Source organism: Lactococcus lactis, from assembly GCF_029023865.1.
GTDB lineage: Bacteria > Bacillota > Bacilli > Lactobacillales > Streptococcaceae > Lactococcus > Lactococcus lactis.
In genome coordinates this window covers 57,672-173,014 of sequence record NZ_CP118969.1, presented here as the reverse complement: position 1 = coordinate 173,014, position 115,343 = coordinate 57,672, and the positions used below count along the sequence as shown (strand labels likewise).

119 protein-coding genes, 3 tRNA genes, 2 pseudogenes and 1 other annotated feature (2 of these 125 cut by a window edge) are annotated in these 115,343 nt (G+C 35.1%); of the genes and pseudogenes, 47 read left to right on the top strand and 77 right to left on the bottom strand.

Going from position 1 to position 115,343, the window contains the following annotated elements; all coding sequences use genetic code 11:
* The 6 genes from PYW37_RS00965 to PYW37_RS00940 form a co-directional block, all read right to left on the bottom strand.
* A protein-coding gene (locus PYW37_RS00965) for a PTS sugar transporter subunit IIC (RefSeq protein ID WP_012897016.1) crosses the window boundary here: on the bottom strand, positions 1-747 show its 5' portion. It extends 738 nt beyond the left edge of the window; the window shows 747 of its 1,485 coding nt (coding positions 1-747); the start codon lies at positions 745-747; its stop codon lies off the left edge, out of view.
* 97 nt (positions 748-844) lie between these two features.
* Complete coding sequence (locus PYW37_RS00960; RefSeq protein WP_023190067.1) at positions 845-1,939, bottom strand: DUF871 domain-containing protein; 1,095 nt, start codon at positions 1,937-1,939, stop codon at positions 845-847.
* Positions 1,940-2,271: 332 nt separating this feature from the next.
* Positions 2,272-3,324, bottom strand: coding sequence for a GNAT family N-acetyltransferase (locus PYW37_RS00955; protein WP_044009732.1), 1,053 nt, complete (start codon positions 3,322-3,324; stop codon positions 2,272-2,274).
* Between the two features lie 390 nt (positions 3,325-3,714).
* A complete protein-coding gene (locus PYW37_RS00950; RefSeq protein WP_012897013.1) occupies positions 3,715-4,146 on the bottom strand; it encodes a DUF3284 domain-containing protein in 432 nt (143 codons plus the stop codon).
* Between the two features lie 99 nt (positions 4,147-4,245).
* On the bottom strand, positions 4,246-4,938 hold the full coding sequence (locus PYW37_RS00945; RefSeq protein ID WP_003129738.1) for a rhomboid family protein: 693 nt from the start codon (positions 4,936-4,938) through the stop codon (positions 4,246-4,248).
* A complete protein-coding gene (locus PYW37_RS00940; RefSeq protein ID WP_010905169.1) occupies positions 4,928-5,461 on the bottom strand; it encodes a 5-formyltetrahydrofolate cyclo-ligase in 534 nt (177 codons plus the stop codon). The genes PYW37_RS00945 and PYW37_RS00940 overlap by 11 nt, the downstream gene beginning before the upstream one ends.
* Before the next feature lie 117 nt (positions 5,462-5,578).
* Here PYW37_RS00940 and PYW37_RS00935 point away from each other — a divergent pair, with 117 nt between their 5' ends.
* Positions 5,579-5,776, top strand: coding sequence for a cold-shock protein (locus PYW37_RS00935; protein WP_003129735.1), 198 nt, complete (start codon positions 5,579-5,581; stop codon positions 5,774-5,776).
* 181 nt (positions 5,777-5,957) lie between these two features.
* Positions 5,958-7,298 (top strand): MATE family efflux transporter, encoded by a 1,341-nt coding sequence (locus PYW37_RS00930; protein ID WP_021721771.1) that lies wholly within the window; start codon positions 5,958-5,960, stop codon positions 7,296-7,298.
* A gap of 81 nt (positions 7,299-7,379) precedes the next feature.
* On the opposite strand, the gene PYW37_RS00925 is transcribed toward PYW37_RS00930, so the two are convergent.
* From PYW37_RS00925 to PYW37_RS00880, 10 genes are all read right to left on the bottom strand, one after another.
* Positions 7,380-8,879, bottom strand: coding sequence for an amidase family protein (locus PYW37_RS00925; RefSeq protein WP_025016604.1), 1,500 nt, complete (start codon positions 8,877-8,879; stop codon positions 7,380-7,382).
* Between the two features lie 220 nt (positions 8,880-9,099).
* Complete coding sequence (gene gatB / locus PYW37_RS00920) at positions 9,100-10,533, bottom strand: Asp-tRNA(Asn)/Glu-tRNA(Gln) amidotransferase subunit GatB (protein WP_003129725.1); 1,434 nt, start codon at positions 10,531-10,533, stop codon at positions 9,100-9,102.
* Positions 10,534-10,572: 39 nt separating this feature from the next.
* Entirely contained in the window at positions 10,573-11,175 is a 603-nt protein-coding gene (locus PYW37_RS00915; protein WP_023190075.1) for an NUDIX hydrolase, read from the bottom strand.
* Positions 11,176-11,178: 3 nt separating this feature from the next.
* Entirely contained in the window at positions 11,179-12,639 is a 1,461-nt protein-coding gene (gene gatA / locus PYW37_RS00910) for an Asp-tRNA(Asn)/Glu-tRNA(Gln) amidotransferase subunit GatA (RefSeq protein WP_015425676.1), read from the bottom strand.
* A complete protein-coding gene (gatC, locus tag PYW37_RS00905; protein ID WP_010905163.1) occupies positions 12,639-12,944 on the bottom strand; it encodes an Asp-tRNA(Asn)/Glu-tRNA(Gln) amidotransferase subunit GatC in 306 nt (101 codons plus the stop codon). The genes gatA and gatC overlap by 1 nt, the downstream gene beginning before the upstream one ends.
* Before the next feature lie 646 nt (positions 12,945-13,590).
* Positions 13,591-14,379 (bottom strand): GTP-sensing pleiotropic transcriptional regulator CodY, encoded by a 789-nt coding sequence (codY, locus tag PYW37_RS00900; protein WP_003129722.1) that lies wholly within the window; start codon positions 14,377-14,379, stop codon positions 13,591-13,593.
* Positions 14,380-14,531: 152 nt separating this feature from the next.
* On the bottom strand, positions 14,532-15,746 hold the full coding sequence (locus PYW37_RS00895; protein WP_021723265.1) for a pyridoxal phosphate-dependent aminotransferase: 1,215 nt from the start codon (positions 15,744-15,746) through the stop codon (positions 14,532-14,534).
* Between the two features lie 68 nt (positions 15,747-15,814).
* On the bottom strand, positions 15,815-17,398 hold the full coding sequence (locus PYW37_RS00890; protein WP_023190084.1) for an APC family permease: 1,584 nt from the start codon (positions 17,396-17,398) through the stop codon (positions 15,815-15,817).
* 196 nt (positions 17,399-17,594) lie between these two features.
* A complete protein-coding gene (locus PYW37_RS00885; RefSeq protein ID WP_003129719.1) occupies positions 17,595-17,834 on the bottom strand; it encodes a hypothetical protein in 240 nt (79 codons plus the stop codon).
* A gap of 385 nt (positions 17,835-18,219) precedes the next feature.
* On the bottom strand, positions 18,220-19,011 hold the full coding sequence (locus tag PYW37_RS00880) for a DNA/RNA non-specific endonuclease (RefSeq protein WP_025017006.1): 792 nt from the start codon (positions 19,009-19,011) through the stop codon (positions 18,220-18,222).
* Positions 19,012-19,145: 134 nt separating this feature from the next.
* On the opposite strand from PYW37_RS00880, the gene PYW37_RS00875 reads away from it, so the two are divergent.
* Both PYW37_RS00875 and PYW37_RS00870 read left to right on the top strand, forming a co-directional pair.
* Positions 19,146-19,583: a CoA-binding protein gene (locus PYW37_RS00875; RefSeq protein WP_021723269.1), complete on the top strand. Its 438-nt coding sequence runs from the start codon at positions 19,146-19,148 to the stop codon at positions 19,581-19,583.
* A gap of 180 nt (positions 19,584-19,763) precedes the next feature.
* Positions 19,764-20,945 (top strand): MFS transporter, encoded by a 1,182-nt coding sequence (locus tag PYW37_RS00870; RefSeq protein WP_010905157.1) that lies wholly within the window; start codon positions 19,764-19,766, stop codon positions 20,943-20,945.
* 60 nt (positions 20,946-21,005) lie between these two features.
* Here PYW37_RS00870 and PYW37_RS00865 read toward each other — a convergent pair whose 3' ends face one another.
* The gene (locus PYW37_RS00865) at positions 21,006-21,698 is read right to left on the bottom strand and encodes a DUF975 family protein (RefSeq protein ID WP_003129712.1); all 693 of its coding nucleotides are present in this window, start codon (positions 21,696-21,698) and stop codon (positions 21,006-21,008) included.
* 191 nt (positions 21,699-21,889) lie between these two features.
* Between PYW37_RS00865 and tgt the strand changes: the two genes are divergently transcribed.
* Positions 21,890-23,038 (top strand): tRNA guanosine(34) transglycosylase Tgt, encoded by a 1,149-nt coding sequence (tgt, locus tag PYW37_RS00860; protein WP_023190089.1) that lies wholly within the window; start codon positions 21,890-21,892, stop codon positions 23,036-23,038.
* A gap of 62 nt (positions 23,039-23,100) precedes the next feature.
* A tRNA-Thr gene (locus tag PYW37_RS00855) sits at positions 23,101-23,173 on the top strand.
* A 493-nt stretch (positions 23,174-23,666) separates the two neighbouring features.
* On the opposite strand, the gene PYW37_RS00850 is transcribed toward PYW37_RS00855, so the two are convergent.
* Positions 23,667-29,618, bottom strand: a complete 5,952-nt coding sequence (locus tag PYW37_RS00850; RefSeq protein ID WP_044009735.1) for a SpaA isopeptide-forming pilin-related protein — start codon at positions 29,616-29,618, stop codon at positions 23,667-23,669.
* Between the two features lie 471 nt (positions 29,619-30,089).
* On the opposite strand from PYW37_RS00850, the gene PYW37_RS00845 reads away from it, so the two are divergent.
* Together PYW37_RS00845 and PYW37_RS00840 are read left to right on the top strand one after the other, a co-directional pair.
* Complete coding sequence (locus PYW37_RS00845) at positions 30,090-30,410, top strand: hypothetical protein (protein WP_015425665.1); 321 nt, start codon at positions 30,090-30,092, stop codon at positions 30,408-30,410.
* 126 nt (positions 30,411-30,536) lie between these two features.
* Positions 30,537-32,483 (top strand): alpha-amylase family glycosyl hydrolase, encoded by a 1,947-nt coding sequence (locus tag PYW37_RS00840; protein WP_025017005.1) that lies wholly within the window; start codon positions 30,537-30,539, stop codon positions 32,481-32,483.
* Positions 32,484-32,563: 80 nt separating this feature from the next.
* Here the strand turns inward: PYW37_RS00840 and PYW37_RS00835 are convergent, their stop codons facing one another.
* Positions 32,564-33,109, bottom strand: a complete 546-nt coding sequence (locus PYW37_RS00835; protein WP_010905153.1) for a TetR/AcrR family transcriptional regulator — start codon at positions 33,107-33,109, stop codon at positions 32,564-32,566.
* 111 nt (positions 33,110-33,220) lie between these two features.
* On the opposite strand from PYW37_RS00835, the gene PYW37_RS00830 reads away from it, so the two are divergent.
* The 4 genes from PYW37_RS00830 (at position 33,221) to PYW37_RS00815 (ending at position 35,777) form a co-directional block, all read left to right on the top strand.
* Positions 33,221-34,006, top strand: a complete 786-nt coding sequence (locus tag PYW37_RS00830) for an SDR family oxidoreductase (RefSeq protein WP_023189516.1) — start codon at positions 33,221-33,223, stop codon at positions 34,004-34,006.
* Positions 34,007-34,015: 9 nt separating this feature from the next.
* On the top strand, positions 34,016-34,327 hold the full coding sequence (locus PYW37_RS00825) for a DUF2316 family protein (protein ID WP_023189515.1): 312 nt from the start codon (positions 34,016-34,018) through the stop codon (positions 34,325-34,327).
* Entirely contained in the window at positions 34,293-35,132 is an 840-nt protein-coding gene (locus tag PYW37_RS00820; RefSeq protein ID WP_023189514.1) for an SDR family NAD(P)-dependent oxidoreductase, read from the top strand. The genes PYW37_RS00825 and PYW37_RS00820 overlap by 35 nt, the downstream gene beginning before the upstream one ends.
* 93 nt (positions 35,133-35,225) lie before the next feature.
* Entirely contained in the window at positions 35,226-35,777 is a 552-nt protein-coding gene (locus tag PYW37_RS00815) for a TMEM175 family protein (RefSeq protein WP_021723275.1), read from the top strand.
* A 30-nt stretch (positions 35,778-35,807) separates the two neighbouring features.
* Here the strand turns inward: PYW37_RS00815 and PYW37_RS00810 are convergent, their stop codons facing one another.
* From PYW37_RS00810 to PYW37_RS00770, 9 genes are all read right to left on the bottom strand, one after another.
* On the bottom strand, positions 35,808-36,131 hold the full coding sequence (locus PYW37_RS00810; protein ID WP_025017003.1) for a DUF1292 domain-containing protein: 324 nt from the start codon (positions 36,129-36,131) through the stop codon (positions 35,808-35,810).
* A 152-nt stretch (positions 36,132-36,283) separates the two neighbouring features.
* Positions 36,284-36,715: a Holliday junction resolvase RuvX gene (gene ruvX / locus PYW37_RS00805; protein ID WP_003131821.1), complete on the bottom strand. Its 432-nt coding sequence runs from the start codon at positions 36,713-36,715 to the stop codon at positions 36,284-36,286.
* Positions 36,715-36,981, bottom strand: coding sequence for an IreB family regulatory phosphoprotein (locus PYW37_RS00800; RefSeq protein ID WP_003131820.1), 267 nt, complete (start codon positions 36,979-36,981; stop codon positions 36,715-36,717). Before PYW37_RS00800 ends, ruvX begins: the two co-directional genes overlap by 1 nt.
* Positions 36,982-37,300: 319 nt before the next feature.
* On the bottom strand, positions 37,301-38,212 hold the full coding sequence (locus PYW37_RS00795) for an aldo/keto reductase (protein ID WP_023189513.1): 912 nt from the start codon (positions 38,210-38,212) through the stop codon (positions 37,301-37,303).
* A 207-nt stretch (positions 38,213-38,419) separates the two neighbouring features.
* Positions 38,420-38,554, bottom strand: coding sequence for a 50S ribosomal protein L34 (rpmH, locus tag PYW37_RS00790; protein WP_003131818.1), 135 nt, complete (start codon positions 38,552-38,554; stop codon positions 38,420-38,422).
* A 131-nt stretch (positions 38,555-38,685) separates the two neighbouring features.
* Complete coding sequence (gene jag, locus PYW37_RS00785) at positions 38,686-39,600, bottom strand: RNA-binding cell elongation regulator Jag/EloR (RefSeq protein ID WP_003131817.1); 915 nt, start codon at positions 39,598-39,600, stop codon at positions 38,686-38,688.
* Positions 39,601-39,688: 88 nt separating this feature from the next.
* Positions 39,689-40,498, bottom strand: a complete 810-nt coding sequence (locus PYW37_RS00780) for a YidC/Oxa1 family membrane protein insertase (RefSeq protein ID WP_025017002.1) — start codon at positions 40,496-40,498, stop codon at positions 39,689-39,691.
* Positions 40,495-40,863: a ribonuclease P protein component gene (rnpA, locus tag PYW37_RS00775; RefSeq protein WP_003131815.1), complete on the bottom strand. Its 369-nt coding sequence runs from the start codon at positions 40,861-40,863 to the stop codon at positions 40,495-40,497. The genes PYW37_RS00780 and rnpA overlap by 4 nt, the downstream gene beginning before the upstream one ends.
* Positions 40,864-40,999: 136 nt before the next feature.
* Complete coding sequence (locus tag PYW37_RS00770) at positions 41,000-41,575, bottom strand: TetR/AcrR family transcriptional regulator (protein ID WP_044009736.1); 576 nt, start codon at positions 41,573-41,575, stop codon at positions 41,000-41,002.
* Positions 41,576-41,769: 194 nt separating this feature from the next.
* On the opposite strand from PYW37_RS00770, the gene PYW37_RS00765 reads away from it, so the two are divergent.
* Positions 41,770-42,966, top strand: coding sequence for a multidrug efflux MFS transporter (locus PYW37_RS00765; protein WP_012896978.1), 1,197 nt, complete (start codon positions 41,770-41,772; stop codon positions 42,964-42,966).
* 15 nt (positions 42,967-42,981) lie between these two features.
* Here PYW37_RS00765 and argH read toward each other — a convergent pair whose 3' ends face one another.
* On the bottom strand, positions 42,982-44,361 hold the full coding sequence (gene argH / locus PYW37_RS00760) for an argininosuccinate lyase (protein WP_021723284.1): 1,380 nt from the start codon (positions 44,359-44,361) through the stop codon (positions 42,982-42,984).
* Between the two features lie 30 nt (positions 44,362-44,391).
* On the bottom strand, positions 44,392-45,585 hold the full coding sequence (locus PYW37_RS00755) for an argininosuccinate synthase (protein WP_025017000.1): 1,194 nt from the start codon (positions 45,583-45,585) through the stop codon (positions 44,392-44,394).
* A 159-nt stretch (positions 45,586-45,744) separates the two neighbouring features.
* Here PYW37_RS00755 and PYW37_RS00750 point away from each other — a divergent pair.
* Positions 45,745-45,831 (top strand) — tRNA-Ser (locus PYW37_RS00750).
* A 159-nt stretch (positions 45,832-45,990) separates the two neighbouring features.
* On the opposite strand, the gene PYW37_RS00745 is transcribed toward PYW37_RS00750, so the two are convergent.
* The 4 genes from PYW37_RS00745 to PYW37_RS00730 form a co-directional block, all read right to left on the bottom strand.
* The gene (locus PYW37_RS00745; protein WP_021723286.1) at positions 45,991-47,235 is read right to left on the bottom strand and encodes a hypothetical protein; all 1,245 of its coding nucleotides are present in this window, start codon (positions 47,233-47,235) and stop codon (positions 45,991-45,993) included.
* Positions 47,232-48,203 carry a glycosyltransferase family 2 protein gene (locus PYW37_RS00740; RefSeq protein WP_021723287.1) on the bottom strand — a complete coding sequence of 324 codons (972 nt, stop codon included), beginning with the start codon at positions 48,201-48,203 and terminating at the stop codon, positions 47,232-47,234. The genes PYW37_RS00745 and PYW37_RS00740 overlap by 4 nt, the downstream gene beginning before the upstream one ends.
* A gap of 276 nt (positions 48,204-48,479) precedes the next feature.
* Positions 48,480-49,643, bottom strand: coding sequence for an MFS transporter (locus tag PYW37_RS00735; protein WP_010905134.1), 1,164 nt, complete (start codon positions 49,641-49,643; stop codon positions 48,480-48,482).
* Between the two features lie 121 nt (positions 49,644-49,764).
* A complete protein-coding gene (locus PYW37_RS00730; protein WP_021723289.1) occupies positions 49,765-50,085 on the bottom strand; it encodes a SugE family quaternary ammonium compound efflux SMR transporter in 321 nt (106 codons plus the stop codon).
* A 241-nt stretch (positions 50,086-50,326) separates the two neighbouring features.
* On the opposite strand from PYW37_RS00730, the gene PYW37_RS00725 reads away from it, so the two are divergent.
* From PYW37_RS00725 to PYW37_RS00715, 3 genes are all read left to right on the top strand, one after another.
* Positions 50,327-51,262, top strand: coding sequence for an alpha/beta hydrolase (locus PYW37_RS00725; RefSeq protein ID WP_023189508.1), 936 nt, complete (start codon positions 50,327-50,329; stop codon positions 51,260-51,262).
* Between the two features lie 84 nt (positions 51,263-51,346).
* Positions 51,347-51,432 (top strand) — tRNA-Leu (locus PYW37_RS00720).
* 218 nt (positions 51,433-51,650) lie between these two features.
* Positions 51,651-51,950: a YbaB/EbfC family nucleoid-associated protein gene (locus PYW37_RS00715; protein ID WP_010905131.1), complete on the top strand. Its 300-nt coding sequence runs from the start codon at positions 51,651-51,653 to the stop codon at positions 51,948-51,950.
* A 41-nt stretch (positions 51,951-51,991) separates the two neighbouring features.
* On the opposite strand, the gene PYW37_RS00710 is transcribed toward PYW37_RS00715, so the two are convergent.
* The 5 genes from PYW37_RS00710 to secA all read right to left on the bottom strand — a co-directional run bounded on the left by PYW37_RS00710 (position 51,992) and on the right by secA (position 58,473).
* On the bottom strand, positions 51,992-52,300 hold the full coding sequence (locus PYW37_RS00710; protein WP_021723306.1) for a hypothetical protein: 309 nt from the start codon (positions 52,298-52,300) through the stop codon (positions 51,992-51,994).
* Positions 52,301-52,462: 162 nt separating this feature from the next.
* Positions 52,463-54,190: a phosphoenolpyruvate--protein phosphotransferase gene (ptsP, locus tag PYW37_RS00705; protein ID WP_010905129.1), complete on the bottom strand. Its 1,728-nt coding sequence runs from the start codon at positions 54,188-54,190 to the stop codon at positions 52,463-52,465.
* 2 nt (positions 54,191-54,192) lie between these two features.
* Entirely contained in the window at positions 54,193-54,459 is a 267-nt protein-coding gene (locus tag PYW37_RS00700) for a phosphocarrier protein HPr (protein WP_003132292.1), read from the bottom strand.
* Positions 54,460-54,709: 250 nt separating this feature from the next.
* Complete coding sequence (locus PYW37_RS00695; RefSeq protein ID WP_012896956.1) at positions 54,710-55,747, bottom strand: 3-deoxy-7-phosphoheptulonate synthase; 1,038 nt, start codon at positions 55,745-55,747, stop codon at positions 54,710-54,712.
* A gap of 128 nt (positions 55,748-55,875) precedes the next feature.
* Entirely contained in the window at positions 55,876-58,473 is a 2,598-nt protein-coding gene (gene secA / locus PYW37_RS00690; RefSeq protein WP_025016999.1) for a preprotein translocase subunit SecA, read from the bottom strand.
* 173 nt (positions 58,474-58,646) lie between these two features.
* Between secA and PYW37_RS00685 the strand changes: the two genes are divergently transcribed.
* Together PYW37_RS00685 and PYW37_RS00680 are read left to right on the top strand one after the other, a co-directional pair.
* Positions 58,647-59,291, top strand: coding sequence for an NAD(P)H-dependent oxidoreductase (locus PYW37_RS00685; RefSeq protein WP_010905126.1), 645 nt, complete (start codon positions 58,647-58,649; stop codon positions 59,289-59,291).
* Positions 59,292-59,325: 34 nt separating this feature from the next.
* The gene (locus PYW37_RS00680) at positions 59,326-59,817 is read left to right on the top strand and encodes a MarR family transcriptional regulator (RefSeq protein WP_010905125.1); all 492 of its coding nucleotides are present in this window, start codon (positions 59,326-59,328) and stop codon (positions 59,815-59,817) included.
* 39 nt (positions 59,818-59,856) lie between these two features.
* Here the strand turns inward: PYW37_RS00680 and PYW37_RS00675 are convergent, their stop codons facing one another.
* From PYW37_RS00675 to dtd, 5 genes are all read right to left on the bottom strand, one after another.
* Positions 59,857-60,498 (bottom strand): lysophospholipid acyltransferase family protein, encoded by a 642-nt coding sequence (locus PYW37_RS00675; protein WP_003132283.1) that lies wholly within the window; start codon positions 60,496-60,498, stop codon positions 59,857-59,859.
* Between the two features lie 148 nt (positions 60,499-60,646).
* A complete protein-coding gene (locus PYW37_RS00670) occupies positions 60,647-62,056 on the bottom strand; it encodes an APC family permease (protein ID WP_012896953.1) in 1,410 nt (469 codons plus the stop codon).
* Between the two features lie 139 nt (positions 62,057-62,195).
* On the bottom strand, positions 62,196-62,819 hold the full coding sequence (locus PYW37_RS00665) for an HAD family hydrolase (RefSeq protein ID WP_025016997.1): 624 nt from the start codon (positions 62,817-62,819) through the stop codon (positions 62,196-62,198).
* A 2-nt stretch (positions 62,820-62,821) separates the two neighbouring features.
* Positions 62,822-63,817, bottom strand: a complete 996-nt coding sequence (locus PYW37_RS00660) for a TMEM175 family protein (protein ID WP_021723310.1) — start codon at positions 63,815-63,817, stop codon at positions 62,822-62,824.
* Entirely contained in the window at positions 63,810-64,265 is a 456-nt protein-coding gene (gene dtd / locus PYW37_RS00655) for a D-aminoacyl-tRNA deacylase (protein ID WP_023189505.1), read from the bottom strand. The genes PYW37_RS00660 and dtd overlap by 8 nt, the downstream gene beginning before the upstream one ends.
* Positions 64,266-64,455: 190 nt before the next feature.
* On the opposite strand from dtd, the gene PYW37_RS00650 reads away from it, so the two are divergent.
* Entirely contained in the window at positions 64,456-65,391 is a 936-nt protein-coding gene (locus tag PYW37_RS00650) for a glycosyltransferase family 2 protein (protein WP_003132278.1), read from the top strand.
* A 15-nt stretch (positions 65,392-65,406) separates the two neighbouring features.
* Here the strand turns inward: PYW37_RS00650 and PYW37_RS00645 are convergent, their stop codons facing one another.
* The 8 genes from PYW37_RS00645 to PYW37_RS00610 form a co-directional block, all read right to left on the bottom strand.
* Positions 65,407-67,629, bottom strand: a complete 2,223-nt coding sequence (locus tag PYW37_RS00645) for a RelA/SpoT family protein (protein WP_023189504.1) — start codon at positions 67,627-67,629, stop codon at positions 65,407-65,409.
* A 200-nt stretch (positions 67,630-67,829) separates the two neighbouring features.
* Positions 67,830-68,786, bottom strand: a complete 957-nt coding sequence (locus tag PYW37_RS00640; RefSeq protein WP_023189503.1) for a polysaccharide deacetylase family protein — start codon at positions 68,784-68,786, stop codon at positions 67,830-67,832.
* Positions 68,787-68,814: 28 nt separating this feature from the next.
* Complete coding sequence (locus PYW37_RS00635) at positions 68,815-69,567, bottom strand: 16S rRNA (uracil(1498)-N(3))-methyltransferase (RefSeq protein WP_025016996.1); 753 nt, start codon at positions 69,565-69,567, stop codon at positions 68,815-68,817.
* 99 nt (positions 69,568-69,666) lie between these two features.
* Positions 69,667-70,620: a 50S ribosomal protein L11 methyltransferase gene (gene prmA, locus PYW37_RS00630; protein WP_023189501.1), complete on the bottom strand. Its 954-nt coding sequence runs from the start codon at positions 70,618-70,620 to the stop codon at positions 69,667-69,669.
* Between the two features lie 71 nt (positions 70,621-70,691).
* Positions 70,692-71,126 (bottom strand): YdeI/OmpD-associated family protein, encoded by a 435-nt coding sequence (locus tag PYW37_RS00625; protein WP_021722897.1) that lies wholly within the window; start codon positions 71,124-71,126, stop codon positions 70,692-70,694.
* Positions 71,127-71,163: 37 nt separating this feature from the next.
* A complete protein-coding gene (locus PYW37_RS00620) occupies positions 71,164-71,448 on the bottom strand; it encodes a hypothetical protein (protein WP_010905114.1) in 285 nt (94 codons plus the stop codon).
* Between the two features lie 130 nt (positions 71,449-71,578).
* Positions 71,579-73,132, bottom strand: a complete 1,554-nt coding sequence (locus tag PYW37_RS00615; protein WP_025016995.1) for an ABC-F family ATP-binding cassette domain-containing protein — start codon at positions 73,130-73,132, stop codon at positions 71,579-71,581.
* A 29-nt stretch (positions 73,133-73,161) separates the two neighbouring features.
* Positions 73,162-73,629: a DUF3013 family protein gene (locus PYW37_RS00610; protein ID WP_015425634.1), complete on the bottom strand. Its 468-nt coding sequence runs from the start codon at positions 73,627-73,629 to the stop codon at positions 73,162-73,164.
* A gap of 152 nt (positions 73,630-73,781) precedes the next feature.
* Here PYW37_RS00610 and PYW37_RS00605 point away from each other — a divergent pair, with 152 nt between their 5' ends.
* From PYW37_RS00605 to PYW37_RS00595, 3 genes are read left to right on the top strand one after another with little or no spacing between them, the layout of a single operon-like run.
* Positions 73,782-74,270, top strand: coding sequence for a GNAT family N-acetyltransferase (locus PYW37_RS00605; RefSeq protein WP_012896945.1), 489 nt, complete (start codon positions 73,782-73,784; stop codon positions 74,268-74,270).
* A gap of 43 nt (positions 74,271-74,313) precedes the next feature.
* Positions 74,314-75,573, top strand: coding sequence for a replication-associated recombination protein A (locus PYW37_RS00600; protein ID WP_010905110.1), 1,260 nt, complete (start codon positions 74,314-74,316; stop codon positions 75,571-75,573).
* Between the two features lie 54 nt (positions 75,574-75,627).
* The gene (locus PYW37_RS00595; protein WP_023189497.1) at positions 75,628-76,413 is read left to right on the top strand and encodes a ParB/RepB/Spo0J family partition protein; all 786 of its coding nucleotides are present in this window, start codon (positions 75,628-75,630) and stop codon (positions 76,411-76,413) included.
* A gap of 52 nt (positions 76,414-76,465) precedes the next feature.
* On the opposite strand, the gene PYW37_RS00590 is transcribed toward PYW37_RS00595, so the two are convergent.
* Positions 76,466-78,247, bottom strand: coding sequence for a heavy metal translocating P-type ATPase (locus tag PYW37_RS00590; RefSeq protein WP_025016994.1), 1,782 nt, complete (start codon positions 78,245-78,247; stop codon positions 76,466-76,468).
* A gap of 363 nt (positions 78,248-78,610) precedes the next feature.
* Here PYW37_RS00590 and rpmF point away from each other — a divergent pair, with 363 nt between their 5' ends.
* The 4 genes from rpmF to PYW37_RS00570 all read left to right on the top strand — a co-directional run bounded on the left by rpmF (position 78,611) and on the right by PYW37_RS00570 (position 80,001).
* Positions 78,611-78,784: a 50S ribosomal protein L32 gene (rpmF, locus tag PYW37_RS00585; RefSeq protein WP_010905107.1), complete on the top strand. Its 174-nt coding sequence runs from the start codon at positions 78,611-78,613 to the stop codon at positions 78,782-78,784.
* 29 nt (positions 78,785-78,813) lie between these two features.
* Complete coding sequence (rpmG, locus tag PYW37_RS00580) at positions 78,814-78,963, top strand: 50S ribosomal protein L33 (RefSeq protein ID WP_003132258.1); 150 nt, start codon at positions 78,814-78,816, stop codon at positions 78,961-78,963.
* 566 nt (positions 78,964-79,529) lie between these two features.
* Positions 79,530-79,697 (top strand): lactococcin family bacteriocin, encoded by a 168-nt coding sequence (locus PYW37_RS00575; protein ID WP_003132257.1) that lies wholly within the window; start codon positions 79,530-79,532, stop codon positions 79,695-79,697.
* 1 nt (position 79,698) lies between these two features.
* Positions 79,699-80,001, top strand: a complete 303-nt coding sequence (locus tag PYW37_RS00570; RefSeq protein WP_003132256.1) for a hypothetical protein — start codon at positions 79,699-79,701, stop codon at positions 79,999-80,001.
* Positions 80,002-80,390: 389 nt separating this feature from the next.
* Here PYW37_RS00570 and PYW37_RS00565 read toward each other — a convergent pair whose 3' ends face one another.
* The 6 genes and pseudogenes from PYW37_RS00565 to PYW37_RS00540 form a co-directional block, all read right to left on the bottom strand.
* Positions 80,391-80,864, bottom strand: coding sequence for a hypothetical protein (locus tag PYW37_RS00565; RefSeq protein ID WP_023189495.1), 474 nt, complete (start codon positions 80,862-80,864; stop codon positions 80,391-80,393).
* Positions 80,864-81,460 (bottom strand): glycosyltransferase, encoded by a 597-nt coding sequence (locus PYW37_RS00560; RefSeq protein ID WP_023189494.1) that lies wholly within the window; start codon positions 81,458-81,460, stop codon positions 80,864-80,866. The genes PYW37_RS00565 and PYW37_RS00560 overlap by 1 nt, the downstream gene beginning before the upstream one ends.
* A 50-nt stretch (positions 81,461-81,510) precedes the next feature.
* A complete protein-coding gene (locus tag PYW37_RS00555) occupies positions 81,511-81,765 on the bottom strand; it encodes a hypothetical protein (RefSeq protein ID WP_023189493.1) in 255 nt (84 codons plus the stop codon).
* A 1-nt stretch (position 81,766) separates the two neighbouring features.
* The gene (locus PYW37_RS00550; protein ID WP_023163576.1) at positions 81,767-81,949 is read right to left on the bottom strand and encodes a hypothetical protein; all 183 of its coding nucleotides are present in this window, start codon (positions 81,947-81,949) and stop codon (positions 81,767-81,769) included.
* Between the two features lie 194 nt (positions 81,950-82,143).
* Positions 82,144-82,418 (bottom strand): annotated as a pseudogene (locus PYW37_RS00545) (hypothetical protein).
* Between the two features lie 61 nt (positions 82,419-82,479).
* Positions 82,480-82,578: a lactococcin family bacteriocin gene (locus PYW37_RS00540; RefSeq protein ID WP_223848594.1), complete on the bottom strand. Its 99-nt coding sequence runs from the start codon at positions 82,576-82,578 to the stop codon at positions 82,480-82,482.
* Positions 82,579-82,851: 273 nt separating this feature from the next.
* On the opposite strand from PYW37_RS00540, the gene PYW37_RS00535 reads away from it, so the two are divergent.
* From PYW37_RS00535 to PYW37_RS00525, 3 genes are all read left to right on the top strand, one after another.
* Complete coding sequence (locus PYW37_RS00535; RefSeq protein WP_023163574.1) at positions 82,852-83,031, top strand: lactococcin family bacteriocin; 180 nt, start codon at positions 82,852-82,854, stop codon at positions 83,029-83,031.
* A 20-nt stretch (positions 83,032-83,051) separates the two neighbouring features.
* Positions 83,052-83,231 (top strand): hypothetical protein, encoded by a 180-nt coding sequence (locus tag PYW37_RS00530; protein WP_023163573.1) that lies wholly within the window; start codon positions 83,052-83,054, stop codon positions 83,229-83,231.
* A gap of 308 nt (positions 83,232-83,539) precedes the next feature.
* Positions 83,540-84,202, top strand: a complete 663-nt coding sequence (locus PYW37_RS00525; protein WP_023189491.1) for a CPBP family intramembrane glutamic endopeptidase — start codon at positions 83,540-83,542, stop codon at positions 84,200-84,202.
* Between the two features lie 210 nt (positions 84,203-84,412).
* On the opposite strand, the gene PYW37_RS00520 is transcribed toward PYW37_RS00525, so the two are convergent.
* The 4 genes from PYW37_RS00520 to PYW37_RS00505 all read right to left on the bottom strand — a co-directional run bounded on the left by PYW37_RS00520 (position 84,413) and on the right by PYW37_RS00505 (position 86,459).
* On the bottom strand, positions 84,413-84,865 hold the full coding sequence (locus PYW37_RS00520; RefSeq protein WP_023189490.1) for a hypothetical protein: 453 nt from the start codon (positions 84,863-84,865) through the stop codon (positions 84,413-84,415).
* A gap of 425 nt (positions 84,866-85,290) precedes the next feature.
* On the bottom strand, positions 85,291-85,971 hold the full coding sequence (locus tag PYW37_RS00515) for a CPBP family intramembrane glutamic endopeptidase (protein WP_225509962.1): 681 nt from the start codon (positions 85,969-85,971) through the stop codon (positions 85,291-85,293).
* A gap of 44 nt (positions 85,972-86,015) precedes the next feature.
* Positions 86,016-86,153, bottom strand: coding sequence for a lactococcin family bacteriocin (locus PYW37_RS00510; RefSeq protein WP_021214958.1), 138 nt, complete (start codon positions 86,151-86,153; stop codon positions 86,016-86,018).
* Positions 86,154-86,246: 93 nt separating this feature from the next.
* Positions 86,247-86,459, bottom strand: coding sequence for a hypothetical protein (locus PYW37_RS00505; RefSeq protein ID WP_228764334.1), 213 nt, complete (start codon positions 86,457-86,459; stop codon positions 86,247-86,249).
* Positions 86,460-86,732: 273 nt separating this feature from the next.
* Between PYW37_RS00505 and PYW37_RS00500 the strand changes: the two genes are divergently transcribed.
* The 3 genes from PYW37_RS00500 to PYW37_RS00490 all read left to right on the top strand — a co-directional run bounded on the left by PYW37_RS00500 (position 86,733) and on the right by PYW37_RS00490 (position 88,861).
* Entirely contained in the window at positions 86,733-88,052 is a 1,320-nt protein-coding gene (locus PYW37_RS00500; RefSeq protein WP_011834695.1) for an IS4-like element IS1675 family transposase, read from the top strand.
* A gap of 365 nt (positions 88,053-88,417) precedes the next feature.
* Complete coding sequence (locus PYW37_RS00495) at positions 88,418-88,570, top strand: hypothetical protein (protein WP_010905099.1); 153 nt, start codon at positions 88,418-88,420, stop codon at positions 88,568-88,570.
* A 9-nt stretch (positions 88,571-88,579) separates the two neighbouring features.
* Positions 88,580-88,861, top strand: coding sequence for a hypothetical protein (locus PYW37_RS00490; protein WP_010905098.1), 282 nt, complete (start codon positions 88,580-88,582; stop codon positions 88,859-88,861).
* 102 nt (positions 88,862-88,963) lie between these two features.
* Here PYW37_RS00490 and PYW37_RS00485 read toward each other — a convergent pair whose 3' ends face one another.
* The 12 genes and pseudogenes from PYW37_RS00485 to PYW37_RS00435 all read right to left on the bottom strand — a co-directional run bounded on the left by PYW37_RS00485 (position 88,964) and on the right by PYW37_RS00435 (position 97,249).
* Positions 88,964-89,620, bottom strand: coding sequence for a CPBP family intramembrane glutamic endopeptidase (locus PYW37_RS00485; protein WP_021214956.1), 657 nt, complete (start codon positions 89,618-89,620; stop codon positions 88,964-88,966).
* Positions 89,621-89,658: 38 nt separating this feature from the next.
* Positions 89,659-90,027 (bottom strand): transporter, encoded by a 369-nt coding sequence (locus PYW37_RS00480; RefSeq protein WP_223848592.1) that lies wholly within the window; start codon positions 90,025-90,027, stop codon positions 89,659-89,661.
* A gap of 325 nt (positions 90,028-90,352) precedes the next feature.
* Positions 90,353-90,478, bottom strand: coding sequence for a lactococcin family bacteriocin (locus PYW37_RS00475; RefSeq protein ID WP_021214955.1), 126 nt, complete (start codon positions 90,476-90,478; stop codon positions 90,353-90,355).
* Between the two features lie 94 nt (positions 90,479-90,572).
* Entirely contained in the window at positions 90,573-91,073 is a 501-nt protein-coding gene (locus PYW37_RS00470; RefSeq protein WP_223848591.1) for an HlyD family efflux transporter periplasmic adaptor subunit, read from the bottom strand.
* Positions 91,070-91,396, bottom strand: a complete 327-nt coding sequence (locus PYW37_RS13340; protein WP_474547513.1) for a hypothetical protein — start codon at positions 91,394-91,396, stop codon at positions 91,070-91,072. Before PYW37_RS13340 ends, PYW37_RS00470 begins: the two co-directional genes overlap by 4 nt.
* A complete protein-coding gene (locus PYW37_RS00465; protein ID WP_230494238.1) occupies positions 91,368-91,856 on the bottom strand; it encodes a hypothetical protein in 489 nt (162 codons plus the stop codon). The genes PYW37_RS13340 and PYW37_RS00465 overlap by 29 nt, the downstream gene beginning before the upstream one ends.
* Before the next feature lie 26 nt (positions 91,857-91,882).
* A complete protein-coding gene (locus PYW37_RS00460; RefSeq protein WP_269670455.1) occupies positions 91,883-93,388 on the bottom strand; it encodes a peptide cleavage/export ABC transporter in 1,506 nt (501 codons plus the stop codon).
* Positions 93,389-93,983: 595 nt separating this feature from the next.
* On the bottom strand, positions 93,984-94,574 hold the full coding sequence (locus tag PYW37_RS00455) for a flavin reductase family protein (RefSeq protein WP_023189481.1): 591 nt from the start codon (positions 94,572-94,574) through the stop codon (positions 93,984-93,986).
* 10 nt (positions 94,575-94,584) lie between these two features.
* Positions 94,585-95,754 carry a ring-cleaving dioxygenase gene (locus tag PYW37_RS00450; RefSeq protein ID WP_010905093.1) on the bottom strand — a complete coding sequence of 390 codons (1,170 nt, stop codon included), beginning with the start codon at positions 95,752-95,754 and terminating at the stop codon, positions 94,585-94,587.
* 50 nt (positions 95,755-95,804) lie between these two features.
* Positions 95,805-96,426: pseudogene (locus PYW37_RS00445) on the bottom strand (alpha/beta hydrolase).
* A 30-nt stretch (positions 96,427-96,456) separates the two neighbouring features.
* Positions 96,457-96,654 (bottom strand): DUF4649 domain-containing protein, encoded by a 198-nt coding sequence (locus tag PYW37_RS00440; protein WP_012896939.1) that lies wholly within the window; start codon positions 96,652-96,654, stop codon positions 96,457-96,459.
* 127 nt (positions 96,655-96,781) lie between these two features.
* On the bottom strand, positions 96,782-97,249 hold the full coding sequence (locus PYW37_RS00435) for a universal stress protein (protein ID WP_010905090.1): 468 nt from the start codon (positions 97,247-97,249) through the stop codon (positions 96,782-96,784).
* 400 nt (positions 97,250-97,649) lie between these two features.
* Between PYW37_RS00435 and PYW37_RS00430 the strand changes: the two genes are divergently transcribed.
* The 6 genes from PYW37_RS00430 (at position 97,650) to plsX (ending at position 104,295) form a co-directional block, all read left to right on the top strand.
* A complete protein-coding gene (locus PYW37_RS00430) occupies positions 97,650-98,483 on the top strand; it encodes an SDR family NAD(P)-dependent oxidoreductase (protein ID WP_023189479.1) in 834 nt (277 codons plus the stop codon).
* 224 nt (positions 98,484-98,707) lie between these two features.
* Positions 98,708-99,988: an O-acetylhomoserine aminocarboxypropyltransferase/cysteine synthase family protein gene (locus PYW37_RS00425; RefSeq protein WP_025017048.1), complete on the top strand. Its 1,281-nt coding sequence runs from the start codon at positions 98,708-98,710 to the stop codon at positions 99,986-99,988.
* A 194-nt stretch (positions 99,989-100,182) separates the two neighbouring features.
* On the top strand, positions 100,183-100,308 hold the full coding sequence (locus PYW37_RS00420) for a hypothetical protein (RefSeq protein ID WP_023189477.1): 126 nt from the start codon (positions 100,183-100,185) through the stop codon (positions 100,306-100,308).
* A 313-nt stretch (positions 100,309-100,621) separates the two neighbouring features.
* Positions 100,622-102,259: an ABC-F family ATP-binding cassette domain-containing protein gene (locus tag PYW37_RS00415; RefSeq protein WP_014570333.1), complete on the top strand. Its 1,638-nt coding sequence runs from the start codon at positions 100,622-100,624 to the stop codon at positions 102,257-102,259.
* Positions 102,260-102,384: 125 nt separating this feature from the next.
* On the top strand, positions 102,385-103,197 hold the full coding sequence (locus PYW37_RS00410) for a Cof-type HAD-IIB family hydrolase (protein ID WP_025017047.1): 813 nt from the start codon (positions 102,385-102,387) through the stop codon (positions 103,195-103,197).
* A gap of 102 nt (positions 103,198-103,299) precedes the next feature.
* Positions 103,300-104,295 carry a phosphate acyltransferase PlsX gene (plsX, locus tag PYW37_RS00405; protein ID WP_017863956.1) on the top strand — a complete coding sequence of 332 codons (996 nt, stop codon included), beginning with the start codon at positions 103,300-103,302 and terminating at the stop codon, positions 104,293-104,295.
* Between the two features lie 466 nt (positions 104,296-104,761).
* On the opposite strand, the gene PYW37_RS00400 is transcribed toward plsX, so the two are convergent.
* Positions 104,762-106,075 (bottom strand): APC family permease, encoded by a 1,314-nt coding sequence (locus PYW37_RS00400; protein WP_025017046.1) that lies wholly within the window; start codon positions 106,073-106,075, stop codon positions 104,762-104,764.
* Positions 106,076-106,235: 160 nt separating this feature from the next.
* On the bottom strand, positions 106,236-106,673 hold the full coding sequence (locus PYW37_RS00395) for an OsmC family protein (RefSeq protein ID WP_003132235.1): 438 nt from the start codon (positions 106,671-106,673) through the stop codon (positions 106,236-106,238).
* Positions 106,674-106,835: 162 nt separating this feature from the next.
* Positions 106,836-107,070 (top strand) — a binding site (T-box leader).
* 104 nt (positions 107,071-107,174) lie between these two features.
* Between PYW37_RS00395 and trpS the strand changes: the two genes are divergently transcribed.
* The 8 genes from trpS to lpdA form a co-directional block, all read left to right on the top strand.
* Entirely contained in the window at positions 107,175-108,200 is a 1,026-nt protein-coding gene (gene trpS, locus PYW37_RS00390; RefSeq protein ID WP_003132233.1) for a tryptophan--tRNA ligase, read from the top strand.
* 116 nt (positions 108,201-108,316) lie between these two features.
* Positions 108,317-108,967 (top strand): HD domain-containing protein, encoded by a 651-nt coding sequence (locus tag PYW37_RS00385; RefSeq protein WP_021723190.1) that lies wholly within the window; start codon positions 108,317-108,319, stop codon positions 108,965-108,967.
* A gap of 80 nt (positions 108,968-109,047) precedes the next feature.
* Entirely contained in the window at positions 109,048-109,893 is an 846-nt protein-coding gene (locus tag PYW37_RS00380) for a glycerophosphodiester phosphodiesterase (protein WP_021469892.1), read from the top strand.
* A gap of 199 nt (positions 109,894-110,092) precedes the next feature.
* Positions 110,093-111,094, top strand: coding sequence for a lipoate--protein ligase (lplA, locus tag PYW37_RS00375; RefSeq protein ID WP_010905078.1), 1,002 nt, complete (start codon positions 110,093-110,095; stop codon positions 111,092-111,094).
* Between the two features lie 88 nt (positions 111,095-111,182).
* Complete coding sequence (locus PYW37_RS00370; RefSeq protein WP_010905077.1) at positions 111,183-112,307, top strand: thiamine pyrophosphate-dependent dehydrogenase E1 component subunit alpha; 1,125 nt, start codon at positions 111,183-111,185, stop codon at positions 112,305-112,307.
* Positions 112,308-112,309: 2 nt separating this feature from the next.
* A complete protein-coding gene (locus tag PYW37_RS00365; protein ID WP_010905076.1) occupies positions 112,310-113,290 on the top strand; it encodes an alpha-ketoacid dehydrogenase subunit beta in 981 nt (326 codons plus the stop codon).
* On the top strand, positions 113,283-114,872 hold the full coding sequence (locus PYW37_RS00360; protein WP_023189470.1) for a 2-oxo acid dehydrogenase subunit E2: 1,590 nt from the start codon (positions 113,283-113,285) through the stop codon (positions 114,870-114,872). Before PYW37_RS00365 ends, PYW37_RS00360 begins: the two co-directional genes overlap by 8 nt.
* A gap of 192 nt (positions 114,873-115,064) precedes the next feature.
* Positions 115,065-115,343 carry the start of a dihydrolipoyl dehydrogenase gene (lpdA, locus tag PYW37_RS00355; protein ID WP_023189469.1) on the top strand. The gene runs 1,140 nt beyond the window's last position, so the window shows 279 of its 1,419 coding nt (coding positions 1-279); it begins with the start codon at positions 115,065-115,067; its stop codon lies off the right edge, out of view.

Below are 115,343 nucleotides of genomic sequence, written 5' to 3'. Positions count from 1 at the left end.
TTTACCAATGATGTAGTAGATTAGACCAACGATATAAAGTGCTGCAATTGTAGGAATGATTGCTAAGAAAGCTTTTGCTACTGCAGGTGGAACTGATTCTGGCATCTTAATTGTGATGTCAGCAAGCATGAGTTTTGCATAAATAATAACTGCAAGGGCACCCATAATAATAACTGTGAAGTAAGCTCCAGCATCGAGGTGAGCTGAGGCAAAGAGTGGTTTCCAAGCGGCAAGTCCTTGATCACCAAGAACGCCATTAAGCTTGTCAGTTGCTGCTACACCAGCTTTACCTGTACCAAGGGCTGCTGTAAATTTACCCATTTGGTTTGGCAAACCTGCAAATAAGGTTGCAACTGATACGATACCACCAGCGAGGTCATTGACTCCGTAAGCACGGGCCAAATTGTAACCCCAAGAAAAGGCAAAGATAAGACCAATAACTGTCAGTGTACCTTGGTTAACAAGGGCTGAAATATTGTTCAAATCACCAATGATTGGTGTATTAGCAAGTGTCCAGACTTTCTCTGGTGCTAATTTTGAGAATGCTGTTGCTCCCAACATCATTTGTTGGATAGCTGACGGGAATGTTGTCACGATAGCTGAAATCATGGCAGCTAAGGCACCAGCAAGTGTTGCTGGCAACATACCGATAAATGAGTCACGCAGCGCAACTAGGTGTTTTTGAGACCCAATCTTTGCCGCAACAGGGACGAGATATTTCTCCATCCACGCAGTAATTCCGTTCATGGAATTCCTCCTTTATAATATAATAATAAATAACTTTCAAAAAAACTTTTTGAACATAATTAAGGTTCTGTCAGTACTGACAGGCATAGATTATCGATTATTTTTTGCTCTCGATAAGTTTAAATGAGCTCCATGGTTTTAGGAAATCGAGTAGGAATAATTCATCATCTGCGATACGTCCAACGACATTGACTCGACCATCATTTTCTATTTCACGTAAGGAGATTTGAGTCTCACCTTTATATTGACCATAGCCTTCGTTGTCAATAATGACATCGCCACGTTGAATTTTATCAGTATCGTGAGCGGGGAATTCAAGGTCTTTATAAGTGATTCTTGTCATTGTTGAACGGAGCATGTAAGCTGATTTATCACCACGATAGCTATGTGTCGCTTCAAAAAGACATTTGCGTTCATTTTCACTGATTGTTTCACGTGGAACGACTTTAATCTCAGGCATGCTTGCATTAAATGCTTGGCTCATCGCTTTAAGTTCTTCTTCGCTCGCATAAGCATTGGCAATAGTCACATCATCAATTCCACCGAGGAGTTTGTAATGTTTAACTTGTGTCGCAATTTCAAGGCTTCTGTGGTCTTCAAGAGTACAAAGGCCATCTTGAGTTGGCCAAGGACCAAATGTTGCTGCTTGCGAATTGACAAAGGCCATGGTGTTTAAATTATAGCCCTTGAATTTTTCTGTACATTTAAGATAATGGTTAAATTCCAATCCTGTGTAACGATGTGGGTAGAAATTGTGACTTCCCAACAGTTTTTCAGTATCAGGTGAGTAATCCATTATTGAATCAACATAGGTTGTTCCCTGACTCATATTGATTTCAATTTTGATTCCGTAAGGATTTCGGGTCATTCTGGCTTCTTCGGCTCCTGTGAATCCTATGTCAAGTCGAACTCCATCTGCACCCATTTCATGGAAAAAGCTGAGGTCATCATAACTAATGTTAAGTTGTGTAAAGAGACCTGGATTGATATCCACCATGACTTCCATTCCTAACTGATTGGCGTAATCAACAACTTTTTTGAAAGCTGCAAGAACCCCTTCTTTATCTCCATCAATTTCGAGTAAAGAAGTGAAGACACGCTTAAATCCATATTGATGCGCTAAATCAAGATAAGCTTTATCTGCCTCAAAATTTGAGCGTTCTGGATAGATAGATACCCCTAATTTTCCCATTTTTTTCTCCTTTTTCTTATTTGTTTATTTCCTTTTTTTATTTCTGAAATAAACCTTAAGTCTATGATAAGGCTTTCATTTCATTTTTGCAAGCGATATCATCTTAAAAAAAACATGTTTCTTAAATTGAAACATTAACGATAAATTCTCATTTTTAGATAGGTTTAACGCTTTCTTTCGTTAAAATCTTTAAAATAAGGCGAATTGACCTATACCAATTCTTGTCAGTAATATCAGTGTAACAAACAAACTCCTCCTCCCACAATATTCTAATTTTTTAATTTCTTTAATTTTTATCAAAAAAGTTACTGACAAAGCTGTCAGTAACTTTTTTAAAAATATTCACGAAGAATCGCCTGATTCTCTTTTAAAATTTTTGCCGTAAATTGGCCAATGGTCATTTTTTCTCTTTTTCCTTCTCCGAGACTAATATTGTTTTCAGGAATAATTTCGTCAGTAATTTCAACTGAAAATTCGGGCTGACCGTGTACTTTTAAAAATTCCTGTAAGTTAACAATTCGTGCCTGCATATAAGGAACAAGTTTAATTTCTGCTCGCTGTGGCTCTGTCAGTTCTTCTTCAAGGAGAGTATCTGAAGGTGCTTGCCAACTAGTTTCCGAAAATGAACCAGCATGGCTTGAAATAAAACGATAAAATGCTTGTTTTGCCTCGTCAGTCAAAGTTATCAGTTCTTTGATAACAAATGTCATTTCTGAAAATTCATAGAGAAGATAGCCCAAAGCCTTACCATTTTCGCGATAAATCGCACAGTGAGGTTGTGATTTAAAACTGAAAAAGTAAGACCAAAGTTCTGGAGAGCAAATAAGTGAGCCTTGATTATCAGCCTTTTGATGAACTTCTGTCAGTACTTTAAAAAGGGCTGTATTTTTACTGACAGAAAATTCACTAGCATTTTCATCATCAAACTCAAACTTTTCTCGACTAATTTCGCCCGCACTTCTCTTACCTTTAGGAAAATCTTGAGCTGCTAGTCGATAATGTTTTTGATTAAAAGCATAATGATAACCAAATTTTTCATAAAAAGCATATGAAAATGGTGCTAAATATGAAAAAATCACTCCTTTTTCATAATTATCTCGCAAACTTTTGGTCATTAATTGTCGAATGGCTCCATTGCCTCGAAACTCAGGATAACTGGCAACATAACCAATTCCAGAAGTTTTGACTTCTTGATTTTTCCAATAAACATTAAAGTGTGAGTCAATCACCATTGACGTCAGTTTTTGATTTTCGTAGTGGCCATAAGGAGTTGAAAATTCAAGTAATTTGTCAAAAGCTTTTGCCCGTTCCTTTGTTTTAGGCTTATGAAAGGCATAAGTTGCCAAATCTAAAAATTCTTTATTATTTTTTGTATTCGCATTCATAAATTCATTTTAACACAAATTTGTAGGAATAAGAAAACATTTTTGTTAACGTTTACTTTTTTGATCTTTCTAATCGTCCAATAGAAAAACAGCCAAAATCGGCTGTTTCAAATCAAAATTTTAATTTCTTCGAGACCAACTATTTAGCCCAAAATTACTGACAGCTTTCAGTATCTTGTTCTTAAGAGCAATCAGTACTTTTTAATTCTTTCCAATTCAAAATCATCATTCAAGGCTGATTCTGTCAGTAAAGTCAAACAGTAAAACTGAAAATTCAGTTTAGTATTATAATCTTTCCGCCTAGCTTATCACTGAAAATAAAGCGCATGAAAACAACTTATTTCTTTGTAAATCTGAAAGTCTTAAAATTTTCATTGTCTGACACTTTACTTATCTTGCTCTACCGCCATTGTAAGCTCGATTGACATTATCCAAAACAGCAACCATTTGGCGCTTTTTAAAACGTCCCAAGAAAAAACCAACGGCTTTGTCGTTAATCATTTGAATAAAACCATTTGATGTTTGGTTCTCTTCAATGACCACCTGAGTGCTTCGGTCATCAATTTTATGCAATTCCCAGCGAGTACTAAAAGTATTGCGATTTGTTTTAGTCGTAAAAGCGTAAATGCTTGGTTCTGTCAGCTCTGTAATTTTAATACTTCCTCTTTGGTTTTTCCCAAAGCTCTTACTATATTCATAACCATTTAAGCTTCTAACTTTCGGACGTTTCCCTGTATTTTTTTCAATGTCAAATAGACATGAATCAATTATTTTTTCAAAGATAAATTCTCTCGGGGCATCAACTATTTTATCAATTCTCATCTTTTTTTCTCCCTCAGCAAGTTTTTTAACTAAGTTTATTCTAACAAGATTAAAGATTCTTTGCAAGCACTTTCATGTTTTCAAAAGCAAAACATATTTTTACTTGAAAAATGGTAAACCGATAAAGAGAACCAAGAGAATAACAAAGGCGCCTGTTGCAAAAATACGGTATTGTTTGGGAATAGATGGAATGAAAGCCTTAGGAGCAAAAATTGCTGACAAAAGCAGTCCACCAATTGCCCCGCCAATATGTGCCCAAATGCTTACATTTCCTAAAGAAAAGAGATTCATAACCAAGTTAGCAACAATCAACACAGTAAACATTCGACCGATTTGTTGTAAAAATGGATGTTTTGTAAAAAATGCTAGACCAACAACTGCCGCAAAGAGGCCAAATATAGAAGTAGATGCTCCTGCCGAAACCACTCTAGGTGTCAAAAGAAAAACCATGGCATTACCAAAAATTCCTGACAAAAGATAAATCAGAGTAAAACGTAGCCAACCAAAAACATTTTCAATTTGCCGACCGATGAAAAAGAGCGTCGCCACATTTAATAAAACATGTGCCCAACCAATATGGATAAAGAGTGCCGTAAACAAACGCCACATTTGGCTTGGGTCAAACAGCATAACTTGACCAAGTATGGCTCCACTATTGAACAAGTTGATTGCTGAAGTTGCCGATATTCCGTAAGTAAAAAATTGCCATAACCAAACTAAGAGTGTGATAATTGATAAGATATAAGTTGCCTTGTAACGTGTAAAATCTCGTTTAATTTCATTAAAATTCATTATTTTTTCTCCCTATAAAAAGTTCTTGTACTGCGATGTCATGGCTTTCTGCCTCAAAATCCATTTTTTGAAAATCATAAAGTACAGAGGCCGTTGATCCCTCAAAATTAGCCAAATACCGGTCATAATAACCACCACCAAAACCGATTCGATAACCCTCATCATTCCAAATTAAGCCTGGAACAAGGATAAAATCAGGCTCAACTGCAATTTCAGATTTTGGCTCAAGCAAGCCAAATTTTGAGCGAACAAGATTTTCTTTATCATACTTGGCAAAAATCATTTGACGCTCAGGTAAGCATTTAGGAATCAAAATTTCTTTGTCGTCAGATTGGTCGAAAAGTTCTGTCAAATTAAATTCAATTGGCATTGACATATAAAGCGCTATTTTTTTTGCAGATTTCCATTTTGAGGAAGCGGTTAACTGCTTTAAAACATCCTTATTCTGACGCCTTTTCTCGTAGTCTGAAAAATTTTTTAACATTTGTAATATTTTTTTACGGTTTTCTGCTTTACTTTCCATATTAACTATGATAACATGAAAGTGTAAGTTTTTGTTTTACGATTAGTTCTGTGCTTTTGGGTTCATTCCTATTCAAGAAATTAGATTTACAAATTTATAAATAAGGAAGTACCAAAAATGGCACAAGGAACTGTTAAATGGTTTAACGCAACTAAAGGCTTCGGCTTTATCACTACTGAAGAAGGAAACGACGTTTTCGCTCACTTCTCAGCTATCCAAACTGATGGATTCAAAACACTTGACGAAGGTCAAAAAGTTACTTTTGACGTTGAAGATGGCCCTCGTGGACCTCAAGCTGTTAACATCCAAAAATAATTACAGCTTTAAATAAAAATCACTGACAGTTTTGTCAGTGATTTTTTTATTGTCAATTTTACTGACAGACTATTTTTTCGTAAGCCTTTACAAATAATTCATATTTTATCAAAAATACTATTGTAAAAACGATTAAAATGGGCTAAAATAAAGAAATCAACTTAGTGTATTTAGGGAAAAAATGAAAGATTTAACTAAAGGAAATATTTTAACAGGACTTATTGCATTTACTTTGCCCTTACTTATGGGTAACTTTTTTCAGGTCCTCTATAACACGGCAGATACTCTGATTGTCGGTCAAACCTTGGGAAAAGATGCTTTGGCTTCCGTTGGAGCGACAGGCTCTATCAACTTTTTAATTGTCGGCTTTGCTCAAGGAATGACTGCTGGTTTGACAATTTTAACGGCCCAACGTTTCGGGGCAAAAGATGAGTTAGCCATAAAAAAATCCTATGTCACGGGCCTCTACTTTACAATTGCGATTTCTATTTTGCTCAGCATATTGTCCCTTATTTTTGTGGGACCTTTGCTTCAAGTTATGCAGACCCCAAACCAAATTTTTGAAGGTGCCAAGACCTTTCTAAGCATTATGTTAGGCGGAATGATTGCCACTAATCTCTACGCTTATCTGTCTAATGCTCTAAGGGCTTTGGGCGATTCTAAAACGCCATTATATGCTTTGATTGCTGCCTCAATTTTAAATATTGCCTTTGAATATTTTGCTATTTTAGTCTTAAAATTAGGAATTGCTGGAGCAAGTGGAGCAACAATTTTAGCCCAAATGATTTCGGTATTATTTCTTTTTTGGCACATCAAACGAAAAGTTCCCGAATTTCAAATTTCAAAAAATTTATGGCGGCTAGATCGTGCCGAAATTGTCCACCATGCTAGACTTGGTATTCCAATGGGCTTTCAATCAAGTATTATTGCCATCGGCTCTATCACGCTCCAAGTCGCTTTGAATAAAATGGGAACAAATGCTGTCGCTACCCAAGCCATCGTTTCTAAAATTGACCAATTTGCGATGCTCCCGATGATTTCAATCGGGCTTGCCATGGCAACCTTTGGAGCACAAAATTATGGGGCTAAACAGTACAAACGAATTAATCAAGGCTTAACACGGGCTCTTACAATTGCTGTCGGTTGGTCAATTATCTTTGCCATTATCTTAAACCTTGCTCACTTCTATTTCACCACTGCTTTCATTTCAAGTAGCCAAACAGCCGTTATTGAGATGTCGAGTCACTATTATCTTGTGAACGGAAGTTTCTATTGGTTGTTAGCCATTTTATTCGTTACCCGCTCAACAATTCAAGGCTTAGGTAATGCCAAGATTCCAACATTGTGTGGCTTTGCAGAGCTTTTCATGCGGGCAGGAGTCGCTATCATTGGTGTTCTTTTACTCAATTATACGGTAATTATCTCAAGTAATCCTGCCGCTTGGCTGGGTTCAACCTCTATCTTAATTCCAACAACCATCCGCATGATTAAACGTTTTAGACAAAATCAGGATTTAGCATAAAACCGCCACTTAGGGCGGTTTTTCTTTTAAATTTACTGACAGATTTGGTTTACACTTTCTGTCAGTAAAATATCGTTAAACTTATTGATAAGCTTTGGGTAAAATAAATTGACCCGCTTCCTCAAATTCTTTAGCAACTTTCAATAATTCAATTTCAGAATTTTTTGGTCCCCAAAGTTGAATTCCAAGTGGCAGATTCGTTTCTTCATTAACATAAACGGGCAGAGAAAGCGCAGGCTGACCCGTTAAATTACTGATGAAGTTATAAGGTGTAAAAGCTAATGAGCGCTCAAATGCGGCTTCAATAATCTTTATTTGTTGTTCAAATTCATATTGGCTAATTTCTGACATTTCTTTTAATACTTCCGCTGTCATTAATTCCTGACCAATTTTAGGAGCAGTTTTAGCAGTTGTTGCCGTCAAAAATAAATCATAATCTTTATAAATTTTGTCAGTAAAATCTCTAGCCGCAATATCCCACTGAGCTAAAGCATTGATATAAGAAGACACTGGAGCTTTTCTTCCGGCTTCTAAAAGCGCATAAGTCAAAAGTTCAACATCTTGACTCGTCAATTTTCGTCCGGCAGCCCGTTCCCAAGGTTCTAACATGGCCACTGTTTCAGCCGCATTCATACGATAATAAGACTGAATCAAAGGACGAGCTTCTATGGGAAAATCAACTTCTGTCAATTCATGACCTTGACGCTCTAAAAACTCTACTGCCTTTAGGCATGCATTTATGGCGTCTTTTGATAATTCAATTCCAGAAATCGGGCTTTGGAGTGAATAAGCAATTTTCATTTTTCTTGATAAATTATTGCTGACAGCTTGGTCAGTACTTTTAGTGAGCGCTATAAGTTCTTTTTCGTCCAACAATTTTGCCTGATAAGGTGCTGCTTCTTGTAGGGTTTGCATTTCAAGCACAAAACGAGCCGTATCTCGCACAGATACAGTAAGAGCTCCAGAAATCGATGCTCCTTGCCATCCTCGGTAAGAATCAGGCCCTTGTGGCATCCGCCCTCTCGTCATTTTAAGTCCAATCAAGCCCGAAAATGAGGCTGGAATCCGAATCGACCCACCGCCATCTGAAGCTCCAGCAATTGCAAACATCCCAGAAGCCACGGCAGACGCCGCTCCGCCAGAAGACCCTCCCGAATAATAAGCTTCATTCCAGACATTTCGTGTATCTCCGTAGAGTTTTGAATCAGAAATGTTTTTAAAGCCAAACTCTGGAGAATTCGTTTGTCCAAATGGCGTGAAACCAGCATCTAAGAGTCCTTTAACATAGTTGTCATCCTCTGATGCCACATTCTCTGAAAAAAGGTGAGAGCTAGCCGTATCAGGCAATCCTTTATGAGTTTGTCCCAACATTTTCAAAGCAAAAGGAAGACCAGCAAAAAAACCTTGACTCGTTAAAGCTAAATCAGCTTTTGCCTTTTCTAAATCATAAGCAACAATCGCATTGTAACGCGGATTGAGCTTTTGAATCTTGTCATTTGTCATTTCTAATAACGCTTTGGCAGAAAGATTTCCTGATTTTAATTGCTCCGCCCAATAAGTTGCATCTTTAATTTCAAGCATGGTTCTCCTTTAAAAGCTGAGTTTTATATATCTGCTGACAAACTCATTCTGCCAACATTTTACCATACTTATCAATCATAATAAAAAATATCCGTTCCAAATTAGGACGGATATTTTTTATTATTATAACTGGCAAAACAAAATAAAGTTTTCATATTACTATCTTCCACTAACTTATGACCGAATGAAATGTAGGATAGCTGTTTCATACAGCTGATCCTTAGAAATTATCCAATTCTTGATACAAAAGTTTTTGCGCAACCGTTGGGTTAGCTTGTCCTTTAGTTGCTTTCATTAATTGACCAACCAAAGCTTTCGCCGCATTTTGCTTCCCACCACGATAATCTGCTACAGATTGTTCATTCTTAGCAAATACATCATGAATGATTGGCAAAAGCACTGCAGGGTCAGAAATTTGAACCAAACCAGCTTTCTTGACAAATTCTTCGGCAGAACCACCATTTTTTGCTAATTCAATAAAGACTTTTTTAGCAATTTTTGAAGAAATTGTTCCATCTGAAATCAAACGAATCATTTCTGTCAAATTTTCTGGAGTCAAGCCAATCTCATGAAGTTCTTTTTTCTCACTATTCAAATATTGAGCCACTTCACCTTGCAACCAGTTTGACACCAATTTAGGGTCAGTATCAAATTTAATCGCCTGATCAAAGAAATCAGAAACTTCTTTAGTTGCGGTCAATTGACGAGCATCATAATCAGACAAAGCTAAATCATTAATATAATGCGCACGTCTTGCTTTAGCCGTCATTGGAAGGCTCTCACGCATTTGCTCAATCCACTCGTCAGAAATTTCAAAACGAGGGACATCTGGCTCTGGGAAGTAACGGTAATCAGAAGCGCCTTCTTTAACACGCATCAAAATTGTTTCACCCGTTTTGTCATTAAAACGACGCGTTTCTTGACGAATTTCGCCACCAGCGCGCAAAATCTTAGCTTGCCTGTCGACTTCAAAGTCCAAAGCTTTTTTGACATTGCTAAATGAGTTCATGTTTTTAACTTCTGTCTTCACACCAAAAGCTTCTTGACCATAAGGACGGAGCGAAACATTGGCATCACAACGCATGGAACCTTCTTCCATCTTCACATCAGAAATTCCTGTGTAAAGAATGGCTTCTTTAAGTGCTGTCAGATAAGCATAAGCTTCCTCAGGAGTGCGCATGTCAGCTTCTGAGACAATCTCAATCAATGGTACTCCTTGACGATTCAAATCGACATAAGAATAACCATCCGTTCCGTGCGTATTTTTCCCAGCATCTTCTTCTAAATGAGCGCGCTCAATGCGAATCGTCGCTTTATGGCCATCTTCAAGTTCAATTTCAATGGAACCATTGTAACCAATTGGCTCATCAAATTGTGAAATTTGGTAAGCTTTGGGATTATCAGGATAGAAATAATTTTTGCGGTCAAAATGCATTGATTTGTGAATATCCATATTCAAAGCAAGAGCCGCTTTAATTCCGCTATCAATTACCCCTTTATTCATTACTGGTAAAACACCAGGAAGTGACCAGTCAATCACATTTGTATTTGTATTAGGGTCTCCACCAAATTTTGTTGAGGCGGGACTGAAAATTTTTGAGTTTGTACTTAACTCAACGTGGACTTCAAGCCCAATTACTGTTTCAAAGTTCATTATTTTCTCCGATACTTTCTTTAAGAAAGTCAAATTATCCTAGTCAATATATTGTTTTCCGGTTTTTGACAATTTTTCAAGCAAACTAAGTTGTGACATGGTCGTTCTTTTTACTGACAAGTTTGTCAGCTCTGAGCGTTTTATAAATTTCGTTTCTGAAGTTTCACTATTTTCCAGAAAATCAATGGATAAAGCTTTACACTTAAAAACAAATTTATAATATTGCTTTCCTTGCGGTTGCCATTTGTCTGTATCGAAAATCGCTAATAAGCGCTCAATCTCTCCAGAAACTCCAGCTTCCTCTTTCAACTCCTTAAGTAGATTTTCACTTGGCGTAAATCCAATCTCTCCATATCCACCTGGTAAGGCCCAGTCTCCCTGAATTTTATCCCGAACAAAGAGTATCTCTTTTTCTTCATTTTGAATAAAAGCCCGCACATCAATCATCGGTGTAGGATAAAAATTATTTGGACGAAAGAGATCTGTCAGCTCCTCTTTAGTCAAAGTAGTTGAATGCTTTAAAAGTTGAGGTAAAATCGCTTTGATTTCATGATAACGTTCAATATCAAAGACATCTTTCCCGTAAAAAAGTCCTGCATCAGCAACTGCATTTAATCGCTTGATTAATTCGTCAAATTCCATTTTTTATTTTCCAAAAATAATCGGTTGTTTTTTGTGGAAATCAGTAGTTGCTTCAAAAGCAGCCGCTACTTGATAAATCGTTTCCTCATCGTAACGTTTACCAATCAATTGCATTCCCACAGGTAGTCCATCGGCAAAACCAGCAGGAATTGAAATTCCTGGAAGGCCAGCTAGGTTGACTGGAATTGTCAATAAATCCGCCAAATACATTGAAAGTGGATCATCAACACGTGCTCCCAAGTCCCAAGCTGGTGTCGGAGTTGTTGGGCCTAAGATTAAATCATATTTTTCAAAAACTTTTGCAAAATCATTGATGATTAAAGTACGAACTTGACCTGCTTTTTTGAAATGTTTATCATAAGAACCTGCTGAAAGACTGAAAGTTCCTAACATAATTCGACGTTGAACTTCTGGACCAAATCCTTCAGAACGTGATTTCACATACAAATCTTCAAGATTTTTGATGTCTTGTGCACGATAACCATAACGAATACCATCAAAACGTTGAAGATTTGAGCTGGCTTCAGAAGAGGCAATAATATAATAAACTGCAACACCATATTTACTGTGAGGAAGACTAACTTCTTCAACAATGGCACCCAATTTTTCCAAATGTTTAGCTGCTGCCAAAATTTGTTCTTTTACTTTTTCATCAATTCCTTCACCAAAATATTCTTTAGGCAAAGCAATTTTCATTCCTTTAATGTCTTGACCAATTTTACTTGTAAAGTCAGGAACTGCAACATTTGATGATGTGCTATCATTTTTATCAAAGCCAGAAATGACATTCAAAAGTTGAGCATTTTCTTCGACTGTTGGCGCCAATGGACCGATTTGGTCTAATGATGAAGCAAAAGCAATTAAACCAAAACGACTCACACGACCATAAGTTGGTTTCAAACCAACAATCCCATTGAATGCGGCAGGTTGGCGAATTGAGCCACCAGTATCTGAACCCAATGATAAACGAACTTGACCAGAAGCAACTGAAGCCGCAGAACCAGATGAAGAACCACCAGGTACTTTTGTTTGATCCCAAGCGTTTTTGGTTGGCTTAACTGAAGAATTTTCACCAGAACCACCCATCGCAAACTCATCCATATTGAGTTTACCAATTGTAATTAACCCAGATTCGCTCAATTTATTCGCAACCGTTGCATTATAAGGTGGAATCCAACCTCCAAGAATTTTTGAAGCAGCTGTTGTTTCAATTCCTTCTGTAACAATATTATCTTTGACAGCAATTGAGATTCCGTCAGTCACAACGTCTGGATTAATTCCACGAGCATCAATTGCGGCGGCATCTTGCAAAGCTTTTTCTTCTGTAATTTTCAAAAAAGCATCAATTTGTGGTTCACGTGCAGAAATATCAGAAAGCGTTGCTTTTGTCAGTTCAAGAGCAGAAATTTCTTTATTTACAAGTAGCTCATGAAGCTCTTTGATTGATTTGTTATTGTATGACATTAAGCATCTCCTCCGTCAGAAAGCATTGCTGGAACTTTGATAAAGCCGTCTTCCTTTTCAGGAACGGCTGCCATGAGTTTTTCACGGTCAAGTCCTTTTTCTGCCACATCTTCACGCATGAAGTTGAGATTATCTGCCACATTCATAGTAAATGGGACACCTTCACCATCAACTTCATCTAACATTTCAACCATATCAATGATTTTTCCAAAAGTATCGGTAAATGACTTTACTTCATTTTCCGAGAATTCAAGCTTTGACAAAAGCGCCACGTGCTTGACTTGTTCCTCTGTAATTTGACTCATATTTTCAATCTCCATTTTTTAGAGTTTATTCTTGTTAATTATAACAAAAAATCGGCATTTTAACAGTCTGTCAGTGATTTTAAACCATTTATCAGTCATTTTTTTACTGACAGAACTTTTTGTCAGTAAAAATAGAAAGCAAAATTACTGACAGAAAAATTTATCTCTGATACAATTTTAAAAATTGCTGACAGATAATTTCGTCAGTAATTATAAATCGATAATCGATAATCTTTATAAGACACAAACAACTCCCATCTGAGATAGGAGCTGTTTGTGAAACTAAATAGTACTCTAACCATGTATGTGGCTTCTGTCAGCAAGTTCAACCTTCTGACCTAACCTGATAGGATTTTGATTAAAAGACTTCGGCTTCGCTGGTAATTTTAACGTTCTAAACTAATAAAAATTTGTTTGAAATTCTTATAAAGCACGAAAAGCTCCCATCTGCGATAGGAGCTTTTTGTGAAGCCGAAGTCTAAGCGTTAAAGCGCTAAGACCCTTACATGGCTTCGCTGGTAATTTTCACATTCTAAACTAATAAAAATTTGTTTGAAACTCTTATAAAGCACGAAAAGCTCCCATCTGCGATAGGAGCTTTTTGTGAAGCCGAAGTCTAAGCGTTAAAGCGCTAAGACCCTGGCTTTTAGAAATTACGTCCTGCAAGTTTATCAAATAAACCAGTATTAAGAACTTTAAGATAAGTTCCTTTCATACCAAGTGAACGTGATTCAATTACACCAGCAGATTCGAGTTTACGCAATGCGTTAACGATGACTGAACGTGTAATTCCAATCTTGTCAGCAATGACAGAAGCGATAACATGCCCTTCTTCACCATCAAGCTCTTCAATGATTGCTTTAACAGCTTTCATTTCTGAATATGAAAGCGTGTTAACAGCCATAGTTGCCATGGTGTCTTTACGGATATTTTCTTCCATTTGTTCAAGTTTAAGATTTGAGAGTTGAACACCAATTACTGTTGTTGCAAGTTCAACTAAGACCAAATCATCATCAGTGAATTCGCCGTCTTCACGCCACATGATAAATGTTCCCAAACGCATTCCAGAACCATAAATAGGTGCTAAAGTTGTCACACCTTTTGGAAAATCGCCAAGGCTTTCTTCTGGGAAGATTGCTAATGGACGGTCAACAGGAACGTTTGCCATTGTATCGTAGATACGTACTGCCGCACGAACATATTCATCAGGCAATTTACGATCATAGAAAAATTGGTCAACACGGTCATTGTTTGTATTATAAGGCAATGAGTAACCAAGCAACTCGCCCTTCGTATTAATCACACATGCATTGCAATCAATGACGTTTGCCAAGCGTTCAGTCATACTGTTATATGGCAACTCTTGTTGCAAATCGGTCACTCCATCTTGCAAAATCGCGGTGATTTTACGTGTTTTTTCAAGTAATGTAGCCACTTTGTTCTCCTATTTTTTTATATTCTTGTTTTTATACAAAATTTTTCATAATCAGTATAACATAAAAAAGCATGAAAAACAATAAAAATTGTCAGAAAATTACTCTCAACAAAAAAAGATATACGAATTATTCATACATCTTTTTCTATTTATTATTTACGATATTGCCAAAGGAAACGTTCCATTTTTTCTTGTATTTCCGCTAATTCGTCCACACGAGGCAGATAAACAATTCGGAAATGGTCTGGCTCTTTCCAATTAAATCCTCGACCATGAACAAGCAGGATTTTTTCCTGCTTCAAAAAGTCCAAGACAAATTGTTCATCATTATCAATTTTATACATTTCTCTGTCAATTTTAGGGAAAATATAGAAAGCTGCTTGAGGTTTGACCGCAGATAATCCTGGAATACCATTGATGGCTTTATAAATGAATTCTCTTTGCTCATAAACTCGTCCACCCGGCAACAGCAATTTATCAACCGATTGAGTGCCACCAAGTGAAGTTTGTACGACTGATTGAGCTAAAACATTGGAACAAAGTCGCATTGAAGCCAGCATATTCAAACCTTCAATATAACCCTTGACATGTGATTTTTCACCTGACAAAACCATCCACCCCACACGGAATCCCGCAATGCGGTGTGATTTTGAGAGTCCATTCATTGTGACCACAAAAAGATCTGGTGCCAAGCTAGCAATCGGAACATGAACTGCTCCATCCATAACCAATCGGTCATAAATTTCGTCAGAGAAAATAATTAAATTATTTTCTCTAGCCACTTGAACAATTTCAAGCAATAAATCTTTAGAATACAGCGCACCCGTTGGATTATTAGGATTAATCAAAACAATGGCTTTTGTATTACTTGTGATTTTTGAGCGAATATCATCAATGTCGGGGAACCAACCAGCCTGTTCATCACAGAGGTAATGAACAGCTGTTCCTCCAGCTAAACTGACAGAAGCCGTCCAAAGTGGATAATCAGGCATAGGAATCAAAACCTCATCCCCTGTGTCCAAAAGTCCCTGCATGGCCATAACAATCAATTCAGAAACCCCATTACCTGTGAAAATATCATTGATATCAAGATTAGGAAAACCCTTGAGCTGACAGTATTGCATAATCGCTTTACGAGCCGAGAAAATCCCTTTAGAATCTGAATATCCTTCGCTATCCACAGCATGTTGAATCAAGTCACTAATGACTTCATCAGGAGCAAGAAAGCCAAATTCAGCTGGATTTCCTGTATTCAATCGAAGAATTTTTTCACCATTGGCTCGCATTCTTTGTGCTTCATCCAATACTGGACCACGAATATCATAGCTGACATTATCAAGTTTATGCGATTTTTCAAATTTTCTCATTATTGACCTCCGTAATATTATGAAGTTTTGATTTTCAAAACTTACAAACAGATTCTGGTAACACTAGTTTATTTCTTTTTATAGACTTGGAAATATTTTCCAGCATAGTTAGTCACTTTATAGTCTTTATCTAAAACTTTTTTCAAACTAGCCGGAGCTTTCTCACTGGCCTGTAAAACAACGAATTTATCTGATAATTTACCCACTTTCAAATCATAACTTTGGGTAAATTTAATTGGATAATTTGCTGGAACATTATCTAAAGTTGAAATTGTTTTGGTCAAATTGTTAATATTTTTACCATCAGCGACAACATAAACTCGGTCAGAACCTGTGGCATTTGCCTTAATATATTGTGCCACACTTTGCTCTTCTGAAGCAATTGTTCGGTTCATGAAATGATAACTAATTGGTGTAAAAATGACAAAAAGTATTGCCAAAATCGGAGCAAATAAACGATTTTGCAGATATTTCAACAAAATTTGATCGCTATCTGTCAACCCAAGACCTGCAAAAACTATTGTAAATGGCAGGACAGCCAAAAGATTAGAACTATCAAAAGTCTGAGCAAAAACAATCATTGTTGTCAATCCAACAATTCCAATAAGCATCATGACGTACCAAACTCTGGCTGGTCCACCCTTTTTGAGTTGCACAATTCCTTGGACGAAACCTGCAACAATTCCAAAAATAAGAGTGAGAACTAAGGCTTTAGCAAGAGTTAATAATAAATCACCACTTGGACCAAAATGTGTAAAGGGAATTAAAATAGATTGTTCAATAGAAGTATAGATTGTTTGTTCTTCAAGAGAATAATAAGCGACTGAGTAACCTACTAATAGAACTCCCAAAATTGTTGCCAGCATTTGGTAAAAACCACGTCCAATTTTACGGCTACCCACATTATGAATAATGAGAGCGATAGCAGATAAAATAAAGAAAACTGACATGATAGGAGAAATGACTAAGGCAAAGGCAGCTGCCATTCCAAATCGAATAAATCCCCTATCTGTAGAACTATCTTGGAAATAAGAACTCAAAAATCGTGCTGCCCATAAGGCAAAAGGAAGAGCAAAGAGCGTTGGACTATCTCCTCCTCTTGCCAAACCTGCAATAATAACTAAGGTAAAAACCGATACAGTTAGTGATGCCGTTTGATTTTTCGTTTGTTGACCCACTAAGCGGTAAACTAAAATTCCACTGATTAGTAAAGCAATAATTTCAAAAAGCCATAAAAGCCAAGTCGTCCCACCAATATTCCCTAACCAATTAATGAGATAAAAAACCGTACCACCTGTCCCATAAAAATCATTAAAAGGAACTAAACCATGATGCATCGCAAATCCTGAATAAAGGTTTTGTGATTGGCTGGCTGTGGCTACTGGTTTCCACAAAGGAAATGCATAAAAAGTTAATGCTAAAAGCACTGACAGACCCGTAAGTAATCCATAGACTGCTAAAGGAATTCTGAGTGTTTTTTCATGTGTCAATTTTTGTCTTGAAGTTCGTTCGACGTTTTGACCTTCTGGTTCTTCTTCTAAATGCCTGATTGCTTGATTCGCTGCCGCTTCCACGACATCAGAATCTTTATTTGCCCAACGAGAGCTTCTCCGCTCACGACGTGACGAGCGGGATCTGTATTCATTTGACATGACGTCCTCCGATGTTTCCTTAGCGGAAATCTTTTTTATAAACAAAATGCTTGTTTCAAATACACAGTTGTAAAAAAATTATACCAAATTTTTGGAAAACACTCAATAAAGTTAAAAATGATTATAAAATTATAAGCAAAAAATTACTGACAAAAAGGTCAGTAATTTCTATAAGTTAATATTATTTATAAACTACTTAATTCCTAATTTTACCAAGAATCCAAAGGACCAAAGCGACAACAGCAATGAATAACCAAAAGTGCGGGTTAAACAAAAGTACAATCCCTGAAATAATCAAACGAACAATCAGTAAAATAAGTAAAATGGGCAAGATATAGCGTACAAATACTCTCAATGCCATCACTCCCAAAAGCACTAACAAAATTGAAAGCAAAGCCCCCATTACAATCAAACCTGATAAAAATCCTACAAACATTTTTTCTCCTTTTAGTAGTAACGACTACGACTGGCTCTCACAAGCCATACAATAATGCTAATTACGAGCAAAGTCCCCCAAAAATGCGGACTAAGTAAGAGCATTAAACTACCGAACAAAAATTTCAAAATCATTAATATAATCAAAGCAGGTAAAACAATTTTAAAGAATCCTTTTATAAAAAGTAACATAGCTAAAAATAGTATAAGTAGTAAAAACATTCTCTTTCCTCCGATAATTAACAAATTCTAATCACTCATGAATTTATATTTATATATTAATTATAGCAAGAAAAAAAGCCCGAATTCTCAGTCTTTTGACTGATTTTTCAAGCATTTTTTTACTGACAGAGCTTTATTTTACTGACAGAACAGTCTGTCAGTAACTATTTAGGGCTGACTGTGTTAACTGCGGTCCCGTCAGCATAATTAATTTTTGCATTTGGAGCGACATTGTCAAGAACAACGACAGTTGCTCCACCATTTCCTGACTTTTCACGACCACCACCGAGTTTGATAGACAAGGTTTGACCATTTTTATCAATTCCAACATAAGCCAAACGAATTTGTCGAGGCAAAAGTTCATTTCCTTCGTAGAGAGGGGTCACTTGGTAATCTAAATAATAATTGGGATGATTTGCAAGCCAACTGTCCAAACGATTTTCGTAATAAAGCATGCTGGCTGTATTTCCATCGTTCGTTCCAGTGAAATTTCCACCATTGAACCAAGCCGTTTCTGGCACTAAATTTCTTGCTTCATTATTTAGACCTGAAAATTGATAACCCACCAAATGGCCACGAGCTATTAGCCACATTTTACCAATCGAACCATCTGATTTTTTATAATAAAAATTATAATTATGCCAACCAACCGGATTATAGGTCAAGGGTTCACGTTTGACTTTAGGTTCTTGAGAATCTTTCAATTGAATATGTGAATCAACCGCACGACCTAAAGCATCAGTATTGGCCATGACCATTTGTCTTTGATTTTTAAAAGTTAAAGGAGCTTGTTTAACCGAACTTGCCAGTGATTTTGTGGAAACTTGACTACTATTATCAGTAGCCGAATTATTTCCTTGTCCCAAATGCAGACGTCCCGAACCAAAATATCCTACAGCCAGTGCAATAATGACTACAATGACGCTTGTTAGTGTTTTTATTTGTTTCTTATTCATAGCTTAATTATAGCAAAAAATTTCAAGGATTTTACAATTCTGAAAAACTTTTATAATCATTTTAAAGAAGCTTTTAAACCACACCACTTCCCTTAATATTGTATAATAAAAACAAAGCAGGAGGAGGAAATCTAATGTACGAATTTGAAAATCCAGAACAAGAGGTAATGTTTGATTATCTCAAAAATGCAAAAACCATCGCTGTCGTTGGGATTAGCGATAAAACAGACCGTTCATCTTTTTTAATTGCTCAAGGATTACAACAAAATGGCTACCATGTTATTCCAGTCAATCCAAGACTTGCTGGCCGTGAATTACTAGGTGAAAAAGTCTACCCTTCTATCAAAGAAGTTCCTTTTCACATTGATATCGTTGATATCTTTCGTCGAAGTGAGTTTTTGGCGGATGTTGCTCGTGACTTCATTGAAACTGACGCCGATATTTTCTGGGCGCAATTGGGCTTACAATCTCAAGAAGCTGAACAAATTCTTCGAGAAGCAGGAAGAAATAAAATTGTGATGAATCACTGTATTAAAATTGAATATGCCTATTCAGGCTTAGGGAAAAAATGACTACAAAAGTTATTTTATAGACTATTACGTTTCCCCGGCAACATTTTATCGATTTTTTTTGATACAATAATAAAGTTGAATTACGCAAACACAAAACTCTCGTCTAAAAAGCGGGAGTTTTATCTGTTTTTTAGGCGGATGTTTACGCATTCATAAATTTTTCTCAAAGAAAGGAACTTTATGAAAGAAAAACTTTGGACAACAACTTTCGTTGTTAATATGTTACTTAATTTTATTTTTTATCTTGTTTTTTATCTCCCTACTGTTGTTATTGGTACAATGGCTATGGAACGTTATCACGCTTCTGCTAGTATCGCTGGTATTTTATCTGGAATTTTTATTGTCGGCGGATTTATTGCTCGACTTTGGGCTGGAAATAATATGAAACGCCTTGGTGCAAAAAAACTTTTGTACATAGGAACACTTATTTATTTCTTGCTTACCTTTGCTTATTTCTTTGTGCATAGTGTCGTTCTACTATTAATTTTACGTCTTGTACATGGACTTGGATTCGGTATTGCTGCAACAGCTTCTGGAACTTTGGCTGGTGCCATTGTTCCTTCTTCAAGACGTGGTGAAGGAATTGGTTATTATGCGCTTTCTGTCACATTATCGTCAGCAGTTGGTCCCTTTTTATCAATGTTTCTTTACCGGACATCAGGTTTTTATTCATTAATTTGGCTTTCTGCCTTACTTTTATTTATTGCCTTAGTCGGAATTTTCTTCATACATGTTGAAAAAACTACTGACAGCTCTAATTCTGTCGATAATAAAGTGCATAAAAAATTCGCTTGGTCAAATTACTTTGAAAAAGAAGCTTTACCAATTTCATTAATTGCCTTTCTCATAGGTATTTCATACTCAAGTATTCTGTCATTTATGGATGCTTACGCTCGTAATATTCACCTTTCAGAGGCTGCCTCATTTTTCTTCTTAGTTTATGCCATTACTGTCCTTCTTTCTCGTCCAATTACTGGTCGTGTCTTTGACGGCTTTGGTGATAACTTTGTAATGTATCCGACCTACCTCTTCTTTGCACTTGGCCTTTTACTGATTGGTTTTGCTCATTCTGGTTGGATGTTGCTCCTTGCTGCTATATTTATCGGTTTAGGCTACGGCTCATTTTCGCCTTTTGGACAAGCAATTGCCATCCGTAATTCAGAAGCTCATCGTTTAGGAATCACAACTTCTACTTTCTTTGGCTTTATGGATATGGGTGTCGGTTTTGGACCCTTTATTTTAGGAATGTTTATGCCTCTATTAGGCTATCGTAATCTCTATTTTGCCTCAGCAATTCTTGCACTTCTAATTGCTGTCATTTACCATTTCGTTCATGGACGTCATGCTAAACGTGAAAATTAAGCTACTGATTGTTCTGTCAGTAAATAAAAAAAGCTGTCAGTAACTTTGACAGCTTTTTTATTATTTACCAATATTTTCGTAATAAGCAATTGAAGCCATGTTGAGGTAAGGAGTAGTCCAGAATCCTGCTAAACCACCTGAGATACCATAAAGAACATACCACCAGAAGAAACTCAATTTGAAAATGAAGTAATTTCCACGCAAACCTTTCATCATTGTTGCTGATTCGCTAAGAACGCCCATAACACCGCTGTAACGTCCTTCTTCTAACTGATCAAACAAAACATAAGTTGCTTGTGACCAACCAAGTCCCAAATAAATTGCAAATGCCCAACCAATCACTGGGATAAACATCAAGGCAACAAAAATCACCCCTTTGACAATACTTAAAAGAATAATTTTGCCAGCTGAACCATCATAGAAAGGCCCAAAAACATTTTTAAATTGTGGATTATTTCGTTCACCACGGAAAATTTTGATATAGTTAAAAATTGCCCCAACTGTTACAACTGAAACAAACAAGGCTACAACAATCATTAAAATAGCAATAAGCAAAGTCGCAAAGCTAATCACCATCCAAACACTACCTGGAATACTATCAAAATTAGAAGTATTGTAGTCCATGGACTGCTTTACACCATTTCCTCCACCTAAGATCCCCGCAATAATTGGAATAATAAAGAGTAACATTTTTGAACCAAAATTATCTTTTAAAGCTCCTTTGGCTTGATTTTTCAATTCCCATCTTGACATAAAATACCTCCCAATAATTTGTCTTACATTATATTTACTTAATTATACCAATAAATAGGCAAAATCTCTAAGACTTTCGCCCGATTTTCAAAAAATCATCTATAAAAAGCGTTTAATTTTTGTTATACTTATAAGTGCTTGCTTTTTAAGCTACAAGAAGACTCGATTCTACGAGTAAATAAAGGAATCTTATGACAGAACACGCAATAAAATACAGATTAATAAAAAAAGAAAAACATACAGGAGCAAGATTAGGAGAAATCATCACACCACATGGTACCTTCCCAACTCCAATGTTTATGCCCGTAGGTACTCAAGCTACCGTTAAAACAATGAGCCCAGAAGAACTCAAAACATTAGGCTCAGGGATTATTCTCTCAAACACTTACCACCTCTGGTTACGCCCCGGAGATGAACTTGTTGCTGAAGCTGGCGGTCTTCACAAATTTATGAATTGGGACCAACCTATCCTGACTGATAGTGGTGGTTTCCAGGTTTACAGCCTAGTTCAAAACAAAAAAAATATCACAGAAGAAGGCGTTAAGTTCAAGAGCCATTTGGACGGACGTGAACTTTTTCTTAACCCCGAAAAAGCAATAAGCATTCAAAATAATCTTGGCTCTGACATCATGATGTCCTTTGACGAATGTCCACCTTTCTATCAACCCTATGACTATGTCAAAGCCTCTGTTGAAAGAACTTCCCGTTGGGCTGAGCGCGGTCTCAATACTCATCGTCGTCCAAATGACCAAGGACTTTTCGGAATTGTTCAAGGAGCTGGTTTTGAAGATTTACGTCGTCAATCAGCTAGAGACTTGACTTCAATGGATTTCGCTGGTTATTCTATCGGTGGTCTTGCCGTTGGTGAATCTCATAAAGAAATGAATGCTGTCCTTGACTTTACAACACCAATGCTTCCAGAAGACAAACCCCGCTATTTAATGGGTGTTGGTGCACCAGACAGCTTGATTGATGGAGTTATCCGTGGAGTTGATATGTTTGACTGCGTTCTTCCTACACGAATTGCTCGTAATGGAACTCTAATGACTCATTTCGGTCGAGTTAACATTCGTAATGCTAAATACGAACACGATTTTACTCCACTTGACCCAATGTGCGATTGCAACACATGCACTAACTATACACGCGCCTACCTTCGTCATTTAATTAAAGCCGATGAAACTTTTGGCCTTCGTCTTTGTTCATACCACAATCTTCACTTCCTTGTTAATTTAATGAAAGACGTTCGCGGGGCCATTATGGATGACAACCTTCTGGAATTCCGAGAAGATTTCTGTAAGCGTTACGGCTACAATCAACCCAATGCCAAAGACTTCTAGTTCTTGAAAATAGGTTTAAAAAGTTGTATCATAATAAAAGTGGGTAACCACTCTCATTATGTGCCGAGTTAGCTCAGTCGGTAGAGCACTTCACTCGTAACGAAGGGGTCACAGGTTCGATTCCTGCACTCGGCATAGATAAAAAACCTTGTATCGTTGATATACAAGGTTTTTTATTATTTTATCATATTCTTTTAATTATATTTTTATTAGCATTGATGTATCTTTATGCCCATTAACTTTGCCACTACTTTATTATCGATACCTTAACTTAGTAGTACACTATCACAAGTTTATCTAACACCTCACTTGTAATTATTGGCTCAATTTCTAACTCATTTAACATCTTTTTCATTGTTTTATTTACTGTGACTACATTTGGAATACCATTTTGCAAACTATAATGATGAAAGAAAAAATTTTCTCTATTGGGCCAATCCAAGCTTAATATTTACATGATTTTGAGTTTTTTTGAGTGGTTCTAATATAGACAAATCTTTTTTACTTATTGGAATACTGCAAACTGAAGTATTATTTTTAGGTATTACAAACTAAAATATTTTTGTATTAAGTCACTACCACTTTTTCCAAATCAAAAACATGGCTAAAGCCATGTTTTTATATAATTTTACATTTTACGTCTTTTAAAAAATACATATAAAGTAGCACCCACCATTAATAGTCCAACACCAACTATAGGCAAGAAAGTATTTCGTTCTTCTCCTGTCTTAGGTAATTCTGGCTTTTTAGGTGTAATTGGAAGTCTTTTATTGACGAACTTTCCAGTATTAACAACTTGTGGTTTGTTTTCTGCGCTTGCTTTAATTTCAAAAGCTCTAGTTTCTTGACTTAATTGATAACCTGCTGGAGCCTCTGTTTCAACAAAAGTGTATTTACCTGGTTTTAGATGATTTGCCTTAATTACTCCATTTGCATCAGTTTTGATCCCCTTAATAACTACTTCATGAGTTTCACTATTAGTAACATTAAAGACTGCACCTGAAAGAGATTTACCATTCTCATCTACCTTAATTAGTTCAGCAGATCCTTGATAATTGATAAAGTTCTCTGAAGCCATAACTATTTTTGGTTTATTCTCTTCTTTTGTTGAAATAGTAAAATCAACTTTTGAAGTATTCAAGATATAGCTACTTGGAGCTTTTGTCTCAACAAATGAATAATCTCCTGGTACAAGATTTTCAATTAAAACTTTTCCTTCTTTATCAGAAACCAAGTTCTCTTTGATACTCTTTCCTTTTGAATCAATAACTTTAAAGACTGCGCCTTCTAAAGCTTGACCTTGGCTGTCATGTTTAATTAATTCAGCAGATCCTTGATAGTTGATGAAATTATCGGAAGCCATGACTACTTTGGGTTGACCCTCTTCTTTTGTTGAAATAGTAAAATCAACTTTTGAAGTATTCAAGATATAGCCGCTTGGAGCTTTTGTCTCAACAAATGAATAATCTCCTGGTGCCAAATTGTCAATTAATACTTTACCAGTTTTATCGGAAGCCAAATCTTCTTTGATTATTTTTCCTTTTGAATCAACAACTTTAAAGATTGCACCTTCTAAAGCTTGACCTTGACTGTCATGTTTAATCAACTCAGCTGATCCTTGATAATTAATAAAGTTATCTGAAGCCATGACTACTTTTACTTTGCCCTCTTCTTCACCTGAGATGCTAAAGTTAACTGGCAGAGTATTCAAAATATATCCTTCAGGGGCTTTAGTCTCAACAAATGAATAGTCACCTGGAGCCAAACCTTCAATTAATACTTTACCAGTTTCATCAGAAGTTAAACCTTCTTTTATGGTTTTTCCATCTGCATCAATTACTTTAAAGATTGCACCTGATAAAGCTTGACCGTTGATATCATGCTTAATCAATTCAGCTGACCCTTGATAATTAATAAAGTTATCTGAAGCGACAACCAGTTGAGGTTGGCCTTCACTCTCAGCTAAGATTGTAAAATCAGTAGGGTTAGTATTTAAAACATAACCTGTCGGAGCCTGCGTTTCGATAAATGAATAGTCACCCGGAGCCAAGCCTGTAACATTTACTTTACCAGCTTTATCAGATGTTAAACCTTCTTTTACTAGTTTTCCAGTGTTATCGACTACTTTAAAAATTGCACCTAAAAGTGGTTGTCCTTGGCTATCTCGTTTAATTAATTGGGCTGATCCTTGGTAATTAACAAAGCTATCTGAGGCTATAATTGTTTTGGGTTGACCTTCTTCTTTGTCTGAAATCGTAAAGTGGACAGGATTTGTATTTAGAATATATCCTGTTGGAGCCTTGCTTTCAACAAAGGAATAATCTCCCGGCGCTAAGCCATCAACTACCACTTTACCATCTTTACCAGAAGTTAAATTAGCTTGGATTGTCTTGCCAGCTTTATCAACAATTTTAAAAACTGCACCAGAAAGTGGCTGACCTTCGTTATCTTGCTTGATTAATTCGGCTGAACCTTGATAATTGATAAAATTATCCGAGGCAATAACCATTTGTGGTTGACCTTCTTCTTCAGCTGAAATTGTAAAATGAACTGGTATTGTATTTAAAATATATCCTGTTGGAGCTTTGGTTTCAACAAAGGAATAATCTCCAGGGGATAAACCAGTAGCCGTAACTTTACCATCTTTATCAGAGCTTAAATTAGTTTGGATTGTATTACCATCTTTATCAATAACTTTGAAAATCGCACCTGATAAAGCTTGACCATTACTGTTATGTTTAATGAGTTGTGCTGAACCCTGATAGTTAACTTTTTCCAAGTTGATATCTGGGATGATTCCTTCTTCATTGGCTTTAAGTTCAAAGTCAATTGGGGTTGGGTCCAAAATATAACCCGCTGGGGCTTTAGTTTCAACAAGTGAATATTTACCAGGTGTTAGTTTTTCAATCGTTACATTTCCAGAACTGTCAGAAGTAAGTTTTTCGTAACCTGAAACAACTTGACCGTTGCTGTCTAGTACTTTAAATTCTGCACCTTGAAGTGGATTTTTTACCTCTTTACCATTTTCAATGGTCAGTCCTACTTTTTTCAAGATTACTTTCGTTGGTTCATTTTCAACGTCTTGAATTGGGAAATTAGAAACTTCTCCATCTTTTGCAACTGTTATTTTCTTACCTTTGACTAGTTCTTCATCAAGTGTATACCCTGTTGGGGCCTTAGTTTCAATAAGAAGATAATCAGTAACACGCAAATTCCCAAGTTTTAAATCACCATTTTTGTCGGTATCTCCTTCACGAATTAATTTATCTTTTTTGCCATCTGTACCGATAGACCAAAGTTGAAGATGAGCTCCCGCAAGTTTTGCTTTGCCGGGACCAACTTTTTCCAAAGTAACTGAACCTTTTGATCCGTTTGCACTTCCGTTATGATTAGTTACGGGTACATCTTTTTCAACATCTTGTTCTATTGTTTTCTCGTTGTCTCCAGTAATATGGGCTTGATTAGTTACCACATCATTAGCTTTGTCAGAAGTAATTAATGCACGATATTCTACAACATATGCTGTGTTAATTTCTGATAAAAATTTAATTTTAACTGTTTGAGCCCCTGTAGAATTGTCAGTTTGGATATCAACAGAATAATCTTTGCCTTGTTCAAGAATAATATTTTTGTTCTCAGTAATATTACCAGAAGCGTCAATACTTGTTCCATAAATAAGAATATCTTTTGCTACAATATACTGATTTGAGGAAGGATTATCGGTGACTTCTACATTTTTTAAGGTAGATTGCGAGGCGTTTACTGTAAGTTTCCAATTTACATAATTAGAATCTGTACTTGACTGTGAACCATCTTTCGTTACGAATTCTCCTTGATGTGCTGGAGTAACACTAGCACTTAAATCATGTGAAATGTCCTTATTTGTAAATGTCGCTTTGTTTTTGTACTCCTTCTGATTGATGAGGTTACCTTCTAGACTTGTTTCAAATATTAGAACATAGGCTTTTGTGCTTCCATCTGGTAGTTCTACCTTAACACTTCCTTTGCTTTCTACTATTTTTATTCCCATATCTGAAGTAACTTCAGCACCTAAAGTATAAGTACCATTTTTATTAATCGTAGCTTCATATACTTTAGCACTTCCAGAAACATAGTTTTGATCATCAGAGATTGGATCAGTTATTGAGGCATTGCTTAATTCTTGTTGATTGAAATTTGCTGCAATTGTCCAGGTAATTTTTTTGCTGGTTGCATTATATGAACCAGATTTTTGTCCATTATATTGGAACGGAGGTATTGGTTTAAATTCTTTATGATCATTATTAGTATGATCTCCTCCATTTTGATCCTTCCAAGTCATTGAAGCATCATTTACAAATTTGATATCTCCTTCATGACCAGACCCATTATCAATCACACTAGTATCAAATTTTGTTTTGTATTTAATTTGATATTTATGATCTGTCCCCTCCTTAAGTGGGGACTTAAAGAAAACTGAAAAGCCTGTTGCTGTTTTTACCAGTGTATATTCTGTTGGGGAGAGTACTTTATTTCCAGCAGTTTTATCAATAATTTGGAAAGTATTTTCAAGGAAAGTCAAACCTTCAGACATTTTGTCTTCAAGTGACCAGTTTTCCATCCAATAGCCTGCACTATTAATATCTATTTTCCATGGAATTTCTCTATTCTCGTAATCAATATCTCCATCAATATTTTTAACGATTCCTTGTTGAGTTGCATTACCATCTGACTCGCTGTTATCTCCCGTATCAGTTGTTACTGAGTTATCAATGGTAACATTTCCATCTACGATATTTTTAACCTTCGTTTGATATTCAACTTTTACTGCATAATCGATATCAGTAATAAACTCAATTTTAAATTTTTGAGGATTATCAGGGTCTTGTACAAGTTTATAATCTTCCCCTTCTTTTAATTGAGCACCTTTAATTTCTTTTCCGTTACTATCAAAAGTAATTTTATAAAGTTTAACACTTCCGTTCACCAGCTCGATGGCATCACTCATGGTATCTTCAATAAATGACCCTGCTTTATGATTTTTTTCATTATAATTGTATTCTATATTCCAATTATAAATTTGATCGTTCCCTGTTGTAAATGGTCCATTTTTTTTAATTGGCCCTTTATATTGCGCAGTAACAGAGGCACTTGCATTGGTATCTGTTTTTCCATCATTTAATGTCGCTGTATTTTTAAAACTTACAGATCCCTCTTTTTCCGGAAAACTACTTTCATCGATAGTTGTTGTATAGACAACATTGAACGCTTGATCGGTGGTAGCATATTTACCAATAAAAGTAATTTTTCCATTTGAATCAACAGTATAATCTGTACCTTTTACTAAAGGATGTTCTTTATCAATGGAAATGATTTCTCCATTTTTTCCAACTGTCTCAGGGTAAATTTCGACGGATTCATAAGTTGTTCCTTCTGGCATTGGATCGGTAAGTGTAGCATTTTCCATTGTATTTAATGGACGGTTAATATTTATTTCCCAAATCACTTCACTAGGATTTGGAGTTTTATCGAAATGTCCTGATTTATCAATTGCTTGGTCATAGGTTGGCCGAACATGAATTTCTGAAGGGGGAAAATTTTCCTCCGTTGGTGTATCAACTACAACTTCTCCTGGAACAATTGTCTTATCGAAATGTGCATCATAATGAAAGGTACCCTTAATATCATGATAGGTTTCAACTTTTTCATTGAAGACGAAACGAACGGTTCCATCTGCATTAATTGTATAGGTTCCATAATCTCCCAGTGACGATGTCGCTTGCTCAATTGTTACACCATCAGGAAGTTTAAAATCAAAGTAATCTCCTGATTTCAATGGTAAAATATCTTCTGGAATACTCCAGGTATAATCGATTTGAACTTCTGCATCTATCGGAACATCTGTTTGATCTGGATAAGGTTTTCCTTCTTTATCAAGATATATGACCTTAGCTGAGTCGATAATAGTCGCTGGTGAAATTCCTGAGTCTTCTAGAAGTTTACGAATATCTTGACTTTCCACAGTTTTTATAGCTTGCTCTGAATGTTTAGTCGTACTACTTTCTTTTTCTTTGATTTCAGGTGTAACAGTATTTTGAGTCACAGTGGAAGTTGACTGACTTGGAGTTTCTGAAGTTGAACTCATTTTTGGCAACAATACATCAACCTGGCTATCATTTAATTTGGCTGTTAATCGCTCAAAGTTTTTCAAAAGTTCTTTAGAGATTGAGAAATTGACTTTCACTTCGCTTGTATTTAGTGAATTAAGGTCTATTGTCAATCTATTTTCGTCAGCAGTATAAGATGCTGTTGACTTTTGTCTGTTAGCCTCATTTGGTTCATTAATTTTAATTGATTTATCTAATTCAATAATAGTTGTTTTACTTTTCAATATTGACTGATTAATCTTGAGACTTAAATCAAATGTCATTAAATCAGCATTACTTTCGGATTCATCTATTTTAAATTGACTTAATGTTATATCCGAATCATTTGTTTCTTCATTTATTGCTCCTGCAATTGCTCCAACTGGGGTAATAACATATTGTAAAAGCAGCATTAAACCTAAAATTATAGAAATAACTTTTTTTCTACTTTTCATAATGTCCTCCTTTTGATTTTAAATCAGTTTTGTAAACGATGTATTTTATTAATTACATTTTCTTATAAAAATTGCTGATTCTAGGACATTATAGCATAATACAATACAAATGTGTAATAAATTTCGTACATTAAATTCTATTGTCTTACTTTTATTTATATTTTTGTTGGTTCCTAATATAGCCTTTCTGCAACATAATGGCTCCATAAAGCCATTAGCCCCTTTTTTAATATTTCATAAATATTTAAATGATTAATAAAAAAAGACCGATAAAAATTAAAAATTTGATTCTAAATCGACTTTTATAACAAAAAAATAAGATAATGCTTTTTTAAAAGGGGAAAGTTTTACTTTCGTTTTATTATTTTTACATTACACCTCTAAATTGAGTCTTATTTTAAATAATAAATATTACCGCTTAAGCATTAAGGATAATAATGTATAATAAAGAGAAAGGAACGAGGAACAAATATGGATTATAATGATTTTATGAAAAGTAAGCACATTGCTGAACGTTGGGGAGAGTTTCAGGCTAATTATAAAAATTTAAATAAAACAAGTGAATTAAAGGCTTATCATGATTTACTGACAGAATTTTATGATTATATTCAAAGCCTAGAAGCTCATCTTTTTAATGACGAAAAAGTTGCTGACCAAAAAAATTTACTGACAGAAAATGTAGCAACTCCTTCGCAATTTTTTAATGCTCCCAAAATTCCAGAAACACTTTCTTTTGGCCAAGAAGCACTTAAAGGTGAGGAAGACCCTTGGTTTGGTTTTAATGATGAATAAAAATATTTACTGACCCATTCTGTCAGTAAATATTTTTTGTTTTATATGGGAATTTCGTTGTGAAAACCTTTGCAAAAGTGATAAAATAGAGCTAGAAATGATTTTCAGTAAAAAGGAGAATAGCTTATGCCTCTAAATATTTTGGATTACGACCCTTATTTGGAACCTTTCAAAGAAGATTTGTCTTTGCGGCTTTTTGAATTTGCTCGAACAAAAAAACGGCTTTTAGGAACTGATGGTTCGCTTGTTGATTTTGCTAATGGTTATAAGTATTTTGGCTTTCAACAAGAAAGTAAACACTGGACTTTTCGCGAATGGGCACCAAATGCTAAAAGAGCTTGGTTGGTTGGAGATTTCAATAATTGGGAAAACAATTTTGAGTTGAAACAGGCCTATGGTGGGACTTGGGAAATTTCAATTCCGGGTATGCTACCGGTGGGTTCTAAGGTGAAGGTTAAGCTGCTTTTACCGTCTGGTGAAACAGTTTATCGTGTTCCCTCTTATATTATGTTTGCTGTCCCCAATGAGCGCCATGAATTGGATGGAGTGATTGTTCAACCAAAATATGATTGGAAGAATAAAGCCCCTCAGTTAAAAGAAGCTCCTTTGATTTATGAAGCACATATTGGTATTTCAACTGAAGAATATAAAATTAATTCTTATAAAGAATTCACGCGCGATGTCTTACCAAGAATTAAAAAGGCTGGTTACAATACTATTCAACTGATGGCAATTATGGAACATCCGCTCTATGCTAGTTTTGGTTATCAAGTTTCCAATTTCTTTGCAATTTCTAGTCGTTTTGGTCAGCCAGAAGATTTGATGGAATTGATTGATCAAGCTCATGGTATGGGTTTGCGAGTGCTTTTAGATGTGGTTCATTCACATGCTGTAAAAAATATCGAAGATGGTCTCAACTATTTTGATGGGACAGAAAATCAGTATTTTTATGAAGGTGAACGAGGAAATCATCCAGCTTGGAAGACAAAACTTTTTAATTATGGCAAAGATGAAGTGATTCATTTTCTACTTTCAAATCTTAAATTTTGGTTGGATACCTATCATTTTGACGGTTTTCGTTTTGATGGTGTGACTTCAATGCTTTATCATGATCATGGTTTAGGGACTGCATTTACTGATTACAGCAAATATTTTTCGCTCAATATAGATATCGAAGCGGTGACTTATTTGATGTTGGCAAATGAATTAACGCATTTATTCAATCCATCAGCAACAACAATCGCTGAAGATATGTCAGCCATGCCGGGAATGGCCCTACCTATTTCAAGTGGTGGAATTGGTTTCGATTACCGTTTATCAATGGGAATTCCTGATTTTTGGATTAAACAATTGAAAGAAAAAACGGATAATAGTCTTGACTTATTGAGCCTTTGGTGGGAATTAACAACGAGACGTCCCGGTGAAAAAAATATTGGTTATTCTGAAAGTCATGACCAAGCTTTAGTTGGTGATAAAACGATTATGATGTGGTTAGCTGATGAAGAGATTTATTGGAAAATGGACCTTAATAGTCAATCTCTAAAAATTGACCGTGCTATAGCGCTTCATAAATTAATTCGCCTAATTACTTTTAGTTTGGCTGGTGAGGGTTATTTAAATTTCATGGGTAATGAATTTGGCCACCCCGAATGGCTTGATTTTCCGCGTCAAGAAAATCATGATGATTTCCAACATGCTAGAAGACAATGGTCTTTAGGTGATAATAAAGATTTGCGTTTCCAATATTTATTGGCATTTGACCAAGCGATGATTAATCTAGAGCGACATTACAAGTTTTTAGAAAGCCCAGAACCTGTCCAACAACTTTGGATAAAAAATTCGGATAAATTACTAGCTTATAAAAAAGGGCAACTTCTTTTCGTCTTTAATTTCCATCCTAGTTATGAACAAGAGCTTCAACTCCAATTTCCTGAAAAACCAGAACTTATCTTCGATAGTGATGACCAAAAATTTGGTGGTTTTGGTCCAAGAAGTAGTTTTGGTTGGTCAAAAGGGCATTTAAATCTAATCCTTGAACCTAGAACTGCCATGGTTTTCCGAATTAAAGAATAAAAACCTGTCAATTGACAGGTTTTTTTACTGACAAAATCGTAAAAGTTACTGACAGAAATCCAAAAAGTCTGTCAGTAACTTTAAAAGGCATTTAAATTCGGTTCAAGCAAAGTCCAGAGATTTTCAAATTGATTTTGAAATTGGTCATCCCACTGTGGGGCAATTTTTGGGTGATGAAAATAAACAAAAGCTTGAATATAAGCAGCAGCTTCCTCTTCACTTTCAAATTTAGCAGCTGTCTTTAGACTCTCAACCATTTCTAAAATATGTTTACGTCCCAATTCTAAATTTTCTCCAATGTAGGTTGTGTATAAGGCAAACATTTCTGGAGTTTTTCGATGTGCTTCATATTTGGCAATGGCGACTGACCAGAGCCAATCATGAACAATCTCTTTTTGATGTTCATACTTGCTTGTGTCAAAAGGAAATATTTTTACAAGTGTCTGACCATTGAGCCAACGAAGGGCAAGTATCGTTAAAAGTTCATCTTTACTTTTAAAGTGCTTATAAATAGCTGGTTGACTAATATTGAGTTCCTTAGCAATTTTTGAAATGGTGAGTTTCTCTATTCCATTCTCTAAGATAAATTCTTCTGTTTTTCCTAATATCTTTTCACGTGTATTCATAAATTAATTGTAACACAAGTTATAATTCTTGACAAATATAACTTTCTGGTTTATAATTCATTTTGTTGGTTATAAAAGTTAAAAAAAATAACCTCATAAAAAGGAGAAATCATGACATTTACAGGACATACGATTTTAATCACAGGTGGTACAAGCGGAATCGGACTTGGTTTTGCTAAAAAGTTTTCCGAATTAGGAAATAAAGTCATCATTACCGCCCGAAATGAAAAACGTCTTAATCAAATTTTAAATGAAAATCCAACTTTTACAGGATTTGTCAGTGATGTTGCTGACAAAGACTCCCTCCCCCAATTAGTCAAATTCATCAAAGAAAATTTCCCTCAACTTGATGTCATTATGAACTGTGCCGGAATTATGCGTGCGATTAATTTATTTGAACAAGCTGATAATTCTCTAAAAGTACTGACAGAAGAAATTCATATTAATTTATTAGGAACAATTGCTGTGACACAAGCATTTTTGAAAATCCTTGTCGCAAATAATGGGCTAGTAATTAATGTTTCATCAGGATTATCAAATCTGGCTGACGGTGCACACCCTATTTACAATTTGACCAAAGCTGGGGTTCATTTTTACTCTGATGCGCTTCGAGAACAAGCTAAATATTTTGAAAAGACTTTAAAAGTCATCGAATTAGTTCCACCATTAGTTGCTGAAACAAATCTCGAAAGCCATACAAATACTGACGCACCCAATAACATGGCACTTTCAGACTTAATTAGTGAAACTTTAGCCGGGCTTGAAAATGGCTTAGACCGGATTGACGCTGGTTTTGCTAAACAACTTCACCAAATGGGCAAAGTAAATAGTGACGAAAACACCAAACTACTTTCTCAACAAATGCTCAGCAATTATTTTCCCAAAATGAAAGATTAGAGAAGAAAAATGTCACTTAATCCCTTTCAAATGCATAATACCAAAAAAGAACTCCGTAAAAATTTTGAACTCACAAAACTTAGCAAATCTGAAGTTGCTACTGATTTAAAAATTAGCGAAGTAAAACTTGAAAAAATATTTAATCTTAAACAAAGAACACTCGAAGACACTTGGATTTTACGAAATTATTTACTAGAAAAAGTAGAAAAAACAGGTCAACAACCTGTTCCCTTTACCGCTTTATCTGGAGATTGGCACCGTCACTGGTTTTTAAATTCCAATCTAATTGACCAACAACAAATGTCTAAAGGCGACAACTAAAACTCAAAGGAGAAAAATCACGAAAACACTTATCACTGGCGCAAATAAAGGAATTGGTTTTGCACTTGCTCAAAACCTTGGTCATCGCGGCTATGAAGTCTTGATCGGAGCCCGTAATGAAACGCGTGGACAAGAAGCCGTTGAAAAACTGAAGGCCGAAGGAATTACTGCCGAATTTGTCAAAGTAGATTTAGATGACTTAAATCAATTGACGAGTCTGTCAGCACTGACAGATATTGATTTACTTATTAATAATGCTGGAATTTCTGGGAATATTCATTCAGATAAAGGGCATCTTGATATGGAAAAATCAGCTTTTGATTATTCAACAACTGATTTAGAAGAAACAATTAAGACCAATTTTTTGGGAACACATGCTGTGATTAAAGAACTTCTTCCACATTCACTGACAGAAAACGCTAAAATTATTAACATCACCGTACCCGTTTCTCAAGAATATTGGATGCCACTTGCTTATGTCACTTCAAAAGCCGCACAAAATGCCATGACCTTTGCTTTTGGTCATCAATTCAAAAAAGATAAATCTAAAAAACAAATCTTTGCTGTTATGCCTGGTGCAGTTGCAACAGATTTGAACGGTGCAAAAGTTGGGGATAGTCCATTTGTAAAATCTCCTGAAGAAACAGCTCAAATGATTAGTAAATTTATTTTTGATGACAAAAATCATAATGCTCAAATTATTAATTTTGACGGAACAATTTATGATAACTATGAACCAGGCTTACGTAACAAAGTCATTAAAGATGTCGCTAAAAATGGTTTAAAGCGTAAATTTAAAAAATAAATAAAAAAGTTACTGACAGATTGGTCAGCAACTTTTTTATTGTTTTTTGAAAAAAGCGTAAGCAAATCTTAACATTTATGATAAAATAATTCCATGGAAAAAGAAAGATTTTTGGCTTTTACAGATGCTATTATTGCCATCATTGCAACGATTATGGTTTTAGAATTTAAAACCCCTGATAAAAGTGGCTGGCCTACTCTGGCAGAATTAACCATCCCACTTTTAGCCTATGCTTTGAGCTTTTTTATGATTATGACCGTATGGTATAATCATCATCAACTTTATCGTGATATTAAAAATATTACTCCTCGAATATTCTTATTGAATACGCTCTGGCTATTCATTATGTCATTTTTCCCCTTCACCACGGGTTGGGTCGGAAAACATGCAAGTGAGTTTCTCCCTGAATTTTTCTATTTGATTGTTATTTTTCTCTGGGCGGCTGTTTTTCATCTTATGGACCATGAGCTGCTCAAAGAAAATCCTGATAAAGAATACAAAGAACTCACACACAGTCTTTCAGGTAGAAATCTTTTTCTCATCAACTTTCTTTCTATTGTTATCGTTTGGTTTTGGCCTCCTATCGGCTTAGTTTGCGTTGCTATGCTTGCTACAATATCCCTCATAAGTTTCTTAAAGAAATAAAAAGCCGTCAGTTAATGACAGCTTTTTATTTTAATCTTCTTGTTCATCCATAAAGCTATTGAAGACTTCTTCAATCATATCCCATTCATCTTCAGCATCTTCAGGGATTGGTTGCAAATCACCCTCAGTACCGTCAGCATTCTCAGTAAATGAGTAAGCCAAAACATCGATAAGACCTTGTTCATCTTCTTCAAACTCAGTAGGCTGTAAAACAACATAGTTTTTGCCAAATTCTTCTTGTCCATCAATGGTAATCAAAATTTGGAACAAGCTTTCGTTTCCATTTTCATCAACCAAAGTAATATAGTCAAGTTCATGATTATGGTCATGTTCGTGATCATGTGTATGAGTCATTTTATTTCCTTTTCTTCATCCTTAATTAGAGGAATTTTCTGCTATTCATAATAAAATAAATAGACAACTTTTACTGATAGAAAATCCTACGAATACTTGTCAGTATTTTTATACTTACAAATAAACTAAAGCTTTCATCAGTAAACCAAAAATTATAATTTTAATGCATGAGCATCCAAATAATTTTGTAAAATCAAAACAGCAGCCAATTTATCAATTGATTTTTTGCGATCTTTACGACGCACACCACCATCAATCAATACTTTTTCAGCTTGCGCAGTTGTCAATCGTTCATCTTGATAAGCGACTTCCAAACCGAATTCATTGGCTAATTTTGTACCATAATCCCGTGATGCTTCGGCACGAATCCCTTCATCACCGTTCATATGTTTTGGAAGACCAAGAACTACCTTTTCAGGTTTGTATTCTTTAATCAAAACGCCCAAACGTTCAAAGCCAAGCTCACCAGCTTCACTGTCAATCTTAATGGTTTCAACAGGTTGAGCGGTCATCCCAAGTAAATCACTGACAGAAACTCCCACAGTTTTTGTTCCGACATCAAGCCCTAAAATTCGTGCAAACACTATAAATTGACACCATTATCTTTCAAATAATTCTTGATTAATTCCTCAACAATATCATCTCGGTCAAAACGACGAATTTTATTACGTGCATCATCATGACGAGGGATATAAGCAGGGTCTCCCGACAAAACATAACCCACGATTTGATTGATAGGATTGTAACCCTTAGCCTCAAGCACATTGTAAACATCAACGAGTGTTTCGCCAATTTCTTTCTTGTCCGAATCACCAAATTCAAAACGGACTGTTTCATCTGTAAAACTCATAAGACACCTCCTTTAAATTTATCTGTAAAGCCAGATTAAACTAAAAATCAATAATTTCCATCCCGTCAGCCAACTGATGTCCACATTTTTAGAAGACAATCATTTTATTTACTGACAGAAATATCCCATTAAAAATTTCTTAGATACATGTTAATTATACGTTATTTTTTGCTTGAATTCAACCGTTTCCTCCATTAAAGTAAATAAAAGCCTTCTATCAAGGCTTTTAAATTTAAGTTAAAAATTTCCAAAGGTATAAATTATAAAAATAAGTTCAATAAAAGACTAGTTTTAAAAACTAGTCTTTACTACAATGATTTTAAGGTAAAATGTTTCCAGCCGCCATGTACAAGTCGTACCATTCCGCACGTTCTAAGACAATATCTGAAGCAGCAGCAATTTCTTCAATTCGGCTCAATGTCATCGTTCCAATAATTGTTTGGATATTGGCAGGATGCCGATTAATCCAAGCGACAGCAATTCCAGTTGGGGTAGAATTGTATTTTTCTGAATAAAATTCCAATTTTTTATTCAAATCAGGGAATTTTTCATTTCCAACAAAGACACCTTCAAAGAAACCATATTGGAAAGGTGACCAAGCCTGAATAGTCATCTTATTAATACGAGAATACTCTAAAATACCATTATCATGAACAAAAGAACCTTCATCACTCATATTTACATGAATCCCAGCATCAATCATTCCCGTATGTTTCAAGCCAAACTGTAATTGATTAAACAACAACGGCTCTTTCACCGCTGTTTTCAACAGTTCAACTTGACCAGGATTTTGATTAGAAACCCCAAAATAACGTACTTTTCCTGCTTTTTCCAATTCATAAAAAGCCTCAGCTACTTCTTCAGGTTCGACTAAAGTATCTGGACGATGCAAGAGCAAAGTATCCAAATAATCAGTTTTTAAACGAGATAAACTCCCCTCAACCGATTCAATAATATGTTTTTTTGAAAAATCGAACATTTTTCCAGGAACAATTCCACATTTTGACTGTAAAATAATATCTTCTCGTTTTACTGACGATTTTTCTAGAGCATCTGCAAAAATCGATTCACAAGCTCCACCCCCATAGATATCAGCATGGTCAAAGAAATTTATTCCTTGCTCCACTGATTTTTCAATGACAGCAACCGGATCTTTTCCCTCTTCATTAATTCTCATACAACCTAAAATAATTTGAGAAGCTTCAAGTTCACCAATTTTGAATTTTTTCACGACAAAACTCTCCTTTAAGTGTGAGATTTCACCTTATCTTCAATCAACAAAGGAAAAAATTTCACTAATTATTTAATAAAACCATTATAACACAATTAATGAAACCGTTTAACAAAATATATTTAATCATCAACTGACTCCTGCCTTATTTATGAATAATCAAATAAAAAAAATCAGCCATAAGCTGATTTCAATTTCATTTACAAATTAAACTGTAAGTGAAGCACGTCCTTTACGACGACGAGCTGCAAGGACACGACGTCCGTTTTTAGTTGCCATACGGCTACGGAATCCGTGAGTAGTCTTACGAGATTTTTTGTGTGGTTGGTAAGTACGTTTCATTTTATATAAGTCCCTGGGCTACTTCACTTTTGGTTGAAAGTAGCTCCACCTTTTCGGTGTTCCTTTCATCTTTTTACTGCTATTAAAAGCATACCTTACAATTCTACACTATGAAAGGTCTTTTGTCAAGGCTAAATCTCTTTAGCCACAACAATATAGCGATTATATTCCTGTCCTTCTGAATGACTTGATACACCATTTTCCTGACCAATAATAGTGTGAACAATTTTACGTTCATTAGACTGTAAATCATTAATATAAACAGTTTCACCGCCACGCGCACGTTCAGCTGCACGATGAGCAAGACTTACGATATAAGCTTTGCGTTTTTCATGATAATCACCCACATTAACAGCAATATTCATTCGTGTATTCAAAATACTATTAGCGTAAGCTTTTGCTAAAATTTGCAAACTTTGTAAAATTTTACCATGTTTGCCAATAAGCAAAGCATCATGATTAGAAGTCAAATTGAAAACTGTTAAATTTCCGTCACGAGAAACTGAAACACGCGTTGCAATTCCCATTTCTTGTGTGATAGTTGTTAAATAGCTTGAAATTTTTGAAGCAATTTTTTCATCTTCGTTTGAAACTTCTTTCTTCGCTTCAACTTCTTCTTTAACAGCAGAAACCACATCAGAGAGGTCTGCTGTTCCTTGACGATTTTGAACAACCGTCTTTTTAGCCACTTCAATAATCGCATTACGCTCTTCTTCAGTGATTTCACCATTTTGTTCTCTCTCAGCCGCACGGACAGCTTTAACCACTTGGCTTAATTCAAGTGTTGCTTCCATAGCAGATTGTGACTTAGGCACACCAAGATTAATTGTATCATCCACACCACGTTCTGCTAAATGGTCAGCTTTACGCACTGTTTCTTCATGGATTGGCTCAATATTAACCCGAGCCCGTTTCTTTCCAAATCCTAAGAAACCCTTTTTTTCTTTTTGTTCAATATGAATATGAACATTTTCACGCTTAACATTTAAGCGATTTAAGCCACGTTCGATTGCATCTTCGACCGTTTCACCAGTAAAAATAGCCATAATAAAACTACTCCTGTCATATGATAAAGCCTATTGACAATTTCTAGCACAACTTCCAAATTAAAATAAAAACTGCCAATGGTATTTTTTATTTTTTTCTTGCTTTCTTCAATGCTTTTTCGCGAGCTTTAATTTTGTCTTTTTCGACCTGTACCTTAGCTTCACGCGCCGCAATAATTTTGTATGGATTTGCCAACAACATTGTTTGGAATACTTGGAAAGCATTAGAGATTACCCAGTAGAGTGCAATCCCAGCAGCAAAGTTAACCCCCATAATCAAGATGAAAATAGGCATGATATAAGTCATTGAAGTTGTCATTGCATTTCTTTCTGGAGCAGATTTCATCATCAAGTATGAACTCAAGAAAGTAAAGACCGCAGCCAATATAGGCAAAATAAAAGTAGGGTCTTTAGCACCAATTTCAAACCATAGGAAAGTTCCGTGTTTCAAAAAGTCCACACGAGACAAGGCTTGATAAAGTGCCCATAGCACTGGCATTTGAACAACTAGTGGTAAACAACCCATGTAAGGGTTGACTTTATTTTCTGCATAAAGTTTTTGAATTTCCTCGTTCATCAAACGACGAGATTCCATATCTTTGCTTGGGTATTTAGCCTGAATTTTTTTGATTTCTGGCTGAATTTCTTGCATACGTTGGCTAGATTTGATTTGGATATTCATCAAGGGAAGCAATGCTGCCCGAATAACAATCGTGAATAAAATAATACCAACTCCGGTCAAACCACCAAATGACAAGAAACGAATAACCTGTGCAAAGCCATATACAATTTGGTCCCAAAGGTTGGTTGAACTACTTGTCACAGCTGTTGTTCCACAAGCTGTAAGCAACAAAAGAGCCGCCCCTACCATTGCGATCAAACTAAATTTCTTTTTCAATCGTTTTCTCCATCCACATAGATTTTTGACAACTTCAAAACGTGTTTTAGATTTTTCTTTACTTCCTCAAAACTGAGTGTTTCAACACCCGAACGTGCAATAATTACAAAATCTTCATCTGTCAAATAAGGCTTAAATTCAGCAATGGCATGGCGTAAAAGACGTTTAATTCGATTACGTAAAACCGCATGACCAAGCTTTTTGCTTACTGATAGACCTACACGAAAATGAGGTTGATTTGTGTTTAATTTATAGACCACAAATTTTTTATTGGCAAAGCTATGTTTCGCTGAAAAAATTTGGTCAAAATCCTTTGAGCGTTTAACGCGATATGTTTTTTTTATAGCCAAGCCACTCTCTCCCATTTTAGAAATTATCGTATTAATTTTATCATAAAATTGCTAAAAAGTCACTATATCACTTGAAAACGTTCTATATAGAACGAAGGGATTATCAGTTACATTTAGCATTTAAAAATACCATGTATTTAACAAGGTATTTTTAAATATTTTCTGGATTATCTAGACGACTAAGCAGATGATCGACCATGTAAGTAAAGGATTCTTCTTTAGAAATTGATCCAGACTGACGGAAATATCCTAACTGTGTTAAAGTGATAAATCCATGAAGCGTTGAGCGAAACATCCGACTGATATGAAAATTTTCTTCTTCTGACAAATGAAAATTTTCCAAGCTTCGACGAACCAAACGAATATTTTCTTTTGCCAAATATTCAAGTTCCCCATTATTTGTTTGGTGTATTACATTAATCAGTTCATAAACTGCTTCATATTTTTCAGCGAATCTTTTATAACTCTCAGCATAAGCCCTAAGTGCTGCCAAAGGAGTTAGTCCCACCATTGCATAAGTTAGTTCATAGTTTAATTCTTTTTGGAGGTAGACTGCCGTTGCCACACGTACTTCTTCCATATTTTTAAAATGATTATAAAGTGACGGAGCTTTAATTCCAAAATACTCAGCTAAGCGCGGAAAACTAACATTAGAGAGACCAATTTTACCAGCTAGTTCAATAGTAGCTTGAACGATTTTATCACGAGTCAATGCAATCCTTGCCATAATTGGATTCCTTTCAATACTTTCGATGCGAAAGTTTACTCGAAGTTTGAACTTTTATAGTCGATTCAAACTATCTCACTATCAGTATAAAACTATTCTCAATCTTTTTCAAGCAATGATTCGTCATTGACAAACTACGAACAATAGTTTTATAATATTATTATGAATACATCAAGAAAGAAGGACATTCATTCATGAAAGAATCATGGCAACGAAATTTAATTGTCCTTTGGTTTGGGACATTTATGACGGGGATAGGTTCAAGTCTTATCGCCCCTTTTATATCACTTTACATCAGTACACTTGGCCATTACTCAAAAACGGAATTAAACATCTGGTCAGGCTTGGTCTTCTCATCCACCTTTATTGTTTTAGCAATCGTTTCTCCCCTTTGGGGAAGATTAGCTGACCAGAAAGGTCGGAAATTGATGCTCTTACGCGCTTCTCTTGGGATGGCAATTTCAATTTCATTAATGGCTTTTGTTACAGCTGCTTGGCAATTGCTTATTTTACGCATGCTACTTGGGGCCTTTTCTGGTTTTGTCTCTAATTCAATGGCCTTAATGGCCAGTTCTGCACCAAAGGAAAAATCAGGGGCCGTCTTATCGCTCCTTACAACAGGATCTGTTGCTGGAACTCTTATCGGTCCAATCATTGGCGGAATACTTGTTAATATAACTGGTTATCGTCGCGTTTTTAGCGTCACAGGAATTATTATGTTTCTCGTCTTTTTCCTTGCTTTATTTTTTGTCAAAGAAACATTTAAGCCCGTTGAGAAGAAAAACATGCTTTCCTATAAACAAGTTTGGGAAGTTGTTACCCACCCAGCCATTATTTGGGGCATGTTTTTTGCAACCCTCATTACTCAAATGACCAATCAATCGATTAATCCAGTTCTTTCACTCTATGTCCAAGAACTTATGCATGGTCAAGGAAACATTACTTTCATGGCCGGAATTGTCGCTGCTGCCCCAGGAATCGTTACATTAGTGGCTGCTCCATTCTTAGGTCGTCTAGGTGATAAAGTTGGTCAAAGAAAAATCCTTGGTTTTGGACTTTTCTTTTCACTAATCGTCTTCTCAATCACAGCAATGACAACTAATGTTTGGTTTTTAATTGTTATGAGACTACTTGTCGGAGTCTCTGATGCGGCAATTCTCCCTTCAGTTCAAGCCATCTTAGCAAAAGAATCTCCTCAAGCTATTACTGGTCGAATTTTCTCTTATAATCAATCTGCTCAATCAATTGGTGCTTTTGCAGGTCCCTTACTTGGTTCAGCTATTGCTGGATTTATTGACTATCGTTATGTCTTTGTGGGTTCAGCAATTCTGGTTGTCTTTAACTTAATAAACTACTTTACACATACTAAATCACTTGCTGTAAAAAACTAATTATAAAAAAGAACTTCAAATTTGAAGTTCTTTTTTTGCTTCTTCTATTTGTTTTTTAACCGATTCAAATCCCGTACCACCTAGAGAATTTCTTCTTGAAACTGCCGTTCTTGATTTTAAAACTTCATAAACATCTTCATTGATTAATGGAGATAGCATTTGATAATCTTGTAAATTTACATCTTGAAGGTAAATTCCTTTTTTTATACAATCTAATACTAAGAGACCCACTAATTCATGAGCTTTTCTAAAAGGAAGGCCCTTTGCTGCAAGGTAATCGGCCAACTCTGTCGCATTAGAAAAATCTTGTTCAGTTGATTTTTCCATGTTTACACGGTTTACAGTTAAAGTTGACAACATCCCATTCATAACTGTTAAAGAAGTTATTATAGTATCAGCACTATCAAACATTCCTTCTTTATCTTCTTGCAAATCTTTGTTATAAGCTAAAGGTAAACCTTTCATCACAGTCAATAAAGCTGTAAGATTTCCATAAACGCGGCCTGTTTTTCCTCTGATTAATTCTGCCATATCTGGATTCTTTTTCTGTGGCATAATAGAAGAACCCGTAGAATATGCATCAGACAGACTGACAAATTTGAATTCATGACTAGACCATAGTAAAAGCTCCTCACAAAATCTTGATAAGTGCATCATTAACAAACTTGCATTTGAGAGAAATTCTAAAATAAAGTCACGGTCACTGACCGCATCCATTGAATTATCATAAGCCTTCTCAAAACCAAGTAATTTTGTCGTCAACATTCTATCAATCGGAAACGTTGTCCCAGCTAGAGCTGCCGCTCCTAAAGGATTCATATCTGTATGCTTAACATTAAATTCAAAACGTTCAAAATCACGTGTCAGCATTTGATAATAAGCCATTAGATGTTGACCAAAGGAAATCGGTTGTGCATGTTGTAAATGAGTATAACCAGGCATAATAGTGTCAATTTGGTTTACAGCGAGCTTTACAATTGTTTCTCTTAACCCTTTTAAAGCTTCTAAAACGGCCTCTAAGATACTTTTGAGGTATAGATGCATATCTGTTGCCACTTGATCATTTCTAGAGCGAGCCGTATGCAATTTACCAGCTAGTGGACCAATTTCTTGATGAAGATAAGATTCCATATTCATATGGATATCTTCATTTTCCATCTTGAATTCAATTTGGCCATTAAGAAGCTTTTCTTCTACTTTTTTCAGACCTTTGGCAATTTTTTGGGATTCCTCGGTAGTAATAATTCCTGTTTCACCCAACATCTTTACATGAGCTAATGAGCCTTTTAAATCAAAAGGAGCAAGTCGTTGCTCAAATTTAATTGATGCTCCAAATTCTTCCGTTTGTTTATCTAGTGACGCCTCAAAACGTCCTCCCCAAAGTTTTTCTACCATTCTCTTACTTTCCAAATTTTCCTATAGCTATTATTTGAGATTTACTTGAGCATTGACTTGAGTAGGTAGACCCCACAATTTAATAAATCCAACTGCCGCTGCTTGGTCAAACTCATCTGCAGCAGTATATGTTGCTAATTTTTCGCTGTAAAGCGAATTAGTTGATTTACGTCCCACTGGTGTTGCTAAACCTTTATATAATTTAATTTTTACAATCCCGTTAACTACTTTTTGAGTTTCATCAAGATAAGCAATCAAAGCCTTAGTAGCAGGATTGAACCACAAACCATTGTAAATCAAGTTTGCTAATTCATTTTCAAGAACTGGTTTAAAATGTGCAAGTTCTCGAACGAAAGTTAAATCTTCCAAATCTTTATGTGCTTTTAATAAAGTAATGGCAGCAGGACATTCATAAAATTCACGGGATTTAATCCCAACCAGGCGATTTTCAATATGGTCAATCCGACCAATTCCATGTTTTCCTGCAATAATATTCACTTCTTTAATGATTTCATGCAATTCTAAGCTTTTTCCATTTAAGGCGATTGGTAATCCTTCTTTAAACTCAACCTCGATATATTCAGCTTCGTTTGGAGCGTCCTCCACAGAATTAGTCATAAAGAAAGCATCCTCTGGACAAGTACTCCAAGGATTTTCAAGAACACCAGCTTCAATCGCACGTCCCCATAAATTCATGTCAATTGAGTAGGGATTGTCTAAATCAGCAGGAATAGGAACACCATTTTGATTGGCATATTCGATTTCTTCTTCACGAGCCCAATGCCACTCACGAACTGGAGCAATGACTTCAAGCTCAGGCGCAAGAGAATGGATGGCTACTTCAAAACGCACTTGGTCATTTCCTTTTCCTGTACAACCATGAGCAATAGCCGTTGCCCCTTTTTCTTTGGCTACTTCTACTAATTTTTGAGCAATCAAAGGGCGACTCAAAGCGGATACTAAAGGATATTTATTTTCATACATTAAATTTCCTTTGAGTGCAGCTCCAACAAATATTTTAGCGAATTCTTCCTTGCAATCCAAAACAACAGATTCCACTGCCCCTACTTGAAGAGCCTTATCATGAATAAAATTCAAGTCTTTTCCTTCACCAACGTCCATGCAGGCAGCAATGACGTCAAATCCTTTATCAGTCAACCATTTTACAGCAACACTTGTATCCAATCCACCCGAATATGCCAAGACAATTTTTTTGTTTCCCATCATTTTTCTTCTTTCAAATTAATATAAATGCAATTGTACAGCATATTTATTCATTTGTCAACATTTTTGTATAAATATGCGTTTTATTTTCATTCTAGCAATTTCATATTATTTCAAGAAGAGGATCAACTGTGATATAATTAATTTAGATAAAGGAATGGAGCCATGGCAGAGTGGTAATGCAGCGGACTCGAAATCCGTCGAACCGTGTAAAGCGGCGCAGGGGTTCAAATCCCCTTGACTCCTTTTATAAATGGATTTTTCTACCCTATTTGAAAAAATTATAGAAAAGCCAGTGACCAATACGCTTACTCCTTTTCCTCCTGACTGTATAAGATTACATCAGGAGGTTTTTTTATTCATTATTATAAAAAAGATTCAACTCATTAATAAGTTAAATCTTTTTTATTTGGATATTTCATCAACAGGATTTAGACTGTCTTTACTTTTATTAAATCCAATTATATCGTCTGCTAAAATAGCACAATTAAAGATTATTACAAAATATAAAAATAACAGTGGCCGGTCTGATGACGCTAATAGTGTCGGTGATAGACTAATAGCCATCCCCGCCGAAAAAGTAACGGCTAAAGAACCAATAGCTACGAAACTTTTCTTTGATTTACCATCCAATAAGATAATAACAAAGACAATCATAACTATCATTATCATAAAAATAACACTCGGTCCTAGCAACTTGCCAGTTATATTATAATTAAATTTCTTTTCCGATGAATGGTGTACAATTACACTAAGTGGATCTGAAATTAATTTTTGTGAGATTTTACATAACATTATAAGCACAGCAGATAGTATTACGGATAATATCTGCTTTTTCTGAACTGCTCTCAATAATAACAACAGAAATAAAATCTCTATAAAGTTATGACTAACAATCAAATTTGAAGCGATATTGTTGAATTGAATTAGTAACTTATCAAAAAATGATAAATGGTTAAATGTTGGAAACCAATGGGCCATTTCTAAAGCCCCTCTTTTTTGATTTCCCGGGCATATCAAGACGTTTAAAATACTCAATAAAGAAACGAGAAGACAAACTATTCGATATGGGTTGAAAAATTCTTTTTTCTCAATAACCACTTGAATGATAAGATAGAGAAAAAGTACAATTGCCAAGCCTTCATTAAACACTGATAGTATTAGAGAAAGAGTGGCAATGATAATCTTATAAATTGCAATTTTCTCTTCTGAATTCCTCTGACGGTCAATCATTAACCAGTATGCAAATAAGGCACTAGGCCAGACGTAATTCACAATTGTAGCAATTAGTCCCGCAGATTTAAGAGAAACCATTGGAAATAGTATTATAAAAACTAAAACAAGCACTAAATTACTTATAAATTTATTAAAAGAAATAAGTTGACTTATCGAATAAAATAACAGAAAGATAAAAACAATTGTTAGGATGAAAAAAATCAACAGATTTTTACTTGATTGAAGCACTGCTCCCTCAATCCAAAATCGAGAGGACCAAGTCTCATATCTATCTATAGCAAAAGTAAGTGGCGAAGAATTAACTTTAGAGAACCACAAGGCATCTCCACCCAACCAATCAACTTGATTTGTTATAAAAAATAAAATGTAAAAAAGGATTATTAGCAGAAAGGGAAAGTTTTCTTTTTTTATCACATTACTAACCTTTTACCTTTCTGATTGTTCAATGGTTCGTCTTCGGATTTTATATTACTTTCTTTGATGATATAATTAGGACGTTTTTTTACTTCAATAAACGTTTTAGCTAAATATTTTCCGATGATTCCAGAGGCTAAAAGTTGCAATCCTCCCAACATTAGAACTAAGATAACAAGTGTTGGAAATCCTTGTACGCTATCACCCCAAACAAGTGTTTTTACTGTATAAAAAAGACTCAGAATGATTGATATAAAAAAACAAAGGATACCAACAAATGTTGCTATATTTAATGGTAACTCGGAAAAATTAACGAAACCATCAACAGAATAGCGTAATAAACTCCAAAAAGACCATGAAGTTTGCCCTCTACTCCGTTCTCTATTCTCATATTCTAAATAAATAATTTCATAACCCACCCAAGAAAACAAACCTTTGGAAAATCGATTACTTTCCTGAAGCTTTAAGATGCTATCTACCACTTGTCGAGTCATCAATCGATAATCACGCGCACCATCGACTATTTGTGTTTTAGAAATTTTATTTATTATTTTATAGAAAAGCTTTGCAAAGAAAGAGCGAATAGGAGGTTCTCCGGTTCGACTTGTTCGTCTTGTCCCCACAACATCATATCCTTCTTGCAACTTTTCAAACATTTCTGGAAGCATTTCTGGCGGGTCTTGTAAGTCTACATCCATAATCGTAACAAAGTCACCAACCGCTACTTCTAAACCTGCTAATAGAGCGGCTTCTTTACCAAAATTTCTCGAAAAACTGATATATTGTATATCATCTCTCTTTTCGGCTAGCTTTTTTATTATTTTTAATGTCTTATCAGTTGAACCATCATTTACAAAATAAAAAATTTTTTCTAATGGTAAACTTTTGGTTTTTTCTTCCACTTCCTTTATGAATATTTCGATGCTTTCTTCTTCGTTATACACCGGAACTACAATTGATAACTTCATATTAAACTTTTCTCATTTTCTTAGATAATTAAGAATACGTATTTCTTAGTAGACAAAATAGAAATTTTTTATACATTTCTTTGCTTCTAGTATAGTTCATATATTGTTAAAAATCAACAAATTACTGTTATTTATAGACAGACCTTAATACTATGTTTTGTAATACTTCATCCACTTTAGCATTTACGAAATTTAATACTTTTTTAATTATTATTAATACATAAATACAAAAAAACCTACAGATTAGTGTAGGCTTTTTGAATAAAAAAATTATATTTAGATTTTACTGAAATTTTTTCTGTTTAAGAATAGTGATAAAAATCCGGTTCCCAGTAGAATAATCGCAGAGATATAGTATGGAAATAAATGGTTAAGGTCAAACATATAACCCGCGGCCATCGGCCCTAAAATATTTCCAAAACTTGTAAAGGCTGAGTTCAAGCCATTGATTGCACCTTGGCGATTTCCCGCATGCTTTGAAAGATAGGTTGTTACAGCTGGTCTAAATAAATCAAAGGCCAGAAAAACAACAAATGTAGAAAGAGCAACGACTAAATTTGATTTTGTAAAGGCAATAACAGCAATGAAGATTGCACTGGCAAAGAAAGTTAATTGAATCAAGCCAAGTTCACCAATTTTATTGACGATTGCATCAAATAAGAAAAGTTGGAAAAAGAGAGCTAAAATTCCACTCACTGTAATTACCAAAGCAATTTCACTCATACTAAAACCAAAGTTAATACTTGCCATGATACTATAAATTGACTCAAAGGCCTGTAAACCAAATGATGAAATCAAAATTATAATAAAGAGTGAACCAAATAATGGATTTTTGAGAATATCAAGAAATGAAACTTTTTCGATTTCTTGATGACTTTCAATTGTGCGCTCTGGTTCTTTTAAAATTGTGATTGTTAAAATAAAACCAAGGAAAGCTAAAATTGCTGCAACATAAAAAGGAACACGTATTCCAAAATGGGCAATAAAACCACCCACTCCAGGACCAATAATAAAGCCACCACTGATTGCTGCTGAAACAAGTCCCATCGCTTTAGGACGTTCGGCAATTGTGGTCATATCAGCCACGTAAGCAGTAACTGAAGGCATGAGCATCGCAGCTGCGACACCCCCTAGCGCTCGCGAAATATAAAAACCTGTTTTCGCTTGTGCTAAACCAAATAAAAGTTCAGAAAAAGAAAAAATAATCATTCCAATGGCAATGAGTTTTTTGCGCCCAATTTTATCAGATAAAGCACCAGCGACTGGTGAAGCAACCAATTGAGCAATTGCAAAAATAGAAATCATCATTCCCATTGTTGTTCCTGAAAAGTGCATTTGTTCTTTAAGGGTTGGCAAAACAGGAATGACTAAACCTGCACCCAAAAATACTAAAAACAGATTAGAAATTGCTAAATTCATCATGCTTTTTTTGTTTTTCATTTTTTCCTCCTCATTAAAAATAGCAAATAGATTATTCTATTGCTATTTCTTTTATTTTTTACCAATTCTCTTATTATATCATGAAATCTATATACTAAAAAATTAAAAGACTGTATCATCTTTAGTGACCGCTTGTTACTTTTATTCCAATAATACCCACGACTAAACAGGCAATGAAAAGCCAAGTTAATGGTGGGACTTTATCTTTGAATAGAATAAGTCCGATTAAGATTGAGCCAACGGCTCCGATCCCCGTCCAAATTGGGTAAGCAATCCCTAAAGGTAATTTTTTTAGAGCTAGCGCAAGAAAACCAAAGCTAGCAATCATTCCGATGATTGTCAGTAGTGTAAACTTCAAATTTGAAAAGCCGTGGCTCAACTTCATTGTTGTTGCCCAAGCCACTTCAAATGTTCCCGCTATAAGTAAATAAATCCAAGTCATTTTTGCCTCCTCAGCTAAAAAAAGAACGACCATCTACATTTCTTCTCAGACCTACTGAAATGCAAATAATCGTTCATACGATTTAACTCCCGGTGGAGTATTTATTCTATTTTCTTCATTCTATCACACTTTTATTAAAAAAGCTAAATTTATTTTTTAGAGTTGAATGATTAAATCTATTATTAAAACAGAGAATCTTTTAATTTTGGTTTTATATTGAATTTCATGTATAATAAAATTCATGAAAAAATTTAGAAAAAAACAAATCTGGCGTGTGATAATTGGCCTTTTTACTCTTCTTTTAGTTATTAATTTAGGAGCAACTTTATATTTTTATCAAATTGCCTGTGTTCGAAATAACCAACAGATTGGTCAGGTCAAAAGTAGCAGTCCTAATTATTCTTTAGTACAAAAATTCGATAAATTATCAAAAAGTACTGAGTCAATTAAAAATGATGGTCTGAAACTTGATGCATGGTATGTTCCAGCCGAGCACAAAACTAATAATACAGTAATCGTGGTACATGGTTTTCGCCAAGATAAGTCGGCTATGCGTCAGTATGGTCAACTTTTTCATGAATTAGGTTATAATGTGCTCATGCCAGATAATCGTGGGGCTGGTCAGTCAGAAGGAAAATTCATCACTTTTGGTTATGATGATAAATTTGATGTCATTGCTTGGGCTAACTATCTAACTGACAAGAATCCTGAGAGTCAAATCAGTCTTTATGGACTGTCCATGGGAGCTTCTACAGTAATGATGGCTTCCAGCGAAAAATCTTTACCTTCGTCAGTAAAAAATATTATTGAAGATTGTGGATATACCAACGCTTGGGATGAAATTACTTATCAAGCAAAAGAAAGTTATAATATTCCACCTTTCCCACTCGTTTATAGTGTTTCTCTTGAAAGTAAATTGCGACAAGGTTGGTTTTTCCAAGAGGCTAGTGCTACAAAAGCACTGACAAAAGATAAACTTCCTATTCTATTGATTCATGGAAGTAATGATACTTATGTCCCTACTTCGATGGTTTACGAAAATTATAAAGCTGTCAAAAAAGGAACGCCAAAAGAATTATTGGTTATCAAAGGGGCTGCTCACGCCAAATCATTTGAAACAAATCCTGAACTTTACCGCCAAACAATTTCAAAATTTATGAAAGCTTATAATCCATAATTTACTATAAATCTTGTCAGTAAATTACGAGTTAATTCTTGACAGAGAACAATGAAAATGGTATTATATTTAGGTACTGTTTTCGCGGTGGTGGCGGAATTGGCAGACGCGCAGGATTAAGGATCCTGTCGGGAATTTTCTTGGTGCGGGTTCAAGTCCCGCCCACCGCACTAATAAAACTCAGCTAAGGCTGAGTTTTTTTGTCTCATTTTTTACTGACAGAAATCTCCTCAAACCTTTCTACTTCTGTCAGTAAATAAAAAGTGACTTTACATAAGTTTCATTTGCCTCTCCTTTATTTTCCTATTTTTTTATTATCTTTTTTTATGGTAAAATAGAGAGGTGTTGAAAGGCTTTCAACAAAATTTCTAAAAGAGGTAATATTTCCATGATGAATATGCAATCAATGATGAAACAAGCACAAAAACTTCAAAAGCAAATGCAAGTTTCACAAGAAGAAATTGCCAATACAACTTTTGTTGGTAAATCTGCTCAAGACCTTGTAACTGTTGAATTTTCAGGTGACCGCACTTTGAAATCTCTCGACATCAAACCTGATGTGATTGACCCTGAAGATCCTGAAACTTTACAAGATATGGTTACTGATGCTGTTAATGATGCGCTAAGCCAAATCGAAAAAGTTACTGAACAAAAACTTGGAAAATTCACTAAAGGATTACCATTTTAAGCATGTATGAGTTACTGACAGATTTTTTGTCAGTAACTTTTTTACTGACCAAAAGGCAATGTTAGCAACCAAAAAGTTGTCACTGAAAGTAAAATACAATTCAATATCAGAATAATATATTTTTGTTTAGTCCAATAAATAGAATTTGAGGTCATCACCCGTTGAATTAGATTAGGCAAGGCCATCAAAATTGGTAGGGCAATAATATTAAAAACTGAACCGCTAGTTTGCTTACTCGTCAAAACAAGCCAGAAATTAATATTAATTTGGCTAGGTAAAATCAATATCAAAATGAGACCGTAACCTCCCTCTCCAACTAACCAGTAATCAAAAAAATTTAATTTTGCCATTTCTCTCCACTTATCATTATTGTACGTTTTAACATTAAAATAATACAAAAAACTTATCCACGTGGATAAGTTTTTCTGTCAGTATATTTGTTGTTGATAAATAAATTACAAAAAATCCTGTCAGAACTGACAGGATTCATTTATTCAAATCAATCGAAAAGATTATTTAGTGTATTCTTCAACGAGGGCAATAACTTCTTCCATTGTTGCACATTCGCTCAAAGCTTTGCTAGACAATTCTTCCATTTTCTTAGAATCCAAACGTTTCATAAGTGAACGAGTTTGGAGTACTGATGTTGCTGACATAGAGAATTCGTCAAGCCCCATACCCATAAGCAATGGTACAGCAGTTTGGTCGCCGGCCATTTCACCACACATACCAGCCCATTTACCTTCAGCGTGAGCTGCTTTGATTACATTGTTAATCAAACGAAGGATTGATGGATTGTAAGGTTGGTAAAGGTAAGAAACTTGTTCATTCATACGGTCTGCAGCCATTGTATATTGGATGAGGTCGTTTGTACCAATTGAGAAGAAATCAACTTCCTTAGCAAATTGGTCTGCAAGCATTGCTGCTGCTGGAATTTCAATCATGATACCTACTTCGATACCATCTGCAACTGGAACACCTTCAGCAATCAATTTTGCTTTTTCTTCGTCATAAATCTTCTTAGCTGCACGGAACTCAGTTACGAGAGCAACCATTGGGAACATGATACGAAGTTGTCCGTGTACAGAAGCACGCAAGAGTGCACGCAATTGTGTACGGAACATTCCGTCACCAGCTGTTGAAAGGCTGATACGAAGTGCACGCCATCCGAGGAATGGGTTCATTTCTTTAGGAAGGTCAAAGTAAGGCAATGTTTTGTCACCACCGATGTCCATTGTACGGACAACAACTGGTTTACCGTTCATTCCTTCAAGTACAGCTTTATATGCTTCGTATTGGTCATCTTCTGTAGGGAAATCTTGTGCATCCATGTACAAGAATTCTGTACGATAAAGACCAATTGCTTCAGCACCGTTATCGTTAACACCTTCAACGTCTTTAGGTGTTCCGATATTAGCAGCAAGCTCATAATGACGTCCATCAGCTGTAACAGTTTCAGCGTCTTTAAGAGCAGCCCATTCTGCTTTTTGAGCAGCATAAGCTTCACCAGCTTTGTGGAATTCGCTTTGTTGTTCAGTAGATGGATCAAGAATTACTTCACCAGTCAATCCTGAAACAGCCAAAAGTTGACCTTCAGAAACAAGTTCAGTAATATTATTTGTTCCAAGAACAGCAGGAATTTCCAAAGTACGAGCCATAATTGCAGAGTGAGAAGTACGTCCACCAATGTTAGTAACAAAGGCTTTAACGAATTTCTTGTCCAATTGAGCTGTATCAGATGGTGTCAAGTCTTCTGCTACGATGATTACTTCTTCATCGATAAGCGCTGGACTTGGCAATTTAACACCAAGAAGGTGAGCCAAAACACGTTTTGTAACGTCTTTAATGTCAGCTGCACGTTCTTGCATATAAGCATTATCAGTCATTCCTTCAAAGATACCGATAAACATATCAGTTACTTCTTTGAGGGCTGATTCAGCGTTAACTTTTTTGTCGTTGATTACTGCTTTAATTTGAGCAGTCATATCTGGGTCAGCGAGGACCATCATATGAGCGTCAAATACAGATGCTGCTTCTTCACCAAGGGTTGTTACTGCTTTGTCCTTAATAAGTTGAAGCTCGCTTTGAGATGTAGCAAGTGCTGCATCAAGGCGAGCTTCTTCATTAGCTGTATCAGCAATTGTCTTTGTTTCGAAAGACAAATCTGGTTGGACAAGCAAGTATGCCTTAGCTACTGCTACACCTGATGATGCGGCGATACCTTTAAGCATAGTTGTCATGATTATTCTGCGAGTCCTTCTTTAGTCATTGTTTCAGCGATTGTTGAGATTGCATCGTCAGCATCTGCACCTTCAGCTGAAATAGTAACGTCAGCGCCTTGACCAACACCGAGTGACATAACACCCATGATTGATTTAAGGTTTACTGATTTACCTTTGTATTCCAAAGTGATTTCTGATGTGAATTTTGAAGCTGTTTGCACAAGCAATGTAGCTGGACGTGCATGGATACCAGTTTCTGCAACGATGTGGAATTCTTTAGATGCCATTTTTATGGTTCTCCTTAGATGTTTTTTCATTTTTATTGACGATATCTAAAATATCTATCACTCTTGAAATTGTACCACAAAACGAAAGGGTTTGCAATATCTGCTGTTAATTTTTCATTATTTTTTTCATGGCTGCTTTTGAATGGTTGCTAGACTTTGATTTCTTTTATCATCAAATAAGTATTTTTTATATTATTTTCCTGAAGAAAGTGAGCTGAAAAAAAGCTATCAGTTCTGACAGCTTTTATTTTTAGTTATTTTTGTTTTCAGCTTCGTAAATTTCTTGAACAAGTGCTTCTGTTTTATCCCAACCTAAACATGGGTCAGTAATTGATTTACCAAATACTTCTGGTTTATCTTGGCGACCATCTTCTAGGTAAGATTCAATCATGAAGCCACGAACATTTTGGCGAATTTTATCATCCCAGTCACGATTAACTAAGGTTTGACGAACAATACGGATTTGTTCCATAAATTTCTTACCAGAGTTATCATGGTTTGTATCAATGACAATAAAAGGATTTTTCAAGCCCATTTTTTCATAAATTTCAATTGTATCAAGCAAGTTATCAGTGTAGTAGTTTGGATGGTATTTTCCATTTTCATCTTGTCCACCACGCAAAATCGCATGTGCTAAAGGATTTCCTGATGTTTGAACTTCTGCACGGCCAAAGAGGAAATCTTGTGATTGTTGAGCGGCGTAAATTCCATTAAACATCACTTTCAAATTTCCTGATGTTGGATTTTTCAAACCAGTTGGCACATCAATCCCAGAAGCAACAAAACGGTGTTGTTGATTTTCAACAGAACGTGCACCAATCGCATGGTAGCTGACCAAATCATCTACCATTGGAAGATTTTCTGGGTAAAGCATTTCATCAGCAGTTGTCAAACCAGTTTCAGTGATGACCTTGTAATGTAAATCACGAACCATTTTGATTCCATTGATTAAATCAGTATGACCGTCAGCATCTGGTTCGTGAATCAATCCTTTATAGCCATCGCCATTTGTACGAGGTTTTGCAGTATAGACACGCATGACCATAAAAATTTTATCTTTAACTGTTTCTTGAAGTTTAGCTAAACGGCGAGCATATTCTAAAACTGCTTCTTCATTGTCTGACGAACATGGCCCAATAATCAAGAGTAAACGGTCATCTTCACCTTTTATAATTGCTTCAAGTTCTTTATCCCGTTGCAATTTTTTTTCTTGTTGCTCACTGTTGAGATGTCCCAACATCTTAATTGCATCAATATTTATCTTAGGACTTATTTCTTTAAAACTCATTCCAATTCCTCGTATTTCGCTTTGTTATTTTATCTATTGTATCAAAAATTTATTTAATTCTATACTTATTTGCGTCCATTAATATAAAAAAATTTACTGACAGAACTGTCAGTAAATTAATTGGCCTTTTAGGCAATATGTGTACGTCCGTGACAATTTTTAAACTTCTTACCAGAACCACAAGGACAAAGGTCGTTACGACCAACATTTTCAAATGAAATTTCTTCACTGACAGAATGTTCAGTATCAACATTTGTAATATTTTCTTGTGAAGCTGTGGTTGTCATTCTTGGCGCTTCCTGACGGATTGCCGTTTGTGGTTGAATTTGAGCTTTCATCATCAAACGAGTCACTTCAAATTCAATCGCACCAATCATATTATTGTACATTTTATATGATTCTTCTTGATATTCAACAATAGGGTTATTTTGGGCATAACCACGAAGTCCTACTGATTGACGCATTTGGTCAAGCGCATCAATGTGTTCCGACCAGTTATTATCAACAACTCGTAAGATAACTGCACGTTGGAATTCCAACTGACGTTCTGGGTCAGATAATTTTTCCATTTGTGAAGCATAACGAGCTTTGACTTTATCAAAAATCAAATCTTTCATTGCTTGTACTGACAAACCTGTCAGTTCAGACAATTCAATGCCATCTTCTGGCAACATTGTATTGTGCAATGTTTGCAAGAGATTTTTGACATTTTCTTCATCTTTGAGACTTCCTGCAAGTTCATGACCATCCACTTGACGATCAATTGTTCGCTTGAACATGCCCATCAAAACAGGAGTCATATCTTCTGTAGCCAAGATAACTTCCTGACGTTGCGCATAAATAACTTCACGTTGCTCACGGATGACATCATCATATTGCAAGACTTGTTTACGAGAATCGTAGTTATTTCCTTCGACACGTTTTTGTGAACTTTCAATCTGACGAGTAATCAAGCCAGATTTGATGACAGCATCTTCACCAGAAATACGCATTCTATCTAGGAAAGCTGAAACACGTTCCGAACCAAAACGTTTCATTAATTCATCTTCAAGAGAAAGATAGAATTGTGAAACCCCTGGGTCACCTTGACGTCCAGAACGACCACGTAATTGATTATCAATACGGCGAGATTCATGACGCTCAGTACCAATAACAGCAAGACCTCGGAATTCAGGGTCTGCATGATCAATTACACCAGGCCCAAGCTTGATATCAGTCCCACGACCAGCCATGTTGGTCGCAATCGTTACTGCTCCTTGTTGCCCCGCATTCATGATGATCTGTGCTTCACGGAAGTGATTTTTCGCATTCAAAACTTCGTGAGGAATTTTTGCTTCAACCAATTTCTTAGAAATCAATTCGGAAGTTTCGACAGCAACAGTACCAATCAATATTGGTTGACCTTCAGCATGACGACGTTTAATATCATCAATAACTGCTTTAAATTTAGCTTCCAAAGTTGGGTAAAGTAAATCTGGATGATCTAAACGTTGAACAGGACGGTTGGTTGGAATTGGTGTGATTTGAATGTTATAAATCTCACGGAATTCTTCTTCTTCGGTTTTAGCAGTCCCTGTCATCCCTGACAGTTTTTTATACATCCGGAAGTAGTTTTGAATCGTAATTGAAGCCATTGTTTTTGATTCATCTTGAATTGGCACAGCTTCTTTAGCTTCAATTGCTTGGTGAAGACCATCAGAATAGCGACGTCCAGGCATCGTACGTCCAGTAAATTGGTCAATAATCAAAACTTCTTGGTTTTCATCAACCATATAGTCGATGTCGTGAAGCATGATAAAGTTGGCACGTAAAGCATTATCTACAAAGTGAGTTAATGCAACATTTTCCATATCATAAAGATTTTCGATTTGGAAGAATTTTTCGGCCTTATCAATTCCTTCTTCAGTTAAGGAAATTGTTTTTGATTGTAAATCAATCTTGTAATCGTCGCCCTCTTCATATTCAGAAGTGGCAACATTCAAGTTTTGACCTTTTAATGTCTTAGTGAATTGGTCAGCACGATAGTAAAGTGCTGATGAACTTTCAGCTTGTCCAGAAATAATCAAAGGTGTTCTGGCTTCATCGACCAAGATTGAGTCAACTTCATCAACAAGAGCATAGTTCAATGGCTTTTGAACCATATCTTCGGCACGTGTCACCATGTTATCACGAAGATAATCAAAGCCAAGCTCAGCTGATGTTGAATAAGTGATGTCACAGTTGTAAGCTTCACGTTTTTCTTCTGGTGATTTTGAATTCAAGTTCAAACCAACAGTCAATCCAAGCCGGCTGTAAAGTTCACCCATTTCAGTCATATCACGTGTTGCCAAATATTCATTGACAGTAACAACGTGAACGCCTTTACCTGACAAAGCGTTAAGATAAACTGGCATTGTCGCAGTTAAAGTTTTACCTTCACCAGTACGCATTTCGGGAACGTCACCATTATGTAAGACAATCCCACCCATAATTTGAACGTGGAAAGGGTATAAGCCAAGCACACGGCGGGCTGCTTCACGACAGACAGCAAATGCTTCATAGAGAAGATCATCAAGACTTTCTCCTTTTGCAATACGTTCTTTTAATTCGGGAGTTTTGGCTTTCAATTGCTCATCAGTCAAATGTTCCATTTCATCAGCGAAACTTTCAACTTGAAGCGCCATTCTATTGAGTTTTTTGAGCTCTTTTTTGTCGTTTTCGACAAGTTTTCTAATAATATTCGGCATAATTTCTCTTTCACAAAAATAAGTGGATATTACCATTAATTGTAACACTTTTACATAGCTTTTACAAACTGAAATACCACAAATAATTCGAATTTAATTCGTTTTCATGTTGACAAGCAACAAAATTAAGTTTATAATGTTGCTTATCAACAAAAAGGAAGAAGAATAAAAAAATGACAACTTTACTTATAATTTTAGCTCACCCACATACTGACGACTTTAGCTGGTCTCTTGCTACAGTAGAAGAATTCAAAAAATCTTATCAAGAGTCTCATCCTTTAGATAAAATAATCATCCGTGATTTATTTTCAGAAAAGGTCCCAGCTCTTGATAATGAAACTTTTGCTGCTTGGAAACGTAATAAATATGCTCCTGATACACTGAGTGCTGAGGATAAAAATTTACTACATCGACACGAAGAATATTTAGAAGAATTTCTATCAGCTGACAAATATGTTTTCGTCAACCCGATGTACAACGGCTTTGTCACTGCTGAATTGAAACAATATATTGATGTTATTGCTGTGCCTAGAAAACTTTTCCGTTATACTGAAAATGGTCCGATTGGCTTACTTGAAGGAAAAAAATCGCTTCATATTCAATCAGCCGGAGGATTTTATCATAATGAACAAGACCCAACACATATGGCTAACGATTTAGGTGCTGCTTATATTGACCAAACAATGAAAATGGTAGGACTTACTGACGAGAACCGTCAACAACTTTTCGTAGAAGGATATGCTCGCTACCCAGAACGTGCGGATGAATTAAAAGAAAAAGCATTTACCAGTGCAGAAAATTTTGGGAAAGCCTTCTAATTCCCTTTTATTGTATAATGTAAGCATGGATAAGATGACCTCAGCAGACCTAAACCAACAAATCTCAAAAGAATTGCATGAGTTACGACATGCAACTGACAATCGTTCTCAGGAAAGAAGCTGGATTTTAGCTCAATTAGATAATGATAAATTGGAAAAAGAAGTTTTGACTTTGTCAGTTGTTGCCCTTCACATTTTGTCAGCTTTGACCAAAGAAGATTTAACCGGTATTGAATTAGCCACAAAATTATCCGTCACTCGTGGCGGAGTGACTCGTGCTGTCCAAAATTTAATCAAATATCAGTTTTTAACTACTTATCAATCTGAAAGTGATAAAAAGAAAATTTTCTATCACCTGACAGTCAAAGGTCGAAAAGTAGCGACCATTCACGATAAAATGCATAAAATCATGGATATTAGACTTGGACAAATTTTCGATAAATATAATGAACAAGAAAAATCAATTATTTTGAGCTTTCTGTCTGATTTCAATCTGACAGAAGCAGGACTTTTTGATTCAGAATAAGTCAAAAAAAACCTAGCAAATCAATTTGCTAGAGTTTTTTTATTTTGCTTCATAATGAAAATCTGGGTTCAATTCTTTATCAAGTTCTGCAAAAGCAACTTCCATTCGACGGTTAACTTCGGCAATGCCTGCTTCATCCATTTTTTTAATATCTGAAATATCAATTGGATGTCCAATATTTATTGAAACTTTTTGACGCTTGAAAACACCTTTCATCGTCAAAGGCCCTTGATAGACGGCAGGTACAATTCGGACTTTTGCCATTTTAGCAATGACCGCAACCCCACCTTTCATCTCTGCACTATGACGACTTCCTGATGGAAACATAATCATTGATTTATCTGATTCTTTAAGCATTTTAACCGCATGTTTTAAAGGCTTAGTTCCTGGATTTTCGCGGTCAACTGGAAAGGCACCACACATTTTAATCCACCAACCCCCAAAACCTTTAAACAATTCTTTTTTCGCCATGAAAATAAATTGTTTAGGACGAGTTGCAAAAGCAAACCAAACTGGCTCCCAAGCCATTCGGTGAGGGGCGACTAATATATAATTTTCATCTTTAGGAATTCGGTCAACATTGTAGTATTTACTTTTTCCATTCAAAATCAAAAGTAAAAAAGCGACAAGATTGCGTAAAAAGACATAAAAGATTCGATGTTGTTTTTCATATTCTTTCATTTTTGGGTAATTTACTCCTCATATCATAGTTACTGATAACTTCCCTATTTTAACTTATTTTAGTAATTTTAGCAATTTTTGTCCGCTCCAAAATGATGACAAAAAAATGGTTCCAAAAGATTTTGAAACCATTTTTTATAATATCTTTTTATTTTTCTTCTGATTTTCTGCTTCGACGATTTCCATAAGCAAAATAAATCAAAATTCCAATAAGGAACCAAATTCCTGAATAAAGTTTTGCTTGCACATCCAATCCCCAAAATACAAATAATGAACCAATAAAACCAAGAGCTGGTAAAACTGGATAGAAAGGCATTTTGTAAGTTGCTTCTGGCAAATCTTTTCCTTGACGACGACGAAGTGAATAGATTCCAAGTGTAACAAACATGAAAGCAATCAAAGTTCCTGCTGAAATAAGTTGAGCAAGGAAAGCAAAGGGGAAGAATGCCCCGATGACAATAGCAACAATGGCTAAGGTCCACACACCATTTGCTGGAAGATTTCGAGCATTCATTTTACCCAAACCTTTAGGTAAAAGTCCATCGCGTCCAAAAGCATAAAGCAAACGTGAACCTGCAAGAACCATTCCCAAAAGGGCGATAAACATTCCGGCAAGTGCAATAGCTGTTACAACTTCTGATAAAACAGAATAACCTGATTGTTGAAGAGCCCAACCAACTGGCGCTGCATTTCCTGCATAGGCTGAGTAAGGATGCATCCCTACAAGTACCAAGGTTACTGCTGCAAATAGAACAACAGCAATTAGAAGCGACCCAATAATTCCACGTGGCATTGTTTTTTGGGGGTTTTTAGCTTCCGCTGAATTGGCTGCAATTGAATCAAAACCGATATAGGCCAAGAAAATCATTGATACCCCAGACCAGATTCCCGAGAAGCCACCAAAACCTGTTTTGGGATTGTGTGGTGGAATAAATGGATGGTAATTTGCTGGCTTAATGACCGTAATCCCAACAATGATGAAAGCAATGACAGCCGCTACTTTAAGCACAACAAGAATTTGACTGATTCGTCCAGCATCAGATGCCCCACGAAAGACAATAATTGCCGAGAGTAAAATGACTAAAAGTGAAATAATATCGACAACTCCACCGTCTGTACCAAATGGATTGGCCAATACTTTTGGGAGATGGAAACCGAGTGGCGCTAGCAATTGTTGCAGATTTGCTGAGAAGCCTGAACCAACAAAGGCAACGGCAATAAAATATTCCGCAAGCAAAGCCCAACCAGCAATCCAACCAAAACCTTCGCCAAATAAGACTGAAATCCAAGAATAGGCTGAACCCGCAAATGGCATCACTGTTGACATTTCAGCATAAGCCAAGGCAACAAAACCAGCGACCAATGCAGCAAGCAGGTAAGAAAAGACAACACCTGGGCCTGCAAATTGAGCAGCGACCTGACCTGGTAAAGTAAAAATAGAAGTCGAAATAATTGTTCCAACACCTAGTGCAAGAAAATCACGTGTGGTTAACACCTGATTATAGTGTTTATCTGCATCTCGATAAAGCTCAAAATCAGCTTTTCTCATAAATCCCATAATAAATCCTCATTTTTCTGAATTTGTAACTAAATAATTTCAATAAACTGTATTTTACCGAATTGTCTGACAATTGTCAAGAACTAACTTTATGCAGTATAAAAATATTTTTTCCAAAAAAAAATTACTGACAGACTTGTCAGTAAATTATTTCTTGGAAATTGAGTTCTGTCAGTACTTTTGGCGCCTTTAGATGATAAGTTTTCAAACCTGCTGCTTGTGCGCCCAAGATATTATCCGCATTGTCATCAATAAATAAAGTTTCATCAGCCTTTAAATTTGACTGACGAAGAACCTCTTGAAAACTTTCAACTGTTGGCTTTCTTAAATGCAAGTCATGTGAATAATAAGTTTTTCTAAAATAAGTTGATAGAGGCTGACCCATTTCTTCGATACAACGTTGCTCAAAACACTTAGCGTGAATAGCATTCGTATTTGAAAAAAGATAGAGTGAAAAATCTGCTGACAGCTCTGTCAGTAAATCCATTCGTTCTTTTTGGAAATCTTTTAGAATTAAATTCCAATTTTCTTCAATTATTTCATCTGTCAGTTGGCTATTTGTTGCTTCTCTAAACTTGTCATAAAAAATTTCGGGAGAAATAAGACCTAATTCTAATTTCTCAAAAAAATCGACTTGCTTTTGCGGATTAAAATAAGCAGAAAAATCTTTTATTCCTAAGTTCTCAAAGGAATTGACCATTCGTTCAAAACCTAAGTCTAAAATTACACCACCTAAATCAAAAATAATATTTTTTACAGTCATTATTAACCTTCTTTCAAATAAGGAACACCGATAGAACGTGTAGCAGCATAAACTTCTTCCTCCTGATTGCGGTCATTAACCATGCGGAACAAAAAGTTAAAAATAGGAACAATAACAAAGAGCCAATGTCCATAAAATGGAAAAATAATGGCAATAATCATGATAACAACATTCATTAGAATAGTTGAAAATAGCCTGATTAACCAAACACGACGCCAGAATTTAAAAGATTTAGGCATTTTATGAAAATGATCTTTAGTAATTGAATAACTTAAAAGCTCCTGCTGAAGTAAAATCACAATCAAAACCAGACCAAAATTCAGGGCACTAAATGATGTTGGAGCAACCATAATCCATTTGGTCAACAGCGGAATTAGTGAAAGCAAACCAATAAAGATAAAATCTTGAACAATGATTTTTTCCGTAATTTCCTCTGTCAGAGCAAAAATCTTGTGACGATTGAACCAAAAATTAGCTGTAACAACAAAACTAACTAAGAAGATTCCAACTGAACTGATGAACTCCCAATAACCTTGATTACCAGAAGGGACAGGAATTTCAAGGAGCATAATAGTAATGATAACCGCAATAATTCCGTCAGCAAATGCTTCAATGTGATGACGGAGCTTTTGTTTTCTAAGCTTCTCATCTTCTAAAGCATGATGAGTCATTGATTCTTGCAATTCTTCACTCGTCATCTTGGCATATTGTGGATGAGTATTGAGAAACTCTTCTTTAAGTTCTTCACGCGCTTGAATCATCTCTGGATTGCTTTGCATTTCCTCAATTTTTCGTTTCTGACGTTCAGTCAGGTTTTGACTTTGTTGTTTTCTGGCCTGCTCCTTTGAATAACCGTTATCAAGTGAGCCAATAATATTATTTTGCCAAATTTCACCAACTTGGTCAGGTTTTTCTGAGGACTGATAAGTTTTTATTTTACTGACAGAGCGAACAGGAACCCGTTTTTTTACGCTACTTTTTTGCAGTCTTTTAGGCATTTTTTCTAGCTTCTTTCGTATCAAAAATAATAGTGACAGGACCATCATTTATCAACTCAACTTGCATATCAGCCCCAAAAACTCCTGCTTTAACCGGCACAATCTGAGCTAAGCTATCATTAAATTTTTCATACATTGCTTTAGCAAAATCAGGTTTTCCTGCTGCAGAAAAGCTCGGACGATTCCCTTTTTTAGTCTCCGCATACAAAGTAAACTGAGAAATTGACAAAATCTCTCCTTGAATATCTTGAACAGAGAGATTCATTTTATCAGCTTCATCTGAAAAAATTCGCATTTGCGCGATTTTACGTACTGCATAATCCAAATCAAAATTACTGTCAGCATCTTCAACCCCAACCAACAATAAAAAGCCTTGCTTAATTTTTTCCTTAATGACTCCATCAATACTGACAGAAGCTGACTTTACACGTTGAATTACTATTTTCATAATCTTTATATTTCACTCCTATGATAATCTCTTTACTGACAGTATAGCACAAAAAGTCCAATTTTAATCAGCTCTCTTTGGGCATTTCTTCATTTTAATAACATCAAAAGAAAGCTTGACATCACAGGACTCTTTAGGTATTATCATAAATAGGTACTAAGATAAGATAAAAAAATAATAAAGGAAAAAAATGGAAGAATTAGCGATTGTTGTCCCCGTTTATAACGAAGAAGAAACGCTTGAGCTCTTTATTAAAGAGGTAAATGACAAAACAGAAAAACTCGAGCTAAAAAAGGTTTTTTACTTTGTAAACGACGGTTCTAGTGACCAAACGCTTCCTCTTATAAAAAAATTAGCGAGTCAAGTTGATAATATTAACTACATTAGTTTCTCAAGAAATTTTGGTAAAGAAGCAGCTTTACTTGCTGGTTTAGAAGCTACTACAGAACCTCTTGTTACAGTAATGGATGTTGATTTACAAGATCCACCTGAACTACTTGTTTCTATGTATCAGAAACTTCAAGAAGGTTATGATAGTGTTGGTGCTCGCAGAATTTCACGTTCTGGTGAATCTCCACTGATTTCATTTTTCTCTCGACTTTTTTATAAGATTATTAATAAAGTATCGACTACACCTATTGTAGACGGAGCCAGAGATTTTCGGCTTATGACTCGTCAAGTTGTGGATAGTATTTTGACACTCAGAGAAAATAATCGTTTTTCAAAAGGGCTTTTTTCTTGGGTCGGTTATGATGTAACTTATTTAGAATACGAAAATCACGAACGAAGTGCTGGTCAAACTTCTTGGTCTTTTAGTCAACTTCTCCGTTATTCTATTGATGGGATTATAAATTTTTCGGAAATGCCGCTCAATATTGCGACATTTGTTGGCTTTTTTAGTTTTTTAGCCTCACTTTTACTCAGTATTTTTTATCTTCTTAAAACACTGATTTACGGTGACCCTGTTCAAGGTTTCCCAACTTTGATTGTTTTGATTTTACTTTTAGGCGGCTTACAACTTCTCTCTCTTGGAATTATTGGTAAATATATCGCTAAAATATTCCTGGAAACAAAAAAACGTCCCAATTATATTATTAAAGAAAGTAATTTAAAAGAGCTTGACTAAGTCAAGCTCTTTTTTTTAAGCATTTGTCCGTTTTACAGAATAAACATCTGGGGTCATTTTGATTTTATCAACAATCAAAGTCAAATCTGATAGATTTTTAATGCCTAAAGCGATGTGAATATTTGCCATTTTTTTATCTTTAGTGGGTTGAGCATTAATTGAAATCAAATTTTTAGTAGAATTTGATAAAACTTGCATCACATCGTTGAGTAATCCAGGACGATTAAAGCCATAGACATCAATATTAGCGACATATTCTTTCACTAAGTTTTCTGAATCATCCCATTCAACTTCAACAAGTCTTTGTTCAAAGTCTTCCATACTTCGCACATTTTGACAATCAGCTCTATGAACTGAAACACCACGCCCTTTTGTAATATACCCCACAATTGGGTCCCCTGGAACAGGATTACAACATTTGGCGATACGAACAAGTAGGCTATCAATACCAGAAACACTGACTCCACCATCGTGACGAATCTTCATGATGTTTTTACTTGATTCGCGTTTAACTTCACCCTTCATCAGCTCTTCAGCTTCGGCTTTTTGTTTGGCTCTCTCAACTTCACGACGTTCATTTTCAGTTAAACGATTGGCAATTGTTGTTGCTGAAAGCTCACCAAATCCAATTGCTGCATACAAAGCTTCCGCATTACGGTAGCTAATCTTATTGAAGACTTCATCTAGATGTTTCTTATCTAAATAGTGATTTGGTACAAATCCACCTTCTTCCAAAGCTTCTTGTAACATTTCACGGCCTTTATTGACCGACAATTCTTTATCTTGGTTCTTAAAGAATTGTTTGATTTTGTTTCTAGCTTTATTAGTTTTAACTAGATTAATCCAGTCACGGCTTGGTCCAAAAGAGCTTGAGCTGGTAATAATTTCAACCCGATCACCTGTTTTTAGTTGAACAGATAATGGTTTCATTCGTCCATTTACTTTCGCTCCAGTCGCATGGTCACCAACTTTTGTATGGATAGCATAAGCAAAGTCAATAGGACCTGAACCTCTTGGTAATTCTTGGACTTCACCATTTGGAGTGAAGACATAAATCTTATCTGATAAAATATCTTCTTGAACGGCTTTGACAAAATCTTCTGCTGAATCACCAGCTTCTTCACGCAATTCCACAAGTTCATGAATCCAATTCAAGGTTTCAGAAATTTCATGAACATCAACTTTTGCTTTAATCCCTTGTTTGTAAGCCCAGTGAGCGGCAACCCCAAACTCAGCGATTTGGTGCATTTCTCGTGTTCTAATTTGGAATTCCATTGGGCCTTTGGGACCATAAACGGTTGTATGGACAGATTGATAACCATTGGCTTTTGGATTGGCAATGTAATCTTTAAAACGACCTGGCATTGGTTTCCAAAGGTCATGAATATAACCTAAAGTTGTGTAAACGTCACTTGTTGTTTCTGTGATACAACGAATGGCAATCAGGTCATAAATCTCATCAAAACGTTTCTTCTTATCGTGCATTTTACGATAAATAGAATAAATATGTTTTGGACGACCATAAATTTCTGCGTCAACTCCAGCTTTTTCGACTCGTTCTTGTAATTTACCAATTACTTCAGCAACAAGCGCTTCACGAGCTGTTCTTTTTTCATTCATGAGACCACGAATGCGATAAAATTCTGCTTCTTCAAGATAACGGAATGATAAATCTTCTAATTCCCATTTGATACTGGCAATCCCCAAGCGATGAGCAAGAGGGGCATAAATTTCCATGGTTTCACGTGAAATCCGCTTTTGTTTATCTGGTCTGAGATGTTTAAGCGTGCGCATATTGTGCAAACGGTCAGCCAATTTGACCAAAATAACACGAATGTCTTTGGACATAGCCATAAGCATCTTACGGTGGTTTTCAGCCAATTGTTCTTCGTGTGACTTATACTCAACTTTACCTAACTTAGTAACTCCATCAACAATTTCAGCAATTTCGTCGCCAAATAATTCTTGCAAATCACCTTGGGTAAAATTGGTATCTTCAACAACATCATGCAAAAAACCACAGGAAACGGTAACGGCATCCAGTTTTAATTTGGCTAAAATTCCTGCAACTTGGGTAGGGTGGACAAAGTAAGCTTCTCCTGATGCACGATATTGGTCTGCATGGGCAAGTGAAGCACAAGCAAGTGCTTTTTCTACGAGTAAAAGGTCTGTTTCATTCATGTAGTCAGAACAGATATTGACAACTTCTGCTCCGGTTAAATCTGGTTCTTTAGGCATAACTTTAGATACTAGACCATTTTAAAGTTGACTCTAAAATGGTGACCAGTTTTCCTCCTTATTTAGATTAATATATCATCTCATCAAATTTTGTAAGTTAAGGTTTATTTCACTTAATTTAATCTATTCTATCACATTTGTAGGTTAAGCAAAAGGATGACTATTGCAAAACTAAAGATAAAACTCCGATTATTCGGAGTTTATTTATTTTTTTCATTATAATCGGTTGAGGGTTGAATCATTTGTAGCATTTGCTCAGTTGTGGTAGAGCTCATCATTCTAAAGCGTGGTAGCGTTAATAGACCATCACTTTCTTTGGCTGCTATTGCAATAGCACCATTACGGCCCGGGTCAAGCAAACCAAACTTATAGCCTAACTCATTAGCTAAATTCAAGGTATTCTGGTTATAACCCCCTGCTGGATAACAGATGATATCTGTTTTTTGCTCGAGGTTTTTATCTAAATCTGCTTTTGATTGTTCAAGTTCTGTTCGTTGAGCTTCCAAAGTAAGCTTTCCTAAATCAGGATGGCTAACCGTATGACTGCCAAAATCAACAAGTCCACTTGCTTTCATTTCCTTGATTTGTTCCCAGGTCAAAATTCCGCCTTGGCCTTTATTCACATAACCTATAATAATAAAATTCGTGGCGTGCATATTGTATTTTTTCAATAAAGGGAAAATTTCAGTGTACATTGTGACTGAACCATCATCAAAAGTAAGCCAAACCATTTTATCACTTGGTTTTTCTTTAGTTGTTAGAATTTTTTCGGCATCTGAGCCACTAACCGTTGTGTAGCCTTTTTCTTTCAGCGCTTTTAATTCATTTTCAAAGGTTACAATATTGATGTTATTACTATCTTGTGGGAGCTGATCAGCCCTTGAAGTAACATAATGAAACATCAAAATGGGCAGTTGATTTTCATTTGTTCCAGCCAGCCATTTTGTTTCTTTTGGTTGAGAAGTACTAGATGAGGCAGTGCTTTTAGCTTTTTCTTGACTTGAAGTTTGACTGCTTTTTGGGCTTGTATTTGTTTTAGGACTTAACAAATGAACCCCAGCAAAAGCAATTGCAATTATTCCAATTAAAAGAACGAAAACTGTGAGGATTGAAGCCCAGCGAATTCGTTTTTTGTTACGTTGTGCACGTTTTTTCATAATCGATTTCCTAAAAATTTTTCTTTATTTATAATAATTCAAAATAAGCTGAAATACTTGAGAGGGCATATAATGGAGCCGTTTCTGCTCTTAAAATTCGCGGCCCTAAGCCAATCATTTTTGCACCTAAATCAGTAAATTTTGTGATTTCGTCTGGACTAATTCCGCCTTCTGGTCCAAAAATGATAAGTACTTTTTGGTTGAGTGACATTTCTGTCAGTGCTTGTTTGAACATTGTTTTCTCACCCATTTTTGCTGATTCTTCATAAGCGATAAGAACTTGGTCAAAATCAGTAAACTTATCAAGTAAATCAGTAAATTGCTCAAAAAGTTGAAGTTCTGGAATCATTTGTCTGCGTGATTGTTCGGCTGCTCCTAGAGCAACTTTTTCCAATTTTTCTTGTTTTTTTGTCAGTTTTTTCTTTTCCCATTTACTGACAGAAGCTTTAAAAGGTGCTGACCAAATGGCTGTAGCTCCTAATTCTGTTGATTTTTCAACAATAAAATCGAGCTTATCCCCTTTAGGAAATCCTACAGCTACTGTAATTTGAACAGGCAATTCTGAGGACTCTGTCAGTAATTTTATCAGCTTCACTGATTGGTCACTTGGCGAAATGACTTCTGACAGCCCAATTTCACCATCAGTAAAAACAAGACGGATTTGGTCACCACTTTTAGCCCGCATCACAGTGAAAATATGATGAGCTGCTGCTTGATTTTCAATGATAAATTCTTCGCCCAGTTCCGGTAATTTTTTAAATACAAAATATTGGTTGGCCATATTTTTTCCAATCATTTCTTAGAATAAAGTTTTGAATCTAATCTTTTCTTTATTGTGCTTCTCCATTGATTGAAAGATAAACGACTTTATTTAAGCCTTTTATCCACCAATGACGCCTTCACGATTTTCTGTTTTCTTGAAAATCAGGCAGTTCCATTCGCCTTGAATCATTCGTGTTTCAAGGAAAAATCCAGCTTTTTCTGCTGATGCAATGACCATGTCCGCTTTGTCAGCAATAATTCCTGACATAATGAGATAGCCTTCTTCTTTGACCAAGCGGAATGCGTCTTCTGTCATTAAAACAAGGATATCAGCCAAAATATTAGCCACAATGACATCCGCTTTTTTGTCAATTCCTTCAAGCAGATTGTTTGCTGAAACATGAATTTTTTCATGACCAGGATTGAGTTCAATATTTTCTAAAGCCACGCGCACAGCCACTTCATCAATATCATAAGCAAATATTTCTGATGCGCCAAGATATGAAGCTGCAACTGACAGCACGCCCGAACCTGTTCCAACGTCAAGTAACGTTTCTCCACCACGAAGAACTTGTTCTAAGGCATAGAGTGACATTTTGGTCGTTGGATGTGTTCCAGTCCCAAAAGCCATACCAGGGTCAAGTCGAATCAATTTTTCAGAGCCTGTCGCCACGTAATCCTCTGTCCAACTCGGCACAATGGTTAAATCATGCGTAATTCGTGCTGGTTCAAAATACTTTTTCCAAGCTTCTGCCCAATTTGTTTCTGACAGGTTATTCGTTGTTACTGACAGACCTGTCAGTGAAAAATAATCACTCAAATTTGCGATTTTATGTTCAATTTCGGCTTTGAGTTCCACAATTGGCCTGTTTTCTGGATAATAAGCAGTAATTTCAACAAAATCAGATTGTTCAATTTCAGGAAGAACTTCGCCAAATTGGTCTTCGTGATTAAGATAATCAGCACTGTCATTAATTTCAACGCCGGCTGACCCCGCCTCTATCAGCAAAGCTGAAATGGCCTCTTCGGCTTCCCGGCTGATTTTTATTGTGATTGAATTCCAATTATTCATTTATTTCATCTTTCTTTCTATGGTTTATCTCGGCCTACAAAAGAGTTCTTTCCCAGTAAGAAACCAATCGCTCACCTAACATTTCGCTCGATAGCTTCTTCTGTTTTCAACCTTGCAATATAACGATTAATTTCAACTTGTTTAGAGGGGATTAATTGGTCAAATACTTTTTTTGCTTCCAGATTTTTAGCTAATGCTTCACTTAAAACTTGTGGTTGCTTGACAATTCGTGGCTCTGAATCATAGGAAATTGTAAAATCAAAGATTTCCCCAATTCTTTTAGGCGAATTTTTCAGCATCGTCGTATTGACATATAAGCGCCAATCCCCTTTGAAAAACATTAGATTTTGCTGATAAGTTTTTTCATTAATCTGACCACAAATAGGAATTGGCGATTTTTCTCGTCCTGAATCCTGAAATATTTTCTGCAAAATATCTGGCGGTACAGCCACAAAGGGATTGATACCGATAATTTCCAGTTCAGCTTGAAAACTATAACTTTTCATAGTGCCCTTAAAGTTTTCTTTCCTGTCAGTAAAAAATTTACTTTTCAAGTTTTTTTAGTTCTCTTTGCATTCGCGAAACAAATTTTTTTGCTGACTTAAAATCTTCATCATCAACATATTCAACAGCATCTTCAAGCAAATCAATCCAACTCAATATCTCTGAGTTAAAATTATTCACATCGTACTTTTTAAATTCTGTCAGTAAAATTTTAAGCGTCTTTACTAACTGTAAGCTCCGATAACGCCGCTCTGAGCGGCGTTTTGCCAAAGTTCGTGCATAATCTTGTTCGGGATTTTCCCAAGGATGAAGTTTCTGAGTCATTTTTCTCCTAATACTGTTTAATTTTTCATGCAAACCATTTCTTGTGTTTGTGCAAGCTAGTATAACTGCAGTTCAACTACCAATTTTTAAGAAAAATTAGAGATGAACTAGCATAAGAATTAATCAGTAATTACAAAATACGAGTTGTCCATTCTTCACAGTTAATGACATCAGAAACTAGACCTTCATAAAATTCTGGTTCATGTGAAACCATCAAAACAGTTCCCGGATATTCAATAAGTGCACGCTTGAGTTCTTCTTTAGCGTCCACGTCCAAATGATTGGTTGGTTCATCCAAGATGAGAATATTTGATTCGGTATTCATTAGTTTAGCAAAACGTAATTTTGCTTGTTCTCCACCTGAAAGAACATAAACACGTGATTCAATTTGTTTGGCCGTCAAGCCCACCCGAGCAAGTGCCCCGCGGAGTTCTGCTTGATTCCAACTTGGATACTCATCCCATAATTCATCAAGTACCGTTTTTTGCGAAGGATTTTTGATTTCTTGCTCATAGTAAGCAATATCTTGGAAATTTCCTTTTTCAACTTCCCCATCAAGACTTGGAATCAAGCCCATTAAACTCTTGAGCAAAGTCGATTTCCCAATCCCATTGGAACCAATAAAGGCAATTTTTTGTCCAGATTCTACTTTTAAATTAATTTCTGACGACAAAGGTTCATTGTAACCAATAACTAAATCTTTTGCCTCAAAAACGAGACGACTTGGTTTTCGACTAAATTTAAAATCAAAATGAGGTTTTGGCTTTTCAGAAATAGTCTCAACAATTTCCATTTTCGCCAATTTTTTCTCACGCGCTTTTGCTTGCCCAGACGTTGCCACATTCGCTTTTTTACGGGCAATGAAATCTTTAAGTTTAGCTTGCTCAGCGACCTGCGCATTATGCAAAGATTCAAGCTGTGCCTTTTTCTCTTCAAAGACACGTTCAAATTCCGCATACCCCATTGAATAGCGGGTAATCCCTAGACCATGCACATGATAAATGATATTGACCACTTCATCCATAAAGGGCACATCATGCGAAATCAAAATAAATGCATTTTCATAGTTTTTAAGGTAATTTTTCAACCATAAAATATGTTCTTCATCCAAATAGTTTGTTGGTTCATCCAAAAGCAAGATATCTGGTTTTTCAAGCAAAAGTTTACCAAGTAAAATTTTTGTTCTTTGCCCTCCAGAAAGCTCGGCTACATCTTTATCCAAAAGAGGAGTTAAACCAAGACCTCGTGCTGTTTCTTCAACTTTGGCATCAATGAGATAAAAGTCACTATTATCCAATTCTTCTTGAAGTTCTCCTACATTCTCAAGCGCAGCATTCATCTCATCTTCTGACATTTCTGCCATTTTCATGTAAGTATCATTGATTTGCGCTTCTATATCAAAAAGATATTGAAAAGCCTCAGCCAATGCTTCACGTGTCGTTTTACCTTTTCCAAGCACAGCGTGTTGATCCATATAGCCAACCCGGTGTTTTTTCGACCAGATTACTTTTCCCTCATCAGGAACCAGAGTTCCTGTGATAATATTCATGAAAGTTGATTTACCCTCACCATTTGCCCCAACAAATCCGATGTGCTCGCCTTTTAGCAAACGGAAACTTACATCTTCAAAAATTGCGCGGTCACCAAAACCGTGGGATAGATTTTTTACATTTAAAATACTCATTTTTTATTTCTTAAATCTTTCTAAATTTCTTAATATCTTGGATACTTATAAAATTCTGTTTCAGATAAATCAGCAATGCCATTTTCAAAAGCTTCTTTATCCCAATTGACTGAAAATTCTTCGGCAGCTTCATCAGCTAGAAAGTCCATTAAATCATCCAAGCCTTGATCGGCACTTTCTTGTAAAAATTGAGCAAAATAAGCCAAAAATTCACGAGATAAGCCTTTTTCACCATAAGGAATTGTTGCCAAATAATCATTTTCATCAAAACGTGATTTAGCTGGATTATAAAATAAAACTGCATCCTCATAGACGATATTTTCTGCTGATTCTACTCCTTCTGCATCAGTCAAAAGCGCTCCAGAACTATTTTCTGCCTCTAGTAAAAAGCTGACTTCTACCGCAAAATTACGCTTATCCCAATTCATTTCAAAATCATAAGTAAATCCTTTTTCTAAAACTTCTTCCAAAACATCTAAAAATCCAAATTTAGCCATTGTTCACACCCTCTTTATATTATGTTAAAATAATTATAACAAAAATTTGCTCTAGAAAAGTCGCAAGACTTAATAAATCAGCTCATTTAATAGCTTTTTTTACGTTTAGAATGTATAAATAGATATTTTTTTAGAATTTGGAGAAAGATTTAATGGAAATTAGAAAAATAGAACCACGTGACTTTGTCAAAGTTGCTCAATTGGAGAATGAAAATTGGACCTTAGCTTCAACTCCACATGTCATGGATTCCTCAGCAGAAAAAATTATCGGTAAAATTATGACTGGAACCACTTATTTTCTGGCAGTAGAAAATGATGAAATTCTTGGAATACTTGATTACGGCCCCCGCCACAAATCTGAATTTGGAAGACATACTGTCACCTTTGGCATTATGACAGCACAAGAAGCCAGAGGTAAGGGCGTAGCTACTACACTAATAAACTTCTTTATTGATTTTGCAAAAAAAGAAGGATTCAAAAAAATTACAATTCAAGTGATGGGTTCAAATCCAGCAGCCTTGAAACTTTATAATAAATTAGGCTTTGTTGAAGAAGGACGTTTGAAAAAAGAATTTTTCATTGATGGTGAATATATTGATGATTGCATTCTCGCCTTCTATCTAGACAAAAGCCTTATGTAAACCAGATTTACATTTGTTGTAAACCTATGGATTGGAGAATAATATGGCACAAAATCTTGCAAGACGAATGAGACCAAGAAATATTGATGAAATTGTTGGACAAAAACATTTAGTTGGTAAAGGAAAAATCATTCGCCGAATGGTCGAAACTCAACTTCTTTCAAGTATGATTCTCTACGGACCTCCTGGCATTGGTAAAACTTCAATTGCTTCAGCGATTGCTGGAACAATGAATGTCGCATTTCGGACATTTAATGCAACGACAGACACTAAAAAAAGACTTCAAGAAATTGCCTCAGAAGCCGAATTTTCTGGTCAGCTTGTTTTATTACTTGATGAAATTCATCGCCTAGACAAACCTAAACAAGATTTTCTTTTACCACTTTTAGAAAACGGACAAATTATTTTAATTGGAGCAACAACCGAAAACCCTTATTTTTCAGTTGTTCCAGCGATTCGTTCTCGCGTACAGATTTTTGAATTAAAACCTTTAGAACCAGAAGATTTAGAATTTGCTGTAAACCTAAGTTTACAAGATAAAGAACGTGGATTTGATTTTGATGTGACCATTGACGATGATGCACTTTACTTTTTAATTCATTCGACTAATGGGGATTTACGTTCTACTTTTAATGCCTTAGAATTAGCCGTTCTTTCCTCAGAAGAACATCATGTCACTTTAGATGATATGGAAAATTCTTTGCAAAGAAAAGCTGCAACTTTTGATAAAGATGGCGATGCTCATTATGACTTGCTTTCTGCTTTACAAAAGTCAATTCGTGGTTCTGATGTCAACGCAAGTTTACACTATGCGGCTCGTTTAATTGAGGGCGGAGATTTGCAGAGTCTAGCCCGGCGCTTAACCGTTATGGCTTATGAAGATATTGGTTTAGCAAATCCTGATGCCGCACTTCATACGGTTTCAGCATTATCAGCAGCCGAAAAACTCGGTTTTCCTGAGGCACGGATTCCCCTTGCCAATATCATTATTGACTTGGCTTTATCCCCTAAATCAAATGCGGCTTATTTAGCGATGGATGAAGCCATTGCTGATTTAGGAAAATATGGAAATCTTGCTGTACCACCACACTTACAGGATGGCCATTACGCTGGGGCAAAAGATTTAGGAAGGTCTGTAGAATACCAATATGCTCATAATTTTCCTAATCACTGGGTAAACCAACAGTACTTACCTGATAAAATTAAAAATGCTGATTATTTCCGTCCTGATGATATGGGAAGATATGAAAAAGCACTCCACAGTCGTAAAGAATGGATTGATGAACAAAAAAAGAGGAGCTGACAAATCTGTCAGTAAATAGAGCACAATAAAATTTACTGACAGAAAGTGAAAAATATGGTAGAACAAATCACTCAACTTAAGTTGTCAACAATTGTAAAAAACCCTTACCAGCCTCGTCTTGTTTTTGATGAGGATAAATTAAAAGAATTGGCTAATTCTATCCAAGAAAATGGCGTTTTACAACCCATAATCGTTCGTAAATCAAAACTTGTTGGCTATGAGCTTTTAGCAGGTGAACGTCGGTTTCAAGCTTCAAAATTAGCTGGTTTAGAAACTATACCAGCAATTATTAGAAGCTATTCTGATGAAGAAATGATGACTCTCTCAATTTTAGAAAATTTGCAGAGAGAAAATCTCAACCCACTAGAAGAGTCCAAAAGCTTGGCACAACTGGCTGACAAATTGGGAATGACCCACGATCAAATCGCTAAGGCCCTTGGAAAATCAAGGTCTTATGTCTCTAATCTTATTCGTTTACTTGGTTTGCCTGACACAATTTTGAAGCATGTTGAAAATCGAGATATTTCACCTGCTCACGCTAGAACACTTTTAGCTGAAAAAAATCCTAAAAAGCAATTAGAGCTCGTTGATAAAATAATTAAAGAGCAGCTCAATGTCAGAGCACTTGAAGCTATTATTTATGGTGAAGAAAAAGTTACTGACAAATCTGTCAGTAAATTAAATATCAATCTTTTTACTGACGAAACTGAAAAAGAACTGATGAAAAAATTGGGAAATAGGGTTAAGATTCAAGCAAATAAAAAATATCAAGGGAATTTATCCATTCACTTTGATAATCTTGATGAACTGGAACATCTAATAAAATTACTAAAAAAATAAAAAAAATTTACTGACAGAGGACTTTTAAGCATTCCGTCAGTAAATTTTTTCTTTATCCTCTTAAAGCTCGAAGCGCATAGAGAATTGAAACAACATCAATGATCTCTTGGAACAAAGCTCCAATCACAGCTGGAATCACTCCCAGAGCTGCAATAAACATCAAAATAATACAAATGATAATCCCAATCATGACCGCTTGTTTAGCAATTTTTAACGTATCACGACTGATTTCAATAGATGTCGTCACTTTCCTAAGGTCATTTTGCAATAGAACAATGTCAGCCGCTTCACTTGCAACTGTACCTGAGCCCACACCAATCGAAATTCCAACATCTGCTGTAGCTAGAGCTGGAGCATCATTAACTCCATCTCCAACCATAATTACTGGTCTATTCGTCGCATTTTTAATAAATTTTAATTTTTCATCTGGCATCAAACCTGCATAAACATTGTCAATTCCAACAGTGCTCGCAATTTTATCAGCAACAAGTTGATTGTCACCCGTCAACATTGTAATCTTTTCAAGACCAATTTTTCTCATCTGAGCAATTGTTTCTTTAGCTTCTGGTCTTAAAGTATCAGAGAATGTGACCCCCCCAACATATTTTCCTGCTTTACTCACATAAAATGCTGTTTCATAGTTGAGATTATCAGGTGCAAAAGCAAAAGAACTTCGCCCAATTTTAATTTCTTGACCTTCGATTTCTCCAATCACACCAAGTCCAGCAACCTCAGTTAAAGAGGTCAATTTTAATGGTTGAACCTTTTTATTTTCAGCATATTCAACAACAGCTTTTGCCAAAATATGACCACTTGATTTTTCAACCGTGTAAACCAACTGTAAAAGTTCTACTTCATCTACCGTTTCTATTGGTTTTAGGCTGTCAACCTTAATTGTCCCCTCAGTAATTGTACCTGTTTTATCTAAAAATATTTCCCGAGCCTTTGCTAATTTTTCGATGACTGTTCCATTTTTGATTAAAGCTCCATTTTGACTAGAGCGACTCATTCCCGAAACAAACGCGATAGGAGCTGCCAGAATCAATGGACAAGGGCTTGCAACCACTAGGACTTCCGCAATTCGTACTGGGTCACCAGAAATAAAGTAAGCAACTGCTGCAATAAGATAGGCAATAATTGTAAAAGGAACAGCATAACGATCAGCCAGACGTACAAACTGAGCTGGAGTTTTCTCCGTTTCTTTAACCAGTTCTACAATCTTTTGAAACTGTGATTCTGCCGCTATCACCGTAGTTTCAATCTGGATACTAGAATTCCCATTGATAGCTCCCGAAAGAACAGGATCACCTTTTACTAATTCATTCGGCTTGGTTTCACCCGTCAATGACGCTGTATCAAGTACCACTGCCTCAGAAATAAGTTTCCCGTCAATTGGAATAATTTCCATCGGTCTAACCAATAAATGACTGCCGACTTCCACATGGTCTATCGGTAAATCGACCACCTTATCTCCTTTTTGCACATGAGCAATATCAGGCGACTTATCTAATAAAGCAGCTAAAGCTCGGTGAGCTCGACCATTTGCATAGTCTTCTAAACTCTCACCTCCAACAAGCATGAGAATAATAATCAAAGAGGCCCAATATTCGCCCACTAGTAAAGTAGCAATAATGGCCGTGATGGCCAATAAGTCAACACCATAAGAGCCCGACCGTAAAGTTTTAATCATTTCAATCAGCATTGAGAAAGCCAAGACTCCCCCAGCAATTGTAACAATTAAGCGTGCCAAAAAAGGCTGATTAAAGCCAAAGTAAGCAATCAATGCCACGCCTGCAATGACAAAAACAAGAATCAGTTTTTTCCAGTTCTTCATTCATTTCTCCTTAAAAATTTAATTGTCCTAGAACATTGCCCTGCTTTGTGAGGAGTTTTTACGACCTGATTGTCTTCTCCTTACGCCGCTTTGATTCTTTCGAAGCTGAGCTTAAATTTTTAAGTTATCCGTTAAGTTACTTCTATTTTATCAAATTTGCGCTAAAGGCCCTATCATTTTAGTTGTCAAAGATATTTGTCAGTACTTTTGCTTACTCAAATTTTACTGACAGAAAGGTTTGCAAAAATTTGTCAAGTAATTTTACTTTACAAAACTTGCATTTCTGAAAATTTATGCTATACTAATAAAGTACGTTTTTGCACTCTGCAAGAACGAGATAAAATTCTACGGAGGAAAAAAACAATGGCAGTACCTGCACGTCACACTTCATCAGCAAAGAAAAACCGTCGTCGTACACATTACAAATTGACAGCTCCAACTGTTACTTTTGACGAAACTACTGGTGACTACCGTCACTCACATCGCGTTTCACTTAAAGGCTACTACAAAGGCCGCAAAGTTCGCGACACTAAATAATTCGACAAAAGTTATAGAAAGGGACTATCATGCGCGTAAATATTACACTTGAACACAAAGAATCTGGTGAACGTCTGTACCTTACTCAAAAGAACAAACGCAACACTCCAGACAAATTGGAACTTAAAAAATACTCTAAAAAATTGCGTAAACACGTAATCTTTAAAGAAGTTAAATAAGGATTCGTTACGAGTCAATAGACTTGTAAAATATTGATTTAGAGGTGTTTGAAAAAACTTGACTTTCATTACATTTCAATAAAAATCAATTGAATCTCTACCTTTTTCTCTACCTTTGAGAAATTTATATTTGGGTAATCAAATCCACCTCCACATAAGGAAGTGGATTTTTTCTTCATTTTACCTTCTCTTAACTTTTTTCAAAAAATTCAAAACTAGATATAAAATAGCCATAACTGTTAAGTTATGAGCTGATTTTAACCACTCGCTCCATTTCTCCTATTTTTCCACTATTGTGTTTTTTTAATGAAGAAAATAGTGTTGTGAAAAATTTTAGACATGAGAATAAAAAATTAGTTACAACAAGCATCCCCTTCAAAAATGAACCCTTATCAGAATATATATCTATCAAAATAGTGATTTACTCTTACCTTATAGTATAGATAGGTAGGCTTGATTAATTATAAAAATAGAATAATATTAAGACAACATTGATGTGTAACGTATGCTAATGAAAGATGGAACGAATAGTATTAAAATAGTGATATTAAGAAAAGGAGATTATTATGGAAAATCGATTAAATTTTGAGGCTATTTCTGATGACGAACTTGCCAAAATTGTTGGAGGAGGATACCCTAATAACCAAAGCATGAATGATGTTCTTCATTGGCTCAATGGTCATAATGATGGAAATCCCAAACAATTACCTAAATGGATGGGTGGTTTAGGTTAAAATGACAAAATATATTTTTCCAAATTTAAAAGATAACCAGAGAGATTTATTCAACATTATTAATCAAATTTTATCTAGAGATAAACTTTCCATTGAAGAAAGAAAATGTTTTTTGATAGCTAAAAAAAATATTGAAAGTGGTCGAAATTTTGATCCTCAAATTAGTGAATTGATTTCTAGTTTGCAGTATCTTGCTCATTCATCTGATGTGCAGTATTTTTTTTCAGAGGCACAGAAAAGAATGTTGGTAAATCCAGGTACTGGTGGTTCTCTGTATGGATGGTCAAACTTTGAAAGCAAATAAGTTATCACAGTAAGTTTAATCTTTACTTATCATAAACTAAATATAGGTGAATAGAATAGAATTTAACTTGTCTAAGATATTAATAACAATGTAGCGATATTCATATGACCAATGTCTCATTCTACTAACCAAAAGATAGGCAAGATTTTCGCCTATCTTTTTTCATTTATAAATTACATCGGATGTTGGAATAAGAAATATCACTTTAAAGATTTTGCTCCTAAAGATTATCATTCCATTGATCCCAAAAATATTTCAAATTATCATCGTTAATTTCTGTTATAATTTTTTTAGCCACTTTCTTTTTACCAGCAAGCTCATTAAGTTCTGCAATAATTAATTCTAAACTTTGGGTATCTCTATAGCTTGAATCACATAGAGTCTGCTTATCAGATTCTATATATTTTTTTTAAATCTCTAATTAGATAAGTTTTACTTAAATCTTTAACACTCTCAATTTGAATCATTCCCTTGAAAAATATGAATGCCATATTATTCGGATATAATAATAAACCAACTTTCAATAGTTCATTGGCTTTGTCGTAGTTTTTCCACAAAATTAAATATGAAATATACTTTTCCAGTAGCATTTTAGTATATTTATGAATTTTTAAATTCCCTATCCGTTTTGAATATTTATTGGTTATAAATAAATGTTTACATATTAATTTTTCATATTGTTCATTAATTATTAAAGCTTCAATAGCTCTATTTGAGAGAAAAGCTACCCATCTAGGATTATCAGGCTCTATTTCAATCATCTGAAATAAAAGATTTTTATATCTTTCTTCTTTATCAAATTTAATCACCTGCTTTGTTTCAGAACCTTTATTTATTATTTGAATTCTAGTATCAATACTCATTACAGCTTCTTTTGTCTCTTTATTTCGCAGCTCCTCGTGTACCAAGCCAACAAAATTTTCTGTTTTCGAGAATAGATACGATCAGGGATACCATATTTTGAAGATTTATTATAATGTTGTTCAAAATTTATTGCAAAAGGTTTTTCTAATACAATATATAAAACTGATACTAAAACTTTTAAATCTAAGGGCTCAGTCAAGAATACTTCATCAGAATCTAAGGTCAAAACCCAATCCATTGATGAAAATTCTGCTGCTCTATTTCTCATTAATCCATAATTTTCTTCCCAATGTAAATACTCTGTTCTGACAAAATTTAATTCCAATAAATTTTCAACTGTTTTATCAGAAGAACCTGTGTCAACAACTACATAACTATCTAAGTTAAAAGATTTGGCTGTTTTAAGAACATCAGAAACCAAGTCTTCTTGATTTTTTACTATCATTACTAAACCAAGTGTTGTTCTCTGGTAATATTCTAAGCAGTTTAGCAAAATAGTCTCGGATTTTTTTATTTCTTTTATTTTATCAACTATAACGTTATTTTTAATTAGTGGAATTACTTTATTTATTTCTTTTAAAAATTCATCTATCATATATAAATTTCTTTCATCTTAAAAAGCTCTTTAAAAAGAGCTTTTAATTATTAATTCTCAAAAAGAACATATTCTTTACTAAAAGTTTTATTTGAGACAACTAGATATTCTTTATCTTTGTAAACCAAATATTCTCCTAGTTTTCCAACTGCTGTTGACCAGGCTTGAGGAACACACAAGAGGTCAGAGTTATTTTTTTGCCAATATATTTTTCTGGTCTCAAATCCCTCAACAACCCAATCTTCGTCATATTGCTTGGAAATTTTCCAAGCATCCACAATAACATTCCCATGTTTTACTTTCATATTAACGTCCATGTCCGCCTAAAGCTTCAAGTTGAGTAGAAATATCTCCAATTGCGTGCATCGTTCCTTGATTTTTCATAACCCAATCGATCAAACCCCCTCCATTTGTTTGCAATAATTCTTCTTCTGTAAGTTCATTGAAGTTTTCTAAAAATAGTTGTTCAAAATCTGTTATGTTTTTCATAATGCCATCTCCTTTAATTTCTATACTTTTATTGTATTCCTACTCCAAACCAAATGCAAGCGCTTTCTGGGTAAAAATGTGAATTTGTACACTTATCAAATGATACTAGATGCTACTTATGAAAAGATAAAAAAAGCTCCTCTACAAAGGAGCTTCTTAAAACAATAAAATTAGAATCAATAATTCTATGATAATTAAACTATCAAACCTACCATCCAGGCTTTTCTTTGATTTACTTCAACAACTTTAAAATAAAACTGATTGACTTCTTTTGATAAGGCGCAAATATTATTTTGGTCTCATAATTTTTTTCTAAAGAAATCATTGCTTTTGGAAAGTAAACATGGTTTTCGATGTTCTGAATATAAGAAGATAGTATTAATTTTTCTTGAACATTTGTTTCATTTTTGGAAGCTAAGCCAGATGCCCAAGAAGTAATTTGTTTTTCTGTATCGACTTTCTTTTTCATAAACTTTAAACCTCGGATATCTTTTTTTATTAGTGGAATGTTTTGCCCCATCCTTCTGCCATTACACCAAATGTATGACTTGCTGTGTCAGTTGTTTGTTTTTACATATTGTTTTTCCTGTTCTAGTATCTTTATACCAAGTATATGGTCCAGCACTCATGATATACTGCAAGCCTTCTCCCTTTTAATTCGATAAATTTATTATAGTTAAGTCAAGTAATAAATTTATTAACAAATGTTATCGATTCTACTGATTACCTTTCCCTATAATTTTATCCAAAAAGTAATTGAAATAAGTTTTTAGATAAAGTTATGGGAAAGGGAAACTAAGTATTATGTATTATTAGTGATAATTTTGAATTGTGAGAAAATTGTTGCGTTTTCGATTTAATCAGAGTATAATGACATTATAAAATATAAAGGAGAATCACAAATGGAAAATCAATTGAATTTTGAAGTTATTATAGATGAAGAACTTGAAAAAATTAGTGGTGGTTATTTACCAATTCCAGATATGCCTGGTTGGAGAGGACAATCAACTCCTTGGTGGTGGAGCTTGAAACAATCTAATTTTTCAGACGCATATAGTAGCTTTTATAATGCTACTCACTAGTCTAAAAGGAGGGAATTCCCATGGGTTTTGGGTTCAACTTTAAAGATGTTAATGACCGAAGAATTATGAAAGAACCTATAATTAAAGATGTTGAAGAAAATTTAAGAGAAAAGGATTTTCTTGATACAAAAGTGAAAAAAAATAGGTCGCGATTTAGATTTTTGAAAAGAGAGAGAACGTTTTCCGATAAAAATAAGTAATTAATTGATTGATGAAAAAATTGAGCTATGCTTATAAATGTGAGTTGACAGACCTAGATTTATTTTCTAGTGATGCTTGTTGAGAAAACTAATAAAGAGAGATAAGCTTATTGATATTTTAAATAAGAAATTTGTATCTTTAGTAATGGACAACTTTTCAAAGTAGTTATAGTATAGGTGTAGTTCACATTTTGATGAAAACTCACTCAAGTTTTTGTAACACAATTTACAAGAATCAATAAGGCAAATTTTACTAAGGGAGGACTTTTCTCCCTTAGTTTGCGTTTAAATAAAAATTAAGAGGAAAAATGATAAATATTTGGAATAAATCTAAAACAGTTATATTAGCACTATTTTTACTATTTCTTTCACAAGTACCTTTATATTACGTAGAATATGAAAATGAAAGGCAAAATCTATTTGGAGTTGCAAATAAAATTACAGTGAATTTCATTTTAATTGGTCTGTTGATTATTTTAATTGCTATAATGTTAGGCATAAAAAATGGATTTTACAAAAACGCTAAGAGAACGTTAGAGTGGAAGAATATTATATTAATCTTAATACTGATAATACCTTCAGTTGCATTAGACATATTATTTAGCCAGTTTATACAGTTCCATCATTTGGGAAGAATGGATAACCAAATAGCAATAGATAGTGTAATGGGTTCATTGTTGTGGTTTGGCAAAATCTTAGGAGTTGCATTACTTGCCCCAATACTTGAAGAAAGTATTTTTAGAGCATCGATTTATAAAATATTTAGCAATAATAAAATTGCTTTTTTTTTTTCCAGTTTATTATTTACATTTATGCATAGTGGCTATAGCTGGGTTTTTCTTATTTATCTACCTATGAGTTTGGCGGTAACGTTTATCTATCATCGTAGAAGAATACTAACAGACTCTATCGTATTTCATTCATTCTTTAACTTATTGATTACTTTTGTTAACTTTTTAATGGTAAATTAGAGGTATATGGAATACAGAAACTCATTTGCTTATCATGATTGAGTTCCCGAGCGCGAACGGGAAATTTATTCCATCAAGGATTGAAGTTTGAGAATACTTAGATTCTTTTGTACAATAAAAAAACCAGTCTCTGATTCGCATATCATCAGAGACTAGGTTTTTACTTTTATTTAAGTATTACTCAAAAACATCATAAAATTTATCATTTTTTTAATTGTATGTCTTACCAATTGCAAAAATATAGAAAATACTACCTACAAATGCAATTATTAAATCCAGTAATACCATCCAAAGAATATTTTCTCCATTATGAACTGTCAAGGGTAAGCAAAAGCCTAACATGGATATTAATGGTGTATAGGTTCTTTTGTTATAAGTATTCCAATTTAATAGTAAGGAAATAAAACAAATCAAAATTCCTAGTACATAGACAAAAATTAATAAAAACGAATCTAGCTGAGCAAAATTACCATTAAGCTGAAGTAACCCTTTTGATAAAATTGAACTCATCTTATTATGATAATCAATATCATTGTTGTATTTAACCAAATCTAATTTATAAAAAGTTGAATTAAACATGATATAAATTACTGTAATAATGGTAGCAAATATTGTATAAATGAGTAGTAACCAGCGTTTCAAACTACTGAATAGTGGGTTCATGTTGCTTTCGTCCTTTCATTAATTTTTGCTGTTCTCATTGCAAAATATTATTCTTCTCAAGCTTTCTAGAAATCAAACTATTTTTAAATTTTGCAATGCAACCTAATTTGTGCAGTCCTAAACCTTGATTCAGAGATCGAAATAAAGACTTACTAAATATCGTTTTTGGGGGGATATGCAAAAATAACCAACCTATAAAGCGAATTGTCTGCAAAGCCTTACCTTATATAAAAACTCCATTTAAAAATAAAAATGGAGTTTTCAATTTTTTTGATAAAAAATAATTAGCTATCCAAAGAATTGCAAGAAGTCAAGGAAGATTGAGGCCACTCCATGTGTCAAAGGATGGTCCCCACCCACCACATTCCACTTCTATGCTTAATAATAATTAGACACTTCCCCTATAATTTTATCAAGATAGATATTTATAAATAGTATAGTCCCGTGATCGTTTGAAGAAGAACAATAATTGTTGGTAATAAAGCATTCATTAAACCATGAACTAATATACTTTCTCCTAATACTCTTCTCCGATGATAAATCAATGTTAATACTACTGACATTGGTAAGTAAACGATAAGTATTGGATTTGCTCCCGTATGCATCCAAGCAAAACTAATACTTGAAACAATAAATGCAATTTTATCATTTTTAAAGAAACGGTAAATTGTTGTTCGAAAAGCTGCTTCTTCAAAAATTGGTGCACAAATAGCAAAACTAATAAATTGAACAAAAGGAAATACAATCTGCCTTGAATAAGCTGCCTGTTCTTTAGCAATACCAGGTGTTATAAAATGAGAATTATAGTAGGTAAAGGTAAAAAAATAAATAATAAATAAAACAATTGTTGTAAACAGTAGAAATAAAATATTTTTTATTTTAAAAATAGATAGTGTATTTTTATAATAACCTAATTTATAACAAATTAAAATTCCTAAAAAAAGAGAAATTGCCATATTTCCTAAAAAAATCCAAGTAGCCGTAGCTTGTCGGTCATATCCTACTAGAGATTTTAAATATATTTCTGGATAACCAAGAATAACGTCAGGAAACCAATAAATAGCAAATAATAAAATGAATAAACTAAAATATTTTAGTTTATTCATCCAATAATTTTTAAACGAATCATCCATCATTTAACTAACCTATTTTATACGATACGAAACCATGGTTTCCCACCAGCATAAACCCATTCAAATCCACCATCAGTCATACTCATGTTTTGACCACCATTAATTGTCATAAGTTCTTCGTCTGAAACAACTTCAAAATTCAATTGATTTTTCATTTGTAAATCTCATTATATTTTAATAATGTCAGTATACTCCGAAAAAAACATAAATGCAAGAATTTTCGCACAATTACAAATGAAGCCCTTAAATTATGAAGTCCTCCCCATAATTTTATCTAAAAAGTAATTGAAATAAGTTTTCTTTCCAATAATGGTCACCGTTTTTCCTTGCAAGCCATACCTTATATTTGGGAGGTCTTTTGCATTGATAGCGGTTGTCGCAGAAACTTTATAAGCATTTTCCTCTTTAAAGATAGTAGGAAAAGATTTAAAAATTAAAAATAAAAGAAATATACCCGTCAATTTCATAAGTCCCCTTTTTGTTTTTTACACTATCATTTTAAAATTGTCAATGCACAGCATAGTTGTTGTCTTTTAAAACTTATTATAAGACAAAATTGATTTGCGCCACTAGAGTATACCCCAATGTCATTAAGTTAAGGAAAACAGAAAAACAGGAAGGATCTAATCACCTCCTGTTTTATTTTATTCTAAGCAAGAAGAACACCCTCTTGATACAATTATTTTATCAATAATAAAACGTCAAAGCGTTACGTATTCTGGAGGGATGTCCTATTGCTTAATACTACCAAAGTTCCATCAACACTTCAAGTGTCTCATCAAATAAAGAAAAACTTAGAAGATCAAATCCACGAGATTACCAATCATCCTGAAATTTATGCTCAATCTCCTTTTGATTTTTCTAGAAATAGAAAGTTATCTTTTGAGACAACGATTAAAATCATCCTCTCTTTTGGAGGGCAAAGTCTATCTAGTGAATTACTCTCACATTTTAATTTCACCCTAAAAACCCCTACCGCGTCTGCTTTGGTACAAGCTCGTAGTAAAATAAAGTTAAAAGCATTTGAGCAACTCTTTTACCGAACTATTCCTTCAGCACAACCCAATAAATTATACAAAGGCTATCGAATATTTGCCCATGATGGTTCTGATCTTAATATCCCTTACAATGAAAAAGAATCAGATACCCATTATAGAGTTGGGAAATTTGGGAAGCATGTTGGATCACTTCACCTTAATGCTTTATATGATCCTTTAAATAAACACTACGTGGCAGTGGACTTTCAAAAAATTAAGCAGTTAAATGAACGTAAAAGTTTGTGTCAGATAGTTGATGATTTTGATTTCACAAGTCCAACAATTATTATTGCGGATCGTGGGTATGAATCTTTTAATGTTTATGAACACATTAAAAAAAGCGGACAAAAATTTTTGATTCGAGCAAAAGATACAAAGAGTAATGGGTTGCTTAATGGCCTTGATTTGCCATCAGATGGAACATTTGATAAAAAAATAACCCTTCAATTAACAAGAAGACAGACAAATAAGGTAAAAAAAGATAAACATTATCATTTCTTGCATAAAAGAGCGAATTTTGATTATCTTCCTATCCGCTCCAAAGAAACTTATCCGATCAGTCTCAGAGTCGTTAGAATTAAGTTGAATGAGGACACCTATGAATCCTTAGTGACAAATCTGGATCCGTTCCTATTTACAAGCGAAGACCTAAAAGTCCTTTATCACTTGCGTTGGGGAATTGAAACTTCCTTTAGAGAATTGAAATATGCTCTAGGTTTAAGCCACTTCCATTCAAAGAAACTTGACTTTATTATCCAAGAAATCTTTGCCCGTCTCATTATGTATAATTTTTCAATGACAATTACTTTGGCTGTGGTCTTATCTAATCGTTTAAAACACTCCTACCAGATTAATTTTACACAGGCCTTTGGGATTTGTAGGCGGTTTTTCCTTGATCAAAACGTCAATGTAGAGCAATTGATAAGCCGATATCTTCTTCCCATAAGGCCGAATCGGAGTGATCAAAGAAGATTAATAAAAAAGAAATTTCCTGGTTTTTTATATCGTATTGCCTAAGATTATCAATCGGACTATACAAGTAGGACGTTTTTTTGCGTGATTCATTTATGAAATTAGAACGTCAATGAGATAGAAAAACAAAATATTTAAGAATAAAATGATACTGTTTTCCTTAACTTAATGACATTGGAGTATACCCTGGTGTCCACTTCATGCTTAAGATATAAAAAGGTTCTGTTACACGAGCGTAATGAAAAACGAGTTTGTTTCAAAGTAACTTTTGTACTTTAAAAAATTCAGGTAGTCAATAGAAACCCGTAATATATTCTTGAAAATAAAAAAAAAAAAAAGAATATAATGGAAGTATTTACAAAACATATAAAACATTATCTGACAAAGAACTCCAAGAAACTAACGCAGGAATGTCTTGGTGGCAAGCTATTGATGGGGTGATTAGCAATTTCCAAAGTACACCAGCCTGGGTTCAAGGTAAAAAACAAACAAGTGGATATGTTCCATATGTGCCAGGTGGAGGATCTTGGGTTGGAGGACCTGGTATGAAACCAGGAAGATAAGGAGATAATGTGAAATATTTTGTGACATCTCTGTCTCCATCCAAAAATATGGGCACAATGAATTGGCAAACGATGATATTAGATAAACATCGTGTAGAGGATTCCTACTGGGAAAATGCAAAATTAGAATTATCGAAAGAAGTTGAATGGGTTACGCAAAGCGAACTTTATAAAAAAGCCAAACGTAACGATGGTTCAGGAGATGATATTATATTATCATTACCTGTAAGCATAACTTTAGAAACAATAAAATCTGATTTTCCTAATGCAAATGTTTGGGTATATAAATAAAAAAACACCTAATAAGGTGTTTTTTTATCGATTCCTTTTTTTCTATTTTATCCTGTTTTCGTTGTGACAACGTTGTACATAAAGCCCATTTGAGCAAATACTTCAGAAAACAAATAACAATGTATTAAAAAGCGCATGAAGTAGAATAGAGTCGGTTAGGACTTGTCTACGATGATAAACGTATGTTAGAGCAATACTTAAGGGTAAATATCCTAAAATATCCCAACTAAACCCTGAATGAACATAAGAAAAAAAGAAACAAGATAGAAAAAAAGTCCAACGATAATAGCCAAATAATTTATAAAAACAAGCACGATAAATACTCTCTTCAAGAATTGGAGCTAAAATCGAAACAGCTACAAATTGTCCTGGAAAGAGTAAAGAACTTAATATATTTTCAACCTTCATTTGATTAGTGATTTGGTGTGAAACATTATATAAATTATGACTAGTAATAAATTGAACAACAAATTTTTGAATAAAAAAAGTAATAATTAATAAAGAAAAAATAAGGAGAATATTCTTCCATTCTAAACTTTTGCGATAATTTTTATAAAAACCACACTTTATCCCAATAAAAATACAAATTGTCACAACAACTAATGTTAAAATAATGAAAGGAGGAGTATTTTTATAGGCTATTCCATATGTATCCCCATTAGAGTTTAGAAAGTTTAAAAATACTGCCGGAAGCTGAGATAAAATAAATAGAAAAAAGGCAGTAGCAATAATTATAGATTTCGAGAAAATGAATTTCAAAAGTTCTCCTTTTTAAATTATGGACATTAAAAAATTATTCATTTATATGTTTTACCAACTGCAAAAACATAAAAAATACTACCAATAAATGCAATTATTAACCCCAGTAATAACATCCATATAATATTTTCTCCATTGCGAATTAACAGAGGAAGCAAAAATCCTAACATAGATATTAATGGTGTATAAGTTCTTTTATAGTAAGGATTCCAATTCAATATTAAGAAAATCAAACAAATCAAAATTCCTAGTAGATAGACGATAATTAATAAAGGTGAATCTAGTTGAGAGAAATTACCATTAAGTTGAAGTAAACCTTTTGGTAAAATTGCGCTCATCTTATTATAATAATCAATATCATTACTATATCTAACCAAATCTAATTTATAAAAAGTAGAATTAAACATGATATAAATTACTGTAACAATGGCAGAGAATATTGAATAGATAAGCAGTGACCAACGTTTTAGGTTACTAAGATATAGGAGCATGTTTCTGCCATCCTTTCATGTATTTTTGATAGTTTCACACAAACTATTATTTTACTAAAATTTTAAAAAATTAAGATATTTTTAAACACTACAACACAACTGAATTTGCAATTATAAATCTCGAAAGTCAATTATTTAAGATGATTTAATAGAAAAGCTCCATTTAGAAATAAAAATGGAGTTTTTCTATCTTTATTGCTAACAGTAATTATTTACCATTAAAAGAAGACCAAGGTAGATTCTAACCGCCCCATGTGTCATTTGAAGAACCGTAGCCACCACCTTCTCCTTGTTGAGAATTTTGCCCCCCACTTGTAGTGAGCAATTCTTCGTCTGAAACAACTTCAAAATTCAATTGATTTTTCATTTGTAAATCTCCTTATATTATAATAATGTCAGTATACTCCGAAAAAAAACATAAATGCAAGAATTTTCGCACAATTACAAATGAAGCCCTTAAATTATGAAGTCCTCCCCATAATTTTATCTAAAAAGTAATTGAAATAAGTTTTCTTTCCAATAATGGTCACCGTTTTTCCTTGCAAGCCATACCTTATATTTGGGAGGTCTTTTGCATTGATAGCGGTTGTCGCAGAAACTTTATAAGCATTTCCCTCTTTAAAGGCGGTTGGGGCGCTATCAATTTGTTTAATGATACCAGTTAATATCTCTGGTTTAGGTAAATTTTGCTGTACTGTAAATCTAACTTTTTGACCGACTTTCATTCCAGAAATTTGAGTACTTGGGATATAACTTGTCAGATTAACTTGTGTTTCTGCCTTTAATAAAGGATAGATTTCTGCGATAGGTGTTCCAATCGGAATCTTTTTCATCCCTAAAATATCTGGGAGCACATGCAGGACTCCAGTCTGTTCCGCAAAAACTTGACTGTACTGGTCATCTTGTTTTTGCAAGCTAATTTTTGTTTCTAAATCAGTAAGGGTACTATTTAGGTCTGTCATTTCTTTATTTGAAGCTGAAAGTGCCTGGTTTTTAAAGTTAAGATTTGACTAGATTGGCTATTATCATAAGCATTACTTCCTGTTAAGCTACTTTCTTGCACATTAAAGGATTGAATTTGGCTTTTTAAGCTGTCTTTACTCGAAGCTAAACCTGATAAAAATTGACTTTTTAAAGACTCCTCTTGACTTTTAGTCGCTTGCTTAGCAGTTTCATCTGGATTTTTTTGATTTTTTAAATCGGCCTCTAAAGTCGCTTGTTGCGCTTGGTAACTGTTATATTGAGAGAGGTAGGGATTATCTTGTGAAACTCCACACCACTCGATACCGCATTTTCGATTTCAGAGTAATTCTGAATAGCCTGTTGGAGTGTTCCACCTGATTTTGAATAGCTTGCTTTTGACTCTCGGTACTTTTATTTTGGTCTTCTACCGCTTGATTCGATTTTTGAATGGTTGCTTCAAGACTTTTTACTTGTGATTCATAATTTTCAAAACTTTTCTCATATCCAAAACTATCGGTAGTGGGAAACTCATTTTTTTCGTTGGTTAAACTCTTTTGAAGGAGGTCAAGCTGTGCTTTTTTGTCTAGCACTTGTTTCTTTTGAGTCAGTAGCTCACTGAGTTGGGTCTGTTCTGGTGTGCCATTATATTTAAGAAGTAGGCTATTTTCTTTAACTACTTTGCCTTCTTTGAGGTTGTTTTCAATGATTGGATTGGCATTCGTTGATTGAATTTTAGCAACTATTTTTGTAGGTTCAATACTTCCTGTACTGATGACGGTCAACTCCTTATGTGCAAAGAAAGTAAAAATTACCCCCCCAACAAGAAGGATAAAAAGTGGAAGAATTGATATGAAATCTCAGACATGTTTAAATTAAAATGTGAGAGGGACAGTTCTGTTTTCTTTTCTTCAAATTCACTGGGTACAAGATAGACCTCATTTAATCGTTCATTGGCTACCCTTGCCTTTTGTAGTTTTGTTTGAAGGTTAATGATATTAGTAATTGGATTTGTAAAGTAAGAAAGCAAGGCATTAAAAGTAATGAATTGTCCGAGGGTAATTTTTTGATGCATGACTAAAGTTGCACCAAACCATAAAATAAGAACATTTAGTACAAGTTGTACTGTCGTTTTTATTGCCGTCTGAATGGCTTCTGACTGTTGTAAAGTGAAAGCCTCTTTTAGATAACTTGCAAATTCGTAGTCAATTTTTTGATATCTCTCTTGTTCACTGGCGAGCGCTTTGATGGTTTCAATCCCATTAATGTCTTCAATAATTGAGGAATTTAAGATGGCATTGGTTTGCATAACTTCATGATTTTGTCTTTCAAAAAGCGGAGTAAAAATAATAATAACAACAATATAAAGTGGGATTGCCAAAAGAACGAGAAGAAAGAGTTGCATATTTTGAAGCCCTAAAATCAGTCCTGTCATAAGAACAATGGTTAAATCTAAAAAGAGCGAAAGAATCGTTGAGGCAATAGCATCCAAAATAGAACTGGCATCGGAAAACCGACTGGTAATTTCCCCTGTTCTTCTAGTCGAAAAGAAAGACATCGGGAGTTGGAAAATGTGTCTAATATAGGAAAGGATGACATCAATGGCTAATCTTTGAGAAAGAACGTTTAGTAAGAAAGCCTTAGCAAACTCTAAGACTTGTTGGATAATATAAGTTAACAATAGCCCTACTGAGATAATCCCTAAAGTTCCCATTAAGGCATTTGGAATGTAACTATCAATCATGCTCTGGAGGTAGTAAGACCCTAGAATATTAATCAACGTTACAATGAATGAGGCAATTACAATATTGAGAATGACTTTCTTTTGACGGGTGATAATTGGGATAAAAGATAATAATGAAGAAGTTTTTTCTTTAGTGGGCTGATAGGATGGGGTAGGTGAAAGAAATAAGCTAATGCCTGTCCACTCTGATAAGAAAACTTCTTTTGAAAGTTTTGTCATTTTAACGGTTGGGTCAGGATCTGCGATGAATACCGAATTTTTATTTGCGCCAGTTATCACATAGTAGTGTGGATACTTTTGGTTCTTGATGACATGAGCAATAAAAGGGTAAGGGACTTTCTTCATTTCAAAAAGGCTTGCATCAGCTCTTAGTACTTGAACTACAAAACCTAAACCTTCTCCTGCTTTTTTTATTCCTAAAGCGGAAGTTCCCTCGATTGTTGTACCAGCAAGTAAACGAAGAGAGGCAAGCGATTTTTCTGTCCCATAGGATTTTAAAATCATTGATAAAGCAGCACATCCACAATCCATTTCATCTACTTGGGAGGTATAATTTTTCTTTTTAAATTTCATAGAGCCTTTCAAAATATTAATTTTTATTAATTTTTGATTAAATTGTATCACGTATATCTAATTTTTTCAATAACATTTATCAAACATCAGAAATATATATATAAACTATTTTTTTATTAGATTAAATAGTTTTTATACTCAATACTTATTATATATTCTTAGCAATTATTTTAACATCTATCCTATAATCATGAGATTTATCAATATCATGAAATAAATTTCCCAAATAAAATAAAAAATACTGGATTTATCATTATATCCAGTATTTTTTATTGAAAAGTCTTACAAATTAGCAGTTTCTTTTTATTCTATTTTAAAAGTAAAACTTCTTCCACTACTCGTTTCGGCAATACCGTAAGAATCAATGCGTGTCCTACGGGCTTCCACATTTGGAGCTTCTTCAAGAACTTCTAATATCATTTTTCTTGCTTTTCAAATTCTTCTTTTGTAATGGTATGATTTGAAAACTGTTCTGATAACTTATCTAAACTTCCTCAAATTTAAAGAAGTTAAATAATAAAAATGACCTTCGGGTTATTTTTTATTTTTAAAGCAAATAAAAACTTACTGACCAATCATCAGTAAGTTTTTTTATTTATCTAGGTCGTAAAAGGCTGAATCGATTTCCTAAGGTACTGTAATCATCACCCGCTAAACGCCCAACTGGTTTGAGTTTATTTAGATTGACATGAAAGTTTCCCTCATCCAATAGTTCCTCTGCAAAAGAGAAATTGACAACTTCAAGAAGAACTAAATGCCCACTCTCTCCTAAAGGTAAATGATGATACAATTTAGTTTCTAAACGAACATTTGACTCCTTTAAACTTGGAACCTGAACTTTCTGAGAAGGGACAAGTTCAAGTGAAAATTCTTCCGCTTCACTAATATGCTCCGCTAATGGTGCTGCCGTTTGATTCATTAGCTCCACATTATCCTCATTCACAAGGTGAACCACTGCTTCTTTCGTCGTCAATAAATTATTCAAACTATCTTTATTTCCCGTAAACGAAATGGATAAAAGTGGTGGATTTGACGAAGCAACATTGAAAAAACTAAAGGGGGCCACATTAACTAGACCTTCGAGATTTTGACTGGTCACCCAAGCAATTGGGCGCGGAACAATACTGCCTGACAGAAGTTTATAGACTGTTTTTTCGTCGAGCTCATTTGCTTGATATGATTTCATCAGTTCTCCTTTATTGCACTGTTTCAGCCGGAGTTCCAGCTTTGTGTTCCAATACTTTTTCAACAGTCCATAGTTCATCTTTTGTGCGGTCACGATGAGCATCTGAAGTGTCCAATGGACGTAAACTTGCGGCTGTTCTCGCTTTAGTAGCTTCATCTCCGGGGAATAAATGAGGAGGTAAGCTCAAAGATAAACCTGATTCTTCCTTTGTTTGGTCAATCCAGAAACCAGAAGTAATTAAAGCTTCTTCATAAGAATCAACAGCTCCTAGACCTGATTTTGCCATGTCCAATGCCCCAATCCCTGGTGTGTAAGTCGCAATTTCAAAGAGAACTCCTGGTGCTACTCTGACATATTCACTTGAGAAATAGAAACGGTCAACCAAACCAGAATGTGGCAAACGGAAAGCCTTAATGCGTTCAATCCAATAGTTTAAAGTTTCAGGATTTGCTGTTCCCAGAGCTAAATGATGAATCGTACCATAACCTTGATAAGCGTAAGCTTCTTTTTCACCAGCTTCTTGAAGAATCAAAGCTGCTCCATTTCCACCATTCGCCACTTCAAAAAGATGTAAATCATCTTCTTGACCAGCGTAACGGAAGCCAAAAACTGTTTCCAAAATGGTCCGAAGATTTTCAGCATTTTCAACTTTTACAAAAACTGGGCCAAGTCCAGTAATTCCATGCTCTTGTGGAACATTTGAAAGTTGCCAAGAACGTCCTTTTGAATCATCCCCACTATTATTTTGGTCAGAAATCAATTGATATAATTGACCATCAAAATCTTCGAACTCTAAGGTTTTTTGACCAAATTTACTAGAAATTTCGCCATGTTTAACATGGGCATTGTCAAAACGACGGGTCCAATAATCTAAGGATGCATCTGTCGGTACACGGAATGAAGCACGTTCGATATTATTAACCCCATGATTTCCTTTAGGAATATCTTTGAAATCAAAGAAAGTCATATCAGCTCCATGCCCATCTTCTTCTGTGAAAAAGAGGTGATAAGTTTCATAGTCATCTTGATTGACTGTTAATTTTGCTAAACGCAGACCCAAGATATTTGTGAAAAAATCATAGATTTTTTGAGCACTTGAGGTGATTGCTGTTACGTGGTGAACACCACCAAGAGTAAGATTTTCAGGTATTTTTGTTTCAATTTTTGTTAATTCAGCCATTTGTTTTCTCCTATTTAGTTACTTTGCACTGAAACTTTTTCAATACAAAATTATTTTGTTTCTGTAAGCCATTTATTAGCGGCTAAAACTTCCTCTTGCGTCAATTGATGACCAAGTGAACTTTCATATATTTCAAGCTGACAGCCTGAATCTTCCAAATCACCTTTTAAATCACCAAAGTTTTTCTGAGGAACAATCATATCATTTGGTGCATAGCTTAGAAAGACATGCTTATCATCAAGTTGAACGGTCTGTTCAAAGTCTTCCAATTGCATCCCATGAAAGGCAATAATTTTATCAAAATTTATTTTTCCTCTAAGAAACATATTCAAAGCTACATTTGCACCATTTGAATAACCGATAGCTATCATTTTATGGACGTCAAGGTCATGTTTTTCAGCCAACAAACTGACCTCATCCGTCAACCAGTCTGTTTCTTCATCTAAAGATTCAAGATCAAAATTTTCTTTAGTAAAACCACCTAAGCCTCGGAGTTTAAAATAACGATTGACTCCTTGCTCATTAATACGTCCACGAATTGACAAAATAGGATGTGAAGGGGGCAATCATTTCAGCAATTTCTACTAATTGATGCTCATCTCCACCCGTGCTATGTAATAACAAAAGAGGTGCCAAATCTTTACGACCTGCCTTAAAAACATAATCTGTCATCTTTCCTCCTCCATTCATGATTTCAGATTCTTATTTACTAAGTTTGAAATACAAATCAGCAACATTTCCACTAAATTCTTCAACTTGTCCAGAAATTACAACTTCAAGAACTTTCGCTGAATCATCAATTGCCGGAATTTCACGATTTTGTAGTGTTACGAATTCATCTACACTAGCAAATTCTTTAGTCATTGTACGTCCATCAAGGGTTTTAAAAGTAACTTTCATTGTTCAATCCAACTTTCTCATTTCTATGTTTACAATTGTAAACGAAAAGAATTTCATTGTCAAGGAATTTATTTTTAAAATACAAAAAAATCAGCAAATGCTTGCCGATTCTTGAAATCTATCTAATTTATTTGATGATTGTTACACTACAAGGTGCATGTTTAACCACGTAAACTGCTGTAGAGCCAAGCAACATTCGGTCAAGAGCGCCTTTTCCTGAAGAGCCCATCACAATCATATCAATTTCATGTTCTTTAGCGAAATCGACAATTTCATTTTTTGCCGAACCATCAACTCGAATTTCTTCAAACTTCACTTCATTATTGATAATTGCCAAAGCTTTGTCTAAAACTTCTTTAGCTTCATTATCTGCACTTTCTTCAAGTACGGGAACTGCTGGAACTACTGGAATAGCTGGTGCAGGAACCACAGGAACTGGGTTACCAGCTGCATAAATACTGTTTTTATCCGTCGCATGTAAAACGAATAATTGTGAGTTGTCTCTTTTAGCAAGGACAATAGCTTCTTTTAACGCTTCTTCTGCCTGCTCAGATCCATCAATTGCGACTAGGATTTTTTTATAATTTTTACTCATTGTAACCGTCCTCCTCACTACAATTTTACGTTATTTCAGAGAGCAAGTCCAATTAAACGCTGTACAATTTATTCTATAAACCATTTATAAAAAATGACTTTCTTACTAAGAATGCTTCAAACTAGTATTATCACTCAATCTTCAGGTCCTTATAGTTAGAATTGATTTATAGAAAAGGGATTCTAAAAATACAAAAACATTTTCTTTTTCATTTAAGTTTCATTTCAGCATTATAACGTATAATAGTTTCCATACTCCTAAATAAACTTTTTTCATAAATACTCCTAAAACTTCCGTTTACTCCGCGGAAGTTTTTTTAGCCTTTGATTTACTAAAGTGGTATAATTACTTTTAAAATCATGAAAACAAGATACAGACAAATTGAAAGGACTCTAAAGAGATGACACAAAAAATTGTTGCAATCACAGGTGCTTCAAATGGAATGGGATTTGAGGCAGCAGAACTTTTTGCCAAACGGGGTTGGAAAGTATACGCTGGGGCACGCCGCGTTGAAAAAATTCCACAATACGAGAACAACATCAAAGCACTAAAACTGGATGTTACTAGCTCTGAATCAAACCAAGCTTTTGTGAAAAAAATTTTAGATGAGGCAGGTCATATTGACGTCCTCATCAATAATGCAGGTTATGGCGAATACGGACCAGCCGAAGAAATCCCAATGGATAAAATTCGCAATCAGTTTGAAACCAACTTCTTTGGTGCGGTTGAATTAACTCAACTTGTCTTACCAACAATGAGAGCTCAAAATTATGGACGAATTGTTAATATTTCATCAATTGGTGGAGATGTCTATATGCCACTTGGTGCTTATTATCATGCTACAAAAGCCGCCCTTCAACAATGGTCTGACGTTTTGGACCTCGAAGTTGCCCAATTTGGTATCCGTTCAGTTTGTGTTCAACCTGGTGGAACTCAGTCAAGCTGGGGAAATATTGCCCTAGAAAATACTAAAAAGAATATGAGTTCAAACTCTGCTTACCAACCTTTGGTAAATTCTGTTGCTTCAGGACTTGACCGTTTTATGAAAAATAGTGCTAAAGCTTCTGATTTAGCTGAAGTTTTTTATAAAGCTGCGACGGAGATTAAACCGAGCCTTCGCTACCTCCACTCTTTCGGTGATAAATTCATGGTAAATGTTGCTCGTAAACATCCAAAAATCTTTCGTAAAGCTCTTCTTATTACAATGCGTTACTTTGAAAAGCACAATCAATAAAAATACAACCTTGAGTTGTATTTTTTTATTTCTACTTTTAAAAGTTCTATCAGCTCCATTAAAAAATCATATCGCTAGAATTTTCTGAATTTCTTATAATTATAATAAGTTTTATAGCTAAAGGAGAAAGCTATGGTTCAAGAATTGCTGACGAATAATCAACGAATGTGATTAACGACTATTTTTTATACTAACTAAAATTTTCAAAAATAGGAGAAAAAACTATGACTAATCACAATTATAAATTCGACACTTTGCAAGTCCATGCAGGACAAGTCCCTGATCCTGTCACGGGTTCACGCGCCGTTCCGCTCTATCAAACAACTTCTTTCGTTTTTAACAATTCAGACCATGCCGAAGCTCGTTTTGCTTTACAAGATCCTGGAGCTATTTATTCACGTTTAGGAAATCCAACCAACGATGTTTTTGAAGCACGCATCGCAGCTCTTGAAGGTGGAAGTGCAGCCCTTGGTGTTGGTTCTGGCTCAGCCGCTATTACCTATGCCATCTTGAATATCGCTACAGTCGGTGATAATATTGTTTCCGCAAGTACCCTTTATGGTGGAACCTATCACCTTTTTTCTGGGACTTTACCAAAATATGGAATTACAACTAAATTTGTCAATCCAGATGACCTGAAGAATTTTGAAGAGGCGATTGATGAAAAAACCAAAGCTATTTATTATGAAACTTTGGGCAATCCGGGAAATAATGTGATTGATTATGATGCCATTGGTCAAATTGCTAAAAAACATGGAATTCCCGTTATTGTTGATGCAACGTTTACTACCCCTGTGACCTTTAAACCATTTGAACATGGTGCTAATGTAATTGTTCATTCAGCAACGAAATTCATTGGCGGTCATGGTACTTCTATTGGTGGAGTCATCGTTGATGGCGGAAACTTTGATTGGGCAAATGGTAATTTTCCTGATTTTACACAAGCTGATGAAAGCTACAATGGGATTAAATTTGCCGAATTGGGTGAAATTGCTTTTGTGACTCGGGTTAGAGCTATTTTATTACGTGATACGGGTGCGGCTTTATCACCTTTTCATTCTTGGCTTTTCTTACAGGGGCTAGAAACACTCTCACTCCGGGTAGAACGTCACATCTCCAATACTAAAAAGATTGTAGAATTTTTAGACAATCATCCTAAGGTGGAACTTGTTAACCATCCTCTGCTTGAAAGTAATTCCTATCATGCGCTCTATCAGAAATATTATCCAAAAGATGCTGGATCTATCTTTACCTTTGAACTCAAAGACAAAGATGAGAAAAAAGCGCGTGATTTGATTGATCATCTTGAAATTTTCTCACTTCTAGCCAACGTTGGAGATACCAAATCATTGGCCATTCATCCTGCTTCGACCACTCACCAGCAGCTGAATGCCGAAGAACTTGCTAGTGCAGGGATTTCCAAAGGAACCATTCGATTATCGGTTGGTATTGAAGATGTAACTGACTTGATTGCTGATTTAGAGCAAGCATTAGAAAAAATATAAAAAAATGAGCGGTAACCAGCCGCTCATTCTTTTTTTTAGGAGTAAACTTTATGAAAAATTTTATTGGAATAAATATATTATAGTCAACTTGACTTAAGTTTTACTAAAACTAGGCTAATATGAATAAAAACTATTTATAGGAGCCTTAATTTTTTAGTCCTAACATTATTTATTTGGGGATAGGAATTCCTGCCGTGCTTATCTTTAATCAGTTGGGATATTCTTCAAATGTTTTCATAACATTTATCGAATTTAATGGAATTGGTTTTGTGGCTTTAGCTATTTCAATTATTTTATTCATTAAAAATAGCGATAAATAAAAAAATGAGCGGTAACCAGCCGCTCATTCTTTTGTTTAGGAGTAAACTTTATGAAAAATTTTATTGGAATAAATATATTATAGTCACCCTGACTTAAGTAATGCTAAAATTACGCTAAATTGAAACTAAACTTCGTCTTTTTGTAAGAACATGAATGAAAAACTTGTCAAGATTTATAAAAAAGTGGGCTTTATAAAGTCCAAGATTTATGATAAAATAAGGGCAGAATGCTTATTTTTTAGCACAAAAGTAGTCAAACTACTTTATCGAAAAATATTTGAGAATTTTTCTCATCAATAAAAAAGGAAAATACATGCTTACAGTATCTGATATTTCATTACAATTCTCTGACCGCAAGCTTTTTGACGAAGTAAACATCAAGTTTACACCGGGAAACTGTTACGGTTTAATCGGTGCCAATGGGGCTGGTAAATCAACTTTCTTGAAAATCTTGGACGGTGAAATTCAACCAACAACAGGTCACATCTCAATGGGGCCAAACGAACGCATGTCTGTTCTTCGTCAAAATCATTACGATTACGAAGACCAAACACCACTTGATGTCGTGATGATGGGGAATGAAAAACTTTTCGCCATTAATCAAGAAAAAAATGCCATTTACATGAATCCTGATGCGACAGATGATGACTTCATGAAAGCTGCCGAACTTGAGGCAGAATTTGGCGAAATGGGTGGTTATGAAGCCGAAGCTGACGCTGCTCGTCTTTTGCAAAACCTCGGAATTAAAGCTGAACAACATACAGATTTGATGGCCAATTTGACTTCTGGCGAACACGTTAAAGTCCTTCTTGCTAAAGCACTTTTTGGTAAACCTGATGTTCTTCTTCTTGACGAACCGACCAATGGACTTGATATTCAAGCAATAGCTTGGCTTGAAGAATTTTTGATTAATTTTGAAAATACCGTTATCGTTGTTTCCCATGACCGTCACTTCTTGAACAATGTTTGTACTTACATGGCAGACCTTGACTATGGTAAAATCAAACTTTACCCAGGGAACTATGATTTCTGGAAAGAGTCTTCTGAACTTGCTCTTCGCTTGCAAGGTGACCAAAACCGTAAAGCTGAAGAGAAAATTGCCGAGTTGAAAGAGTTTATCGCTCGTTTCTCTGCTAATGCGTCTAAATCAAAACAAGCAACATCACGTAAGAAAATGCTTGATAAAATTGAAGTTGAAGAATTCGTTCCTTCATCACGCAAATATCCATTCGTTGGTTTTGAACAAGAACGCGAAATCGGTAATGATTTACTTCGTGTAGAAAATCTTTCAGTTGCGATTGAAGGAGAAATGATTATCGAAAATATTTCATTCATCTTAAATCCTGGTGATAAGACCGTATTCATTGGTCAAAACGATATTCAACAAACAACGTTACTTCGTGCTTTAATGGATGATGTAGAAGATAATTGGACCGTAACTGGCGATATTAAATGGGGAGTTACATCTTCTCGTTCATATCTTCCAAAAGATAATACCAAAGATTTTGATACAAGTGACTCTATTCTTGACTGGTTGCGTCAATTTGTATTGACAAAAGAGGAAGACGATAATACTTACCTTCGCGGTTTCCTTGGACGTATGCTTTTCAAAGGTGAAGAATCTTTAAAAGCTGTCAATGTCCTCTCAGGGGGAGAAAAAGTTCGTGTCATGCTTTCTAAAATGATGCTTCAACGAGCTAATGTGCTTGTTCTTGATGACCCAACTAATCACTTGGATTTGGAATCTATTTCTGCACTTAATGATGGTTTGAAATCATTTAAAGGCTCAATCCTCTTTGCTTCACATGACCATGAATTCATTAATACTATTGCCAATCACATTGTTGTTCTTGGTAAATCTGGTGTCATTGACCGTATTGGTGAAACTTATGATGATTTCTTAGATAATGCAGAAGTACAAGAAAAAGTAAAAGCACTCTGGGCCGATTAAATTTATTATTATTTAGTTCGTTTACACTGTTGTGTAAACCAAGTTTACAGTTCTGTCAGTAAAATTTACTGACAGAATTCATTTTCATCCACTGTTAGCGCTAACAGTGGACTGGGGGAGAAGTCATGAATCAAAATTTAAAACTTTTTGCGACAGATATGGACGGAACTTTTCTGCGCAATGACCATTCGTATAATCACAAAAAACTCGCTGAAGTAATTAAAAAAATTCAAGATAGAAATCTTCTTTTTGCTGCTTCTTCTGGACGTTCTTTACTTGGTTTGATTGAAGTTTTTTCAGAATATAAAGATCAAATGGCTTTTGTTGCTGAGAATGGTGGAGTTGTTGCTTATAAAGGAGAAATTCTCTTTGCAAAAGATTTGACTGTTGCTCAAACTCAAGAATTAATTGATGACTTGCAAGAGATGCCGTTTAGACCCAAAAATGACTATTTAATTTCTGGCCTTAAAGGTGCTTATTATCCTGAAGGTATTTCTAAAGAATACCTTACTCATGCAAAACTTTATTACCCTAACTGTCAACTTTACCATCGCTTAGATGAAATTGATGACAAATTGCTCAAGGTTACAACCAACTTCCCCGAAGACCACTTGCGTGACTGTGAGCAATGGATTACAGACAGACTCTCTTTCGTAAGGGCAACAACAACTGGTTTTACTAGTATTGACATTGTGCCAAATGGTATTTCTAAAGCTTCTGGTTTGGCACATTTGTTAGCACATTTTAACTGGCTCCCTGAAAATTTAGCTGTTTTTGGTGACCAAATGAATGATTTGGAAATGTTTGAATACGCTGGTTCTTCTTTTGCTGTCAGTAACGCAGCGCCTGAAATTCTTGAACTAGCTGATAAAGTCATTCTTTCTAATGACGAAGATGCTGTACTGGTTGAGATTGAAAATATTTTAAATGAAGAATAATTTTATTCAATAGATTTCCTATTGTGAAAAAAAGTGACTATCTGGTCACTTTTTTTGTTATAATTTTAATGAGAGATTATTTGATTTGGAGAAAATAAAAATATGAAAATTGCAATTGATGCAATGGGAGGAGATTTTGCTCCCGAAAATATTGTCAAAGGTGTAAACTTGGCAAAGAAAGAACTTTCTGATGTTACCTTCCAACTCTACGGAGATGGGGCAAAAATTCGTCAATTTTTAGACGATGAAACAAATATTGAGATTGTTGAAACAACTGAAATCATTGATTTTCATGATGATCCAGTTGCTGCCATTAAATCAAAAAAAGACAGCTCACTTGTCCGAGCTGTGACTGCTGTGAAAAAAGGAGAGGCTGATGCAGTCTTGTCTGCCGGCTCAACTGGTGCACTTTTAACCGCCGGCTTACTTTTGGTTAAGAGAATTAAGCAAGTGTCACGTCCAGCCTTGATGTCAACCTTACCGACAGCTGATGGTCGCGGTTTTGATATGCTTGATTTGGGAGCAAATACTGAAAATACGGCCCACCACTTAGTTGATTTTGCCATTTTGGGTTCATATTACGCTGAAAATGTTCGCGGCATCAATAAACCACGTGTTGCTTTGATTTCTAATGGTGCCGAAGAATCTAAAGGTTCGCCAACTGTCAAAGAAGCGCATGAAATTTTGTCAGCTATGTCTGAAATCAACTTCATCGGAAATATTGAATCTCGTGATTTACTTTCAGGTGGGGCTGATGTTGTAGTAACCGATGGTTTCACGGGAAACGCCATTTTAAAAGCGATTGAAGGAACAGCAACTGTTCTCATGAAAGAAATAAAATCAGCCATCATGGCTGGTAGTGTCACCACTAAAATTGGTGGGGCTCTAATTAAAAAACCTTTGTCTGGACTTAAAGATTTGATGAGTACAGATGGAGCTGGTGGAGCTGCTTTTGTTGGTCTTAAAGCACCTGTTGTTAAAGCTCACGGAAATTCAAGTGAATTGGCGATTGCCTCTGCCTTGAAACAAATTCATAAAATGTTGGAATCAGATGTTTCTGGTAAATTAGTCGAACATTTTGAAAAAATGGACAAATAAAAAACTCGGGAAACCGAGTTTTTTTACTGACAGAATTGAGCTGTCAGTATTTTTTATCTACCATTTATACTTCGTACCGAAATAGTTAAAGATAATCATATCAACAACTAAAATTATCATCATAAAATTATAAGGAGACTCTTTTTTCAAAAAAATAGAATAAATAAACAAAATTACAAAGAGTGGAATAAAAATCCAAGCCCAAAAAACTTTTTTCTGATAAAACTTTTCGGGTAATGGTTTTCTCGATTCATTTTTGTCCTTAATGAAAAAAACTAAAACTAGTCCAATTATTAAAGCAGTAAAACTAGCATTTGTATTGAATGACTGGGGATGAATTGCAAAATTAGACCAATTATTAAAAAAATACTGCTCAACAACCAAAATGTATATTCTTTTTTTGTCATATTTTTCTCCTTATTTTACTGACAGCTTTCTTCAGTAAAATAAAATTTCTAAAAATTACTTACAAACGTTTAACAGTATTGACATCTGCTCCTTTTGACTTTTCTTGGTGTTCTTTGAGCCATTTTTCACGTTCATCATCATCTAATTTAACGACAAAATAAATCATAACAAGTAATATCAAGATTCCTAAACCTAAAATTAGGACGGATAAAGTAAAGCTTGTCAGTAAAACCAATGAAAAGAGAACCGAACCAATTCCAATCAAAAGGAATTTTTTCTTAATGTTAGCAAGTCCAGTTGATAAATATTGAACAAAACTCATAAAGACAGTCAGCCCACTCAGAAAAACATAATTTCCACTCAAAAAGAGAGCTATTCCACAAACTGTCGTCAAAATAATTGCCCAAGTGGGGGTTCCAAAGCGATTATTTTTAGAAACAAACATAGGCACATCTTCATGAGCCTGAGCCAAACTGGCTAAAATTGTTGGTGTATTAAAAGTGGTCGCAACAATAACACCAAAAATTGAAAAACATATTCCGACAACAAAGAGCGGAATTCCAATGCTACCCACGATTTTACTAAAAGCTGTTGCCGCAGGCACAAGTGTTTTAGTCAGTTCTGGCCCCAATGCCCCAATGGTAATGGTTTGAATAATCAGATAAACAGCCAAACAGGTTAACATGACAAGGGACATCATTTTTGGTAAATTTTTTGCTGGATTTTTCATTTTTTCAGCATTCACCGGTAGAAATGAAAAGCCGGTGAAGAAAAAGAATACAGTACCGTAAGCTGACAGAAATCCTTTAAAGCCACCTAAATTTGCTGACGAAGCTGTCAGTAAATTTGGACTTGAAAAATTAAGACCACGTACCAACCATAGACAAGTAAAAATAAAAACAAGAACTAAGACAATTTTCACAAAAGAAGTCAGATTGTCTAAACCAGCAATAATTGAACTCCCAAAATAGGAGATGATTCCTAGGGCTAAAATAATAATGATACCAATTAACAGACTATTAAGATTTGGAAGAATCATTTTCATTGCTGTCAGTAAAGCCGAAACCTCTGTAGCTAGTGTCACTGTACCTAGCAACCATGTCACCATTCCCACAATAAAGCCTGGAAAACGCCCAAAAGTTTCTTTAGCATAAACAAAAGCTCCACCATTTTTTGAATAAATTTTACTCATGTTGGCATAAGCAAAAGCAATCACAAAAATCGATAAACCAGCACATAAAATAGCCAGTAAACTCCAAATTCCTGCATCTTCATAAATTTTGCCAGAAAGTAAGAAAATTCCTGAACCAATAATGGAATTCACACCCAACAGAAAAATGGCTGCCGGTGATAATAATTTATTTTCTTTCATTGAGACCCCACTTATTTTAATTAAGTTAAGACTTTGTTAAATTTATTGTTAGTTAAATTATATCAGAAAGGCCTCATTTTTCGTCATTATTTCACCAGTTTATGCAAAAAACTAAGCTATTCATTGATAACTTAGTTTTTCATTTATTCTATAAAATAGACTAGCCTAAAGTTGCTTCAAGTTCAATATCGACTCCTGACAGAGCCTTAGATACTGGACAGCTTTCCTTTACTACTTTGGCAATTTCTTGAAAATCAGCTTCAGAAAGTTCTGGTACCACTGAACGATTAGTCAATTTAATTTTTGTAATCGCTGGACCATCTGCTGTTGCTTCAAAAGTAACATCTGCCGTTGTGTCAATAGAAGTTGCTACTAAGCCTTTTTGTCCTAAAACCATTGAGAATGCCATACTAAAACAGGCTGCATGAGCAGCTCCCAAAAGTTCTTCTGGTGTGGTAATATGAGCTTGACTTTCTGAACGTGCTTTGAAATTATAGGGAGTTTCTGTAAAAATTTGAGAACTTTCAGCAGAAATTGTGCCAAAACCATTTTCTAAAGTGTCCTCCCAATGTGCTGATGCAGTAGAGATATTTTTCATTTTTTTCCTCCTTAATAGAACTGTGCAATTGCTTTATGAATTTAATACTTAAGTTGTATTTGTAATTCTCTCTTGTAATTTGAGTATATCTTTTTGCAATTGTGAATTCAAGCAAATTGATTTTCTACTTTTTAAAGTTTGACAGTTCATTACAAAAAGTGTAAAATTTAAAACAACAAGAAAGTAACTTTGATTTTGAAATCTTTAGGAAGTTGGTGGTTGTGCAAACCAACGTTTTCAGCAAAGTGAATGGGCTTGTGATTAACTAATAAATTTGATTTAAAAAAATAAAGAATCACGGCCGCTTCCGTTACAGAGCAACTTGTTTTTTGACAAGTTCTAAGAAAATCATTTGATTTTAAATTTACGGTGGCACCGCGCTCAAAGCGCCCGTAGGACTTTTTATAGTTCTATGGGTGCTTTTTTTATTTTTTATTTAGTGTAAACCAGTTTACACTCTTCAATAATCAATCTAATCCAAACACACATAAGGAGAACAAAATGACAAAACCAACTATTTTAACTGGAGACCGTCCAACAGGAAAACTTCACATCGGCCACTATGTAGGCTCTTTGCAAAATCGTGTCAAAATGCAAAATGAAGATAAATACAATATGTTTGTCTTTTTAGCTGACCAACAAGCTTTAACTGACCATGCAAAAGAACCTGAACTCATTCGTCAATCTGTCGGTGATGTTGCCCTTGACTACTTAGCAGCAGGACTTGACCCTGAAAAATCAACCATTTTCATTCAAAGTCAAATTCCTGAACTGGCTGAACTTTCAATGTATTATATGAATTTAGTTTCACTTGCCCGCCTTGAACGCAATCCTACTGTAAAAACAGAGATTGCACAAAAAGCTTTTGGTGAATCAATCCCTGCCGGCTTTTTAGTGTATCCTGTTTCTCAAGCTGCTGATATTACTGCTTTTAAAGCCACTCATGTTCCAGTCGGAAATGATCAAAAACCAATGATTGAACAAACACGAGAAATTGTTCGCTCATTTAATAATGCTTATCACACAGATGTTTTAGTTGAACCAGAAGGAATTTACCCTGAAAATGAAGCTGCTGGTCGTTTACCTGGACTTGACGGAAATGCCAAAATGTCTAAATCTCTTGGAAACGGAATTTTCCTTGCTGATGACATGGACACACTCAAGAAAAAAGTGATGTCAATGTATACTGACCCTGACCATATCAAAGTTGAAGATCCTGGTAAAATTGAAGGAAACATGGTTTTCCATTATCTTGACGTTTTTGGTAAAGCTGAAGATGCAGAGCAAATTGCTGAAATGAAAGCCCAATATCAAGCGGGTGGTCTTGGTGATGTGAAAACAAAACGTTTCCTTCTTGATGTTCTTGACCGCGAACTTTCACCAATCCGTGAACGTCGTATTGAGTTTGCACAAAATATGGACTACGTATACGACATGCTTAAAGCAGGCTCACTTAAGGCCCAAACTGTAGCCAGTCAAACTCTTGATGAAGTTAAGTCTGCAATGGGAATCAACTATTTCAAATAATTCATTTTCAAATTTTACTTCCTTAGCCTTACTAATCTTGAGGATTTACCAGTTTACACTATTTGCTTTTAGTTGACACTGGTGTAAACTCAAGTCATTTATTTTGGAGATTTAACTTGATTGATTTAAAGAAAATTAAAAGATTTGCTCAAGAAATTCATGATAAAAATAATGATGGACATGGCTTTGACCATATTGAACGGGTCGTTGCTCTTGCTCAAAAAATTTTACTGACAGAGCCGTCAGCAAATCAAGAACTTGTTCTAGCAACTTGTTATTTACATGATACTTATGATGAAAAATTAACAGATGATGTTCCTAAACAAAAAGCTAAAGTTGCGCAATTTTTAAATGAGCTTAAAATTGATAAAAAGCTCATTGATGAACTTTTTATGATTATTGACAACATGAGTTTTTCAAGTAATTTAATTGAGAGAAAAACACTCTCTTTGAATGGACAAATTGTACAAGATGCTGACCGCCTTGATGCAATGGGAGCTTGGGGAATTGTAAGGACACTTGAATATGGTTGGGCAAAAAATCGAGTCTTTTATGACCCAAATCTGCCACCTTTAGATTACAATTCTAAAGAAGACTATCATAGTCAAAAAAATAACTCCACACTCAATCATTTTTATGAAAAATTGTTTTTGTTAAAAGATTTATTAAATACAACCGAAGGAAAAAGACTAGGCGAAAAGCGTGATAAAATAATGCACCTTTTTGTCAGCCAAATCGAAGAAGAATACAAGGAAACTCATTTTTAATTTTTACTGACAGACCCTATCAGTGCTTCTTTTATGGCCTTGTCAGTAAAAATCATTCCCAAATCGAAAGGAAGTGACTAATGTCTGGCTTCACAAAAATAGTTTTTAAACTTCATAATTTTCTTGACAGAAATAAAATCAAAAACAATTTGAAATTCAAGCCAAGCCTCACTTCTAAAACATTGGTTTTTGCTCATCGTGGTTCTAAATCCAACTGTCCAGAAAATACATTGGCCGCTTTTCATGAAGCTGTTCGTGTCCATGCTGACGGAATTGAGCTTGATGTCCACTTATCACTCGATAATGAATTAATTGTTATTCACGATGAGAAAATTGACCGGACAACAAATGGTAAAGGTCTTGTCAAAAATATGAATGCTATAGATTTAAAGAAATTTGATGCTGGTTCTTGGTTCAATCCAAAATTTACTGACGAAAAAATTCCAACTTTGTCAGAGGTTTTAAAATTACTTACAGACCTATCATTTACTGGTTATTTAAATATCGAAATTAAAACTGATAAATTTGACTATCCCGGAATTGAAAAAAAACTCTCAGACTTAATGACAGAAACTAAATGGCCCTTTAGCTATATTTATAGTTCGTTTAATTTTGATTCATTAAAAAAAATACACACTTTTGATTCAAAGGCTGAAGTTAATTATCTGACAAAAAATCTTTTGACCCTAAAAAGTCATTATAAAGGCAGCTCAACAGATTTTATTTCAGGAATTCATCCCCGAAGAACCTACGCCTTCAAGCACCCACTTCTTCTCAAAAGTTCAAAAAGACCCCTTCGTCTTTGGACAGTTAATCAAGAAACAGAAATACGACAAGCTTTTCAACAACATGTAGCTGGAATCATCACCGATTTTCCGGAACGTGCCCTCGAAATTCGTCGAGAAATCCAAGACCAGTCAAAATAGACTGGTCTTTTTTTCATCTATCACAAATGATATCTATTTCACAATATTTTGAGGTGAAAATCACATAGTACAGTAATTGTAAGCGTAAAGCATTTCTCTTTACATTTTGTTTCACAAAGGGTATAATTAAATCGTGCGTGTTATTTTGTCAAACTTGTTTGACAAAATAAGCACAAGGATTTGGAAGGGATGCATAAACATGCAATTTATTAACTATCTAGGTCAAGACGCTTACACAAATATCGCGATGGACAGCTGGCTACTTTATCACCTAAAACCAACTGAGCCTGTTTTTGCTTTATGGCAAAATAAACGTGCAGTTATTGTGGGGCGCAACCAAAACACTTTTGCTGAAGTGAATCAAGACTACATTGACAGTCATGATGTTCAAGTTGTTCGTCGAGTATCTGGCGGTGGTGCAGTTTATCATGATGAAGGAAACATCTGTTTCACATTTTTTGTTCCTGTCGAAAATTCTGGCTCTGTCAACTTTAAAAAATTTGTTCAACCGATGTATGAAGCACTCCATGCTGTTGGAATCAAAGCTGAAATTACTGGACGCAATGACCTTGAAGTTGAGGGTAAAAAGATTTCGGGAAATGCCCAACGCTATGCTGGAGGTTATTTGATGCATCACGGAACCCTCCTTTGGGACACTGATGTTGAAGCAATGATTCGTTCTCTCAATGTTTCTGATGAAAAATTTGTCAGTAAAGCGGCTAAATCAGTTCGCGCTCGTGTGGGAAATATCAAAGATTTTGCCCCTGAGGACTTAACCTTAGATAGTTTTATTGACGCATTAAAATACTATCTCACAGACGAAGGAAAAGATGGTGAATTAGTTTTAACTGATGACCAACTTAGCTCAATCAAAAAAATACGAGATGAGCAATTTGCAACTTGGGATTGGAATTATGGCGAATCACCAAAATTCTCCTTCCAAAATCACGCTAAATTTACTGGCGGAGCCATTGATATTCAAGTCAATGTTGAAAATGGTAAAATCACTGAAATTAATTTCCAAGGAGATTTCTTAGGCGTTCGAGATTGGCGAGATATCAAAGAGCAATTTATTGGTCTTGAATTTGAACCTTCAGCAATTCTTGAAGTCCTTGAAACAAATAAAGAAGGACAATATTTTGGAACAATTCAAAATACTGAACTTTCTGAAATGTTCAAAGCTGACTATCGAACAGATTAAGTTATTTCACAAGCATAACCTTAGGAAATTTCTCCAAAAAATGATAAATTTCTAATTATAGACACATAAAATAGAAAGGGAATCTATTATGTCAAATTCAGAACAAATCTTAGATTTCAAAGCGCAGCTAGAACTGCAAGACACTACATTTCCAATGCTTCAAATTCTTAACGAAGAAGGAAAAATTGTTGACGAAGATGGTCTTAAACGTGCAGGACTTTCTGATGAAAAACTCGTTGAACTCTTTAAAAGTATGCTTTTTGCACGTCAAGTTGACATTCGTTCAATGAAATTAGCTAAACAAGGACGTATGGGATTCTTTGGACCTCACGCTGGTCAAGAAGCTTCTCAAATGGCCTCATCATTCGCTTTCACTGACGAAGACTGGCTCTTCCCAGGTTACCGTGACTTGCCACAAATTTACGCAAAAGGTTGGCCAATCTGGAAAGGTCTTCTTTGGTCTCGTGGACATCAACTTGGTAATGAGTACACTACCGATGATGGTAAACCTGTAAACTCATGGTTCCCACAAATTATCATTGGTGCTCAATACGTTGAAGCTGCTGGTGTCGCGCTCGGACTCAAAAAACGTAAAAAAGATGCTGTAGCTTTCGTTTACACTGGTGATGGTGGTTCTTCACAAGGTGATACTTATGAAGGAATTAACTTTGCTGGAGCTTATAAAGCCCCACTTGTTGCCTTTATCCAAAATAACGGCTATGCAATTTCGACACCTCGTAGTCTCCAAAGTGCCGCTCCTCATTTAGCTGCTAAAGGTTGGGCCGCAGGTGCTCCTTCGATCGTAGTTGATGGAATGGACGCGATTGCTATGTATCTTGCTTCTAAAGAAGCTCGTGCTTGGGCAGTAGCTGGAAATGGTCCAGTTGTTATTGAAGCAATTACAAACCGTTTAGAACCACACTCAACAGCTGGTGATGACCCACTTCGCTATCGTACTAAAGAAGACATTGAAGCTTGGTGGAAAAAAGAACCTCTCGTTCGTATGCGTAATTTCCTGACTGAAAAAGGACTTTGGGATACAGAGAAAGAGGAAGCTTATATTGCTGAACTTGATGCAGGTATTGATGCCGACATTAAGAAAGCCAACAATGTTGAAAAACAAAAAATTTCTAGCTTCATTAAAAATACACTTGAAGTGCCAAGCCAAGCAATGGCAGAACAAATTGCAAAATTTGAAAGCGAGGGCAAATAAGAATGGCAGTAAAAACTTATATTGCAGCAATTACAGAAGCGCTTGATTTGGCGCTTGAAAAAGATAAAGATGCACTCATTTTTGGTGAAGACGTTGGACAAAATGGTGGGGTTTTCCGTGCTACTGATGGTCTGCAAGCAAAATATGGAGAAGAACGTGTTTTCAATACTCCACTTGCTGAATCAGGAATTGGTGGAATGGCAATTGGTCTTGCAACACAAGGTTTCCACCCAATTATGGAAATCCAATTCGGAACCTTTATCTTTGAAGTTTTCGACTCAATTGCTGGACAAATGAGCCGGACACGTTACCGTTTTAATAACACACGTTCAAATAATATTGTCGTGCGTACACCTTATGGAATCGGAACTAAAACGCCTGAAATGCACGCGGATTCAATTGAAGGGCTATTTTCACAAATCCCCGGAATTCGTGTTGTAATGCCTTCAAATCCAGCTGATGCTAAAGGATTATTGCTGGCTTCAATTGAAAATAACGACCCTGTTATTTTCCTTGAAAACCTTCACCTTTATCGCTCACTTAAAGGTGAAGTTCCTGAAGGTTACTATACTACACCACTTGATACTGCTGCAGTCGCTAAAGAAGGATCTGATGTTTCAATCATTGCTTATGGTGGAACAGTTCCACTTGCTCTTAAAGCTGCTGAACAACTCGAAAAAGATGGAATTAAAGCTGAAGTCCTTGACCTCAGAACAGTTGCTCCTCTTGATATTGAGTCAATTGGTAAAACAGTTGAAAAAACTGGGCGTGTGGTCGTTGTTCAAGAAGCTCAACGTACAGCCGGTATCGCAGCGAATGTCATGGCCGAAATTTCAGAACGTTTTGTTTTGAACCTTAAAGCCCCAATTGGACGTGTTAGTGGTCCTGACTCAATTTTCCCATTTGCACAAGCAGAAAATGACTGGGCAGTTAAAGCTGAAGATATTGTGAATAAAGTTAAAGAGGTGGTTGACTATGACTGAGATTTTTAAAATGCCTGATATTGGCGAAGGAATGCACGAAGGAGACATTGCCAACTGGTTAGTTAAAGTTGGAGATGTTGTTAAAGAAGATGACCCAATTGCTGAAGTACAAAATGATAAACTTATGCAAGAAATTCTCTCTCCTTATTCTGGTACCGTAACAAAACTTTTCGTTGAAGCTGGAACAACCGTAGAAGTTGATTCTCCTTTGGTTGAGTTTGATGGTGACGGTTCAGGCTCTTCTGCAGCTGCTCCTGCTCCTCAAGAAACAGCTGGTTCTGATACTGCTACAACTGATGCACCTTCTGGAGAAGCTCAAATCTTCACGATGCCTGATATTGGTGAAGGAATGCATGAAGGAGATATCGCCAACTGGTTAGTTAAAGTTGGAGATGAAATTAAAGAAGATGATCCTGTTGCAGAGGTTCAAAATGATAAACTCATGCAAGAAATTCTTTCTCCATATTCTGGAAAAGTCACTAAACTTTTCGTTGAAGCTGGAACGACTGTAGAAGTTGGGGCTCCTTTAATTGAATACAATGGAAATGGGGCTGCTCCAGCAGCTGCTAGTCCTGCTCCAGTCGCAGAAGCACCTAAAGCAGCTAGTCCTGCAAATGCTCCATTGACTAAAACAACTTCTACTGGTCACATTCTTGCGATGCCTTCTGTTCGTCATTATGCACGCAAGGCTGGTATTGATTTAAGTCAAGTTCCTGCAACTGGTCGTCACGGTCACACAACGTTGGCCGATGTTAAAGCTTTTGAATCTGGCAGTGTCGCTCCTATCGCTCAAACAGCACCAGAAGCCGCTCCAGCACCTAAGGCTGATAAACCAGCTGCTCCTGTTGCTGAAAAAGCGCCAAGCGTTAAAGCAGGAGCTGGTGATCGACGTGAAGCAATGAATCCAACTCGTAAAGTTGTTTCTAAAGTTATGACTGCTCAACATACACACATTCCCCCAGTAACAAACTTTGACCAAGTTGAAGTTTCTAAACTCGTGAAACATCGTGCTGTCTTTAAAGAAATTGCTGCAAAACAAGATATTAAATTAACCTATCTTGCTTATGTTGCTAAAGCTTTGGCTACTACTGCTCATAAATTCCCAGATATCAATGCTTCTGTTGACTATGAAAAACAAGAAATTGTTTATCACGAACATGTCAACCTTGGAATCGCTGTAAATGCTCCAACTGGTTTGTACGTTCCAGTGATTCATGAAGCTGAAACTAAATCAATTCTTGAGATTGCTAAAGAAATCGCTGAATTAGCTACTGCTACACGAGAAGGAACACTTAAACCTCAACAAATGCAAGGTTCAACAATTACAATTTCAAATATTGGATCTGCTCGTGGTTCTTGGTTTACACCAATCATTAATGGTTCTGATGTCGTAATTTTAGGACTGGGTTCAATCGTTAAAGAACCAATTGTTAATGGTGAAGGCGAAATTGTTGTCGGACAAAACATGAAATTGTCTATGACTTATGATCACCGTTTGATTGATGGAATGTTGGGTCAAACATCACTTAACTACTTGAAATCTCTATTGGCTGACCCTGAGTTCATGCTTATGGAAATCTAATAGGCTGTAATAAATGGTGCTAAAGCATCTATTTATTACAGGCGTGTCTCCTAGAGGATACTCGCTAATTGTCTTATTAGTAAAGGAACGAAAAAATATTTTTTCGTTCCTTTCTGTCATAGATTTAAAAAACTAGTTTACAGTATTGTAAATTCAAGTTGACACTAATGTTTACAAGAAAGAGGATATATTATGGTTGTTGGTGCACAAGCAACAGAAGTTGATTTGGTTGTTATTGGTTCAGGCCCTGGTGGTTATGTTGCAGCCATCCGTGCGGCTGAACTTGGTAAAAAAGTTACAATTATTGAAAAAGATAATGTTGGTGGGGTTTGTTTAAATATTGGTTGTATCCCATCAAAAGCATTGATTAATATTGGTCATCATTACCAAGAATCTTTGGAGGAAGAAAAAGGAGAAAATCCTTTTGGTCTTTCTGTCGGAAATGTTAAATTAAACTGGGAATCTGCCCAA

Excerpts from the sequence above, each read along its gene's own strand:
- PYW37_RS00815 (WP_021723275.1), top strand. The coding sequence starts at position 35,226 with ATGGAAAAAGAAAGATTTTTGGCTTTTACAGATGCTATTATTGCCATC.
- PYW37_RS00435 (WP_010905090.1), bottom strand. The coding sequence starts at position 97,249 with ATGAGTAAAAATTATAAAAAAATCCTAGTCGCAATTGATGGATCTGAG.
- PYW37_RS00360 (WP_023189470.1), top strand. The coding sequence starts at position 113,283 with ATGACTGAGATTTTTAAAATGCCTGATATTGGCGAAGGAATGCACGAA.
- dtd (WP_023189505.1), bottom strand. The coding sequence starts at position 64,265 with ATGAAAATAGTAATTCAACGTGTAAAGTCAGCTTCTGTCAGTATTGAT.
- PYW37_RS00940 (WP_010905169.1), bottom strand. The coding sequence starts at position 5,461 with ATGGAAAGTAAAGCAGAAAACCGTAAAAAAATATTACAAATGTTAAAA.
- rpmH (WP_003131818.1), bottom strand. The coding sequence starts at position 38,554 with ATGAAACGTACTTACCAACCACACAAAAAATCTCGTAAGACTACTCAC.
- PYW37_RS00640 (WP_023189503.1), bottom strand. The coding sequence starts at position 68,786 with ATGAAAAAACGTGCACAACGTAACAAAAAACGAATTCGCTGGGCTTCA.
- PYW37_RS00605 (WP_012896945.1), top strand. The coding sequence starts at position 73,782 with ATGGAAATTAGAAAAATAGAACCACGTGACTTTGTCAAAGTTGCTCAA.
- prmA (WP_023189501.1), bottom strand. The coding sequence starts at position 70,620 with ATGAATAATTGGAATTCAATCACAATAAAAATCAGCCGGGAAGCCGAA.
- PYW37_RS00710 (WP_021723306.1), bottom strand. The coding sequence starts at position 52,300 with ATGGCAAAATTAAATTTTTTTGATTACTGGTTAGTTGGAGAGGGAGGT.
- PYW37_RS00530 (WP_023163573.1), top strand. The coding sequence starts at position 83,052 with ATGGGTTTTGGGTTCAACTTTAAAGATGTTAATGACCGAAGAATTATG.
- PYW37_RS00540 (WP_223848594.1), bottom strand. The coding sequence starts at position 82,578 with ATGAGTGCTGGACCATATACTTGGTATAAAGATACTAGAACAGGAAAA.
- PYW37_RS00825 (WP_023189515.1), top strand. The coding sequence starts at position 34,016 with ATGTCACTTAATCCCTTTCAAATGCATAATACCAAAAAAGAACTCCGT.
- rnpA (WP_003131815.1), bottom strand. The coding sequence starts at position 40,863 with ATGGGAGAGAGTGGCTTGGCTATAAAAAAAACATATCGCGTTAAACGC.
- PYW37_RS00460 (WP_269670455.1), bottom strand. The coding sequence starts at position 93,388 with ATGAAATTTAAAAAGAAAAATTATACCTCCCAAGTAGATGAAATGGAT.
- PYW37_RS00570 (WP_003132256.1), top strand. The coding sequence starts at position 79,699 with ATGACAAAATATATTTTTCCAAATTTAAAAGATAACCAGAGAGATTTA.
- PYW37_RS00555 (WP_023189493.1), bottom strand. The coding sequence starts at position 81,765 with ATGAAAGTAAAACATGGGAATGTTATTGTGGATGCTTGGAAAATTTCC.
- PYW37_RS00935 (WP_003129735.1), top strand. The coding sequence starts at position 5,579 with ATGGCACAAGGAACTGTTAAATGGTTTAACGCAACTAAAGGCTTCGGC.
- rpmG (WP_003132258.1), top strand. The coding sequence starts at position 78,814 with ATGCGCGTAAATATTACACTTGAACACAAAGAATCTGGTGAACGTCTG.
- PYW37_RS00835 (WP_010905153.1), bottom strand. The coding sequence starts at position 33,109 with ATGAATACACGTGAAAAGATATTAGGAAAAACAGAAGAATTTATCTTA.
- PYW37_RS00440 (WP_012896939.1), bottom strand. The coding sequence starts at position 96,654 with ATGAAAGTTACTTTTAAAACCCTTGATGGACGTACAATGACTAAAGAA.
- PYW37_RS00525 (WP_023189491.1), top strand. The coding sequence starts at position 83,540 with ATGATAAATATTTGGAATAAATCTAAAACAGTTATATTAGCACTATTT.
- PYW37_RS00410 (WP_025017047.1), top strand. The coding sequence starts at position 102,385 with ATGAATCAAAATTTAAAACTTTTTGCGACAGATATGGACGGAACTTTT.
- PYW37_RS00610 (WP_015425634.1), bottom strand. The coding sequence starts at position 73,629 with ATGGCTAAATTTGGATTTTTAGATGTTTTGGAAGAAGTTTTAGAAAAA.
- PYW37_RS00430 (WP_023189479.1), top strand. The coding sequence starts at position 97,650 with ATGACACAAAAAATTGTTGCAATCACAGGTGCTTCAAATGGAATGGGA.
- PYW37_RS00925 (WP_025016604.1), bottom strand. The coding sequence starts at position 8,879 with ATGCTTGAAATTAAAGATGCAACTTATTGGGCGGAGCAATTAAAATCA.
- PYW37_RS00680 (WP_010905125.1), top strand. The coding sequence starts at position 59,326 with ATGACCTCAGCAGACCTAAACCAACAAATCTCAAAAGAATTGCATGAG.
- PYW37_RS00560 (WP_023189494.1), bottom strand. The coding sequence starts at position 81,460 with ATGATAGATGAATTTTTAAAAGAAATAAATAAAGTAATTCCACTAATT.
- PYW37_RS00475 (WP_021214955.1), bottom strand. The coding sequence starts at position 90,478 with ATGAAAAATCAATTGAATTTTGAAGTTGTTTCAGACGAAGAATTGCTC.
- PYW37_RS00770 (WP_044009736.1), bottom strand. The coding sequence starts at position 41,575 with ATGGCAAGGATTGCATTGACTCGTGATAAAATCGTTCAAGCTACTATT.
- PYW37_RS00510 (WP_021214958.1), bottom strand. The coding sequence starts at position 86,153 with ATGAAAAATCAATTGAATTTTGAAGTTGTTTCAGACGAAGAACTTATG.
- PYW37_RS00755 (WP_025017000.1), bottom strand. The coding sequence starts at position 45,585 with ATGGGAAACAAAAAAATTGTCTTGGCATATTCGGGTGGATTGGATACA.
- PYW37_RS00395 (WP_003132235.1), bottom strand. The coding sequence starts at position 106,673 with ATGAAAAATATCTCTACTGCATCAGCACATTGGGAGGACACTTTAGAA.
- PYW37_RS00830 (WP_023189516.1), top strand. The coding sequence starts at position 33,221 with ATGACATTTACAGGACATACGATTTTAATCACAGGTGGTACAAGCGGA.
- PYW37_RS00635 (WP_025016996.1), bottom strand. The coding sequence starts at position 69,567 with ATGGCCAACCAATATTTTGTATTTAAAAAATTACCGGAACTGGGCGAA.
- jag (WP_003131817.1), bottom strand. The coding sequence starts at position 39,600 with ATGGCTATTTTTACTGGTGAAACGGTCGAAGATGCAATCGAACGTGGC.
- tgt (WP_023190089.1), top strand. The coding sequence starts at position 21,890 with ATGACAGAACACGCAATAAAATACAGATTAATAAAAAAAGAAAAACAT.
- lplA (WP_010905078.1), top strand. The coding sequence starts at position 110,093 with ATGCAATTTATTAACTATCTAGGTCAAGACGCTTACACAAATATCGCG.
- PYW37_RS00840 (WP_025017005.1), top strand. The coding sequence starts at position 30,537 with ATGCCTCTAAATATTTTGGATTACGACCCTTATTTGGAACCTTTCAAA.
- PYW37_RS00800 (WP_003131820.1), bottom strand. The coding sequence starts at position 36,981 with ATGAGTTTTACAGATGAAACAGTCCGTTTTGAATTTGGTGATTCGGAC.
- PYW37_RS00470 (WP_223848591.1), bottom strand. The coding sequence starts at position 91,073 with ATGACAGACCTAAATAGTACCCTTACTGATTTAGAAACAAAAATTAGC.
- PYW37_RS00660 (WP_021723310.1), bottom strand. The coding sequence starts at position 63,817 with ATGCCTAAAAGACTGCAAAAAAGTAGCGTAAAAAAACGGGTTCCTGTT.
- PYW37_RS00665 (WP_025016997.1), bottom strand. The coding sequence starts at position 62,819 with ATGACTGTAAAAAATATTATTTTTGATTTAGGTGGTGTAATTTTAGAC.
- PYW37_RS00955 (WP_044009732.1), bottom strand. The coding sequence starts at position 3,324 with ATGAATGCGAATACAAAAAATAATAAAGAATTTTTAGATTTGGCAACT.
- PYW37_RS00700 (WP_003132292.1), bottom strand. The coding sequence starts at position 54,459 with ATGGCATCTAAAGAATTCCACATCGTTGCAGAAACTGGTATCCATGCA.
- trpS (WP_003132233.1), top strand. The coding sequence starts at position 107,175 with ATGACAAAACCAACTATTTTAACTGGAGACCGTCCAACAGGAAAACTT.
- PYW37_RS00725 (WP_023189508.1), top strand. The coding sequence starts at position 50,327 with ATGAAAAAATTTAGAAAAAAACAAATCTGGCGTGTGATAATTGGCCTT.
- PYW37_RS00735 (WP_010905134.1), bottom strand. The coding sequence starts at position 49,643 with ATGAAAAACAAAAAAAGCATGATGAATTTAGCAATTTCTAATCTGTTT.
- PYW37_RS00885 (WP_003129719.1), bottom strand. The coding sequence starts at position 17,834 with ATGTTTGTAGGATTTTTATCAGGTTTGATTGTAATGGGGGCTTTGCTT.
- PYW37_RS00685 (WP_010905126.1), top strand. The coding sequence starts at position 58,647 with ATGACAACTTTACTTATAATTTTAGCTCACCCACATACTGACGACTTT.
- PYW37_RS00880 (WP_025017006.1), bottom strand. The coding sequence starts at position 19,011 with ATGAATAAGAAACAAATAAAAACACTAACAAGCGTCATTGTAGTCATT.
- PYW37_RS00365 (WP_010905076.1), top strand. The coding sequence starts at position 112,310 with ATGGCAGTAAAAACTTATATTGCAGCAATTACAGAAGCGCTTGATTTG.
- PYW37_RS00670 (WP_012896953.1), bottom strand. The coding sequence starts at position 62,056 with ATGGGATTTATGAGAAAAGCTGATTTTGAGCTTTATCGAGATGCAGAT.
- PYW37_RS00515 (WP_225509962.1), bottom strand. The coding sequence starts at position 85,971 with ATGAATAAACTAAAATATTTTAGTTTATTCATTTTATTATTTGCTATT.
- gatA (WP_015425676.1), bottom strand. The coding sequence starts at position 12,639 with ATGTCATACAATAACAAATCAATCAAAGAGCTTCATGAGCTACTTGTA.
- plsX (WP_017863956.1), top strand. The coding sequence starts at position 103,300 with ATGAAAATTGCAATTGATGCAATGGGAGGAGATTTTGCTCCCGAAAAT.
- PYW37_RS00870 (WP_010905157.1), top strand. The coding sequence starts at position 19,764 with ATGAAAGAAAAACTTTGGACAACAACTTTCGTTGTTAATATGTTACTT.
- PYW37_RS00400 (WP_025017046.1), bottom strand. The coding sequence starts at position 106,075 with ATGAAAGAAAATAAATTATTATCACCGGCAGCCATTTTTCTGTTGGGT.
- PYW37_RS00810 (WP_025017003.1), bottom strand. The coding sequence starts at position 36,131 with ATGACTCATACACATGATCACGAACATGACCATAATCATGAACTTGAC.
- PYW37_RS00950 (WP_012897013.1), bottom strand. The coding sequence starts at position 4,146 with ATGAGAATTGATAAAATAGTTGATGCCCCGAGAGAATTTATCTTTGAA.
- PYW37_RS00425 (WP_025017048.1), top strand. The coding sequence starts at position 98,708 with ATGACTAATCACAATTATAAATTCGACACTTTGCAAGTCCATGCAGGA.
- PYW37_RS00535 (WP_023163574.1), top strand. The coding sequence starts at position 82,852 with ATGGAAAATCAATTGAATTTTGAAGTTATTATAGATGAAGAACTTGAA.
- PYW37_RS00845 (WP_015425665.1), top strand. The coding sequence starts at position 30,090 with ATGGATTATAATGATTTTATGAAAAGTAAGCACATTGCTGAACGTTGG.
- PYW37_RS00415 (WP_014570333.1), top strand. The coding sequence starts at position 100,622 with ATGCTTACAGTATCTGATATTTCATTACAATTCTCTGACCGCAAGCTT.
- PYW37_RS00520 (WP_023189490.1), bottom strand. The coding sequence starts at position 84,865 with ATGAACCCACTATTCAGTAGTTTGAAACGCTGGTTACTACTCATTTAT.
- PYW37_RS00890 (WP_023190084.1), bottom strand. The coding sequence starts at position 17,398 with ATGTCAAATGAATACAGATCCCGCTCGTCACGTCGTGAGCGGAGAAGC.
- PYW37_RS00625 (WP_021722897.1), bottom strand. The coding sequence starts at position 71,126 with ATGAAAAGTTATAGTTTTCAAGCTGAACTGGAAATTATCGGTATCAAT.
- PYW37_RS00715 (WP_010905131.1), top strand. The coding sequence starts at position 51,651 with ATGATGAATATGCAATCAATGATGAAACAAGCACAAAAACTTCAAAAG.
- PYW37_RS00645 (WP_023189504.1), bottom strand. The coding sequence starts at position 67,629 with ATGCCTAAAGAACCAGATTTAACCGGAGCAGAAGTTGTCAATATCTGT.
- secA (WP_025016999.1), bottom strand. The coding sequence starts at position 58,473 with ATGCCGAATATTATTAGAAAACTTGTCGAAAACGACAAAAAAGAGCTC.
- PYW37_RS00675 (WP_003132283.1), bottom strand. The coding sequence starts at position 60,498 with ATGAAAGAATATGAAAAACAACATCGAATCTTTTATGTCTTTTTACGC.
- PYW37_RS00575 (WP_003132257.1), top strand. The coding sequence starts at position 79,530 with ATGGAAAATCGATTAAATTTTGAGGCTATTTCTGATGACGAACTTGCC.
- PYW37_RS00650 (WP_003132278.1), top strand. The coding sequence starts at position 64,456 with ATGGAAGAATTAGCGATTGTTGTCCCCGTTTATAACGAAGAAGAAACG.
- PYW37_RS00850 (WP_044009735.1), bottom strand. The coding sequence starts at position 29,618 with ATGAAAAGTAGAAAAAAAGTTATTTCTATAATTTTAGGTTTAATGCTG.
- PYW37_RS00455 (WP_023189481.1), bottom strand. The coding sequence starts at position 94,574 with ATGAAATCATATCAAGCAAATGAGCTCGACGAAAAAACAGTCTATAAA.
- PYW37_RS00945 (WP_003129738.1), bottom strand. The coding sequence starts at position 4,938 with ATGAATTTTAATGAAATTAAACGAGATTTTACACGTTACAAGGCAACT.
- PYW37_RS00930 (WP_021721771.1), top strand. The coding sequence starts at position 5,958 with ATGAAAGATTTAACTAAAGGAAATATTTTAACAGGACTTATTGCATTT.
- PYW37_RS00615 (WP_025016995.1), bottom strand. The coding sequence starts at position 73,132 with ATGAGTATTTTAAATGTAAAAAATCTATCCCACGGTTTTGGTGACCGC.
- PYW37_RS00600 (WP_010905110.1), top strand. The coding sequence starts at position 74,314 with ATGGCACAAAATCTTGCAAGACGAATGAGACCAAGAAATATTGATGAA.
- gatB (WP_003129725.1), bottom strand. The coding sequence starts at position 10,533 with ATGAACTTTGAAACAGTAATTGGGCTTGAAGTCCACGTTGAGTTAAGT.
- PYW37_RS00695 (WP_012896956.1), bottom strand. The coding sequence starts at position 55,747 with ATGAGTTTTAAAGAAATAAGTCCTAAGATAAATATTGATGCAATTAAG.
- PYW37_RS00730 (WP_021723289.1), bottom strand. The coding sequence starts at position 50,085 with ATGACTTGGATTTATTTACTTATAGCGGGAACATTTGAAGTGGCTTGG.
- PYW37_RS00380 (WP_021469892.1), top strand. The coding sequence starts at position 109,048 with ATGTCTGGCTTCACAAAAATAGTTTTTAAACTTCATAATTTTCTTGAC.
- PYW37_RS00495 (WP_010905099.1), top strand. The coding sequence starts at position 88,418 with ATGTCTTGGTGGCAAGCTATTGATGGGGTGATTAGCAATTTCCAAAGT.
- PYW37_RS00550 (WP_023163576.1), bottom strand. The coding sequence starts at position 81,949 with ATGAAAAACATAACAGATTTTGAACAACTATTTTTAGAAAACTTCAAT.
- PYW37_RS00565 (WP_023189495.1), bottom strand. The coding sequence starts at position 80,864 with ATGAGTATTGATACTAGAATTCAAATAATAAATAAAGGTTCTGAAACA.
- PYW37_RS00620 (WP_010905114.1), bottom strand. The coding sequence starts at position 71,448 with ATGACTCAGAAACTTCATCCTTGGGAAAATCCCGAACAAGATTATGCA.
- PYW37_RS00960 (WP_023190067.1), bottom strand. The coding sequence starts at position 1,939 with ATGGGAAAATTAGGGGTATCTATCTATCCAGAACGCTCAAATTTTGAG.
- PYW37_RS00865 (WP_003129712.1), bottom strand. The coding sequence starts at position 21,698 with ATGTCAAGATGGGAATTGAAAAATCAAGCCAAAGGAGCTTTAAAAGAT.
- rpmF (WP_010905107.1), top strand. The coding sequence starts at position 78,611 with ATGGCAGTACCTGCACGTCACACTTCATCAGCAAAGAAAAACCGTCGT.
- PYW37_RS00480 (WP_223848592.1), bottom strand. The coding sequence starts at position 90,027 with ATGTTTAATTCTACTTTTTATAAATTAGATTTGGTTAGATATAGTAAT.
- PYW37_RS00875 (WP_021723269.1), top strand. The coding sequence starts at position 19,146 with ATGTACGAATTTGAAAATCCAGAACAAGAGGTAATGTTTGATTATCTC.
- PYW37_RS00590 (WP_025016994.1), bottom strand. The coding sequence starts at position 78,247 with ATGAAGAACTGGAAAAAACTGATTCTTGTTTTTGTCATTGCAGGCGTG.
- PYW37_RS00915 (WP_023190075.1), bottom strand. The coding sequence starts at position 11,175 with ATGGAATTTGACGAATTAATCAAGCGATTAAATGCAGTTGCTGATGCA.
- ptsP (WP_010905129.1), bottom strand. The coding sequence starts at position 54,190 with ATGACAACTATGCTTAAAGGTATCGCCGCATCATCAGGTGTAGCAGTA.
- argH (WP_021723284.1), bottom strand. The coding sequence starts at position 44,361 with ATGGTAGAAAAACTTTGGGGAGGACGTTTTGAGGCGTCACTAGATAAA.
- PYW37_RS00895 (WP_021723265.1), bottom strand. The coding sequence starts at position 15,746 with ATGAGAAAATTTGAAAAATCGCATAAACTTGATAATGTCAGCTATGAT.
- gatC (WP_010905163.1), bottom strand. The coding sequence starts at position 12,944 with ATGAGTCAAATTACAGAGGAACAAGTCAAGCACGTGGCGCTTTTGTCA.
- PYW37_RS00450 (WP_010905093.1), bottom strand. The coding sequence starts at position 95,754 with ATGGCTGAATTAACAAAAATTGAAACAAAAATACCTGAAAATCTTACT.
- PYW37_RS00595 (WP_023189497.1), top strand. The coding sequence starts at position 75,628 with ATGGTAGAACAAATCACTCAACTTAAGTTGTCAACAATTGTAAAAAAC.
- PYW37_RS00740 (WP_021723287.1), bottom strand. The coding sequence starts at position 48,203 with ATGAAGTTATCAATTGTAGTTCCGGTGTATAACGAAGAAGAAAGCATC.
- PYW37_RS00370 (WP_010905077.1), top strand. The coding sequence starts at position 111,183 with ATGTCAAATTCAGAACAAATCTTAGATTTCAAAGCGCAGCTAGAACTG.
- PYW37_RS00765 (WP_012896978.1), top strand. The coding sequence starts at position 41,770 with ATGAAAGAATCATGGCAACGAAATTTAATTGTCCTTTGGTTTGGGACA.